Below are 81,705 nucleotides of genomic sequence, written 5' to 3'. Positions count from 1 at the left end.
GACGCTGCGACCTTCCGGGTCCTGGCCCGCCGGGACCGGCTCGCGGACGTGCTGGCCGGGGCCGAGGCCGCGGCCGCGGCCGGGCTGGTGCCGGTGAAGATCAACGCGGTGCTGATCCGCGGGGTCAACGACCACGAGGCCCCGGAGCTGCTGGGGTGGGCGCTGGGCCGTGGTTTCGCCCTGCGCTTCATCGAGCAGATGCCGCTGGACGCCGATCACGGCTGGTCCCGGGCGGGCATGGTCACCGCCGCGCAGATCCGGGCCCGGCTGGCCACCCGGTTCCGGCTCACCCCGCACCCGGGGCCGCGCCACGGTGCCCCGGCCCAGCTGTGGGACGTGCACCCCCTGCCCGCCCCCGGGGCCACCGGAGGAGTCTCCGCCGTCGCCTCCGACGGGGCCACCGGGGCTTCTGTGGCCGCCACCGGGGCCACCGGTGGTGGGGTGCCCGGGGCCGGGGGCGCGCCGCTGGGCACGGTGGGGGTGATCGCCTCGGTGACGGAGCCCTTCTGCGCCGACTGCCGGCGGACCCGGATCACCGCCGAGGGCAGGGTGCGCTCGTGCTTGTTCTCGCACGAGGAGGTCGAGCTGCTGCCGCTGCTGCGGGCCGGGGCCACCGACGACCAGCTCGCCCAGCGGTGGCGGGCGGCGATGTGGGCCAAACCCGCCGCCCACGGGATGGACCAGGTGGGTCTGGACTCCCCCGGCTACGTCCAGCCGGAGCGCTCGATGAGCGCGATCGGAGGCTGAGCGGCGTGCTCGTGCGCTACTTCGCCGCCGCGCGCGCGGCGGCCGGGACCGAGGCCGAGGACCTCGACTTCCCGGGGGACCCTGTCCCGCCGGGAAGGCCCAGGGCTGAGCGGCCCGTGTCGCCGGCGGCCTCGAGGTGCTACCGGCCCGGGACGCGCGCGACCGGCAGGAGCCAGCGTGCCAGGACGAGCGCTCCCGGCAGGGCGGAGATCAGGGCGAGCAGCCCGTAGCCGATCGAGATCGCGAAGCCGGTCCCGGCGGGCAGACCGTGGGCCATCGCGGCCAGGGTGGTGATCCCCTCGCGCGGGCCCCAGCCGCCCACCCCGACGGGGACGGACATCCCCGCCAGGCCCAGCACGGTGGTCCCCCACAGGTTCGTCAGGGTCTCCTGCGGGGCGGTGCGCACGGCGGCCAGCAGGAACAGGCCCTGGTAGCAGGCCCAGGCGAGCACGGACAGCGCCCACACCCCGGCCCGGTCCCGCACCGGGGCGCCGCTCGTCGAGCGCCAGGCGACGGCCCCCACGGCGAGCGCCCCGAGGCAGAGGGCCGCGGCGAGCCAGCCACCGACCGCCAGGGCAGGGACGATCCCCGCCGCGAGGAGCACGGACGTCCCGGCCAGCCGCTCGCCCAGCACGGAGCCGCCGGCCCCGGGCCAGGTGTCGCCGCGCCGGCGGCGGCGCAGCACCCGCACCGCGTCCCCGGTCACGCCCCCGGGCAGCAGCAGGTTGACGAGCCCGGACGCCCAGCACTCGCCCAGGGCCTCCCAGAAGCCGATCGGCGTGCCACGGCTGCGGGCCACGAGCCGCCAGCGCTGGGCCTGGGCCCCGGTGGCCACGAGCCCGGCACCCAGCGCGAGCACCACGGTGGCGGGGGTGAGGATCCCGACGGCGCTGCGCACCGCGTCCGTGCCCAGCACGCGGAACAGCATGGCGAGGAGCACCAGCCCTGTCGCCGCCTGCCCGGCGGCGAGCAGCGCGCGGAGAACGGGCCGCCGCCGGCTGAGGGCGGGCGGGGTCTCGGCGGGCATGGGCGCAGTCTAGCCACCGCCCGCCGCCGCCCCGATTGACGCGGCGGGCAGGGCCCGCCCAGGATGAAGACCCCCGACGCGGAAGGCGACCGCATGCCCCTGGCCCGTTCCACCGGCTCTCGTCCCTCGGCGCGCCGGGACGGACTCCTGGCGTTCGTGGCCCTGGGAGGAGCACTCGCGGTGCTCCTCCTCCTGGCGGACGTGGCGCTGCCCGTGCTGATGGCCTCCGGGCTGCTGGGACTTGCCGTGCTCGGCGCGGTGGTGCGCAGCACCGTGCGCCGCCGCGGGGAGCCGTACGGCCCCGCCGACCGGGTCACCGTGGGCCGTTCCGTGCTCGTCGCGCTGGTCGCCGCGCTCCTGCCCGTGGGCCTGGCCCCCCTGCTGGCACAGGACGCAGCCCGGCCCGTCGACGCCTGGTGCTGGGCCGTGTTCGCCGTCGGGCTGCCCGCCTGGCTGCTCGACGGGATCGACGGGTGGGTGGCGCGCCGCACCGGCAGCGCCACGCGCGCCGGGGCACGGTTCGACCAGGAGGTCGACGCCGTGCTGCTGCTCTTGCTGTCGGTGGCCGTCGCCTCCCGGATCGGTCTGCCGGAGGCGTGGTGGGTGGTGGTGATCGGCGCCCTGCGCTATCTCTTCCTGCTGGGCCTGCGGGTGCGTCCCCCGTGGCGCCGCGAGCTGCCCCCCTCCTCGTACCGGCGGGTGGTGGCGGGGATCCAGGGCGGGGTCCTGCTCGGCGCGCTGGTCCCCCTGATCCCGGTGGCACTGGCTGTCACCGCCACCGTCGTCGCGCTGGCCCTGCTGCTGGTGTCCTTCGGCCGGGACGTCCGGTGGCTGGAACGCAACGCCCGCGGCCTCAGCTGACGGGCGGGAGGCCGAGCACGTCCGCGTGCCCCACCGTGGCCCGCAGCCGGCCACGGGCGCAGTCCACCTGACGGGTCCGCAGCCAGGCGTGGGCCTCGGCCGTGAGGTCCGGGCGGTGCTCCACGGCGGTGTCCGCGCGGTCGGCGAGAAACCGCTCGAGGAGGGGCCGGGCCCACGCCTGGTCGGAGATCCACCAGGGGGTGGGCGTCACGTCCACGACCATGCCGCGCTCCTGGAGGGCCTCCGCGGTCAGCCGCACGGCGTCGGTGCCGGCCAGCTCGCCGCGGTGCTGGTGGTCCTCGAAGGCCCCCAGCACCGAGGGGTCCAGGTGGTGGGGCGGGTCGAACAGGACCTCGCCGTCGACGGTCAGGGCGAGGAGCGCCGGGACGGCTTCCTCGGACAGCACGCGGGCCAGCTCCCGGAGCTGCTCCCGGGTCAGCAGATCGAGCAGGGCCGAGCACGTCACGAGCCGTCGGGCTGCCGGGTGCTCCGAGAGCACCCGGCCGAGCTCCTCGACCCCGGCGAGGACGGGCACGACGTCGCCCCCCTCCTCCCGGGCGGCGGCCACGGCGTGGTCGAGCAGCTCGCGGTCGTGGTCGAGCAGGATCCAGCGCTGGGGGCCGGGGAGGTGCCGGGCGAGCCAGGCCCGGTTCGCCCCCGTCCCGGCGCCGAGGTCCACGACGACGACGGGCTCGGTCTCCGCGGCGCCGGAGCCCCCGTCCGGCGCCAGCTCCTCCCAGTGCCGGACGAGACGGGTGATCAGCGGCAGGGAGTCCTCGCGGGCCGCGGCGTCGGCGGGCTCACGCAGGGCCAGCCAGTCACCGGCGACGGGCCGGTCGGGGGTGGAGTGGTTCGTCATGACGGTCTCCTGGTTCGTTCGGTGTCGTGATCGTGGTCGGTGTCGTGGTCGTGGTCGGCGTTCTGCTCGAGGGGGTCCGGCGGGTCGAGGTGCGGGGCGATCGCCGCGAGGACGTCGCGGGCGGTCTCCTCCCAGACGCGCAGGCGCTCGCGGCGGACCAGCGCCGCGGCCCGCCACTGCGCGCGCAGGGCGGGATCGGTCAGCCAGTCGCGCAGCACCTCCGTCCAGGCGGACGGGACGGCGGGGTCGAGGGCGGCACCGGCCCGGGTGCCGGCGTCGACCGGAGTGCCGGCACCGTCCTCGTCCCGGTGCCCCGGGGTGCCGTCGAGGGCCTCGACCGCGCCGGTGCCGGCCGCGACCAGCGCGGGCACGCCGTGGGCGAGCGCCTCGGTGACGACCATGCCGTAGGTCTCGGTCGTGGAGGGCAGCAGCAGCAGGTCCGTGCGCGCCCACTGCCGGGCCAGCGCGGCGCCCCCGAGGGGACCGGGGCAGCGCACGCGCCCCGTTCCGGGGAGTTCGCGGACGGCCGCGCGCAGCTCGCCGACGTACTCGGGGGCGCCCTCTGGGCCCACGAGGTCGAGGGTCCAGCCGATGCCGGCCAGCGGCGCGAGGGCCTCCAGCAGGAGGCGCTGGTTCTTGCGCGGGGTCAGGGACGCCAGGCAGGTCAGCCGCGGTGGGCACGATCCGACGGCCACGGGCCCGCGCTCGGCGCCCGGCTCGGCCACGGCGGCGTCCGCGGTGCCGTAGCGGCGGAAGAGGTCGCGGGCCGCCCAGGTGCTGGGCGTCAGCACGCCGGTGGCGGCGGCGAGGGCGGCGGCCTCCTGCCGGGCGAGCTCCGTGGCGGCCGTGAGGTCCGGTCCGGTGTCAGCAGGCAGGGGAAGGTGCACGAGCAGGTGCACGGGCACGCCGGAGCGCACGGCGTCGTCGACGGCCTCCGGGGCCGCGCACCCCACGAGGCCGTCGAGGACGACCACCCGCCCGGGTGCCGGTGCGCCGAGTGCTCGCCGCAGCCGCGCCCGGGCGGCGCCGTCCGGAGCAGGCCAGTCCCCGGCCACCGGCACGAGGCGGGCCGGGCGTCCCAGGGCGCCCAGTGCCGCCACCAGCCGGCGGTCGTAGAGCGAGCCACCGGTGGGCCGTCCGCCGTCGTCGGGCACCACCACGTCGAGGCCCGCGCGCATGGTGCTCACCGGGCGGGGGCGGGCCCGCCGCGCTCGCTCAGCACGGGCAGCTCGAGGGTGTAGGAGGCCCAGGCGTCGGGGGTCTCCCGGAGGGTCACGGTCAGCCGCTCGAGCCCCTCGACGAACGCCGCGCCCGCCGCGAGCCGCTCGGCGACGTACTGGGCGAGGACCTCCGTGGTGGACAGCCGGCCCGCGAAGTCCGGGTGCTCGTCGAGATTGCGGTAGCGCAGCCCGTCGAGGACGCCCGCGAGCAGGTCGTTGGCCACGCCGATGTCCATGACCACCCCGTGCTCGTCGAGGACCGGACGGGACCAGGTGGTCTCCACGTCGTACGTGGCCCCGTGCAGGTTCTGGGCGGGACCGAAGAAGGGGTCCGGCAGGCTGTGGGCGATCATCATGTGGTCCCGGACGGTCAGGGTGAACACGAGGCTCCTCGGGTCGGGGACGGTCAGTCGTAGTGCACCACATGGCACAGCACGTCCGGGGCTCCTGCGGCGAGCTGCGCCATGGTGGCGGGCAGCTCCTCGAAGGAGGAGGTCCCGGAAAGCAGGGCGTCGAAGCGGGAGTCCCGCAGGGCGTCCAGCGCGGTGGCGAGCCGGTCGGCGGTCGTGCGGCGGGCCCGGCGTGCGGGGGCGACGGCGCCCACCTGGCTGGCGCGGATCTGCAGCCTGCGGGCGTGGAAGTCGGCGCCGAGCGGAACGGCGGGGTCCTCGTCGCCGTACCAGGACAGCTCGATCAGCTCGCCCTCGTCGCCGAGCAGCTCCAGCCCCCGCGCCAGGCCGGCTGCGGTGGCGGAGGCGTGCAGGACGACGTCGCACTCCCCCGCGGCGTCCTCCGGCAGCACGTGCTCCACGCCGAGCCGGGCCGCGAGCTCCCGGCGGGACGGCTGCGGATCCACGAGCTGCAGCCGGGTGAGCGGGAAGCGGGCCAGCAGCGCGGCCGCGCACGCGCCGATCATCCCCGCGCCGACCACGGCCACGCGGTCCCCGAAGCGGGGCGCGGCCTCCCACAGGGCGTTGACGGCCGTCTCCACCGGCCCGGCGAGCACCGCGCGGTCGGAGGGCACGTCGTCGGGCACGGGGGTCACGGCGGAGGCCGGGAGCACGTAGCGGTCCTGGTGGGGGTGCAGGCTGAACACGCGCCGGCCCACCAGTGCCTCCGGCCCCCGCTCCACCACGCCCACGGAGAGGTAGCCGTACTTCACCGGGCCCGGGAAGTCCCCCTCCTGGAACGGGGCGCGCATGCGCTCGTGCACGCGCGCCGGGACGAGCCCGTGGTGGACGAGCGACTCGGTGCCGCGGCTGATCCCGGAGCGCAGCGCCCGCACCAGGACGTCCTCCGCGCCCGGGACGGGCAGCCCCGCGGTGCGCAGCTCTCCCCGGCCGGGCTCCGCGGTCCAGTAGGCGCGGCAGGTGCGGGTCTCCTCCGGGGCGGCAGCGCTGTCGGTCATGGTCCCATTGTGTCCTGACGACGGCGCCGCGCCACCGGGTGACCGCCGCGGACCCGCATGACCTCCACGAGCCGGGCTGACCACGGAACCGCGCGGTCAGCCGGGCTCTCGCTGATGACCTGGCCCGGGTCGGCCGGGCGGCCCGTGGTCAGCCGGCGGGGAGCGGACGTCACCGGGCTCCTCGTGCAGGTCGGCGAGCGCCCGGCGCAGTGCGGCATAGCGCCGTGCCCCGAGCGTGCGCCGCCACTGCTCCTCCACCTCGGCGACCACACCGGCCGCCACCGCCTGGGCGGCCCTGCCGCGCTCGGCGATGGTCACGAGCCGCGCCCGGGCGTCGGCGGGGTCGGGACGCCGCTCCACGTACCCCTCCTCCTCCATGGCCTGCACGAGCAGGCTGGCCGTCTGCTTGGTGACGCGGGCCTGCTCCGCCAGCTGCACCGTGCGGGTGCCCTCGGGGCCGATCCGCTGGAAGACCCGCGCCTGGGCGTAGGAGAGGTCCGCGAAGCCGGCGGCGTGCAGGGCCTCCAGCACCCGGACCTCCATGTCCCGGTACGGGTAGTACAGCAGCAGCCCGGTGTTCGTCCCCGTGTCCTCGTGCATGTCCACCCCTTGACACCGTGGCGTCCTCCGCTGGAAAATCTAGTCAGTAAACTTGACCACTAGGGGAGGTTACCATGGACCGCAACGCCATCTGGGACGCCGTCCACCGGGAGCGGTCCGCGCTGGCGGACCTGCTCGAGACGCTCAGCCCCGAGGACTGGGACCACTCCACCCTGTGCCCGGGGTGGGCGGTGCGGGACGTCGCGGCCCATGTCATCTCCTCGCCCCAGTTCGGTCTGACCGATCTCGCCCGGGCCCTGTGGCAGGGCCGGGGGGACTACAACCGCGCCGTGTACCTGGACGCCCGGGCCCGCGGCCGCCGGCCGGTCGCGTCGATCGTCGCGGACTACCGCCGTCTGGACGGGTCGCGGCGCCATCCCCCGGGCACGGGTGTCCGGGATCCGCTCCTCGACGTCCTGGTCCACACCCAGGACATCGCCCTGCCCCTGGGCCGGCACCACGCCATGCCCCCGGAGGCTGCCCGCACGGCCGCCGAGCGCGTGTGGTCCGTGCCGTTCCCGTTCTGGGCTCGCCGGAGACTGCGCGGGGTGACGCTCACCGCGACCGACATCGACTGGCACGCCGGCGGCGGACCGGAGGTCCGGGGCACCGTCGAGGCGTTGCTGCTGCTCCTGACCGGCCGCACCGCCGCCCTCGACCGGCTCGAGGGGCCCGGTCTGGAGCTCGTGGGACCGGGGGCGGGAGCCGCTCGCGGCTCTTGACACCCCGCCGCGACGGCGGGGACGCTGGTGGAGGCGGCGTCCGCCGTCACCTCCCCCGGCCCCGAGGTGACCCATGGTCCAGCGCATCCTCTTCCTGCACGGCGCCGGTCCCCAGCCCGGACCCGGCGACAACCCGGTGCTCGAGGCCGTGCGGCGGCAGTGGCCCGACGCCGACCTCGTCGCCCCGGACCTCCCGAGCCCGGAGGACCCCGACCCGGAGCAGTGGCAGGAGGCGATCGGCCGGGCCGTCCGCGCCATCCCGGACGAGCCCTGGGTGATCGTGGGCCACTCCCTCGGCGGGTCCGAGGCCCTGCGCTTCCTCTGCCACCGGATCCCCACTCTGCTGCAGCGCGTCGTGACCGTGGGTGCTCCGTGCTGGTGCCCGGAGCACCCGGACGGGGACGAGCGGAGCTTCGCCCTGCCCGCCACCGTGGGCCGGAAGCTCGCGGACCTCGAGATCGTCGTGGTCCACGCCGAGGACGACGACGTCGTGCCCCCCGCCCACGCGCACTGCCTCACCGAGCGGCTTCCCTCGGCCCAGATCGTGCTGCTCCCGGCCGGCGGCCACCTGCCGACGTCCTGGACGGACCGAGGCCTCATTACGTGAGGAGAACCCGCACGGATCGGCGGAACGGCCGCCGTACGAGAGCATGGGGCTCATGAGCCGACCACACCCGCAGTACCGCAGGACCGCCCGCACCCTGGGAGCCACCGCGCTCCTCCTGGGACTCTCCGTCCCGGCTCCCGCGGCGGCGCTCCCCGCTGCCCCGGGCGGCGAGGTCGCCACGACCGCACCGGTCGCCGTCCCCGCCTCCTGCAGCCCGGCCGCCGGGCCGCTGCCCGTCGCTGACGGACCCGCGGGCCGGGACGACCAGCGCGCCCTGACCGCCGCCCTGGACGAGCTGGGCGGGGCGGTGGGCGCCGAGATCGGGCTGCTGGTGCAGGACACGGACGGCCGCACGGTCTTCGCCCACCACCCCGAGGTGTCCGGCATGGAGGCCAGTCTCTCGAAGGTCCCTCTGGCCCTCACCACCATGCGCCTCGCCGCCGAGCGGGACGGCCGGCTGACGGAGCAGCAGCGCGCGCTGATCCACGACAGCGTCCACGAGAGCGGCAACGAGTCCACCACCTCCCTCTACGGCGCCCTCGGACCCACGGTCGCCGCCATGGAGGGCGAGCTCAACGAGACCTACGACCTCATGGGTGTGGGCTGGACGCGGTCCTCGGGCGGCTGGGGCCACAACCTGACCACGGCCTCCGACCAGCTGGCCGTGCTGAGCACGGTCGTCCACGGGGCGGACTGGCTGCCCGAGGAGGACCTCGCCTGGTTGCGGAAGCAGATGCGGCCCAGCCACCCGTCCCAGACGTGGGGCGTGGGGGCTGAGCGCGCGGACAGGGCCGGAACGGCGGACTCCCTCGTGAAGAACGGGTGGTTGCCCGACGCCGGTGGCCAGTGGGACACCCACAGCGTGGGGCGGACGGTGACGGGCGGGACGGCCCACCACATCGCGGTGCTGGGCTCCGGATACCCCACCGCGGCGTGCGGCCAGGACGTGGCCACCGCCGTGGTCGACCTGTACCTCGCGCTCGGGCCCGCCTGAGCTCGCACGGCCGCGCACGGTGGCCCCCCTGCCCGGATCCACCTGGTGCGGCCCGTGCGAGGGGACCCCGCCCGACGTCGGCTCAGGACCGGCCGGGCAGGACGTTCAGGGTGTGCCGGAAGAGGTTCTCGGGATCGTAGCGGTCCTTGAGGACGGCCAGCCGCTGGTGCTTCTCCCGCCCGTAGGCGAGTCGGACCGCCTCCGGTGGATCGCCCCCGAGCTCGGAGTCCGGACCCATGAGGCCGACGTACTCGCCGTGCTCGGCGAAGGGCTGCATCTCGTCGCGCACGGCCCGGACGAAGGCGGCGAGGTGCTCGTCGTCGGCGGGATCGTTCCGGACGCCGTGGACCGTCAGCCAGTACCGCGCGGACCGGTTGGGGAAGGCGGTGGCCTCCTCGGGCACCCTGCCGAAGGCGCCCTCGAGGTGGTGGACGTCGATGCCGGTGCCCCGGCGGGTGATCCCGGAGGCCAGCCCGACGAGGACGTCGACGACCTCGTCGTCCAGCCGGGAGAAGGGCACATTCCGCCAGTGGCCGCGGGAGCCCTTGGGGAAGAGACCGTCCCGCGTCCCCTGCCACACGAGCCAGGGCGTCGGGCCCATCTCCTCGGCGTCGGGCGGAGCGTCCTCCCGCAGGCCGTCGACGACGTCCAGGCCGGCCGCGTGGTCCTCGGAGGCCCAGCTGAACCCCACGGTCAGCACCGGTTCGTCGCCCATCCCGGCCCCCTGGTGCGGGATCGCGAACGTGAGGATCGAATTCATCTCGTCCGGCAGACCGTGGGACCACTCGGCGAAGGCGGTCAGGGCGCGCTGCCAGTGCGGCCTGCGGTAGTGGAGGTTCCCGGCGAGCACCGTGGACGGCAGCCGGCGGGCCCTGAAGGTGACGGAGGAGACCACCCCGAGGTTTCCTCCGCCGCCGCGCAGCCCCCAGAACAGCCCGGCGTTCTCCTCCTCGCTGACGTGCAGGTGGTCCCCGGCGGCGGTCACGATGTCGGCGGAGTCCAGGTTGTCGAGGGTCAGCCCGTTGCTGCGGGTCAGCCAGCCCATGCCCCCGCACAGGGTCAGCCCCACCACGCCGGCCGCGCCGACGAGGCCGCCGGGAACGGCGAGGCCGTGCCGGGCCGTGACACGGTCGAGAGCGGCGAGAGTGGTGCCGGGGTCGACGCTCACGAGCTGGTTCGCGGGATCGACGACGACGCCCCGCAGCCGCCCGAGGTCCAGCACCAGGCCGCCATCGACCGTGCCGTGGCCCGCGACACCGTGCCCGCCGCCCCGCACCGCCAGCGGCAACCGCGTGCGCTGCGCCGTGGCCAGGGTCAGGTCGATGTCATCGAGGTCCCCGGCCCGCACGACGGCCCGGGGACGGGCGTCGATGAGGCCGTTCCAGACGCGGCGGGCCCGGTCGTAGTCGGGATCCCCCGGCTCGACCAGCCCCCCGCTGAGACGGTCCCGGAGTCCCTGGAGCGCCCTGGCCGTCCCGTTGCCCGGCGCACCGTGGTCGGTGGTGCTCATGGCTCCCGCTCCTGCGCGAAAAAATCGTCGGCCCGGGGGCAAATTCTAGTCCGTGCGCTCCGGACTCGGCAGATGCCCTCGTCACGCCTGCATAACTCCGCACAAGACCTCAGGGACGGACCGTCCCGTCCGATCCGGCGGTCGGCGCAGGTTCGGCGTCCGGAGCGGCCCCGGCTGCGGCAGCGCCCTTCGCGGGGCCGTCCGGGCCGACGGCCCCGGCCGGGTCGGTGGCGGGCTTGGACGCCGCCTTGGGCGCGGGGCGACGCGGCTCGTCGTCCTTGTCGTCGGGGATGCCGTCCCCGTCGGTGTCGTCGTCCAGTTCGTTGCGCAGGCCGTCGCCGTCCATGTCCGGGTCGACGTCATTGCGGATCCCGTCCCCGTCGATGTCGTCGTCCAGCTCGTTGGGAGTGCCGTCGTTGTCGATGTCCGGATCCTCGACGTCGAGGGTTCCGTCCCGGTCGGAGTCCCGCACCGCGTCCGGAACGACCACGGGAGCGACTCCCGGCTCGAGCTCGGGCTGCCCCGGCTGGACCACCACCGGATCAGGCCTCACCGGCTCGACCACCACCGGATCAGGCCTCACCGGCTCGACCACCACCGGATCAGGCCTCACCGGCTCGACCACCACCGGATCAGGCCTCACCGGCTCGACCACCACCGGATCAGGCCTCACCGGCTCGACCACCACCGGATCAGGCCTCACCGGCTCGACCACCACCGGATCAGGCTTCACCGGGGTCGTCGGAGGCCGTACGTCCTCGACCTGCTGCACCGGTTGCCCGGTGGTTCCGGTCTTCTCGGTCTCGGCCTTCTTCGCGGCGTCGGCCTGCTTCTTCTTCTCCTCTGCCTTCTTCGCCGCCTCAGCCTTCTTGGCGGTCTCCGACTTCTCGGCGGCCTTCGCCTGCTTCTTCGCCGCGTCCGCCTTCTTCACCGCTTCTGCCTTCTTCGCGGCCTCTGCCTTCTTCACCGCTTCTGCCTTCTTCGCGACCTCTGCCTTCTTCTCCTCTGCCTTCTTCGCGGCCGGGTCCTCGACCGTGTCCGGGACGGGGACCTCGAGGGAGTACTTGCTGCGGGAGGCGGGGATGACGCGCATGCCGTCGACCCAGTCGAAGGACTGCGGGTCGACCGCCTGACCGTCCACCCAGGTCTCGAAGTGCAGGTGCGGGCCGGTGACCCGGATGCCGGTGGCCCCGACCGTGCCGAGCTGCTCGGAGGCGGCCAGCCGGTCACCGGTCCGAACCCGGACGTCCTCGAGGTGGTTGTAGGTGGTCCTGATCCCGTCCGCGTGGGTGACCTCCACCCGGTTGCCGCCCCAGACGTCCCAGAACACTGCCGTCACCACGCCGTCGAGGGCTGCGACGACCGGCAGGCCCGCCGCGGCCGAGACGTCCGTCCCGTTGTGGAACTCCCGCCCGCCGCGGTCGGGGGCGATCCGCCAGCCGAACTGGCCACCGTGCAGGACGGCACCGGGCCGGGCCGGGGCGATGATCGTGTTGACGGGCAGCTCGCCCTGGTACAGCTTCGGCGCCTGCCGTCCCGGGCGCACCGTGGACGCCGTCTCGCGACCGCCGTCACCGCGCCCCGCCCCTTCCCGCCAGGAGCCCTTGCCGGCGCCGCCGTCGCGCACGGGCGAGGCAGCGCGGTCGTCCCGCAGCGGTCCGGCCGGAGGGGTGGTCTGCTCCTGTCCGGCCGCGAGCAGGCTCCACCCGTCGCCCGGCCCCTCGGCGGAGGTGGCCGGAGCACCGAAGGCCGAAGTCCCCCGCTCGCCGACGGCGCCCGGTGCGATGCCCGTGCTGACGGCCACGCTCACGGCCACGAGGGCCGAGAACGCCGTGAGGGCGGTCACCGGCGAGGAGGCGCGGTGACGCAGATCGGTGCGGGCAGGACGGCGAGAGGAGTCGCGGGGCATGACGGTGTTTCCCCCAGGAAGTCGCGACGAGCGACGAGAAGATCGTGCAGGAGTTCGAAGTGCTGGTACCCAGCGTGATCAGCCTAAGGGAGCTGCAGGGGCGGACCGAGAGATCCGCCGTCCCCTCATCGGCGCCTTGTCATACGACGACTCAATGATTTTACAAGTTTCAGGGTGTTTCCTCGAGCTGGGCGATGCGTCCCTGAAGCGTCACGATGATCGCCACCTGTTCCTCCAGGTCGGGATCAGGTGGAGGTCAGGGTCAGGGTCAGGCGTTTCGTCGCCAAGCCGCGCCAGCTGCTCCTCCAGGTCCTGGACCCGGCCGCGCGGCGACTGCAGGTCGAGCTCGAACTGCTGCCGCTCGGCGATCGCGCCGTCCGCCTCCGGATCCTCTCAGGCCAGGCGGCAGGTCGTGCTCCGGACGCGGGGAGAGCACCCGCCCCAGGGACGGATCCCGCTGCCCCTGTGGGCCCTCAGTAGGGCCCGGACCACCCGTCGTCGAGCAGGCCGCGGACGTAGGCGGCCTGGCCGAGGTGCTGCGCGGCGTCGTCGACCGTGCTCATCAGGCGCACCCCGCGGGTGACAGGCGGGGTCCAGGACCGGTCCACCACGTCGTCGAGCTGGGCGGCGGTGAGCCCGTGCACGTAGGCCACCGTGCGCTCCACCACCGCGTCGAGGTAGCCCCGCAACAGCTCGGGGGACGCCACGCGGATCTTCGCGACGTCCTCCGGGCCGTGGCCGAAGCCCATGGAGGAGTCGGGGACGTCCAGGCCGAACCGCTCGCTCCACCCGTCCGCGGTCCACACCTCCTCGGTACCGGCGAGCTGGGCCACCTGCGCGTCCTGCTGGCGGGCCGCGTGCCACATCAGCCAGACCACGGAGTTCGCGGTCCCGCCCGGCATGGTGTTGAGCACCTCCGCCGAGATGCCCGCGAGCACGTGCTCCGCCACCTGGGACGGGCGGCGAGCGGCGTCCTCGAACAGTTCCTGCGGCGTCATCGCGTCCGCTCCCTCCGTGCCGGGGGCCGGGCCGGCCCCTGCCGCCGAGCCTACGTCCCCCCCGGGGGCGGCGTCGCCGTCCGGTGGCGCGGCCAGCCCCGGCGGTGGAGCGGTCAGCGCCCGGCCGGCCGCAGCATGCGGGCGACCGTGAACGCCGCCAGGAGCACCACGGCCGTCATGACCACCACCGTCCAGTGCATGCCCGCGGTGAACGCGGCGACCGCCGCCTCCCGGACGGCGGGACCGAGCGCCCCGGCGCCCTCCGCGATCTCGACGGCTCCGCCGAGGGTCTCGTGCGCCGCGGCCGACGAGCCGGCGCCCAGGGCCGTGGGCAGGTCGAGGTGGCGCTGGTAGAACGCGGTCAGCAGCCCGCCGAGCACGGCCGTGCCCAGCACCGCACCGACCTCGTAGCCGGTCTCCGAGATCGCCGAGGCCGCTCCGGCCTTGTGCGGCGGGGCCGCCGTGAGGACGAGGTCGTTGGACAGGGTCTCGGCGAGCCCGATGCCGGTGCCGACCAGGCAGAAGGCCACGAGGACCACCCCGACGCCGGCGTCCGCGGAGAGGTCGGCGAGGGCGACCACGAGGAAGCCGACCGAGGACAGGAGCATCCCCGCCGTGATCACGGTCCTGGGCGTCAGCCACCGCACGGCGCGCACGGCCACGAAACCGGCGAGGACCGTGAGGACGAGGCCCGGGACCATGGTCAGGCCCGCGGCCATCGGGTCCAGGCCGACCACGAGCTGCAGATACTGGGTCAGCATGAACAGGAATCCGTAGAGCCCCACGTTGCCGAGGACGTTGACGGTCACGCCGCCCCTGAAGCCCGGGTGCCGGAACAGGGCGAGGTCGAGCATCGGGTGCGCCAGAACCGCCTGGCGCCGGACGAAGAGCACACCGGCCAGCACGCCGAAGGCCGCGCTGAGCAGGCCGTGGAAGAGCTCCCCGGAGGCCGTCGCCGCCTTGATGCCGTAGACCACGGGGGTCATGGCGAGCATGGCGAGCAGCACGGACGGGACGTCCACGGGTCCGGGACGGGGGTCGCGCGACTCCGGCACGAGCGCGGGGCCGAGCACGAGCAGGGGCAGCAGCACCGGCACGGACATCAGGAACACCGAGCCCCACCAGAAGTGGTTGAGCAGGAAACCGCCGACGACCGGGCCCAGCGCGGCGCCACCGCTGAAGCCGCCGGCCCACACCGCGATCGCGATCCGGCGCTGCACCGGGTCCAGGAAGATGTTGCGCAGCAGGGACAGGGTCGCGGGCATCAGCATCGCGCCGAAGAACCCCATGGCGGCCCGCCCCGCCACGAGCAGCTCGGCGGTGGGCGCGAAGGCCGACGCCGCGGAGACGGCGGCGAAGCCCGTGCCGCCGATCAGCAGCAGCCGCCGGCGGCCGATCCGGTCGCCGAGGGACCCCATCGGGATGAGCAGGCCGGCGAGCACGAGGGGGTAGACGTCCACGATCCACAGCAGCTGGGCCCCGGTGGGGTGCAGCGCCTGCGAGATGGTGGGCAGCGCGAAGCTCAGCGCCGTGTTGTCGACCGACACGAGCAGGACGGGCATCATCAGGACCGCCAGTGCGGCCCATTCGCGCGCACCGGCCGTGGGGCGGGGCGTCAGCAGAGTGGTCATGGTTCACCTCCGGGGAACGGATCAGGATCGGACAGTCTCAATAACTGTACCGTCTAGACGGTACAGTTATGTACGAGCTGACACAATGGGCACCACGTCCGACCCAGGGAGGTCTTCCTCACATGCCACGCCCACCCGTGGCCCGGGACAAGCTCCTGGCCGCCTTCGAACAGATCGTCCTCGACGACGGCGAGCGCGCCGCGACCCTCGACGCCGTCGCCGCCGCCGCCGGAGTGTCCAAGGGAGGCCTGCTGTACCACTTCCCGCACCGCCACGCCCTCGTGGACGCGACGCTGCAGCGGCTCGAGGAGCTCATGCGCCTGGACCTCGAGGGCATGGCGGCGGCGCCGGACGGGGCCGCGCGCTACTTCCTGGTCACGTCCCTGTTCGAGGACAGCCGGCTGGACCGGGCCCTGATCGTGGCCTCCCGCCTAGTCCAGGCCGGGGACGAGAACGCCCGGGCCGCCCTCAAGCGGCTCGAGGAGGCGTGGTACGAGCTGATCCTCGCGGACGTGGGAGATCCGGTGGTGGCGACCGCGGTCCAGCAGATGGGCGACGGGCTCTACCACAACGCGTCGATCGGGCTGCTGCCCGACGACAGCGCGCAGCGGCACACCATCCTGGAGAACCTCCTGGCCGCGGTGGACCGGCTCAGCCCACGCCCCTGAGCGCCCGGTTCAGGCTCGCACCGCCGCGGCGGCCGTGCGCAGTGCGACGAGGATCCGCTGCCGGGTCTCGGCCCGGCGGTGGCCGTTGCGCAGCGACGGGTGCGGCACGCCGAGCACGGGCAGCAGCCGCGGGGGCTCCTCCACGGTGAGCAGCCGCATCACCCCGGTGAGCGCCGGGGCCCCGAAGGTCACGACGACGCGCAGCTCCGGCAACGCCCCGACCAGGTCCCGCAGGGCCCGTTCCGCCTCGGCCAGGTCCTCCACCCGGGGTGGTCGGTGCCGCCCGTCCGCGTCCCGCAGCGCCCAGGGCACCACGTTCCAGCGCAGGTACTCGCCGCGGGCCAGCCCGGACTCCTCCCGCAGCGCCTTGAAGACCCGGGCGGTGGGATCAGGGTTGTCCTCGGAGCTGAAGCCCAGGTCCCCGGCCGCCACGGTGGCCGGTCCGGGCGCCTCCATGAGCACGAGCGCCCGGGCCGCGGCGCCCCCGCCGTCGGGATCGACCCACGGCACGGACCGGCCGCCCTCGCGCCAGTCCCGGACCAGTGCGTTGAGCGGGGCCACGTGGGGCTCGTCCACCCGGGCGCGCTTGTGCGCGACGGAGGTCATCCGCGTGCCGCGCCGTCCGTCGCGCGCAGCGCGGCGGGGACGTGTTCGGGCCGCAGGCCGATGCCGATGGCCCGCCCGGTGAGGTGGGGCAGGAACGGCAGCGCCCGCACCACCCCCAGCGGCACCGGGGGCCTCGACCGGTCTCCGGGCCGGGACGGCACCAGCCGGCGGGCCAGCACGAGCTGGAACAGCTGGGTGGCGCGCGCCGGCCACGCCCGCCGGCGCTGCACCCGCGCGAGGTCCCGCGCCCGCACCCCGCCGCGCAGCAGCCGCGGCCCGAGGATATTCGCCGCCGCGACCGCGTCCTGGATCGCGAGGTTGATGCCCACGCCGCCGGCCGGGGACATCGCGTGCGCGGCGTCCCCGAGGAACAGCACTCCGGGTCGCCACCAGCGGCGGAGGCGGTCCACGCGCACGCGCAGCAGCTTCACCTGGTCCCAGTCCTCGATCGCCGCGAGCCCCTCCCCCAGCCCCGGGGCGAGCGCGCGCACCCGGTCCCGGAAGGCCTCCAGCCCCTGGGCGTGCAGGGCGTCGTGCTCACCGGCCCGCACGATGAGGGCGGCCTGCCAGTAGCCGGTGCGCGGGAGGGCGACCACCGCGCCGTCGCCGGCGTTGAACAGCGGCTGCTCCTGGCCCTCGCGGCGGGGCACGCGGAACCACAGCACGTCCATCCGGGACGGTGAGGCCGTCGGGGCCAGCCCGGCCGCGGCGCGCAGCACGGAGTCGCGGCCGTCGGCGGCGAGCACCAGCTCTGCCCGGATCCGCACCGCCGCCCCGTCGTCGTCGTGCGCCGAGACCCCGGTGCACCGGCCGTCCTCGACGAGCAGGCCGTCGGCGGCCGTGGAGCGCAGCAGCCGGAAGCCGGGCAGCGCCTCGCCCTTCTCGGCGAGCAGGTCCAGGAAGTCCCACTGCGGCAGGAACGCGATGAACGGGCAGCGCACGGGCAGGCGGTCGAACCGCCCGACCACGACCGTCTCCCCGCCGAGGGAGACCGTGGCGCGCTCCACGCGGGTGTGCGGCAGCGCCAGGACGTCCTCGAGCCAGCCGAGCTCGGCCATCAGCTCCAGGGTGGAGGGGTGCAGGGTGTCGCCCCGGAAGTCGCGCAGGAAGTCCGCGTGCTTCTCCAGCACGACCACGTCCACGCCCTGCTTCGCGAGCAGCACCCCGGCCATCAGCCCTGCGGGTCCTCCGCCCACCACGCAGCACGTGGTCCGCACCTGCTCGGTCGTCTGCTCCGTCGCCACGGGTGCCTCCCGGACCCTCGCCGAACCGCCGTCCCTGCCGAGGGTCCCACCGGGGCCCCGGCCGCGCAAGGGGCCGGCACGGCCGGTCGGCCCGCGCTCCACCGCCCACCGGCCGCGCGAGGTCCGGACCGTGGCCGGGCACCCTTCCCGCCGGCTCGCACTTACGCCAGAGTAGGAACCGCACGGACGAGCGCCGACCCCACCGACAGGAGATCCCCGTGGGCACACTGATCGTCACCGAGTTCATCACCCTCGACGGCGTCGTCGACTCCCCCGGCGGCGGCCCGCACCCGCACGCCGGCTGGACCTTCCAGCACGTCGCCTACGAGGAGGCCGCCTACGAGCTCAAGGACCGGGAGCAGAAGGAGGCGGCGGCGATGCTGATGGGCCGGGTCAGCTACGACGAGTTCGCCCCCGTCTGGCCGTCGATGGAGGAGTTCGCGGAGTACAACGCCATGCCCAAGTACGTGGTCTCCTCCACCCTGGAGGACCCGCAGTGGCACAACACCTCCGTGCTGCGCTCCCTGGACGAGGTCGCGGAGCTGAAGGCCACGGTCGACGGCACCGTCCTCGTGCACGGCAGCGCCACCCTGGCCAAGGGCCTCGCCGCCGCGGCCCTCGTGGACCGGTACCACCTGCTGGTGTTCCCCGTGCTGCTCGGCGCAGGCCGCCGTCTCTTCGACGACAGCACCGACACGTTCCGCACCCTGGAGCTGGTGGAGCACGAGGCTTACGCCAACGGCGTCCTCAAGTGCGTCTACGACGTCGTCCGCTGACCGCCGGCCGGTTCCCAGGAGGTCAGGCACCCTCGTCGCGCGGCTCCTCCGTGCCGCGCTCCAGCAGGCTTTTGTGCTCCTCGATCAGGCGCAGGGAGAGCTCCTTGTAGCCGACCGAGTCGAACAGGACGGTGACCCGGTCCGGCTCCGCGCCCATCACGATCCCGTGGCCCCACTCGCGGTGGATGACCGGGGTCTGGATCTCCCAGCCGTGCGGGGTGGCGGCTGCCCGCTCCGCGGCCTCGGCGGCGGAGCCCGTCTCGGCGCAGACGTCGCAGTGGCCGCACCAGCCGTCGGTCTCCTCGCCGAAGTAGTGGAGCAGCCAGTCCCGCCGGCACCCGTCCGTCTCGGCGTAGCCGCGCATCATGTCGATCCGCGACCGGTCGATCCGCTGCTCGGCCTCAGCCTCCGCGAGCGCGGCGGCGACGGCGGCCTGGGGCGTGGCCCCGTCCACGGCACGGTAGCCCTCGCGCCGTGCGAGCACGCCGCCGCTGTGCTCGAGGAGGTGCAGGGCCCGGGCCTGGGCGCGGGGGCCCAGCCCGGTGTGCTCGCGCAGCTCCCGGGCCCGGACCGGCCCGTGCCGGCGGACCCCGCGGAAGACCTCCTCGAGGTCCTCCTGCTCGGGGGCCGCGCCGGCGAAGTACTGCTGGAGTCCCAGGTCCTCGGAGCGGTAGTGCAGCACGGCGAGGGCCGGTCTCCCGTCCCGGCCGGCCCGGCCGATCCCCTGGTAGTAGCTGTCCAGGGAGTCGGGGATGTCCGCGTGCACCACGAAGCGCACGTCCGGCTTGTCGATGCCCATCCCGAAGGCGGTGGTGGCCACCACCACGTCCAGCTCGTTGCCGAGGAACCGGGCGTGCACCTCGTTCCGATCGGACCGCCTGCGCCCCGCGTGGTAGGCCTCGGCGCGCACGCCGCGCCGGACCAGCTCGGCGGCGCAGTCCTCCGTCTCCTTGCGGGTCGCGACGTAGACCAGCCCCGGGCCCCCGAGCCCGGAGACCTCGTCGAGCACCGCCCGGCGCTTGTCGGAGGCCCGGTGGTGGCGCACCACCCGCAGCTCGATGTCGGGCCGGTCGAAGCTGTGCACCAGGACCAGGGGGTCGCGCAGCCCCAGCCGGTCGACGATCTCGGCCCGGGTGTGCGGGGACGCGGTGGCGGTCAGGGCGACGACGGCCGGGCGCCCCAGCCGTTCGACCGCCTCGTTGAGCCCGAGGTAGTCGGGGCGGAAGTCGTGGCCCCACGAGGAGATGCAGTGCGCCTCGTCCACCACGAACAGGGACGGCGGATGCGCGGCGAGCCGCTGGGTCGTCTCCTCACGGGCCAGCTGCTCGGGGGCCAGGAAGAGGTACTTCGCGTCCCCGCGCTCCACGGCCTCCCAGGCGGCACGCTCACGGCGCGCCCCCACCGTGGAGTTCACCGCGAAGGCGACCTCCGCCCCGAGGTCCTCGTTGATCGCCTGGACCTGGTCGTGCTGTAGGGCGATCAGCGGGGACACGACCACGGCGGTCCCGGGCAGGGCAGCGCCCAGGACCTGGTAGATGGCGGACTTGCCGTGGCCGGTGGGCATCACCGCCAGGACGTCGCGGCCGTCGGCCGCCGCCGCCATCGCCTCGAGCTGCCCCTCGCGGAACTCCTCGATGCCGAAGCGGGTCACGGCGACATCCCGGATCCGTTCCGCGGAGATCCGCGCGGAGATCTCCGCGGTGCGCTGATCCGTGCTCATTCGGGCGACCACCGGATCAGAACGGGAACCGGGCGCGGCTCTCCTCCTGGACGGTGACCCACCGCCGCCCGCTGAACGACTCGACGCCGGCCCGGCCGCCGAACTCGCCGTTGATGACCGGGGCTCGGCTGATGCTCACGGCACTCCTCCCGTCCGATGTGGTCCCGCAGGGGACCGCTCCCGATCCCAAGGGTACTGATCGACTCTCGGAATCACCACGGCGGGTCCGTGTGCGGACCGGGACCGGGCGGACGGGGGCGCAGAATGGGACCCGTGGAGATCATCGTCATCGCCGCCCTCGCGATCCTCGTGGGCTCGGTCCTGCAGCGCGTCTCGGGCACCGGGGTCGGCCTCGTCGTGGCCCCGACCCTCGCGCTGCTGCTGGGCCCCGCCACGGGCGTGCTCGTGACCAACGCGACGACGACCGTCTCCGGGTTCCTCATCATGCTCTCGGTGTGGCGCCACGTGGACTGGCGGCGCTACGCCCTCATCGCCCCGGCCGCCGCGGTGGGCGCCGTGCCGGCGGCGCTCGTGGTGCGCGAGCTGCCCGCCGCCTGGCTTCAGGTGGTGGTGGGCGGCGTGGTGCTGCTGGCCCTGACCACCATGTTCGGGCTCCCCCGTCTGCCCCATTGGCCGGGGCGGCTGCCCACGGTTCTCGCCGGGGCGATCGGGGGGTTCTTCAACACCACGGCGGGGGTGGCCGGCCCGGTCATGGTGATCCACTCCCGGCTGGCCCGGTGGGAGCAGCGCTCCTTCGCCGCGACCCTGCAACCGGTGTTCATGACGATGGGCGCCCTGTCGGTGCTCACCAAGACCCTGCTCGGGGCGGCGGGGACGGGCGGCATGCCGCCGTGGTGGGTGGCCCCCGGCGTAGTGCTCACGGTGGTGCTGGGCGTGCGGATCGGCGGCGTCGTGGCCCGCCGCGTGCCCCTGAGCGCCGCGCGCACGATCGCGCTCGTCCTGGCGGGACTGGGCGGGGCGATCACGCTGGTGCGCGGACTCCTGGGCGTCCTCTGAGCGACGGAGACGACCGTCGACGACATCGCCGCACGTCGCACGTCGCACTTCGGCAACGAAGCGTTGCACGGCGGATCCCGGGAGGTCCTCCGGAACTAGGCTGAGCACACCGACTCAGGGGGCCATCATGGATCGTCAGCGGCATCTCCGCCTGCCGGTGGGACTGGCCACCGCCGTGCTGCTCGTCGCGGCGGCCGCCCCTTCCTCCGCGGCGGCGGAGCCGGGGAACTTCAGCTACGCCCAGGGCTGGCGGGTCGGACAGCACCCGCGGGAGCTGGCCGACGTCAACGGCGACGGGCGCGCCGACGCCGTGGGCTTCGGTGACGCCGGTGTCCTCGTCGGGTACGGCCTCGACGACGGCACCTTCTCCCCCGCCACACTGAAGGCGAGCTCCTTCGGCCGGGACCAGGGCTGGCGGGTCGACCGGCACGAACGCGCGCTGGGGGACCTCAACGCCGACGGACGGGCCGACGTCGCCGGCTTCGGCGAGGACGGCCTGTACCTGTCCTACTCGGTGCCCAACGGGATCATCACCACGCCCACCTACTCCGACCCCGACCTGGCGGACTACGGCGTCGACCAGGGCTGGCGGGTCGACCGGCACCCGCGGCAGCTGGCGGATGTCAACGGCGACGGACGGGCCGACGTCGTCGGCTTCGGCGACGCCGGGACCTATATCTCCGTCGCGAGCCAGGAGGACGACTTCCTCGCGGAGTTCAGGCCCGCGGTGCTCGGTGTGGGCAACTTCGGCCACGACCAGGGCTGGCGGATCGACCGGCACCCACGGCAGCTGGCCGACGTCGACGGCGACGGACGCGCCGACGTCGTCGGCTTCGGCGACGCCGGCACCTACGTCTCCTACGCCCGCCCCGACGGCACCTTCAGCGCCGCCGCCCTGAAGGTCCGCGACTTCGGCCGCGACCAGGGCTGGCGCGTCGACCGGCACCCGCGGGAACTGGCCGACGTGGACGGCGACGGACGTGCCGACGTCGTCGGCTTCGGCGACGCCGGCACCTACGTCTCCTACGCCCGCCCCGACGGGACCTTCAGCGCCGCCGCCCTGAAGGTCCGCGACTTCGGCCACGACCAGGGCTGGCGGGTCGACCGGCACCCGCGCTTCGTCGAGCCGGCCACCTCGGGGCAGGGCGCCGACGTGGTCGGTCTCGGCGACCGGGGTACGTACTTCTCCTTCTCGGGGACCGGGGAGTCGATGTCCCGGCCCTGGCTGGGGTTCGAGGAGTTCGGGCACCTCCAGGGCTGGCGGGTCGACCGGCATCCGCGGGCGCTGGCGGACGTCAGCGGTGACGGCATCCCCGACGTCGTCGGCTTCGGCGAGCGACAGACCCTGGTCGCGACGCTGCTGATCCACGCGGTCCCGCCCGACATCTTCGAGAAGGACCCGGCGACCGGCGGCTGAGGGAACCGGGGTCAGTCTCCCCGCGCCCGGCGCGTCGCGGCGTCGTTGGCCTTCCGGATCGCGTCGACCAGCTCCTTCTTGGTCATGTAGGAGCGGCCCTCGACGCCGAGCCGCTTCGCCACCTCGTAGAGGTGCTGCTTCGAGGCGTTCGCGTCGACCCCGCCGACGGTCTCCGCGCGGGAGTCGCGGCCGCCCGCGGCGTGCTCGTCGGAGGGCCCGTACTCCTCCTTGCCCTCCCAGTGGTCGCCGACCTTCTCGTGCGTGTGCTTGAGCGCGCTGTAGGCCGTGCGCGCCGCGCGCTCCTCGTCGCCGTACTCCTCGAGGGCGGAATCGTAGGTCTTGGCGAACGTGTCCTGCGCCTTCCGCCCCGAGCGCTGCAGGGTGGAGGGCAGCTCGCTCTTCTTGGCGTGGTCGTCCTTGCCGGTCTTGGGCACGAGGTGCTCCTTCCGTGGGGGGGTGGGGGGCCGGTCAGAAGACGGGCATGCCGCCGGTGACGCCGAGGACGATGCCGCTGACGTAGCTGGCCTCGGCCGGGCAGGCCAGGAAGACGTAGGCGCCCGCCAGCTCCGCGGGCTGGGCGATCCGGCCCAGGGGCGTCTCCTTGCCCATGTTCGCCACCGCGCCGGGCTCCTTGGTGGCCGGCCCCAGCGGGGTCCACACCGGTCCGGGGGCCACGGCGTTGACCCGGACGCCCTCGGGGCCGAGCTCGGCGGCGAGGTTGGCGGTGACGTTGTTCAGAGCGGCCTTCGTGGCCGCGTAGTCGACCATCGACACCGAGGGGTCGTAGGCCTGCACGGACGTGGTGCTGATGATGCTGTCCCCGCGGCCGAGGTGCGGCAGCGCCGCGCGGCTGACCCAGAGGGTGCCGTAGAGGTTGGTGCGCACGGCGCGCTCGAGGTCCTCCGTGGCGAGCCCCTTGAGCCCTGCCTCCCCGCGGGCCCAGTGGAAGCCCGCGTTGTTCACGACCACGTTGAGCCCGCCGAGCCCCTCGACCGCCCGGTCCACGATGTCCTGGCAGGTCTGCTCCTCGCGAACATCCCCGGGCACCAGGACGGCCGTGCGGCCGGCCTTCTCGATCCACCCCGCCACGTCCTGGGCGTCCTCCTGCTCCTCGGGCAGGTAGTTGATCGCCACGTCGGCGCCCTCCCGGGCGAACGCGATCGCCACGGCCCGGCCGATCCCGGAGTCCCCGCCGGTGATCAGGGCCTTGAGCCCCTCCAGCCGGCCCCGGCCCGCCCAGGACGCCTCTCCGTGGTCGGGCACGGGGTCCATGGCGGCCGTCAGTCCCGGGGGCGTCTGCTGCTGCTCGCGCATCCCGCCCTCGTCGTCGGCCATCGCGCGGGCGTGCTGGGAGACGGGTGACTCCGGCATGTCGGGCTCCTTCAATCAGGTTGCTTATCTTTTGTTGCTCCCACCCTAGGAGGGCGGGGCACGCCTTGTCTTCCCCTGCGGGCACAAACTTCCGCGCCGGCCGTGGACATCCCTCGACGCTCCTCGAGTTCCGTTGATAGGTTCGCGGCACGCACCCGACCGCGCACCGACCACCCGGGAGAGACCGCATGAGCCCCGACATGAAACCCCGAAGCCGCCAGGTCACCGACGGCATCGACGCGACCGCCAGCCGGGGCATGCTCCGCGCCGTGGGCATGGGCGACGACGACTGGGAGAAGCCCCAGGTCGGTATCGCCAGCTCCTGGAACGACATCACCCCGTGCAACCTGTCCCTGGACCGGCTGGCCGAGGGCTGCCGGGAAGGGGTGCACTCCGGAGGTGGTTACCCCCTGCAGTTCGGCACGATCTCCGTCTCGGACGGGATCTCCATGGGTCACATGGGCATGCACTTCTCGCTGGTCTCGCGCGAGGTGATCGCCGACTCCGTGGAGACCGTCATGCAGGCCGAGAGGCTCGACGGGTCCGTGCTGCTGGCCGGGTGCGACAAGTCCCTGCCAGGCATGCTCATGGCCGCCGCCCGCCTGGACCTGGCGTCCGTGTTCCTCTACGCGGGGAGCATCGCCCCGGGCTGGGTCAAGCTCAGCGACGGGACGGAGAGGGAGGTCACGCTCATCGACGGGTTCGAGGCGGTCGGTGCATGCAAGGCCGGGCTCATGGGGAAGGCGGACCTCGACCGGATCGAGCGGGCCATCTGCCCGGGCGAGGGCGCCTGCGGCGGGATGTACACGGCGAACACCATGGCGTCGATCGCGGAGGCCCTGGGCATGAGCCTGCCCGGCTCCGCGGCCCCGCCCTCGGCGGACCGGCGGCGGGACCAGTTCGCCCACCGCTCCGGGGAGGCCGTCGTCGAGATGCTGCGGCAGGGCATCACCGCGCGGGACATCATGACGCGGCAGGCCTTCGAGAACGCCATCACGGTGCTCATGGCCCTCGGCGGGTCCACGAACGCCGTCCTGCACCTGCTCGCCATCGCCCACGAGGCGGAGGTGGAGCTGGGCCTCGAGGACTTCAACCGGATCGGGGACCGCGTGCCCCACCTGGCGGACCTGAAGCCGTTCGGCCGGTACGTTATGAACGACGTCGACCGGCACGGCGGCATCCCCGTGGTCATGAAGGCCCTGCTCGACGCCGGGCTGCTGCACGGGGACGTGCTCACCGTGACCGGCCGGACGCTGGCCGAGAACCTCGCCGTCCTGGACCCGGACCCCATCGACGGACAGGTGATCCGCACCCTCGACAACCCGATCCACCGCACGGGCGGCATCACGGTCCTGCACGGCTCGCTGGCCCCGGAGGGGGCGGTGGTGAAGTCCGCGGGCTTCGACGCGGAGGTGTTCGAGGGCCCGGCCCGCGTGTTCGAGCGCGAGCAGGCCGCGATGGACGCCCTCGAGGCCGGCGAGATCACGGCCGGGGACGTGCTCGTCATCCGCTACGAGGGCCCCAAGGGCGGTCCCGGCATGCGCGAGATGCTGGCCATCACGGGGGCGATCAAGGGCGCGGGGCTGGGCAAGGACGTGCTGCTGCTCACGGACGGGCGGTTCTCGGGCGGCACCACGGGCCTGTGCATCGGCCACATCGCGCCGGAGGCCGTCGACGCCGGACCCGTCGCGTTCCTGCGCGACGGCGACCGGATCCGGGTGGACCTGGCGGCCCGGTCCCTGGACCTGCTGGTGGACGCCGAGGAGCTGGCGCAGCGCCGCAGCGGCTGGGCACCCCTGCCCCCGCAGTACGCAGGAGGCGTGCTGGGCAAGTACGTCAAGCTGGTGCGCTCGGCGTCGCTGGGCGCCGTCACCGGCTGACCGGACGCCTCCGCCGCTCCTCGGGAGCGCCGGGTCTCCCGCTGACGCACCGGGCCCCGACCGCGTGCGGTCGGGGCCCGGTGCGTGGACCGGGTCGGCTCAGAGCGGGCCGCCCGCGGGGCGGTCGTCGATGCGCCGGGTCGTGGGGTCCGCGTCCAGGTCCGCGTCGACGGTGTCGTCGGCGAGCGCCTCGTCCACGGTGGGGATCGGTGGGACCTCCCCGGTCACGGTCTCCTCCCCGGGCACCCCCGGTGACGCGGGCGCGGCCGGCGCGGCGGACGGTGCGGTCGACTCGAAGGTGACCGGCTCCGTGTCCGGACCCGAGTCGTTCTTCTTCGCCGCGGCGGCCACCCCGGCGGCGGCCACCCCGGCCGCGGCGACGCCCGCGGCGACCGCCTTGCCCGACACCCCGGCCTTGCCGTCGTCACCGCGGGAGGCCGCGGCCTGCTCCACACCGGGCGTGCCGGCAGGGGCGCCCTCGTTGACGGAGCCCCGCCAGGCGCCGGTCGCGTACCCCTCGGCCTCGATGAACTTCTTGAACCGCTCGAGGTCTCCCTCGGCCTGGTTCTCGACCACGTTGAGCTTGTCGCCGACCTTCTCCACGAGGCCCTCGGGCTCGTACTCGAGGACCAGGTGCACCTCGGTCCGGCCGTTGCCGGCGTCGTGGAACATCACGGTGCCGGCGTTGGTGGCACCCTCGGTGGCGGCCCAGGAGACCCGGCTGTCGGGGACCTGCTCCACGATCCTCGCCTCCCACTGCCGGCGGACGCCGGCGAGCTCGGCGACCCACTCGAGGCGGTCGTCACCGAGCTGGGTCACGCTCTTCACGCCGTTCATGAAGTGGGGGAAGTCCTCGAACTGGGTCCACTGGTTGTACACGGTGCTCAGCGGCACGTCGACCACGACTGTCTTCTCGACCTTGGTGCTCATGGCATCTCCTTCGATCCGTCTCGATGATCAGTTGTGACGAAAAATCGCCTGTTCGCCAGTGTGCTTACGGTACCGCTCGGAGTGCCGTGTGGCCAGAGCTTCCCGGCCCGGACGGGTCCCGGGAGGCACCGGCCGCCGTGAGCGATGGCCGACTATGGACTTGACGTGGGCGGACAGGGAGAATTGCCGGACAACCTGCGGGGGGCTCGACATGGCGAAACTCGAGACAGAATTCCGGACACTGGTCTCCGTCCAGGACGCGCGGGCACCTGATGCCATCGAGGGGCACCTCGCGTGGGGGCGTCTGGTGGACAGCGACTACGTGCTGGTGCACGGCCCACCGGACTGGCTGGGGCGGGACGTCGACCCCGAGGTGCTGATCGCCCGGGTCGCCTCGGGACGGACGGACGAGGTCGAGCGGATCCGGATCTCCCGGATCCAGTTGCACGGCGTCCTGCACGACCCGTCGTCCGAGATGACGGGCATCCGGCTCGACCGCCCGTCCGGGTGCCCGGCGCAGTGCCCCCCGGACGGCGCGGGCTCCGATCGCCGGCTCGCCACGGGCGCCGAACTGTGCTCGGCGGTGGACACGGTGCTGGGGCCCTCCCCCGCCGAGGAGGCCCTGGACTCCACCGAGGACGCCCTGCGGCCCGTGGTGGCGTGGGAGGAGATCCGGCGCCACTCGATCGTCGAGGACTGCCGCCTGCCCGCTCCTCCCGTCGAGCGGATGTGGATCTGCACTGTCTTCGGCAGGTCCGTGTGTAGCTGAGCGGGGGCCGATGAGATACCGGAGGTACCCCTCGCGCGTGGCCCTGGACCTCGTCGCGGTGCCGGTGCTGTGGGGGATCGAGCTCCAGATCACGTGGGACCGCACGGCGGAGCCGGACGTGGTCACCCCCTGGGTCGTCGTGCTCTCGGCCGCGCTGCTGTACCTGCCCCTGTTCTGGCGCCGGCGGTGGCCCCTGGCGGTGGCGACCCTGGTGGCACTGGGCGCTGCGGGTGTCGCGCTGCTCGGATTCGGGTTCCACCCCATCTTCTGCGTCTGGTTGGCCCTCTTCGCGGTGGCCGCGCACTGCTCGGCCCGGAAAGGGCTCCTCGGCCTGACGCTCGCCTTCCTGCCGGTTGCCACGAGCGTGCACGCCACGGTCCAGGACACTCCCGATCCGTCGATGCGGTTCGCCGCGTTCGTCGTCGCCGCGCTGTTCCTCACCGTGGCCCATGTGGTCGTCTTCGGCGTGGGCCGGTGGGTCCGCTGGAGCGTGGCCCAACGGGCGCTCGTGGCCCGTCTGGCGGCCGCCCGGGCCGAGACCGAGGAGCGCCAGCGCATCGCCCGGGAGCTGCACGACGTCGTGGCCCACGCGGTGAGCCTCATGGTGCTCCAGGCAGGGGGGGCCGAGCGTGTCATGGACCGGGACCCGGAGCGGGCCCGGGCGGCGCTGCGTCAGGTGGGCGAGCTCGGCGAGCAGGCTGTCACGGAGCTGCGGCGCATGCTGGGCCTGCTCTCCCCGGCGCCGTCGGCACAGGAGCAGGCCGCGCAGACGCCCGTGGGGCTGCAGCACCTGGACAGCCTGCTCGAGCACCTGCGCGCAGCGGACCGGGACGTGGAGTTCTGCGTGGCGGGCGATCCGGGCCTCCTGGAGCCGGCAGTGGACGAGGCCGCGTACCGCATCGCACAGGAGGCCCTGACCAACGCCGTCAAGCACGCCGACCCGGACCGACCGGTCCGGGTCGCGCTCTCCTGGGGCCCCCGGGTCGTCGAGCTCTCGGTCCGCACGGACGGTGCCGGGGCCCGTGGCCGCCTCTCCACCCGGCTCTCGACCGGGCACGGGGTGCGGGGGATGGAAGAGCGGGCCCGGGCGGTGGGGGGCGAGGCGACGGCCGGACCCGACCGGCACGGGGGATACCTGGTGTCGGCACGGCTGCCCGCCCAGCCGGCCGGCCCGGACGACACCGCGGCGGAGGACGCCGAAGCGACCACGGCGGCCACCGGCCGCGGGGAGGGCACCGGATGACACGGGACACGGAACCCGCACCCGTCCGGGTGCTCGTGGTGGACGACGAGGCGATGGTGCGCTCCGGACTGGCCATGCTCCTCACGGCCGAGCCGGACCTGGTCGTCGTCGGGGAGGCGGCCGACGGCGCGGCGGCCGTCGAGGAGACCGCGCGCCTGCAGCCGGACGTGGTGGTCATGGACGTGCGCATGCCCGGCACGGACGGAGTGGCCGCCACCCGCGTGCTCACGTCCGACACGTTCCTGGACCGGGTGCCGAACGTCGTCACCGTCCTGATGCTGACGACCTTCAACGAGGACGCCGCCGTCCACGCCGCCCTGCGGGCGGGCGCCTCCGGCTTCATCCTCAAGAGCTCCGCGCCGAAGGTCCTGGCGGACGCCGTCCGCTCCCTCGCCCGCGGCGGGGGCTGGCTGGACCCGGACGTGACCCGCCGGCTCCTGACCGAGTTCGGCCGGCACCCCGATCCATCCGCTCCTCCGCCCGAGCAGCTGGAGCAGCTGACCCGGCGGGAGCGCGAGGTCCTGGTCGCCGTCGCCCACGGCCTGACCAACGCGGAGATCGCCCGGCGCCTGTTCCTCAGCGAGGCCACGGTGAAGACCCACGTCCACCGGATCTTCCTCAAGCTGGGTGTCAGCGAGCGCGCGCAGGCGGTCACGGCCGCGTTCAAGAGCGGGCTCGTCAAGCCCACCGACCGCTTCTGATCCCTGCGCGTACCACCCCGGTTGTACACGGGAGTTCAACTCCCGGGTGGACGCCGGGCAGTGCCCCCGACTGCGAACCTTGTCCTGTCGGTTCGAGGAGTTCCCCTCCGGACCCCGGGAAGGAACCACCGGCGCCCACGACATCCGTTCTGACGCAGGAGACCCGAAATGTCCATCGAAACCACCTCGTCCACTGCCTCGCAGCCGACCGGCGCCCGCCGCTACGCCCGCAAGGCGGTGCTCTCCCTGACCTCCCTGACCCTGGCCGCGGGCGCCCTTCCCCTGCTGGGCGCCCCGGCCCAGGCCGCCCCGGCGCCGGCCGCCACGACGCAGTCCGCGGTGCTCGAGACGGCGTCGCAGAAGCCGCACCAGAAGCACTGCTCGGTCGACGCCCACAAGCCCTCCTGGAAGTGGCACCACGGGAAGAAGGTCGTCAAGTACCCGTTCCACGTGAAGTGCCACAAGGGATACAAGGTGCACGTCAAGCAGGAGTACTACGCGGTGGACAAGCACGGCGACAGCCACTACCTGGGCGACCACCACTACCAGCACCACTTCAAGGGCGGCGACTGGGGCGGCGAGCACTACAAGCACCTGGGCCACCACGACGCCAAGAAGGTCTACCACGTGGTCAAGTACAAGTACTACGACGGCAAGTCCTGGTCCTCCTGGCACCAGCACACCAGCCACTGGGCCGGTCTCGGCCACTGAGCGGACAGCGCCCGGGGGTCGGCCGGACACCGGCCGCCCCCCGGACCGCTCCCCTCCCGACGTCCCCGAGGCCGTCCCCGGCGCTCCGCGCGGGGGACGGCCTCCCGACACCACAAGAGCCCATCATGGACCTCACCCACCAGCACCCCACCACTAGGGCCTGGGACCTCGCCCCCGGCGACACGTTCCACGGGCGCACCATCGCGGCCGTCCACGGCATGGTGGGGCTCGCCCTCAGCCCGGTGGCCGTCTTCTCCTTCACAGAGGACAGCCGCGAGCACCGCGCCCAGGCCCGGATCGGGGCCGCCCACTGCGAGACGCACCAGCACTACGACGAGATCATGCTCAGCGCCCGCGCGTGGGTCCGCACCCACGGCCTGCGCGAGGGCGATGCCCTGGACCTGCACCGGCTGCGGACCGAGGTCATGGCCGCGGCCGCCCGGAACTGACCCCGCCCCCGACCCTCCCGTGCGTCTCGTCCCCCGCGAGCAGCGGTGCGATCCGGTACGGGATGACCGTGCGCAGGAACATGCTCGTGGAGGTCCGCAGGATGCCGGGGCACAGCCGGATCTCCTCGGAGACCCGGTACAGGTCCTCGGGGTCCCTGGCCACCACCCGGCACAGCAGGTCCGTCTGGCCGGCGGGGGCGAACACCTCGATGACCTGGGGGATCGCCTGCAGGCCGGCGATCGCCTCGTCGAGCTGGTGCTGGTCGAGCTCCACGGCCACGCTCGCGGCCAGGCCGTAGCCGAGCGCCGCGGGCGTCACCCGGGTGCTGTGCGGGCGCAGCGCGGGGCTCGCGCGGTAGCGCTCGAGCCGGGCGTGGATCGTCCCGCGCGCCAGGCCCGTGCGCTGCGCCAGGGCCAGCACGGTCATCCGCGGGTCCTCGTCCAGCGCCGCCAGGATCTTCCGGTCCGTCTCGTCCAGCGGACCGGCGCCGGCCCCGACGTTCGTCATGCTGACCACAGCACCCTCCCTTCCCTGGCCCGATCTGATCAATCTGACCAGTTCCAGAGTAGACATTTGCGCACCCTGCCGATCAGGGTGTCCACTGGTGGTCATACGGTGCGTCCCCTGACCCGGTTCGGCGCATCCCGGCCGCCGCCGGTCGCCCACGAAGCGTCCCGCGTCCCGCGCCGCTCGGCATCCCGCAGCGGCACAGGCCCCCTTCCGGCCCGCGGGAGCTCCCCGGAGCTCCCGCGGGCCGGGTGCTGTCCCCGGCACGTGACGGCGCCGCCCGGCCCGGGCGCGACGCCAGGGACAGGTCTCAGTCGTCCCAGCCCTCCTGCGGCGTGGCGCAGGACTCCCTGAAGACGTACTGGGAGATCCGGCGCCGCTCCCGGCTGGACCAGTCGATGGCCGGGCGGCGGTGCTCCTCCGGGACGTAGCCCAGACGGTAGACGGCCATGAGCTCGAGGTCCTCGGGCACGTCCAGGAGGTCCACGATCTCGGCCCACCGGGCGGGGGCCTCCATGGGGAAGGAGATGAACTGGATGCCCATGCCGAGCTCCACGGTGGTCAGCCAGAGGTTCTCCATGGCCGCGCCCATGGAGAACAGCGAGTAGAACCCGGAGAGCTCCCCGGGCCGGTACTCGCGGCGGTCGAGCATCACGCCGAGCAGCAGCGGCGCCCCGGCCACGAGCTTGTGGTTCTCCGAGCCCAGGGTCTGCGGCACCCGCAGCCGGTTCATCATCGCCTGCCCGCCCGGGGTGAACGCCTTCTTGGTGAAGGGGCGCAGCACGGTGGGCAGCTTGTCGAACAGCATCCCGAAGCGCTGCTCCTCCATCTCCTGCCTGCTGAACCGGAAATAGCGCTTGTACCGGTCGAAGAAGGTCCCCTCGGCCATCACCTGCGTCATGGAGTCGGCGCTGATCCGGGCGATCCGGTCGATGGTCCCCCGGTCCTCGATCAGCACGAAGCGCCAGGGCTGACTGTTGAACTGGGAGGGCGCGGCCGCGGCCGTGCGCAGCAGCAGCTTCTGGTGCTCCGGGGACACCCGGTCCGGCAAGAACGGCCCGTTGGTGGTGCGGCGGCTGAAGACGACGTCGAGGAACTCCATGTGCTCTCCGGTCAGGTCGGGCGGATCGGGTCGGGTCGGCGGATCAGCCCGCGCGGGCGGCGCGGGCTCGGAACAGGGCGGTGGCGTAGAACGGCGCAGCGGACAGTGCCGCGAGCGCGTGGCGGCGCGGGTGCCCCTGGGCGGGCGTGCCGACGTGCGGCAGGGCGGCCAGGGGCAGCAGCGCCGGGGCCAGGGCCCGGCCCGCCGCGCGCCCGGTGGCGGAGGACGAGCCGGCGGAGAGGACCGCGGCCAGCGCCGTCGTCGTGGTGGTGGTGATGTAGAGGGCGTGGTGGATCCAGCGGAACCGGCCCGTGCGCACGAGCCCGGCGCCCACGGACGCCCCCAGGGCGGCGTTGGCGGCCCAGCACGCACTCGCGAGGCCGATCCACGGGCCGGGCCCCGAGCCCACGGCACGCACGGTGTGTCTCACGCGGTCCCCTTCTGCCGTCCGATCCTGCCCGGCACCGGCCGGGAGCCCCAGTCTAGTGACGGCCCCGCGCGCCGCTCCCGGCCCGCCGGGCTCCTTGGCGGATCGTGTCGGCGCGCGGAGAATGGGCAGATGCCCTCCGTCCTGTCGCACGCCCGGCCCGATCTCTCCCGGCGGGACGGCGAGCTGCGCGAGCTCATGGACGACCCCTGCTGCGACCTCGCCGCGCTGCGGCGCACGTACGCGCGCTTCGACGTGGTCAACTCCCTGGTCGCCGGGTGGTCGGCGACCTACCGGCGCGGGATCCGGCCCCTCGCCGAGCCCGGCCGGCCGCTGACCCTCCTGGACGTCGGCTCCGGTGGCGGGGACGTGGCCCGCGCCCTGGCCCGGTGGGCGCAGCGGGACGGGGTCGACCTGCGGATCACCGGCATCGACCCGGACGCCCGCGCCCACGACTGGGCCTCGGCACGGACCGCCCGCTGGTCGGCACGGCACCCGCGGGCAGCGACCCCGGTCTTCCGGCGGGTCACCAGCCGGGAGCTGGTCGCCGCCGGCGAGACGTTCGACGTCGTGGTCTCCAACCACCTGCTCCACCACCTGGACCCCGGGCCCCTGCGGGAGCTCGCCGCGGACTCGGAGCGGCTGGCCGGCCGGCTCGTGGTGCACAACGACCTCGTGCGCAGCCCGGCGGCCTACCGGCTGTACTCGGTGGGCGTGCTGCCCCTGGCCCCGGGCTCTTTCCTGCGCACCGACGGGCTGCGGTCACTGCGCCGGGCCTACCTGCCCCACGAGCTGCTCGAGCTCGTCGGGCCGGGCTGGCGGGTGCCGCCCGGGTCGTTCGCCCACCAGCAGATGACCCTGGACGTTCACCCCTGATTCACGCGTGCCCCGCAGACTGGCACCGACACGACGGGGCCGGCACCGGCCGGCCCGGGAACGGAGAACCAGTGAAGATCGCGATCCTCGGTGGCGACGGCTTCTGCGGCTGGCCCGCCGCCCTGCACCTGTCCGCGCGCGGCCACGACGTGGTCGTGGTCGACAACCTCTCCCGCCGCGCCATCGACGTCCAGCTCGGGACGGAGTCGCTGACCCCCATCCGCGGCCTCGACGAGCGCCGTGCGGCGTGGCAGGAGCTGACGGGCCGGCAGATCGGCGTCGCCGAGATCGACCTCGCCGAGGACTACGAGGCGTTCCTCGACCTGCTCGTCATCGAGCGCCCGGACGCCGTGGTGCACTTCGCGGAGCAGCGGGCGGCGCCGTACTCCATGCGCACGCCCCGCACGAAGCGCTACACCGTGGACAACAACGTCAACGCCACGCACAACGTGCTGTGCGCGGTCGTGGAGTCCGGCCTGGACGTCCACCTCGTGCACCTAGGCACCATGGGGGTCTACGGGTACGGCACCGCCGGGATGAGGATCCCCGAGGGCTACCTGGACGTGGAGGTCCCCGGACCGCACGGCGGCGTGGCCCAGCAGATTCTCTACCCCTCCCACCCCGGCTCGCTCTACCACATGACCAAGGTCCTGGACCAGACCATGTTCGCGTTCTACGCCCGGAACGACGGGCTGCGGATCACCGACCTGCACCAGGGCATCGTCTGGGGCACCAGCACCGCGGAGACGGCGCTCGACGAGCGGCTCGTCAACCGGTTCGACTACGACGGCGACTACGGCACGGTCCTCAACCGCTTCCTCGTCCAGGCGGCGGTCGGCCACCCGCTGACCGTGCACGGCACCGGCGGGCAGACCCGCGCGTTCATCCACATCCAGGACACGGTCCGGTGCGTGGAGCTGGCTCTGCTCCACCCCCCGGCGGCCGGCGACCGCGTGAAGATCTTCAACCAGATGACGGAGACCCACCGGGTCCGCGACCTCGCGGAGCTCGTGGCCGGGCTCACCGGCGCGGAGGTGGAGACGGTCCCCAACCCCCGCCAGGAGTCCGCGGAGAACGACCTGCACGTCGACAACGGCGCGTTCCTGGATCTCGGCCTGCGGCCCACCACTCTCTCGGAGGGGCTGCTGCTCGAGGTCGAGCAGACGGCCGTGCGCTGGGCCCACCGCGTGGAGCCCTCCCGCATCCCGGCACTGTCCGTGTGGAACGCCCGCCGGCGCCCGGGGATCCCGGCGCGGCCGGCGCGCCCCGCGGCAGCGCGCGTGGGCGTCTGAGCCGGCGGATGCGGATCGCGCTCTGGACGGACGTCTTCGTCCCGAACGTCGACGGCGTGGTGACCCGCCTGACCCGAACCCTCGACGAGCTCGGCGATCTCGGCCACGAGGTGCTCGTGCTCACGCCGGGGGATCCGCCCGCGCGCTGGGGTCCGCACCAGGTGGTCCGGGCCCCGTCCGTGGCGTTCCCCTGGTACCCGGACATCCGGGGAGGCCTGCCGTCCCCGCGCGTCGAGCGCGCCGTGTCGGCGTTCCGCCCCGACGTGGTGCACGCCGTGAACCCGGTGTGGCTCGGGGCGTGGGGCGCGCTCTCCGCGAGGGTGCGGGACCTCCCGCTGCTGGCGTCCTTCCACACCGACGTGCCGCAGTACATGAGCGCGCTCGGGCTCGGCCCCCTGCGCCGGCCCGTGCAGGGGTGGATCCGCAGGACGCACAACCTCGCCGAGGTCAACCTGTGCACGTCCGGCCCCATGGTGGAACGGGCCGAGGCCCTGGGGGTGCGCCACGTGGCGCTGTGGCCCAAGGGCGTGGACACCGACCTGTTCCACCCCGCCAAGGTCTCCGCCGGGATGCGGTCCCGGCTCACCGACGGTCACTCCGAGGAGAAGCTGGTGCTCTCCGTGGGCCGGCTGTCGCGGGAGAAGGACGTGGCGGCGCTGCTCGAGCCGATCCGGCGGCTGCCCGGCACCCGGCTCGCCGTGGTGGGCGACGGTCCGCACCGGCCGGAGCTCGAACGGTGCTTCGCCGGCACCCCCACGGTCTTCCCGGGCCGGCTCGCCGGGGAGGAGCTGGCCGCCGCGTACGCCTCGGCGGACGTGCTCGCGTTCCCGTCCACCACCGAGACCCTGGGGCTCGTGGCCCTGGAGTCCCTGGCGAGCGGGGTGCCGGTGGTCGGTGCCCGGGCCGGAGGCATCCCGTTCGCGGTGGACGACGGGCGGACCGGGCTGCTCGTGCCCCCCGGCGACACGGACGCGCTCACCGAGGGCCTGGCCCGGCTGCTGGACGACGCGGCCCTGCGCGGGCGGATGGGCGCGGCCGGCCGGGCCGAGGCGGAGGGGCTCGGCTGGCGGGCGGCGACCGAGTTTCTCGCGGCCTCCTACCACGAGGCGGTCGAGCGGCACCGGAGCCGCCGGCGGCGGCCCCGGCGTCCCGCCGGCTGAGCACCCCGGTGGTGCTCTCGACTCCACCCCTGGAGGTGTTTCCAGTGGTGCTCAGGACGGCCCGGGGTCCGGGGGCCGGGGCCCGGGGTCCGGGGGCTGTCCGGCGCGCGCAGGACGGGACCGGGGCACCCTGCCGCCCCCGGACGCACCGATGGCGGAGATCCGGCCCGTTCCCGGCCGACTCATCTGTTCACTATTGCCAATGCAGCCTACCGGCAAGTATTTTGACGGCACAGCAGTCCGTCGGACGCGCCCCGGAGCTCCGCGAGATCCCCGGTGCACGCCGCACGACCAGCCGCACGACATTTCCTGTCGCCTCCGCCACCGCGCGGATCGGCGACGCGGGGGGAGGTCATGCCGCGCGCTGCCGGCCGCGGGGTGAGCCCGGGGCGACGACCGAGCACAGGAGACACAGGACATGACTGCTGGAAAGACATGGGCGGCCACGGGCGCCACGGCCGCGATGCTGGCCGGGAGCCTCTTCGTCGGCGCCCCGGCGGCCGTCGCGGCCCCCGGGGACCCCGCCTGCCTGCAGGCCACGGCGCAGCTGGACGCGGCGCTGGCCGGGGCCGGTCTCACGCCCGAATCGCTCGGGGCGCTCGACCTGTCGGCCGAGGCCGTGGCCGCCGCCGAGGCCCAGTACGCCGCGCTCGTCGAGGGCGCCGGCGGGCCGGCCATGCAGGAGCTGGAGGCCGCCGCGGCCGCGCTGATGGCGGCCCAGGAGTCCGGCGACCCGGAAGCCGTCGCCCAGGCCGAGGCCCGCCTCGTCGAGCTCGACCAGCAGCTCGCCGCCGCGCTCGGCACGCTCGACCCCGCGGTCGCCGAGCAGGCCCTCGCCGACGCCGCCGTGACGTTCGAGGCGCTCCTGGCCGACTTGGCCCTCGACGAGGCCACGGTCAACCAGCTCCTCGTGCTCCTGGACCAGGCCGTGGTGGCCTGCGAGGGACCCGCCGCCCCGGTCCCCGTGGTGGTCCCGGAGGTCCCGGCGCCGGTGCTCCCGGCACCGGTCGAGGCCTCCCCGGTCGAGGCCTCCCCGGTCGAGGCCTCCCCGGTCGAGGCCGCCCCGGTCCAAGCAGCCCCGGTCGAGGCTGCCCCGGCGCCCGTCGTGGTGGCACCCGTCGAGACCGCGCCCGCGGCGGTCAACCCGGGACTCAACATGCAGACGGCCGCCGCGGAGCACGAGCAGCACCCCGGTGGTGGCCTGCTGGCCGGGCTGCTCGCCGCGGGGATCGCCGCGAGCGCGGCGGGCGCGCTGCGCCTGCGGCGGCGCAGCCGGTCCTGAGCCGTCCGCCGTCCCGCGGCCCCACGGGCCGCGGGACGGCGCTGTCTCCGGCCGGGCGACGGCCTCAGCCCCGGGTCACGGCGCTGCTGCCGGCCGTCGGTGCGGTCGGGGGGTCGAGGACCGCCACCAACCGGGCCAGGTCCTGAGCCGCGGCCAGGACGAGCCGGCCCTCCGCCCGGGAGGGGTCGGGGAGATCGGAGTGGAGCCGTCCCACGAGGGAACGGACCCGCTCCGCCGCCTCCTCCGGATCCTCGCCGGCGGCCCACGCACGCACCGCGTCGGCGGCGGACTGCGCCGCCTCGGCGAGCCGGTCGCTCAGGGCTGCGGGCACCAGCCAGTCGTGCTGCTCGTGGTCGTAGAGCTCGCGCACCGCGTCCGTGAAGCCGCGGAGGTGGAAGATCACGTTCTCGAGCTTCAGCAGGGAGTCGTAGCCGGGGTCCTCCGGGTCCGCGGTGCGTCGCCGCCGCCGCCGGAGCACCATCCGGGGGTTGCCGCGGGCGCTGCGCGCCGACTCGTCGACCGCCTCGCGCACCTCGCTCGTGATCCGCACCAGGGCGTGGTTGCGCCGGCGCCAGTCCCGCCCCCCGGTGGTCCCGGGTTCCGCGAACTCCCCGGCGACGTCCTCCAGGTAGTCGACGACGACGCGCTGCAGTCGGTCGAGCTGCAGGCGGGCGGTGCGGAAGTCCAGCGGTGGGAACACCGTCACGTTGACGATCAGGCCGATCGCCACGCCCACCGACATCTGCACGAGGAAGCCCGCCGAGAAGCCCTCGGCGTCCTGGCCCCCGACGATGAGGACGAACAGGGCGCCGACCGGGACGTACTCCGCCCCGGCCCCGAGCCTGCGGATGCCCGCTAGGAGGACGCCCAGGCCGACCGCCACGGCGACCGTCACCAGGTTGGGCTCGCCCACCAGCAGGACCCCGCCCGCCAGGAGGATGCCCAGGGCGATGCCGGCCACCGTCTGGAGTCCCGCGCGCACCGAGCCCAGCACGGTCGGGTACATCGCGGAGATGGCGCCCAGTGGTGCGTAGTAGGGATACTCGTCGAGCACCCCGGGCATCCGCTGGGCCACCGCCCAGGACAGGGCCACGGCGAGCGAGGTCTTGAGGGCCAGGAGGATCCGGGCGCCGCGTATCGTCTGCACGCGGACATCCTACGGACCGGCCGGTAGGATCGAGCCGCCGACCGCTCCTTCGAGAGCCCGCCCCGAGGAGCACCCCATGAGCCGACCGCCGCACCGGCGTCTGCTGCTGGTCCTCGCCGTGGGGGCGGGCGGGGCGCTGGGCACCGGGGCCCGCCACGGCCTCGCCCTGCTGGTGCCGACGGTGGCCGGCTGGCCCCTGGCCACCCTGACGGCGAACCTGCTCGGGGCGTTCCTGCTGGGGATGCTCCTGGAGTCCCTCCTGCGGCGCGGCGAGGAGACCCCTCGCGGGATGCTGCTGCGCCTCGGCGCGGGCACCGGGGCCCTGGGCGGGTTCACGACGTTCTCGTCGCTCGCCCTCGAGACGGAGCGGATGCTGGCCGGCGGGACCGCAGCACAGGCGCTGGCCTACGTGGGGATCTCGCTGGGCTGCGGGGTCCTGGCCTGCCTCGCCGGCTCCGTCCTCGCGGCCCGGGGGCGGCGCGCGTGACCGCCGTGCTGATCTGCCTCCTCGGCGGGCTGGGGGCCATGGCCCGGTTCACGGTGGACGGGACCGTGCGGCAGCGGTGGGGCACGACTTTTCCCGCCGGCACCGTGGTCGTCAACGTGAGCGGCTCCTTCCTGGCCGGGATCCTGTCCGGCGCCGCGCTGACCGGGACGCTGGGCGGGCCCGCGGAGGCGGCCGCCGTGATCGGCTTCTGCGGCGGATACACCACCTTCTCCACCGCGATGGCCGACACCGTGCGGCTGGCCCGGGACGGATCGCCGCTCCGGGCGGTGCTCAACGCCGCGGGCACCGGCGCGCTGACCGTGCTCGCGGTGCTCGCCGGGCTGGCCACGGCCGCACCGCTGTTCTGAGCGGCCCCTTCCCGGCATCCGCGGGGACCCCGGGTGCGCCACGTCACATGTTAAATTAGTGAGCATTCACTATTCATGGTTCTGCCGGCAGCTCGCGACCCCCGGGCCGCGGTCCTCGTCGACCACCCACCAGGAATGAGAGTCGATCATGACCGACACGCCCATGGCCCTCGACCGCGCCGCCCGCCTCGCCGAGCTTGTCGGCTGCCTCTCCCTGGAGGAGAAGGTCCGCCTGCTCACCGGTGGGACCGCGTTCACCCTTTCCGGCGAGGACCGGATCGGGCTGGCGCCCCTGGCCTTCTCGGACGGGCCCACCGGCGTGCGCGGACTGAAGTTCGTCGGTGGGGACGCCGTGGCCCTGTTCCCCAGCGCCACGCTGATCGCCGGCTCCTGGGACGACGGGATCGCCGAGGAGGTGGGGCGGATGCTGGCCGAGGAGGCCCAGCGCCAGCACATCCACGTGGTCCTCGGCCCCACCGTCAACCTGCACCGCAGCCCGCTGGGCGGGCGGCTGTTCGAGGCCTACTCCGAGGACCCGTACCTCACCGGGCGCACCGCCGCCGCCTACGTGCGCGGCATGCAGGAGCACGGGACCGCCGCGTCCCTGAAGCACCTGGTGGCCAACGAGTCCGAGACGCTGCGCAACTTCATGGACTCCCGCGTCTCCGAGACGGCGCTGCGCGAGCTGTACCTCCTGCCGTTCGAGATGGCCGTGGAGGACGCGGGCGCCTGGTCGATGATGGCCGCCTACAACGACGTCAACGGGGTGCCCGCCACGGAGCAGGACCACGTGCAGAACGGGATCGTCAAGGGCGAGTGGGGCTGGGACGGACTGGTCATGAGCGACTGGTTCGCCACCAAGCGCACCGTGGAGTCGGCCAACGGCGGCCTGGACCTCGTCATGCCCGGTCCCGACGGCCCCTGGGGCGCACGCCTCGTGGCCGCCGTGCGCGCCGGCGAGGTCGCCGAGGAGGCCGTGGACGACCACGTCCTGCGGCTGCTGCGCCTGGCCGACCGGGTCGGCGGGCTCACTGTCGAGGGGCAGGAGCCCCGGCGGTGGGCGCAGGACCTGCCCGCGGTGGACTCGCCGGTCCGCCGGGAGCAGCTGCGCCGGATCGCAGCCCGCGGCATGACGGTCGTCACGAACAGCGGCGTCCTGCCCCTGGCCGTGGACGGGCGGGCCGAGGACGCCGTGGCGCTGATCGGCCGGCACGCGGTCGACACCGTGGACATGGGCGGGGGCTCGGCGACGGTCAGCCCGCCGTACCAGTCCACCGTGGCCGACGGGCTGGGCGCGCTGCTCGGGGGCCGTGTGAGCGTGACCGACGGCGTGGCCGTGCGGAGCCGGCCCGTCGCCGCGGATCGGGCCTTCCTCACGGATCCGGCCACCGGCACCCCCGGGATGCAGGTGGTGCTGCTCGGCGCCGACGGCACCGAGCTCTCCCGGTGCCACTCGGACTCCTCCGCGATCTCGATCGGCTGGGACGACGGCCTCGACCAGGACCCGGCCACCGCGGTGCTCACCACGACCCTGGCCAACGACGCCGGGTCGGTGCTGCTGGGCGCCATCGGCGCCGGCGACTGGACCGTGGCCGGCGGTGACGGGGAGATCTCGGCGCGGCTGCGCTTCGCCGGCAAGGACCCGGGCGAGGCCATGCTGCGCCCCCCGGCCTTCGCCGAGACCGTGGAGCTGCCCGCCGCGGCGACCGTCACGGCCACCGTGGCCCTCCACCCGGTCGACTGGCGGGAGCTGCTCCTGGACGAACCCGCCCTCGGCCTGGCCGAGGAGAGCCACCTGCTGGACATGACCGCCCTGGGCATCACGGCCCTGGTGGCCGCCCCGGCCCCGCGCCCCGACGACGAGCTGATCGCCGCAGCCAAGGCCGCGGCGGCCGGGGCCGGCACGGCCGTGGTCGTCGTCGGGCTCACGGAGGAGCACGAGACCGAGGCCGCGGACAAGACGACCCTGGCCCTGCCCGGGCGCCAGGACGAGCTCGTCCACCGGGTCGCGGCCGCCGCGAGGCGGACCGTCGTGGTCGTCAACGCGGCCACCCCCGTGCTCATGCCGTGGCTGGCCGAGGTGGACGCGGTGCTGGTCGCCGGGCTGCCGGGCCAGGAGGGCGGGCACGCCGTGGCCGCCGCCCTGACCGGTGCGCTGGAGCCCACCGGGCGCCTGGTCACGAGCTGGCCCGCCGCGGACGGGGCCGCCCCGGCCTGGGACGTGGTCCCGGACGAGGACCTGGTCCTGTCCTACGACGACGGCACGTTCATCGGCCACCGCGGCTACCACGCCGGGCACGCCCCCGCCCCGCTGTTCTGGTTCGGGCACGGACTGGGCTACGGCGCCTGGGAGTACGGGGCCGTGCAGGCCCACGAGGGCCACTGCGGGCCGGTGGTCGCCGTCGAGGTCACCAACACGTCCGCCCGGGACTCGCGGGAGACCGTGCAGGTGTACCTGGATCCCGCCGAGGACGACCAGCCGATCCGCCTGGTCGGCTACCGGGGCGCGGACGTCCCCGCCGGGGCCACGACCGTCGTCACGGTGACCTGCGACGACCGGCTGCTCCGCCGCTGGGACGAGACCACCGGCACCTGGACGCCGCTGACCGGGGACGGGGAGTTCGTGGTCGCCCGCGGGCTGGGCGACGTCCGGGCGCGGGTATCGTTGGCCTGAGCACCGGCACGGGGGCGGCCGGCCCCGTCGGGCCGGCCGCCCTCCCCCGTCCGTCAGGAGATCCCCATGGCCCCCGAGACCACGTCCCCGTGGCCGCGCCGCGGACCGGGACGCCCCCGGGGCGCCGACAGCACCGCGCGGCGGGAGGACATCCTGGCCACGGCCGCGGAGGTCTTCTCGGCGGAGGGGTACCGGGCCACCTCGATGAGCGAGGTGGCCCGGGCCTGCGGGATGAGCCAGACGGGGCTCACCCACTACTTCCCCACCAAGGACGTCCTGCTGCAGGCCGTGCTGGAACGGCGCGACGAGATCGACATCGCCCAGGTCCAGCTCCCGGGGGCCGGGCGCCCGCGCGGCTGGGCGTTCCTCGACAGCCTCGTGGAGCTCGTCCGGCACAACCAGGGCCAGCCCGGCATCGTGCGTCTGTTCACCACCGTGGCCGCCGAGGCCGTGGATCCCGGGCATCCCGCCAACCCCTGGTTGCGCCACCACCACCGCACCACCGCGGAGCAGCTCCGCGAGGCGCTGTCCGAGGCCGCCGACGACGGCCGGCTGGCCGGCGACGCACCGGTCCAGTCGATCGTGCGCTGCGTCATCGCCGCGATGGACGGCCTGCAGATCCAGTGGCTCTCCGATCCCGGCTATCCGGACATGGCCGAGGACTTCGCGGCGCTGGTCGCCGCTCTTCGTCACCGCTGGGGCCGCTGAGCCGCCGTGCCGGCCGCGCGCCCGGCCCCGGGTCCTCCCACGGCCGCGTGGCGCGCAGGCTTCCGCTCGCGCGCACCCGGGGGATCCGGCGACCCCGCCCGTTTCGCCAGCAAGCTTGCTATTCTGCTGGAAGCACCCGTCCCAGCACGTCCCACCGGAGAAAGCAGGACCCCGTGGCCGAGATCAATCCCGAGCACGCGCGCAACGACCCCCAGAAGGCCGGTGACGCCTTGAACGAGGAGTCCGGCCTGAGCATCGAGGGAGACACGCCGCCCGACGCCGGTTCGGGCGTGGGGCCCACCAACCACGAGCTCGACGTCGACCGGCCCGGCGACTCCTCGAAGGGGAAGATCGCGCTGGCCGTCATCATCGGCCTCGTGGCGCTGTTCGTGGTGCTGTGGTTCATCGGCGCCGTCGTGGGCATGTTCTGACGCAGCTGTCCTGAGGGACCGGGCCGCAGGCTGACACCCCGGGCCGCCGGCCCGGGTGGGCGGGCGCCGCGCTCACCGCTGAGCGTCGTCCACGTCGGTGTCCTCCAGGGTCCAGTCCTCCGAGGACGGGCCCATCATGGCGAATCGCTCGCCGTCCGGGCCGGCGGCGAAGACCAGTTCCCCGTAGCCGAACTCCTCCGGCTCCTGGATCAGCGCGCCGCCTGCGGCGACGACCCGCTCCGCGGCGGTGTCGGCGTCGTCGACCTCGAAGCAGACCCACCACAGCGGCGGCGCCTCCTGCAGGTGGTCGACGTCCTCGGCGGGCACGCCGATGCCGCCGGCCGAACGATCCATGCCCGGGACCGTGAACACGGCGTACGCCTCGTGCCGCGTCCCGATGTCCTGGTACGTGTAGCCGAAGACCTCCGCGTAGAACCGTTCGGCGGACGCCTGGTCCGTGGTCAGGAGGTCGCACCAGGCCACGGTCCCGTGCTTGCCGACGATGCTGAACCCGGTGTGCTCCTGCGGCTGCCACACCCCGAAGGCCGCGCCCGTGGGGTCGATCCACACGCCCATGGTGCCGAAGCTGCCCACGGCCATCGGCTCGAACAGCTGCCGGGCGCCGGCCGCCGCGGCGGCCCTGCCCGTGGCCACGATGTCGTCGGACGCGAGGTACACCGCCCACGCGTGCGGGTCGTCCTCCATCTCGGGCAGCGCCGGTGACATCCCCGCCACCGGCTCGCCGTCCACCAGGGCGTTGCAGTAGCCGCCGTACGCCGGGTCCGAGGGCGTGAACCGCCACCCGAGCACGGTGGCGTAGAAGTCCATGGAACGGTCCAGGTCCGAGACCATGATGTCCGCCCAGCACGGGGCTCCCGTGGGCCATCGGTCGATGCGCTCGGTCATGGCGGAGTCCTCTCGTCGCGCGCCGGAGCCGGTTCCGCCCGGGTGCCTGCGACGCGGGCCGCACCCGCGCGGTCCTTCGTCCCCCATGGTCGCCCCCTGCGTCCCGGTTGGGAACACCTCCCGCCGACATCTGCACCCCGCCCCCGCCAGGGGCGTTCCGCCGCGGGGCAGACCGGCCTACGCTGGGCCGTCCCGGCCGAGGCGACGATGGCCGGGACGAGGGACGAGGAGGAGCGGCAAGCGGATCTCCCGAGCGGTGCTGGTGCTGTGCGCGGTGGTCGGGGCGGGTGCCGCCGCCGCGGCCGCCACAGGGCTGCTGGCCGCCGGCGGGAGCGGACCCTACGCGTTCGAGACCCTGCGCGGGGAGCGCGCCGAGATCTGGGGCCGGGGCCTGTACCGGTACGACACCGTCTTCACGGCCGCGGGCAGCCGCGCCACCGACCTCGTCACCCTGGTCCTGGGCCTGCCCCTGCTGGGAGCCTCCGCCGCCCGGTACCGGCGCGGGAACCGGCGGGCCGGGCTGCTCCTGCTGGGCACGCTGGGCTTCTTCCTCTACGTCTACGCCGGGTACGCGCTGGGCGCGGTCGCCCACAACCGGTTGTCCCTGCTGCACGCGGTCGTGTTCTCCGCCGCGCTGTGGGCGGTGGTGCTGATGTTCGCCGCGTTCCCAGAGACGCAGCGCAGCGCGCTCTTCCCGGCGGGCACGCCCCGCCTCGGCCCAGCGGTCCTGATGCTCGCCAGTGGCGCCGTCCTGCTCGGCGTGTGGGGCACCCCCCTGCTGTCGGCCGCCCTGACGGGCACGGCGCCGCCCGGGCTGGGGCCCTACAGCACGGAGTTCACCATGGTCCTGGACCTGGCGGTCGTCGCCCCGGCCGCCTTCGTGGCCGGGGTGCTGATCCTGCGCCGGCGGCCGTTCGGCTACCTGCTCGCCCTGTCCCTCCTGGTGCTGGAGGTCCTGCTGGCTCCCCTGATCGCCGCCCAGACGGCCGCCCAGCTGCTGGCCGGGGTGCGCTTCACGATCCCCGAGATCATCGGCCCGATGGGCGGCTTCGTGGTGCTGGCAGGGGCGTCCGCCGTCGTCCTGGTGGCGGTGCTCCGCGCCGTCGGCGTCGGGGAGGAGGACCCCCTTCCTCGGACGGAGGGTTAACATTCCTCGTTTCCTGACGGCGCCCGCGATCCGTTCCTAGACTCGGAGCCAGGACAGGGGTCCCGGCCGCGGCCGGGCCCTCCCGGGGGATCGACGAGGACAGCATGCGTGCGTGGTGGATCGAAGAGCCCGGTCCGGCCGCCGGTGGGCCGATGCGGTTCGGGGAGTGTCCCGACCCCGTGCCGGAGGACGGGGAACTGCTCCTCCGGGTGCGGGCCTGCGGAGTGTGCCGGACCGATCTGCACCTCGTGGAGGGCGACCTCCCCCTGCACCGGGCGGGGACCATCCCGGGCCACGAGGTCGTCGGCGAGGTGGTGCGCCGGGGCCCGGGCTGCGCCCGGTTCCGGAAGGGCGAGCGCGTGGGCGCCGCGTGGCTGCGGCACACCTGCGGCCGCTGCCGGTTCTGCCGCCGCGGCCGGCAGAACCTCTGCACGGCCCCGCGCTTCACCGGGTGGGACGAGGACGGCGGCTACGCGGAGCTCACCCTGGTCCCCGAGGCCTTCGCCTACCGCCTGTCCGAGGAGTTCGACGACGAGCACGCGGCCCCGCTGCTGTGCGCCGGGATCATCGGCTACCGGGCGCTGCGCAGGGCGCACCTGCCGCCCGGGGGCCGGCTGGGCATCTACGGCTTCGGCGCGTCCGCCCACCTCGCCGCCCAGGTGGCCCTGCACCAGGGCGCGGAGGTGCACGTCATGACCCGCTCGGAGACGGCACGCGAGCTGGCCCGCGACCTGGGCGCCGTCTTCGTGGGCGAGGCCGACGAGCCTCCCCCGGTGCCGCTGGACGCGGCGATCCTCTTCGCCCCCGTGGGCACCCTCGTCCCCCCGGCGCTGCGCGCCCTGGACCGGGGCGGCACCCTCGCCGTCGCCGGGATCCACCTCAGCGACGTCCCGGCCCTCGACTACGCCGCGGAGCTCTTCCAGGAGCGGCAGCTGCGCAGCGTGACCGCCAGCACCAGGCAGGACGGCGAGGAGTTCCTGCGGCTGGCCGCCCGACTGGGGCTGCGCCCCACCACCGTCCCCTACCCCCTGCGCGCGGCGGACCGTGCCCTCGCCGACCTGGCCGCGGACCGGGTGACGGGAGCCGCCGTTTTGCGCGTGTGAGCCGCGGCCCCGCAGCCGGCCTCTGATCCCCGGACGCCCGCACCGGGCTCCGGCCACCGTCCGACTCCTCAGGAGCTCCCATGACCGAGCACCCCGTCTCCCACCCGCCCCGTCCGTCCGGCCGGCAGGGCGCCCCCCGCCGCACCAGACCCGGGCAGTGGGTGCTGCTGGTCCTGGGCGCCCTCCTGACCGCCCTGGGCCTGGCGGCGCTCGTCAGCGGTCTCGTCCTCGCCGGCGCCGCCGCGGCCCAGCAGGACGGGCGCTTCCTCACCGCGTCCCCGGACCGGCACCAGACCATCACCTACGCCCTGGTCGGCCCGCCCGCCGTGCTCGACGTCGGCGACGCCCGGCTCTCCCCCGTGCCCTTCCTCGACCAGCTCGGCCAGGTGCAGGTGCGCGTGGCGGCGGCGGACCCGCAGCAGGACATCTTCGTGGGCGTGGCCGAGACCGTCGACGTCGACCGGTACCTCGACGGCGTCGCCCACGCCGAGCTGGGCCGCGCCACGGAGTCCGGGGACGACGCCCGGTCCCGGGTGCCCGGCGAGCGGGTGCCCGACCGGCCCGGGAACCAGACCTTCTGGGCCGACTCCGACCAGGGCCCCGGCACCCGGGAGCTGACCCTGGACCTGCGCTCGGGCAGCTGGACGCTCGTGGTGATGAACGCCGACGCCACCCGGCCGGTCTGGGCGGACCTGCAGCTCGGGGCGCGCTCCGAGCTCCTGGACCCCCTGGCCGGCGGCCAGCTGGTCGGCGGACTGGCCGGCCTGGTCGTGGGCGTCCCGCTGCTGCTGCTCGGCGCCGCCGGACTGGGCCGGGACATCGCCCCGCGCACCCCGCCGCGCGGCACGGGCCCGGGCGCGGCCCTCGCCGGGACCCCGGGGCGGGACGGGACCCCGCCGCCGGTGTCCCCCGTGCGCCTGGCCGGCTTCCTCGACGCCGGGCTGTCCCGGTGGCTGTGGCTGGTCAAGTGGTTGCTGGTGATCCCGCACCTGATCGTGCTGACCGTGCTGTGGTTCGCGCTCGTGGTCACCACGGTCGCCGCCGGGTTCGCCATCCTGTTCACGGGCCGGTACCCGCCCTCGTGGTTCTCCTTCTGCGAGGGAGTCCTGCGGTGGAGCTGGCGGGTGGCGTTCTACTCGTACTCCGCCCTGGGCACCGACCGGTACCCGCCCTTCACCCTGGCCCGCGCGGACCATCCGGCGCAGCTGGAGGTCGCCTATCCGGAGCGCCTCTCCCGGGGTCTCGTGCTCGTGAAGTGGTGGCTCCTGGCGATCCCGCACCTGCTGATCCTCGGGGTGCTCACCGGCGGCGGCGGCACGTGGATCAGCACCCGCAGCGGCGACGACGGCACGACGAGCACCAGCTGGGGACCGTCCCTGCTCGGGCTGCTCGTGCTCGTGGCCGCCGTGATCCTGCTCTTCACGGGCCGGTACCGTCCCGAGCTGTTCGCGCTGGTCATGGGCATCAACCGCTGGGTCAACCGCGTCCTCGCCTACGTGCTGCTCATGCGGGACGAGTACCCGCCGTTCCGGCTCGACCAGGGACCCGTGGAGCCCCCGCCCCGCGCGGCGGCGCCGGCCCCCTGGTCCTCTCCGGCGCAGGACCGGCCGCAGGACCGGCCGTACGAGCGACCGAAGGAACGGCCCGGGGACGGGCCGGGCCACCATGACCCGGCCCGCTGAGCGGACGCCTTGCCCGGTCGGCCGCCCCGGGAGGGCCGGTCAGGGAGGGATCGTCCGGGATGGCCGGCCGAGGAGAGATGGCCCGGAGCCGGTCAGCGGAAGCGGACGTCGTCGATCCGCGCCCGGAAGAACTCGCCCTCGGCCTGCCGGTCGGTCCCCCACGCCCAGCCGGCGCGCAGGACGGTGGCCACGCGCACGCCGGCGACGTCGGTCTCCCCGGACAGCGAGACCCCGAAGGGGTGGCGGCCGTACCCGGTGCCGTCGGGATCGCCCCACCGCTGCATGCTCAGCCCCTGGATCCGGCCCTCCGGATCGACGCGGACCAGGGCGTCCTCGCGCTCCCCGTCGAGGACCCAGGACATGACGGCGGTGTCCGGGGAGGGCCCCTCGGACCACGCGGCGCCCAGGCAGGCCGGTGGCACGGTGACCGCCTCGCCGGCGAGCCGCCCGGCGGCGCTGCGGGTGATGTCCGGCCCCGCGGCGGACAGCACGGGCACGAGACCCAGCAGCCGCCACCGCAGCTCGCCCCCGCCGGGGCCGTACCGGTCGTAGCCCGCGACCGGCAGGCCGAGGACCCGGGTGCGGGCGGCCCACACGAAGCCGATCCCGGGGGCGATGATCTGCCGGGCGGAGAAGGTGCACCACGAGCCGCCGAGCCGGATCTCGCCGCGCATCGACAGCTCCGCCACGGCCCACGCCGGGGTGCCGGGCGGCACGGCGCGCCCCAGCCAGCGGCGCGCAGGCTCGGGCAGGCCGGCGATCGCCGCAGTGCTCACCGGGGGCGGCACCAGGTGGCCGGGGCGCTGCAGGTCCGTCCAGTGCCGGCCGGCACCGCGCGGCAGCCGCCCGGTCACGGCCCGCTCCTGGGGATCACGACGGCGACCGGCGGACACCACAGGACGGGCACCAGGGGCACGGCCGTGGTGAGCTCGCCGAGCGGGCAGAGCGGCCCCGCGGCGGGGACGCGGGAGAGAGCGGTGGAGACGAGGGAGAAGACGGGGAGCCGCCCGGCGGCCGCTCCGGCTGCCGGCCACAGGACGGGGCCGGGAGGGGAGTGCGACAAGGTCCGGGACCGGGTCATGCTCCCAGGCTAGACCGGTGGAGCGGCACCGGTCCCGCTCCGGGCGCCGGACCCCGCAGACGCCCGGAACCCTCGGTCACGCTCGGACACGGGAGCCGGTGGAGGAGCAGGATGGCCCCATGCGCGTGCACCGACTCCCGGCACCGTCGTCGTTCCCCGTGGCCGTCCCGAGGGGCCCCGGGGCGGTGCTGGTGCTGGTCCTCGCGGCACTGTTGCTGCTCGCGCACCTGGCGGTGCCGCCTCCCGCCGCCGCGCAGGGGCACGACGGTCCGGACGGGCAGGGTGCGCGGGAGCTGACCGCCGTGGACGTCGACACGTGGCTCGACGGCCTGGTCCCGGCCCTCCTGGACGCCGAACGGCTCCCGGGTGCGACGGTGGCCGTCGTCTCCGGCGGCGAGATCGTCACGCTGCGCGGCTTCGGCGCGGCCGACCGGCCCCGGCTCGCCCCGGAGGCCGCCCCGGTGGACCCCGAGCATCACCTCTTCCGGATCGGGTCGGTGTCCAAGCTCGTCACCGCCACCGCCGTCATGCAGCAGGTGGAACGTGGTGCCCTGGACCTCGACGCCGACGTCCGTGAGCACCTCGACTTCCCGCTCGAGCTCCCCCTCGGGACGGTGACGCTGCGGCACCTGCTGAGCCACACCGCCGGCTTCGAGGAGCGCGTGGACCACCTCATCACCCCGGACGCCGAGAAGGTCCGGGACCTGCGCACCGAGCTGGCCGAGGACCCGCCGCAGCAGATCTTCACCCCGGGCACCACCCCGGCGTACTCCAACTACGGTCTGGCCCTGGCCGGCTACGTCGTCCAACAGGTGACCGGTGTCCCGTTCGCCGACTACGTGCGCAGGGAGGTCCTCGACCCGCTGGGCATGACGTCCAGCACCGCCGAGCAGCCGCTGCCGCCGGCGCTGGCCGACCGGCTGGCGGGCGGCTTCCCGGCCCCGGACGCCGAGCCGGCGCCGTTCGAGCACATCTCCGTCCCGCCCGCCGGGTCCGTGAGCAGCACCGCGCGGGACATGGCCGCGTTCCTGAACCTGCACCTGGGCCACGGTCCCGACGGCGTCCTGGGCCCCGAGCCGCTGGCGGCCATGCACGCCCCGGCGCTGCCGCCCGAGTCCCTGGGCGGGCTCGGCGCCGCGGAGCAGATGACCCTGGGCTTCCGGGGTCATGAGATGCAGGGGCAGCGGGCGCTCTCCCACGGCGGGGACACGTATCTGTTCCACAGCGAGCTGGCCATCTTCCCCGAGGCGGACACAGGCCTGTTCGTCTCCGTCAACGGCAACGGGGCGCGCGCGCTCAGCACCGTGGTGCTGCGGCAGCAGCTGGTCGAGCAGTTCGCCCGCCGCTACGTCGCCCCGCCCGAGCGGGCGGCACCGGAGTCCCCGCCCGGGGCCACGGACCGGGCCGCCGCGGTGGCCGGCCACTACCGCAGCGAACGGCGGGCGGAGTCCACCGCCTGGAACCTGGCCGGGGCGTTCGCGATCACCACGGTGACCGCCCGCCCGGACGGGACGATCCGCGTCGGGTCCTTCGCGGCCCCCTCCACCACCATGCGCGAGGTGGAGCCGTGGCTGTGGCGGGAGACCGGGGGAACGGCCACCCTCGCGGCGCGGGCCGACGAGGACGGTGTCCGGGACGTCGCGCTGGTCGCCTACCGCACCGAGGGCAGGGTGAGCGCCTGGCACGGGTTGTTCGTGCCTCATCTGCTGCTGCTGGCGGCACTGCTCGTGCTCGTCGTGACGCTCGTCGCCTGGCCGGTGAACCGTCTGCGGCGGCGCCGGCGGTGGGGCCCGCCGGACGCCGGCGACCGTTCCCGGCGCGTGCGGCGGCTGGCCTGCGCGGCCCCGGTGGCCGTGCTGGCCGGACTCGTGCTGTTAACCGCGAGCGTCCAGGCGGACCTGTCCCTGGTGCGGCCCCTGACCCGCCTCGGGCAGGCGCTCCTGCTTTTGGGCGTCCTCGGCGTGGTGCCTGCCGTGTGGCACCTGGCCGGCACGATCAGGCGCCGCGCCGGAGCGGTCGCCGTGGCCGGGGCGGCGCTGCTGACCCTGTCCCTGGCCTGGGTCGCCGGCTGGGCGGTGGCGTTCCGCGTCCTGTGGCCCGACATCAGCATCTGACGCGCCGCGGGCGGTGCGCGCAGGACGGGCGTTGACTGCCGGCGGCGCCCGCACGAGCATGGGTGCCACGGGCCGCCCTCGGAGCGGCCGGACGGGACTCCGGGTCCCCGAGCAGCGGGAGGACGGCCATGGCGCGCACCGGCACCAGGAAGAGCACCAGGTGGCAGGACCTCACGCCGGGGCAGCGGAGCGCACTGCTGACGCTGGCGTCCGTGCAGGTCGCACTGGCCGCCACCGCCTGGGCGGACCTCGCCCTGCGTCCCGCGGAGGAGGTCGACGGCAGCAAGGGGAAGTGGGCGGCGATCATCGCCGTCAACTTCGTGGGCCCGGTCCTGTACGTCCGGCGCGGCATCCGTCGCTGAACGGCCCACGCCGTGACCGCCCAGGCAGTCCTCTCCTGCGTCGACGGCCGGCGGGTCGGCCAGCACGTGCGCGAGCTCGTCGTTGTCGACGGGGACGGCCGCGCCGACGTCGTCGGCCTCGGGGGCTCGGCCACCTCCGTCGGGCTGTCCTGAGCGCGGGACCGGGACGGCCGTCGGCCGTCCGGGTCAGCGGCGCGCTCCGGGAGAAGTCCGGGACCCGCTCGCCCGCGCCCTCGGTTCGACCGCGCCGCGGCGCGGTCGGGCGGATGGGGATCTGCGGCTCAGGTGAGGAACGCGCGCAGGGACCGCTCCGCGGCCCGGTAGGTGGCGGCCTCGATGGTCTCGCCGGCCAGGAACCGGTCGATCACCCGCGGGTCCGTGTAGGAGCTGCGGGCGATGGCGGGCGTGTTGCCCAGGTGTTCGGCGACCTCCCGCATGGCGGCGGACACGGCCTTCTTCCGGGCGCTCTCGCTGGGGCGGGTGTCGGCGCGTGCGGCGAGCGCCATCGCGGCGGTCACGGTTCCCTGCCAGGTGCGGAAGTCCTTGGCGGTGAAGTCGGGGCCGCACCGGTCCCGCACGAAGTCGTTGAGCCGGGCGCTGGTGATGCCGGTCCACTGCCCGTCCTCGTCGCAGTACGCGAGCGCGGTCTCGTCCGGGCCGCGCTCCAGCATGGGCGCGAGCGCGGCGGCGAGGTCGGCGTCCCGGACGGTCAGCGTCCAGCGGTGCCCGCTCTTGCCGGGGAAGTCGAGGTGCACCTCCGGCCCGTCCACCCGGACGTGCTGGACCAGCAGGGTGGTCACGCCGTAGGAGCCGTTCGACTGGGCGTACTCCTCGTTGCCGACGCGCAGGGCGGCGTCGTCCATGAGCCGGAAGGCCACCGCGCAGGCCTTCTCCTCCGTGGTGCCCTCCGACCGCAGCAGCCGGGTGACGGCCGGGCGGGCCTGCGGGAGCGTGTCGCCGAAGTCGAGGACGCGGTCGAACTTCTCGCGGTCCTTCAGCTCCCGCCACCGGGGGTGGTAGATGTACTGGCGCCGCCCGGCGTCGTCGACGCCCGTGGCCTGGATGTGCCCGTTGGGCTGGGGGCTGATCCACACGTCCCGCCAGGCCGGGGGGATCGCCAGCCCGCGGATCCGGCCGAGCTCGTCCCGGTCCTGGACCTTCGTGCCGTCGGCGTGCCGGTACGCGAAGCCCTTGCCGTACCCGCGGCGGGTGATCCCGGGACGGTGGCAGTTGCTGCGCCGCAGTCGGGGCGTGCGGGGCTTCGCTGGGCGCTGCTGCGTGGCGGCCATCGTGTCCTTCCGGATCGGCTCCGGGACCACCCCGGGAACACCAAGTCTACTGACTGTCGGCGTCCCTGAGGAGGATGGGAAGGGCGGCGGCCCCGGTCAGGGCTCCGAGCGGGTGTACGCCGCGGCGCGCACGGCGTCGTCGTCCTCGAGCCCGGCCCCGAGGGCTCCGCCCACGGTGGCGAGCGTGGCGGTCAGCCAACCGAGCTTGACGTACTCCACCGCCCCGACCGGGGCGCCGATCGCGTCCGCGAAGACGCCGCCGTCCACGAGCACCAGCGCGCCGAGCCAGGACAGGGCGAAGACCGCGGCGTGGAACACGACCACGCCGATGGCCACGGTCGCGGCGGTGGCGAGGTTGAACAGCGCCACCTGCTCGCGCTCGGCGCGCCGGCGCGGGCGCTCCCACAACCGGGCACCCACGATCAGCGCCCCGGTCACCGCACCGACCGAGAGGAGGCTCAGGAGTCCCAGTCGCCACGGCCCGTAGGCGGCGGCGAGCAGCCACAGGTCCGCGGCGACCAGGGTGAGCACGCCGGTCGCCGCGGCCAGGGCGAGCAGGCGGGACAGCCGCACCACCAGGGTCCACGGCCGGTTGGCGCGGACCATCCCGAGCAGCAGGCGCACGTTGCCGCCCAGGACGCGGGCGGTGAACTGCACGGCGTTGTCCTCGGGCCGGTCCTCGAGGTCCTCCGACCGCTGCCGGGCCCGCCGGACGAGCTCCTCCTGCGCATCGGCGTCACCCGCGTCCTCCGTGTCGTGGCCGAGCAGGTGGCCGACCACCCGCACGGTCGTCTGCCGGACCTTCTGGCCCACGTGCAGCGCGCCGAGGGCCGGGACGGCGACCAGGCCCACGCCGTGCACGGGGCTCAGCTGTGTGAGCACCGGGCTGCGGCCGTCCTTGAGCGGGACGTCCGTGAGGACGACGACGAGGTCCCAGTCCTCGTCGAGCATCCGGTCGCGCGCGGACTCGAGCAGGTCCAGGCCGGCGGCGGGCGGGACCACCAGCCGGTCGGTCACCGCCGCCACCCGCCAGCGCACCCCCGGACAGCGCTCGTGCAGCGGCCCCGGCAGGGAGGCCGCGAGGTCCTGGGGCAGGACGCTCGCGATCTGCGGTGAGAGCACGAGGCCGACCAGCAGCTCGGGCACAGGATCGTGGCCGGGCTCGCCGGGGGCGGGCTCGTGGCCGGGGGCGGGGTCGGCGGCGGCGGAACGGTCGTCGGGCACCGGACCATCATCGGGCACGACCTCGGGGAACGCCACCCGCCCCGGCCTGGTCCCGTGCAGGGCGTCAGGGGAGCGCCTGGGCCTCACCCGGTTCTCGCGCCCTCCCGGACTTCTCCCGGGTCGGGATGCTAGATTCTCGACCGAGCGGCCTGACGCCGGGCCGCCGACACGAACGGATACGGAGATCATGAGCGCCCACTGCGACGCGCCCTGTGACAGACCCCGGCCTTCGGGCCGTGCAGATGTGACGAGGTGGTGGGGCTGATGGAAGTTTGCACTGTCCTCGGCGGTGCGGCGCCGACCGCCGCCGGCGGCGCTTCGAGTGCCGCCGGTCCCGGCGGCGCGGAGCTCCGCAGGAGCGCCCCGCCGGCCGAGGGGTGGGCCGCCTGATGCTGGAAGCATGGATCCTGCTCGCCGTGGCCGTCCTCCTGGTGGCCGGCAACGCCCTTTTCGTGGCCGTGGAGTTCGCGCTCCTGACCGTCAACCGCAACGAGGTCCGCGCCGCCGAGGCGGCGGGCGACCGGAGGGCCGCCGCCATCGAGCGGGCCCTGACGAAGACCGCCACCAACCTCTCCGGCGCGCAGCTGGGCATCACCCTCACGAGCCTGATCGTGGGGTTCCTCGCCGGGCCCTCCCTGGGCGTGCTCCTGGCGCAGAGCCTGGGTCTCACCGGGATGTCCCAGGCGGCCGCCGCCGGCATCGCCACCACGGCCGCGTTCGTGATCGCCACGTTCACCCAGATGGTCTTCGGGGAGCTCGTGCCGAAGAACTGGGCGATCGCCGAGCCGATGCGCGTGTCCCGGCTCGTGGTCCACCCGCAGCGGATCTTCATGCTGCTGCTGGGCTGGCTGGTGAAGATCCTGAACTCCGCGGCCAACGGGGTGCTCAAGCTGCTCGGCTTCACCCCGACCGAGGAGGTGGCCAACGCGCGCACCGCCCCGGAGCTGATGGCCGTGGTCTCGCGCTCCGGCTCCGAGGGCACCCTCGACCCGGGCACCGCAGAGCTGGTGGCCCGGTCCATCGAGTTCGGCGGCCGCACGGCCGCCGACGTCATGCGCCCGCGACCGCAGGTCACCTTCCTCGACGACCACACCGTCCAGGACCTCGTGGAGATCTCCGCCGAGACCGGTCACTCCCGCTTCCCGGTGGAGGGCGGCTCCGTCGACGACATCGTGGGCGTCGTGCACTTCAAGCACGCCCTCGCCGTGCCCTTCGACGACCGCGGCACCCGCACGGTCCGCGAGATCGCCGTCCCGACGACGACCGTCTCCGAGTCCATGACCCTGGACCCGCTGCTGCGCGAGCTGCGCAAGCCAGGGCTGCAGATGGCCGTCGTCGTCGACGAGTACGGGGGCACGGCCGGGATCGTGACCCTCGAGGACCTGATCGAGGAGATCGTCGGCGAGATCGACGACGAGCAGGACGAGACCGTCGCCCGGTACCGCCGCACCCGCGACGGCGGGATCTCCGTGTCCGGGCTGCTGCGTCCCGACGAGCTCGGCGACGTCATGGGCCTCGAGCTGCCCGAGGGCCAGGAGTCCGACACTCTCGGCGGGCTGATGGCCGAGAAGCTCGACCGGCTGCCCCTGGCCGGGGACACGGTCACGTTCGAGACCGTCGACCACGTCCACCGCGACGACGACAACCTGCCCACCACCACGGACGTCACCCTGACCGTGGTGCGGTTGGACGGGCACCGGGTGGACCGGATCGTCGTCCGGCGCGGCGACGGCCGCCGGGCCGACGCGGACGGCGCCACCCCCGCGGGGACGCCCGCCGAGCAGGCCGCCGAGAGACCCACCGCGGAGTCCGTCGAGAGGGCCGGCGATGCGTCCGGCTCCACGGCCGTCGACACCGAGAGGGGTGAGTCCCGATGAGCGAAGGCCTCGCCATCCTCTTCCTGGTCCTCCTGCTGGGCGGCAACGCGTTCTTCGTGGCCGCGGAGTTCGCCATGGTCTCGGCCCGCCGCGACCAGATCGAGCCGCGGGCCGCCGCCGGTTCCGGTGCGGCCAAGATCGCGCTGAAGGGCATCGAGGACGTCTCGACGTCCTTGGCGGCCACCCAGCTGGGCATCACCGCCTGCTCCCTGCTGATCGGCGCCGTGGGGGAACCCGCGATCGCCCACCTCATCGAGGGCCCCATGGCCGATGCCGGGGTGCCCGAGGGACTCGTGCACCCCGTCGCCCTGGTCATCGCCCTGCTGGTCGTCACGTTCTTCCACATGGTGATCGGCGAGATGGTGCCCAAGAACATGGCCATCGCCAAGCCCGCGGCCTCGGCCCTGCTGCTGGGCCCGGTCCTGCGGGTCTTCGTGCTGGTCTTCCGCCCGTTCATCTGGCTGATGAACCAGTCCGCGAACCTCGTGGTCCGGCACGCGTTCAAGGCCGAGCCCCGCGACGAGGTCGCCTCGGCCTTCACCTCCGACGAGGTCGCCGGGTTCGTCGCCGAGTCGGGCCGTGAGGGCCTGCTCGACGAGGACGAGATCACCCTGCTCACCGGGGCGCTGAACTTCGAGCACCTCACCGCGGAGGACGTGGCGATCCCCGCCGAGCAGCTGCACACCGTGCCCCGCTCCGCGACCGTGGCGGAGCTGGAGCGGATCTGCGCGCGCACGGGCTTCTCCCGGTTCCCCGTCCAGGAGGACGACGGGAAGCTGGTGGGCTACGTCCACACCAAGGACCTGCTCGCGACCCCGGCCGAGCACCGCCACGCCCCCATCCCGCAGGAGGCCGTCCGCCGGCTCGCCACGGTGCCCGCCGACGCGAAGCTGCGGCGCGTCATGCGCTCCATGCAGCAGCGCAACGCCCACCTGGCCCTCGTCGAAGGACGCGGCACCACGGCCGGGGACGTCTCCGTGGTCGCGCTCGAGGACGTGCTCGAGGAGCTCGTCGGGGAGGTCCGGGACGCGACCAGCACGTCGGCCTGAACCCACCCGTGCGGCGGCCCCGCTCGGATCCGGGCGGGGCCGCCGCATGCACGCTGGACGTGCTGTGCCCGGCCGGCGGCGCTCCGGCCCGTCGTCTCGGCCGCCCGTGCAGCATCGCCGCGGGAAGGGCCCACCCCTCCCGCGGCCGGACCGATTAGATCATGCTCGTGTTGCGTATTGGCAGGACCACACTCTAGGGTGATCCCTGTCTGTCGGTTAGGCAACCCTTGCCTTACCTCGCTCCGCACTGACGGCCCCGCCGTCGACGTCCGAAAGGGTGGCCGTGGCCCCTCTGCTTCCCCGCACTCCGCGCCCGCTGTTCCCCGCCCCGAGCTCCGCGCGCCGGCGCGCCCTGGCTCCCACCGCCCTGCTGGCTGCGGCGGCCCTGGTCCTCACCGGGTGCTCGACCGGTTCCACGGGTGCGGAGTCCGCGGCCGGCACCTCGTGCTCGGACGGCGCCACCGGCGAGTTCCCGCGCACCGTGGAGCACGAGTTCGGCGAGACCACGATCGAGGAGGCCCCCGAACGGGTGGCCACGGTGTCCTGGGCGAACCACGAGGTCGCGACCGCCCTCGGCGTGGTCCCGGTCGGGATGCCCGCCCTGGACTTCGGCGCCAACGAGAACGGGTCCACCGACTGGTTCGACGCCGCGCTCGAGGAGTGCGGCGCCGACACCCCGGAGACCTATGCCGAGACGGACGGGATCAACTTCGAGGCGATCGCCGCGCTCCAGCCGGACGTCATCCTGGGGGCGTACTCCGGGCTGACGCAGGAGGACTACGACAAGCTCTCCGAGATCGCCCCCGTCGTCGCCTACCCCGAGGACGCCGTGGCCTACGGGACGTCCTGGCAGGACGCCACGGAGCTCATCGGCCAGGCTCTCGGCCGGGAGGAGCGGGCCGCAGAGGTCGTGGCGGACGTGGAGCAGCAGCTCGCCGCCGCCGCCGCCGAGCACCCGGAGCTGGAAGGCACCTCGTTCGTGTACGGCACCCTCGACCCGTCCGCGGCCGACCAGATCTTCGCCTACACCGCAGTGGACAACCGCCCCAAGTTCCTCGAGTCCCTCGGCATGGTCCAGTCCGAGGCGGTCGAGCAGGCCGCCGAGGGCCAGGAGGACGAGTTCTTCATCACCTGGTCCCCGGAGCGCGCGGACGAGCTCACCTCCGACGTCTTCGTCAGCTGGGCCGAGGACGAGGCCGTGCGCGAGGCCATCGAGAACGACCCCCTGCTCAGCCGCGTCCCCGCGGTCGCCGACGACGCCCTGGTGCTCCAGAGCGACCAGCAGGAGGTGCTCTCGATCTCGGCGGCCTCCCCGCTGAGCATCCCGTGGGCGCTCGAGAACGTGCTGCCTGACATCGCCGGGGCCGCGGCCTCCGCCGGCGGTCAGTGAGACCGCGGTCCCGGTGAGCAGCCCAGGCACGGTCTCCCCCGCCCGGCCGACCCGGCAGGTCCCCGGCACCGCCCGGCGGCGACGGGGTCTCGTCCTGTCCGCGGCCGTGCTGCTGCTGGCCTGCGCCGCCGCGGCCTCCCTGTTCTGGGGTGCCCGTTCGGTGGACCCGGCCACGGTGGTCGCCGTGCTCACCGGCCTGCCGGCCGCCCTGCTCGAAGGGGGCTGGTCCCAGGTCTCCGCCGGACTGGGCATCGACGCCGCCGTGGTGCAGAGCCGGATCCCCCGGACCCTGACCGCGGTGCTCGTCGGGGCGGCCCTGGCCGTGGCCGGCGCCGGCATGCAGGGGGTCAGTCGCAATCCGCTGGGCGACCCTGGACTGCTCGGGCTGACCGCCGGAGCGGCGTGCGCGGTGGTCCTCGGCATCGGCTGGCTCGGCCTCGTGGCCACGTGGCAGCTCACCGCGCTGGCCCTCGCCGGCTCGGCCGTGGCCGCGGTGCTCGTCTTCGGCTCGTCCCGGCTCGGCGGCGGCGCGCCGACCCCGGTGGGCCTGGTCCTGTCCGGCGCGGCCGTGAACGCCGGCTTCACCGCGCTGACCACCTCCGTGGTCCTCGTCCTGCCCGCGGTGCTGGACCGCTTCCGGTTCTGGAGCATCGGCTCGGTCGCCCGCGCCGAGACCACCGACCTCGCGGCGGTGGGTCCGCTCGTGCTGCTCGGCGTGCTCCTCGTGCTCGGCGGCTCGTCGGGGCTCAACGCCATGGCCCTGGGCGACGAGCTCGCGCACGGGCTGGGCGTGGACCTGGGGGTGCAGCGCTTCCTGGTGTTCGTGGGCGTGGTCCTGCTCTCCGGCTCGGCCACGGCGCTCGCGGGCCCCATCGCCTTCGTGGGACTGCTCGTGCCCCACGCCGTCCGCCGCTTCCTCGGCGGCGACTACCGCTGGATCGTCCTGGTCAGCGCGGTGCTGGGCCCCGTGCTGCTCCTGCTGGCCGACGTCCTGGGCCGGGTGCTGACCCCGCCGCAGGAGATCCACGTGGGCGTCACCACCGTGGTGCTGGGCGTGCCCGTGCTGCTGGCGCTGCTGCGCCGGGGGCGGAGCGTGACCCTGTGACCGGCACCGTGCTCGCCCCCGCCTCGTTCGCCGCCCCCGAGGAGCCCACCGCCGCCGAGCTCGTGCGGGGCGTCCGCCGCGACCGGGCCCGGCGCACCCGCCGGGCGATCGCCCTGCTGGCCCTGGCGCTGCTCGCGGCCCTGGCCGTGCGCGTGCTGCTCGGGCGCTACACCGTGACGATCCCCGACTTCGTCGCGATCCTCGCCGGGGAGCAGATCCCCGGGGCGAGCTTCATCGTGCTGCAGGAGAAGCTGCCGCGCGCCGTGCTGGGCGCGCTCGCCGGGACCGCCCTCGGCTGCTCCGGCGCCCTGTTCCGCCGGGTGCTCCGCAACCCCCTGGCCAGCCCCGACATCCTGGGCATCACCTACGGCGCCGCGGCGGGGGCCGTGGCCGGCACCGCGCTGTGGGGCCTGCGGGGCACGGCCGTGTCCTGGACCGCCCTGGCCGGGGCGCTGCTCGCCGCGGCCCTCATCGCCACCGCCTCGGTGCGCCTGCGCACCGGCGGGATCGTGGGCGAGCGCTTCCTGCTCGCCGGCATCGGCGTGGCCGCGCTCGCCCAGGCCCTCACCGCGGCCCTCCTGGTGCGGCTGTCCCTGAACTCCGCCCAGGACGCCGCCCTCTGGACCGCGGGCTCGCTCAACGCCGCCACGTGGGACCGGATCACCGTCCTCGCGGCGTGCCTGGTGCTGGCCGTGCCCGCGGCCGTGGCGGTGCACCGCGCCCTCGAACCGGCCGAGCTGGGCCCGGAGCTGGCGGCCGGGCTCGGGGCGCGCCCGGCGCGCAGCCGGGCCCTGGCGCTGGGCCTGGGCGTGCTGCTGGCCGCCGTGGCCACCGCCGCGACCGGCCCGCTCGCCTTCGTGGCGCTGATGTCCACCCCGGTGGCCACCGCCCTGACCCGCGGGCGGACCTCGATCGTGGCGTGCGCCCTCGTGGGCGCCGTGGTCGTGGTGGTCGCCGACTCCATCGGCGCGGGCCTGCTGGCGCAGGTGCAGCTGCCGGCCGGTGTGGTCACCGGCGCCGTGGGCGCCCCCGTGATGCTGTGGCTGCTCGTGCGGCAGCGGAGAGGAGCCCTGGCATGAGCCCCGAGCTGCGCGCCGACCTGCGCCCTGTGGAGGACCCCGCGGCCGACGTCCCCGCGTTCCGGATGCGCGGCCTGTCCCTGGGCTACGACGACCGCATTGTGGTGCGGGAGGTGGACCTCGACATCCCGCACGGGGCCACCACCGTGCTCATCGGCGCCAACGGCTGCGGCAAGACCACGCTGCTCAAGGGCATGTCCCGGCAGCTGCGCCCGCTCGCCGGGACGCTCGAGGCGGACGGCCGCGGCGTGCGCGAGTGGCACGCCCGCCAGTACGCCCGCTCGGTCAGCCTCCTGCCGCAGTCTCCTGTGGTCCCGGAGGGCCTGACCGTCGCCGAGCTCGTGGAGCGCGGACGGCACCCGCACCGCCGGTGGTGGGGCGCGCCCTCCCCCGACGACGACGCGGCCGTGGCCCGGGCGATGGAGCTCACCGAGCTCACGGCCCTGGCCGGGCGGCCCGTGGAGGAGCTCTCGGGCGGGCAGCGCCAGCGGGTCTGGATCGCCCTGACCCTGGCCCAGCGGGCCCGGACCATGCTGCTCGACGAGCCCACCTCCTACCTCGACCTGGCCCACCAGGTGGACCTGCTGGACATGCTCCGCGGGCTGGAGCACCCCGAGGGGCCGGGCGGCGGCCGGGCCACCGTCGTCGCCGTCCTGCACGAGCTGAACCTGGCCGCGCGCGTGGCCGACCGGCTCGTGGCGATGGCCGCGGGGCGGATCGTGGCCGTGGGCACGCCCGCCGAGGTGCTCACCCCCGAGCTGCTGGCCGAGGTCTTCGGGCTGCGGGCGGACGTCGCCCGGGATCCCGTGGGCGGGCGGCCCGTCGTCCTGCCCCGCGGGCGGGCCCACGAGGGCTCCCGCCCCGTGCCGCCTCCCACGCCCGTGGCCCTGGACCCCGCACCGCGGGCCGCCGCCGAGATCGGAAGGACCCTGCCGTGACCGTCGCTCCCACCCCCGAGACCACCGCCGCGCACTCGGCCCCCGTGCTGTGCGTCGAGGCCGCCGTGACGTCCGTGACCCAGCTGTGCCCGTCCTTCCGCCGGATCACCCTGGCGGGCCCGGAGCTGGCCGGCCTGTCCCCCGCCCTCATCGGGGCCGGTGACCGGACCCGGTGCCGCGACGCCTACATCAAGCTGCTGGTCCCGCCCCCCGGTCGCGCGCCCGAGCGGGTGGACCTGTCCCTGGGGCTGCGGGAGGGCTGGTTCGCCCGGCCCGCCGAGGAGCGCGGCTGGATGCGCACCTACACCGTGCGCGGCGTCCGGCGCACCACGTTCTGCGGGATGACGGTCCCGGAGCTCGTGATCGACGTCGTGGTGCACGGCGGGCACGCCCAGGACGGCCCGGGCAGCCGGTGGGCGGCCGCGGTGTCCCCCGGCGAGCGCGTGTACCTGCTCGGGCCCGGCCCGCAGGAGCGGCCCTGGGCGGCGTGGGACCACGGCGGTGCCCGGCGCGTCCTCGCCGTCGGGGACGAGACCGCCGCCCCCGCTCTGATGTCCGTCGCCGAGGAGTTCACGGACGCCCACCACGGGCTGCCCGCTGGCGGGATCCGCCCCCGCCTCGACGTGGTGCTCGAGGTCCCGCACCCGGAGGACGTCGCCGCCCACTGCCTGCCCGCCGACCTTCCGGACGTGCGGCTGCACGTCCTGCCCCGCGCCGGGGACACCGGGCCGTCCTGGCACGGGCACCGGGCCGCGGTGCGCCTCGCGCGCCTGCTCGAGCTGCCCGGCGGAGCCGTGGACGACGTCCTGGCGGGCCGCCGCCCGCAGCGCGGCCGCGGGACGCCCGCCCTGTCGGTCGTGGAGAACGCCGCCGAGCCCCGTGCGTGGTCGGTGGCCACCCCTGCGCGGACCGACGTCCCCTACGTGTTCCTCGCCGGCGAGTCCGGCACGGTCAAGGCGTTGCGCCGGCTGTGCGTCGACGCCGCGGGCATTCCCAAGGACCACGTCTCCTTCATGGGCTACTGGCGGCGGGGCCAGGCGGAGTCCTGAACGCTCCGTCGCCGTGCCGGTGCCGACGCCGGGACACGTGACGCCCGGACCGTGCTCCCTCAGAAGTGCAGGGCGTAGGTCCGGGAGACGCTCACCATGGACAGCAGCTGGATCGAGCTGGCGTAGTAGGACGTGAACTCGGTGCGGGCCGCCAGGTAGCGCCCCAGGGCGTCGAGCCAGGCCTGATCGCCGCCCCAGCGGGCGCCCAGGACCAGAGGCGCGATGAAGGCGAGGTCCTGGTAGGACCCACCCGGCAGGGTCGCTCCGTCCAGGGTGAAGCCGGTGGGCAGCCGGGCGGGATCACCACCGCACTTGGTCCGCGCCCATCCGGAGATGCGGGCCGCGGCGGCGCGGGCCTCCGGATGCCGCGACGCGCCCAGCCGTAGCGGGACGCGGCACGAATTGTAGTAGTAGTGCCGGTCGTGGCCGGATTCCAAGGTGTGGGCCGGGGCCGGGGCGATGGTCGAGGCAGAGCCCGTGGTGAAGTCGGGGAGCAGGCCGGTGCGCGGCGCGTGGACCGACTGCAACCGCCGGATCGCGGCCAGGTGCCGGCTCCATACGGCTCCCCAGCTCGCATCTCCTGTGGCGCGGTGGAACGCCCCGAAGTGCCCGATCATCCAGTCGCTCGGGCGCGAGACGTTCTCCCACGCCCCGTTCGACCAGTCCCCGAGCTCGAGAAGCCCGGTGGTGGGGGAGATCAGGGAGCGCTTGATCGCGGCGATGCGGGCCTGGGCCAGCCGCCGGTAGTTGTACGTCCCGTCGGAGCCCCATCGTCGATCGGCCATCAACCACCCCATGGCGATGTCCATGTCGCCGTCGGTGGCGCTGTCCTGGCCGTTGTGGGAGACCATGCGGTCGTTCTGCTCGGCGGCGTGCAGCCCCGGGTCGATCCGGGAGGGATGGTCCAGGACGTAGCGGGTGATCCCGTCGAAGTAGGCGCGCGCCTGGGGGTCGAGGGGTGCCAACTGGGCGCAGAGCATTAACCCGTACCCCTGTCCCTCGGCGACGTAGGAGTTGGTGCCCTTCTGGGCGTCGGCACGGACGGCCCACCAGCTCCGGGCCGCGTCGCGCCGCAGCAGCGTCTTCCAGCCGGCCCACAGCACACGGATCGTGGCGTCCATCTGCCGCTGTGTCGTGGTGGCGGGGCTGAGCATGGTGGCTCCCAGTGCGGGGGTCGTCGGGGCGGTGGCCGGAACGGTCGCAAGGGCGGCGCCCAGCGTGAGGAGGGTGCGGCGGTGCATGAGGGAACTCCCAGGGCCCATTGTCGGGGATGCGGGGGGGAGGGTGGGGGTGGGGGACGTGACAAGGTCGGGGGGGGCGTCCTTCACGGTGATGACCGTTCCGCGTGGGCCTTTCGGGGACGGTGTCAGGCGCCAGTCAACAGGAGCTGCCCGGCAGGCAGCGGCAAGGGCGCCGATCGGCGTGTCGAACCGGTTGTGCGACCCGCTCCGGAACCGTCACGACGACGACCTGCGGCGCTGTGCCTCGGACGCTTCTTCCCGGGCGGCGCCGGCACCTCGTGGCGCCGCCCGGCCGCACGGCTCAGGAGCCCCCGGCGCTGGCCGTGACGCGCAGGACGGCGTCGTCGTCGCCGTTGGAGGTGGTGACCCACAGGGCGCCCTCGTCGTCGAGGGTCAGCGAGCGCAGCCGGCCGTGCTCGTTCTCCAGCTCCGCCATGCGGGTCAGCCCGGTGACCTCGGTGTCCTCGACCCGGTAGACCCCCACTCCGGTGTTCTTCAGCTCCGCGACCGCCAGAGCGCCCTCCCAGGCCCCCCACTGCTCCCCGTCGAGGAAGGCGGCGCCGCTGAGCGCGGCGGTCGGGCGCCCGGAGGACCACGCGGCCCGGACCGCGTCCGGGAACTTCTCGAGATCGGTCATGGGCACGGACTCGTCGTAGCCGGGCGCCGGGTCCCACCCGTAGTTGCCGCCGGGCTCGAGGACGTTGATCTCGTCGTCGGTGCCGGGGCCGTGCTCCGCCGACCACACCGTGTCCGTCCCGGGCTGCACCGCGAGACCCTGGACGTTGCGGTGGCCCAGGGTGTGGACGGCGGCCGCGGGCCCGTCGCGGTCGGCGAACGGGTTGTCCTCCGGGATCGTGCCGTCGGGGTGGAGCCGCAGCGTCTTGCCCCCGAGCGAGTCCGGGTCCTGCGGGTTCTCGCCCTGCGCGGCGTCCCCGGTGCCGACGAGGAGGGTGCCGTCCGGGACGAAGCGCAACCGGCAGCCGCTGTGCCGGCCGGAGCTGATCGGCAGGCCGTCGATGACCGTCCCGGTGCGCTCGGCCGCCGCGGCGTCCTCGTCGATCCGCCAGCGGGTGACCCGCACGTCCTGCGGCCGGCCGTCGCCGGTCCGCGTCGCGTGGCACAGGAAGATCTCCCGGGTGCGTTCGAAGTCCGGGGACACCTCCAGCCCCATCAGCCCGGCCTCGCTGCCCACGAACAGGTCGTCGAGATCGGCCGCGACCTCCCGCGTGCCCTGCTCGTCGTGGGCCAGCAGCCGGCCGGCCCGCTCGGTGACCAGCACGGTGCCCTCCGGGGTGTGGGCCACGTCCCACGCGAGCTCGAGACCGTCCACGACGACCTCGACGTCCAGTGCGGGCGGGTCCGCCGGGGCACCCAGGCGATCGCCGGTCGCCACGGTCCCGCCGCCCTCCGGGGCGCAGGCGCTCAGCAGCACCAGCACGGACAACGTGCTCATGATCCTCCCGCGGACGTCCATGGTGGCAATCTACTCCGATCACCGCCGGACCGGAGCCGTAGGATCGGGGCATCCCGTTCCGGACGGGGCGCAGAGCGGATCGGAGGTGCGCCGGTGGACCACGCCCCGGCCGGTCATGCCCGGCTGATCCTCCTGGGCGCCGTGGCGCCGGTCGTGTGGGGGACGACCTACGTGGTCACCACGGAGCTGCTGCCGCCGGACCGGCCCATGACCGCGTCCCTGCTGCGGGCCCTCCCGGCCGGGCTGCTGCTGCTGGCCCTGACCCGGCAGCTGCCGCCGTGCTCCTGGTGGGGACGGTTCGCGGTGCTCGCCCTGCTCAACTTCGGGGCGTTCTTCCCCCTGCTCTTCCTCGGCGCCTACCGCCTGCCGGGCGGTCTCGCCGCCGTCGTGGGCTCGGCCCAGCCCCTGGTCGCGGCGCTCCTGCTGCTCCTGGCCTTCCGGCAGCGCACCCCCCTCCCCCGGGTGCTGTGGGCCGTCGCCGCGGTGGCGGGGGTGTCCGTGGCCGTGTTCGCCGGCACCGTCACCCTGGACGCCCTGGGGCTCGCCGCGGCCCTCGCCGGGACCGCGGTCATGGCCGCCGGAGTGGTCCTGACCCGCCGGTGGGGGCTGCCCGACGGCATGAACGGGCTCGCGGCGACCGGCTGGCAACTGACCCTCGGCGGCCTGATGATCGCCCCGCTCGTCCCCCTGCTGGACACCGGTGCCTTCGTCCTGGACCTGCCGGCCGTGCTCGGCTACGCCTGGCTGGCGCTGCCCGGCGGCGCCATCGCCTACGCCGCGTGGTTCCACGCCGGCCGGCGCGTGCCGTCCACGAGCCTGACCCTGCTGATCCCGCTGACCCCGGTGACGGCCGCGGTCCTGGGCCGGCTGCTGCTGGACGAGACGCTCACGGGCCTGCAGGCCGCGGGGTTCGCACTGGCCCTCGTCGCAGCCCTGGCCGGACAGCTGCCGGGTCTGCCGCGCGCCGGGCTCCGCCGCGCGGGCGCCGGCCGAGGGCTGCCGCGGCCATGACGCCGGTCGCCCCCCGCCAGCGACACGACCGCCGGCCGGGGGTGCAGCCCCCACGTCTGCACGGCCACCCCGGCAAGCCCCCACACCACGGCGGCGGGATAGGCCCGCGACACGGGCCGCCGCCACGAGGCGGCACCGGTCACCGCTGCCGTGGCGGCCAGCAGGACCGCGGCCCGGGCATCCGGCGCCGCGGCCCCGGGCATCACCCCGATCTCGATGAGCGCCTCGGCGCTCGCCACCACCGTGGCGAGACCGATCCAGCCCGCGAACAGTCCCAGCGGCGCCCGGACCAGCCACCGGTCCGCCGCGGAAGCGCGCTCGGCGGCTCCGGCCGGTTCCGCCCGGGTGTAGGCGGTCCACGCCGCGGCGGCCGTCGCGGCGACCACCGGCAGCTGGAGCCAGGGGAGGTCCTGCACCCTGACCCACAGACCGGACAGTCCCACGGCGCACGCCGTCGGCAGGCCGGTGCGGCGCAGGAGGGGGTCGGTCCGGGCCGACGGCCTCGCCTGGTGAACCGTGTAGCCGATGATCCCGCCGTAGATGGGCGCCCAGATGACGAAAGCCCGGTCGGCGGGCACGAGCAGGCTGCGGCCGTCCTCCGCCGTCCCGTAGTCCTCCGTGACGCCGCTGAGGATCCCCGCGGTCACGGCGGCCACGACCCCGCACCGGCGGAGCGCGTCACGGTTCTTCATGTCCTGCCCGTTCACCGTCCGGAACCCCGCAGTTCGTCCCGCCGTCGTACCCTGCGACGTGCCGGACCCGGTCCGGAAAATCAAGTGGTGATCCGTGACCCGCGTCTCAGTAGGATGGGCCGAAGCCGCCGGATCTTCCTGATTTCCCTGGTGGCTGGGCCGGTGCGGGGGCGATCTCGTACCGGCCGCTTTCTGCCCTCTCCGCAGCGGACTCCGTCGGCTCAGCACGTTCTCTCCTCCGGGGGCAGCGCGCCCTCCAGGAGGTGGCTGTTGACAATCTCGTCGACGCACCGGTTGCCGCTCAGATAGGCCCCGTGCCCCTCGCCCACCCGGGTCAGCAGGTGTCCGTCCTCGAGCTGCGCGGCCAGCGCCTGCGACCACGCGTAGGGCGTGGCCGGGTCCCCCGTGGTGCCGACCACCAGGATGGGCCCGGCACCGGCGGCGTCGATCGGGGCGGGCGTCCTGACGGGCTCGTGCGGCCAGGCCCCGCAGGTGACCTGCCCGTGGCTGAACCAGTCGCCGAGGGTCGGAGACGCCTCCTGCAGCCGCGCGTCCAGCGCCGCCATCGCGGCGGGGTCGTCGTTCTCGGGATGGTCGAGGCAGTCGATCGCGATGTTCGCCTCGTAGGAGTTGGTATAGGTGCCGTCGGGTCCGCGGCCGTAGGCGATGTCCGCGAGGCGCATCAGCCCGGTCCCGTCCCCGTGCTCCGTGGCCAGGGTGAGGGACTGGGTCAGGAACCACCAGATGCGCGGATCGTAGAACGGTTTGATGAGCCCGCTGACCGCGTCGTCCACGGTGAGCGGCCGCCCGTCGGCGGTCGGCAGCGGCTGCGCCTCGATCTGCCGGAGCAGGGCCTCGATCTCGGCCAGCCCCTCGTCGACGGTCCCCTCGAACGGGCACCCGTCCTGCGGGAGGCACGTCTCGACGTACACCCGGAGCGCACGCTCGAAGCCGGCGGCCTGATCGAGGGTCAGCCCGGCCCCGTCGAGGGAGGGGTCCATGGCCGCGTCGAGGACGAACCGCCCGGTCCGCTCGGGGAACAGGTCGGCGTACGTGGCGCCGAGCAGGGTGCCGTAGGAGTAGCCGAGATAGTCGAGCTCGTCCTCGCCCAGCACCGCGCGCAGGATGTCCAGGTCCTGCGCCGCGCTGACCGTGTCGACCTCGCCGAGCAGCGGGCCGGTGTTCGCGGCGCACGCCGCGGCGAACTGCTCGGCCGCCGCGACGGCCTGGGCCAGCCCCTCCGGGGTGTCGGGGTCGACGGTGCCGACACGCCGCGCGTCCAGCGCGGCGTCGTCGACGCACTCCACCGCGGTGGAGCTGCCCACGCCCCGCGGGTCGAAGCCCACGATGTCGTACGCGGCCCGGACGCCCGGGTCCAGACCGGCCGCCCATGCCTCGATCGAGGCCGTCCCGGAACCGCCCGGGCCGCCGAAGTTCACGAGCAGGGAGCCCTGCCGTGCGGCGAGATCGGTGCTCGCCAACCGGGTGACGGCCAGCTCGATCTGCCCGGCGGACGGGTTCTGGTAGTCGAGCGGCACCTGCACCTGGGCGCACTCCGCCGCCACGCCGCACGCGGTCCACACGAGCTGCTGGGCGTAGAAGTCCTCGAGCCCGGGCGGGACCTGCGCGGTGACGACGACACCGGGCGGCGCGGCGACCGTGGCCGTCCCGGCCGCCGGGCCGGCCGCCAGGAGCACGGCCAGTGCCAGCGCGGAGCCCGCCCGGCGCGCGCGCCTGGGCCTCCTGTCATGAGCACCGGGGATGCCGTCAGGGCCATGGTCGTTCTCGGGAGGACGCATGGATCACCACTGCTTTCGGTCGGACCGGCCGGGCATCGGTGCACGAGCACGGGCGCGGAGGCCCACGTCTGGACCCTTGCCACCGGCCTCGCGGCCTGCCGGGCCCGCGGACGCCCCCGCGCCCCGCCGCCGCACCCCACTGCCGTGCCACCAGGGGCTTCAGGGTAGGAACGCGCCGATCGGGTGGTCAAGGATGTGTCGCGGCGCGAAGGCATCACGGGTCGTCCCGCACCGTGGGGCGGAGGACCACCGCGGACAGTAGCCCTCCTCCCGCGAGCAGGCCCGCGCACAGCCCCATGACCGCGGGGAAGCCCTCGCGGAGCCGGGCCGGGTCGGTGAGGCCGGTCTCCCCGAGCCCGCCGACCAGCGGGATCACCGCGACCGCGAGCAGGCCCGCCGTGCGCGCCACGGCATTGTTGACCCCGCTGGCCAGCCCGGCCTGCTCCGTGGGCAGCGCGCCGAGGACCGTCGCGGTCAGCGGCGTGACCAGGAGGGTCAGCCCGGCGCCGAACACCGTGGCCGGGACCAGCACCTCCAGGAGGTAGTGCGCCCCGGGCCCGGCCCGGCCCAGCAGGAGCACCCCGAGCGCGGCGATGAGCGGACCGGCCGTCATGGGCAGCCGCGGGCCCACCCGGTGCACCAGGGCACCGGCGGACGGCGAGAGCAGCAGCATCAGGACGGTGACGGGCAGCAGGGACAGCCCGGCCGCCACGGGCGAGAGCCCCAGTCCCACCTGGAGGGCCACGACGAGGACGAAGAAGACCGCGCCCAGTCCGGCGTAGACCACGAAGGTGATGACGTTCGCCGCGACGAACAGGCGATGCCCGAGCAGGGCGGGAGGCAGCAGCGGGGACACCGCACGCCGTTCCCGGAGCAGGAACGCCGCCAGCAGCCCGGCCCCGGCCGCGAGCGCCCCGCCCGTGACCGGAGCCGACGGTTCGTCACCGGCCGCGGCCGTCAGCCCGAGCGTCAGCACCCCGAGCCCCGCCACCAGCAGCGCGGCGCCGAGCACGTCGAGCTGCGGGCAGGCGGCCGGGTTCCTCGACTCGGGCACGTGCCGGCGGGCGATCAGCAACACGGCGAGCGCCACCGGCAGGTTGACCAGGAACACCCACCGCCACGAGGTGGTCTGGACCAGCCAGCCGCCCGCGAGCGGACCCACGGCCGAGGCCACCCCCGTGAGCCCCGACCAGGCTCCGATGGCGCGGGCGCGGTCTCGCGGGGTGAAGGACGACTGCAGGATCGCGAGCGCCGTCGGCACCAGGAGGGCGCCACCGACCCCCTGGACGGCCCGTGCGGCGACGAGGACGGTGACGTCCGGGGCCAGGCCGCACAGCGCGGAGGCCCCCGCGAAGCAGCCGACGCCGAGCAGGAAGATCCTGCGCCGGCCGTACCGGTCCCCCAGCGAGCCGCCGAGCAGGACGAGGGCGGCCAGGGTCAGCGTGTACCCGTTGACCGTCCAGGTCAGGGCGGTGCTCCCCGCGCCCAGGTCGGCGCCCACGGACGGCAGGGCGATGCTCACCACGGTCGTGTCGATGAACGTCAGGGCCGAGCCGAGCACGGTGGCGGCCAGCACCCACCGGGCCCGCCGCTCACCCCAGGAGAGCAGCTCGGGCGCGGCGCCGAGGCCGGGCGGGGCGGTCATGGCGCTGCCCTCGGCGGACGGGTCACCGATGGACGTACCGGCGCCAGTCGGCGGGCACGGACCCCTGAGGACCGGGGACCGGCTGGTCCTCGGGGCGGTGCTGCGGCGGGGCCAGGTCCGGACCCCTCGTGAAGGACCCGGCGGAGTAGTCCCAGTACCAGGACTCGCCCGGTTCGAAGCTGCGCACGTACCGGTGGCCGGTCTGCCGGTAGTGAGCCGTGGCGTGCTGGGCCGGCGAGGTGTCGCAGCAGCCGATGTGGCCGCACCGGGCGCACCGGCGCAGGTGCACCCACCACCCTCCGGCCGCCAGGCACTCGGCGCATCCCGCGCCGCTCGGGGCGGTGGCCTCGTCGATGTCGACGTTCATGTCGTCGCGGTTCTTGTCGTCGCGGTTCATGCCGACCACCTCCACAGCGCAGGACGCCGCCCACCGCGGCCTCCCGCACCACTGTGGCACTTCCGCCGGACCGCGGACACCCTTGGACGCCGTGGCGTGATGCCCGCACACTGGGGCGCAGGAGGAGTCATGACCCACGTCGCCTTTCCCGAGATGCCCTACGAGTCCTGGCGGGACACCCTGGACACCGTCCACCGGTTCGCCCAGGTGGTCGGCAAGGTGCGGCTGGCGGCCGCGCCGCGCCGCAACCACTGGTGGAACGTCCCGTTCCACGTCACCGGCCGCGGCATCACCACCCGCCCGATGGGGCGGGACCCGGTCTTCGCGATCGACTTCGACTTCCTGGACCACCGCCTCGATGTGAGCACCGCCGCCGGGGCCCGGCACTCCTTCGCGCTGCCGGGGCTGTCCGTCGCCGAGTTCCACGCCCGGGTGCTGCACGCCCTGGAAGCGGTGGGGGTGGAGGTGACCATCACCCGTCCGCACCCGTTCGACCTGCCCGACTCAGGGCGTCCGTTCAGCGCCGACACCGAGCACGCCGCCTACGACCCCGCCGCCGTCACCCGCTACTGGCAGGTCCTCGGCCAGGTGAACCTGCTGCTGGAGGAGTTCGCCGCCGGCTGGTCCGGGAAGACGAGCCCCGTGCACCACTTCTGGCACACGTTCGACATCACCGTGACCCGCTTCGCCGACCGCTTCGTGGATCCCCCGCCCGGCACGGACCCGGTCACCCGGGAGGCCTACTCCCGGGAGGTCATCAGCTCCGGGTTCTGGTTCGGGGACGCGGCCTTCCCGGAACCGGCCTTCTACTCCTACACCGCCCCGGAGCCCGACGGGCTGGCCGGCGAGCCCCTGCGGCCGGACGCCGCGTTCTGGAGCGACCGCGGCGGCGGCCACCTCGCGGTCCTGCGCTACGACGACGCGCGGGCGCTGCCCGATCCGCACGGCGCCGTCCTGGAGTTCTGGGACAGCGCCTACCGGGCCGGGGCACGCCGCAGCGCCTGGGACTTCGTGCGCTACGACTGCCCCGAGGGCGTCACCGACCCCCTCGGCTGAGTCAGGGTCAGCCGCTCTGCCGGGCCTGCCGCTCGCGGTCGAAGAACGTCCCGGGCACCACGGTGTCCTGGACGACGCGGCCCTTCCCGAGGCCACGCGGCGGCCGAGTCGGCTCCCGAGCCCTCCGATGCGGTCAGCGGTCACTCGACCGTGATCTCACCCATCCGGTTCCAGCCCGAGGCCGAGATCTGCTCGCTGATGATCTGCGGGGTCTCCACGAGGGCCTGGGGTGCCTCCGCCGCGAACTTCTCGAAGTGGTCGCTGTTCACGTGCGGCCCCGCGCCGTCGTCCGCGAAGGCCTCGACGAGAACGAACTCGTGGGGGTCCTCCACGCTGCGGGACCAGTCGAACCACAGGTTGCCCGGCTCCGCGCGGGTGGCCTCGGTGAACTCCTTCGTGAAGTCGACCCAGCGGTCGGCCCACTCCGGTTTCACGGTGAACTTGACGACGATGAAGATCATCCCTGCTCCCTCCTTGCGGACGTCCCGCAGCACCCTGGACTCTCCATGCCGGTGTCACGGTCCGTGGAACGGCCCGCCAGGGCAGGCTATCGCGGTCCGACGCACGACGGCGCCCGGCGCCCCGTACGGTGGACCCCATGACGGACCAGACACCACCGACCGCACCGGAGACCGTGGTTCTCGACGGAAGGACGTTCGTGGGCGTCAGCAACGCCGCCGACGGGGACGTCGGAGCCGACACGGTCTTCGCCTACCGGCAGGAGGGCGACCTGGTGTGGGCCGAGTACGCGGGCGGCTCGGTGCGCAAGGGCTTCCTCGTCGGCACGCGCACCGGGGACGCGCTGAACTTCCGCTACTCGCACCTGGACAGTGCCGGGGAGACGGCCGGCGGGGCGTGCACGTCCCGCATCGAGGTGCTCGGGGACGGCAGGGTGCGCCTGCACGAGACCTGGGCCTGGGAGTCCCGGCCGGGCACCGGGCGCAGCGTGGTCGAGGAGCGCGGCAGCCGGCCCTGAGGCCCGGGCTGCGGGGCCCCTCCCGGGGTGGGATCATGTCATCATGAGCCGCAACCTCACCTCCGCCCTCGTGGACGACCTCAGGGGGCGCATCGTCGACGGGCGCATCTCCCCCGGCGATCGCCTGCCCAGCGAGAGCATGCTGATCGCGGAGCACGGGGTCAGCCGCACGGTGGTGCGCGAGGCCGTCGCCCGGCTGCAGGCGGAGGGGCTCGTGCACACCCGGCGGGGCAGCGGCAGCTTCGTGCTGACCCCGCCGGCCGCGCCCAGCGGGGTCAGCCGGCCGGTGCGGACCCTGCAGGACCGGCGCCGGCTGCTGGCCTTCCGCACCGGGGTCGAGTCCGAGGCCGCCGCGCTGGCGGCCACGGCCCGGGAGGAGCACCAGCTCGCCCGGATGGAGGACGCCCTGGCGCGCTCCGAGGAGGAGGTCGACAACCCGGCCGCGTCCCTGGAGAACGACTTCGAGTTCCACCGGACCGTGGCGGAGGCCAGCGGCAACCCGTACTACGTGGACGCCCTGACCGGTCTCGGGCCGGCGATGATCACGATGCCGCCGCGCCGGCTGGACGGCGCCCCCGGCGGCGGGCGCGCGGCCCGGGTCGCCGCCGAGCACCGGTCGGTGCTGGACGCGATCCTGGCCCGTGACCCGCTCGCCGCGTCGGCGGCGATGCGCGCGCACCTGGCGAACTCCCTGTGGCGGCTCGAGGCGGAGGCGGGCGGCAGCGGGCCGTCCGCGACCGCCACGGAGAACGGCTGAGGCCCGGCATGGCGAGGGAGGAGATCCTCACCGGGCTCCGGCTGTCCCCGGTGCAGATGCTGCGGGCCCTGCGGGACGAGCCCGGGCTGGTCGGGCTGTTCGGCGACTGGCACGAGGGCGACACCGTGATCGGCTTCCGGCCGCTGCGCGTGCTGGGCGCCGACGAGGACCCCTTCGCGGCCCTGGACGCCCGGGCCCCGGAGGAGGACGGCCCGGAGCCGGCCTTCGGCGGCGGCTGGATCGGCTACCTCGGCTACCAGCTGGCCCGGCGGCTCGAACGGCTCCCCGCGGCCCCGCCGCGTCCGGCACGGCTGCCCGACCACCACCTCGGCTACTACGACCACGTCCTGCGCCACCGCGCCGCGGACGGCGCCTGGGTGCTCGAGTGGCTGCCGGGCACGGACCCCGCCCGGGTGGCGGCCGCGCGCGAGCTCGCCCGGACGGCGCCGCGCGCCCCGCACGCGGCGTCGCCCTACCGGTGCGGGCCCTTCACGGCCGACGCCTCGGCGGCCGCGCACGCCGCCGCCGTGACCGCGGTGCTGGGCCACATCCGCGACGGCGACGTCTTCCAGACCAACATCTGCCGCGGACTCGCGGCCGGTTTCGAGGGCGACCCGCTGGACCTGTTCTGCGCCGGCCAGGAGGCCCTGGCCCCGCGCTTCGCCGCCTTCCTGCGCCTCCGGGAGGGGGCGGTGGCGAGCCTGTCCCCGGAGCTGTTCCTGCGCCGGACCGGGCGCACGGTCCTGACGTCCCCGATCAAGGGCACCGCACCGGCCACGAGCGACCCCGCGGCGCTGCACGCCTCGGCGAAGAACCGGGCGGAGAACGTCATGATCGTGGACCTGATGCGCAACGACCTCTCGCGGGCGTGCGTGCCCGGATCGGTGCGGGCGCCCGCCGCGCCCCGGGTCGAGCCCCACACCGGGGTGCACCACCTGGTGGCGGACGTGCACGGGCTGCTGCCCCCCGGACTCGGGGACGGGGCGCTGCTGCGGGCCACGTTCCCGCCGGGGTCCTGCACGGGCGCGCCCAAGATCCGGGCCATGGAGATCGTCAACGCGCTCGAGCCCGCAGGCCGTGAGGTCTACACGGGGGCGATCGGCTGCGCGGGCCCGGCCGGTCTCGTGCTCAACGTGGCGATCCGCACCTTCGAGTTCACCGGCGACCGGGTCCGGCTCGGGGTGGGCGGCGGGATCGTGGCCGACTCCGACCCCGCGGACGAGGCGCACGAGACGCTCGTGAAGGCGGTGCCCCTGCTCGACGCCGTCGGGGCCGAGCTGGACGAGGACCTCCTGCGGGACTGGGACGGGCACCGGCCCGCGACCGTCCTCGAGCTCCTTCCGGTCCTGCCGGTCCTCCCGCCGGTCCGCGAGGACGGGGTCTTCACCACGCTGCTCGTGCGCGAGCGCGCGCCCGTGGACCTCGAGGCCCACCTCGAGCGGCTCGGCGCCAGCTGCCTTGCCTGCTACAGCGCCGCCCTGCCCGCGGACGTCCACGGCGAGGTGGTGGGCCGGGCCGCCGCGCTCCCCGGTCCCCACCGGCTGCGGATCACCGCCGTGCCCGCCCCGGAGGGCGCCCTGACCGTGACGGTCACGGCCACGGAGCTGCCGCCGGAGCCGGTCCCGCCGTGGCGGCTCGTCCCCGTCCGGCTGCCCGGCGGCCTCGGCGGGCACAAGTGGGCGGACCGCCGGGCGCTCGCCCACGAGCCGGTCCCGGGCCTGTGGTCGCGCAGCTGCGACCCGCTGCTCGTGGACGCCGACGGCACGCTCCTGGAGACGGGCCGGGCCAACGTCTTCGTCGTCGTCGACGGCGCCGTGCTGACCCTGCCCGCGGACGGCCGGATCCTGCCCGGGGTGGTGCGCGCCCGCGTGCTGGCGGCGCTGCGCGCCGCCGGCACGGACGTCCGCGAGCGCCCGGTGCGGTGGGAGGAGCTCGCCCGCGCCACCGAGGTGTTCGTGACCAACTCGGTGGCGGGAGTGCATCCGGTCGGGGCCGTCGACGGCGTCGGACGGTGGGAGCCCGGGCCCGTGCTCCGCGCCCTCGGGCCGCTCCTCGGCTAGCCCTGGGCCGAGGCGGTCCGCCAGCCGCCGTGGTACTCCTTGCGCACCACCTCGGAGTAGGGCACCGGGCTGACCACGGCACGGACCTCGAGCTGCTCGTGCGGCTCCACGGTCGTCTTGCGGCTGCCGCCGCCCGGCTCGCCCCAGACCACCTTCAGCTCGGTGCCCTCGGGCACGTTCGGGTCGACGGTGGCCAGGGACAGGCCCTTGCGCTCGTTGTAGCTGTAGCCGGTGAACATGGACAGGCCCACGGTGCGGCCGTCGGCGTCGACCACCGCGTCGTAGTTGGACGAGCCGTAGTTGGCCAGGGGCAGGTCGAAGTACTTGTAGTCCGGGCCCTCGGTGTCGAAGAGGGAGGCGAAGATCTTCTGCATGTCCTCGGCGTTCCAGGCCAGGGTCGCCTTCCGGCGCTGGGTCGAGGGGTCGACCTGCTCGAGGGCGTCGCGGCCGATGAAGTCGTGGTCGAACTTCACGAAGGACCCGTAGCCCAGCTCCCACGGCGTGAGGTAGTAGTCCTCGATGTTCTCGGAGACGAAGCTGCCGGCGAGCGCGTTGGTGGCCTCGTAGCTGTCCGCCCCGAGCCACTTCCGGTAGTCCGCCGTGCCCGCACCGGTGTAGATCGCCGGCAGCGGAGACGGGATCCACCCCGACTCGAGGGTGTTCGAGGGGTACGCGCGGGCGCCGACGGGCACGATGCCGAACTCGGCGCCGACCTCGAGGATCGTGGCCCGGACCTGGTCGTAGGACTCGTAGGGACCCCAGACCTCGAGCCCCGGCTCCCCGGCCATGCCGTGGCGCAGGGTGCGGACCTGGGCGCCGCCGACGCTCATGCGGTCCATCGTGAAGAACTTCAGCTGCTCGAGCGGCCCGCCGTTGAGCTTCTCGATGATCTGCCACGCACTGGGGCCCTGGATCTGGAAGCGCCAGTACTTCCGGACCACGGGCTTGCCCATCGGGCGGGACGGGGAGCGGCGGTCGATCTCGATGTCGACGTCGTAGCCGCCGGTCTCGCTTTGGTACAGCAGCCAGTTGGCGGCCGGGGCGCGGCCCACGTAGACGTACTCGTCCTCCTCCTGGTGGAACAGGATGCCGTCGCCGATGACGTGGCCGGCCTGGGTGGTGGGCACGTACTGCTTCGCCTTGTTCACGGGGAACGTCTTCGTGCTGTTGATCGCGGTGTCCGAGATCAGTCTCAGGGCGTCCTTGCCGCGAATGAACAGGTTGTCCATGTGGTGGGACTGGTCGTAGAGCACGGCGGTCTCCCGCCACGCCTTCTGCTCGCTGCGCCAGTTGTGGAACTCGGGCGCGACGACGGGGTAGACGTACGCGCCGATCTGCGAGTTGCGCAGCAGCTCGACGGTGCCGTTCGAGGCGTCGAGGACGTCCTGGAGAGTGCGGGGTGCCACGGTGAACTCCTTCTCTGCGGTGGTGCCCCGGCCGCGCTCGCGCGGGCGGGGCGGGAACGGGGATCAGAACACGATGGTCTGGGGGTCGTGGCGGATGATGCGGTCCTGGCAGTGCCACAGCACGGCGCGGGAGAGCACCTGGCGCTCCACGTCCGCGCCGCGGCGGGCGAGCTCCTGCGCGGAGTCCCGGTGCGACACCCGGACCACGTCCTGCTCGATGATCGGGCCCTCGTCGAGGGCCTCGGTGACGTAGTGCGCGGTGGCGCCGACGATCTTCACGCCCCGCTCCTTGGCCTTCCGGTAGGGCTCGGCCCCGATGAAGGCGGGCAGGAACGAGTGGTGGATGTTGATCACCGGCACCCCGACCTCGGCCAGGAACGAGGAGGACAGGATCTGCATGTAGCGGGCGAGGACCACAAGGTCGACGTTGCCCTGCAGCAGGCGCAGGTGCTCCGCCTCGGCCGCCGCCTTGTCCTGGGTGGGGACGTGGAAGAACGGGATGCCGAAGCCGCGGACGTCCTGGGCCATGTCGGGGTGGTTGGAGACGACCATGGAGATCGTCATGGGCAGCTCACCCCGGCGCTGGCGCCAGATGAGGTCGAGCAGGCAGTGGTCGGACTTCGAGGCGAAGATCGCCACGCGCCGCGGCACCGAGAGGTCCGTGAACCGCCACTCCAGCTCGAAGCCGTCCCCGAGGGCCGCGCCGAGGTCCTGCTCGAGCGCGGGGCGCAGCGCCGGGTAGCCGGCCAGGTGGAAGACCGTGCGCTGGAAGAACGCCCCTCCCTCGGGGTCGTCCGAGTGCTGGTCGAGGGCCACGATGTTCGCGCCGTGCCGGGCGAGGACGTCGGTGACGACGGCGACGATCCCCGGCTGGTCCCGGCCGTGCACCACAAGGCTGGCGTGGTCCGGGCGGAGCGTCGACGGGCGGGCCTCGCTCACGGGGTCCGCCCCTCCGTCCCGAACTCCCGGACCCACTCGGCCGTGGCCCGCAGCCCGCCGAAGGTGTAGAAGTGCAGCAGCACCTGCCCGTGGACGGCGGGGTCGTGGCCGGCGGCGAGGTCGCGCAGGAAGCGGTCCGGGCCGGCGGTGCCCAGCAGGTTCGTCAGGGAGAGGCCGTACTTCTGGACGATGCCGGCCGAGGTGCCCACGCCGAAGCGGCGCGCGTACCCGAGCAGGCGCTTGACGCCCGCCGGCCCCGGCACCCCGATCCGCACCGGGGCGTCGACGCCGCGGCGGCGCACCTCGGCCAGCCACTCCAGGACCGGGTCGTTGTCGAAGCCGAACTGGGTGATGATCTCGGGTTCGAGACCCTGCTCGCGGATCGCGGCCGTCTTGTCGGTCAGGGCGGACCACAGGGTGGCGTCGTCGATGCCGGGGTGGCCCTCCGGGTAGCCGCTGACGCCCACCCCCCGCACGCCGTGCCGCTGGAGCACCCCGGTGCGGATGACGGAGAGGGAGTCCTCGTAGGGACCCTCCGGGGTCTCGGGGTCCCCGCCCACCACGAAGACGTGCTCGGCGGCGCCGACCTCCGCCAGCGCCGCGAGGAACTCCTCGAGCTCGTCCTGGGAGCGCAGCCTCCGCGCCGAGAGATGGGGCACGGGGACGAACCCGTGCTCCCGCACCGCCCGGGCCGCGGCCACGCGCATGGTCAGGTCCTCGTTGCCGAGGAACGTCACGTTGATCCGGGTCCCCGGCGGGACCACGGCGGCGGCCTCGTCCAGGGCCGGCACGTCCTTGCCTGTCATCTCGAGGGAGAAGTCCTGGAGCAGCGCGGCGGCCGGTCCGGCGTGGGGCGTGTCGATCGGCATCGATCCACATCCTTTCCGCGGCGCGTGCCCGGGAGCGCGCCCCGCGGGCCTGGGGTGTACACGGTCTCGCCGCCAGTGTTGCAGGTCACAATAACTATGTACAGAGTGTTTCGACGGCGGGCCGACTCGCGGGGGCTCGATCGACATTAGTCATACAAGTGGTTTATTTATAGTATTCCTACTGACCGCCACCGCCGAGACCCCCGAGGACCCCGCCATGCCGTACGCCCCGGACGCCGTCCGCCACGTCAAGCTCTCCACCGCCGCCCTGCCGTTGAGCACCCCCATCTCCGACGCCAAGGTCTTCACCGGCCGGCAGCGGCCGATGACCGAGGTTGTGCTCCTCTTCGCCGAGATCGCCACGGAGCAGGGGCACGCCGGGGTGGGGTTCAGCTACTCCAAGCGCGCGGGGGGCCCCGCCCAGTACGCCCACGCGAAGGAGGTGGCCGAGGGCCTGATCGGCGAGGACCCCAACGACATCGCGAAGGTGTACGACAAGCTGCTGTGGGCGGGCGCCTCCGTGGGGCGCTCCGGCGTGGCCGCCCAGGCGCTGGCCGCGATCGACGTGGCCCTCTGGGACCTCAAGGCCAAGCGGGCCGGCCTGCCGCTGGCCAAGCTGCTGGGCGCCCACCGGGACTCCGTGCGGACCTACAACACCTCCGGCGGGTTCCTCAACGCCTCCCTGGAGGAGGTCGAGGACCGCGCCACCCGCTCCCTCGAGGAGGGCATCGGCGGGATCAAGATCAAGGTGGGCCTCCCCGACTCCGCCGAGGACCTGCGGCGGGTCGCGGGCGTCCGCGAGCACATCGGCGCGGACGTGCCCCTGATGGTCGACGCGAACCAGCAGTGGGACCGCGCCACGGCCCTGCGCATGGGCCGCCGGCTGGAGGAGTTCGACCTGGTCTGGATCGAGGAGCCCCTGGACGCCTACGACGCCGAGGGCCACGCGCAGCTGGCCGCCGCCCTGGACACGCCCATCGCCACGGGCGAGATGCTCGCGTCCGTCGCGGAGCACGTGCGCCTGATCGAGAGCCGGGCCTGCGACATCATCCAGCCCGACGCCCCGCGCGTGGGAGGCATCACCCAGTTCCTGCGCCTGGCAGCCCTGGCCGACCAGCGCGGACTGGGGCTGGCCCCCCACTTCGCCATGGAGATCCACCTGCACCTGGCGGCGGCCTATCCGCGGGAGCCGTGGGTGGAGCACTTCGACTGGCTCGACCCGCTCTTCGAGGAGCGCCTGGAGACCCGGGACGGACGCATGCTCGTCCCCGACCGCCCCGGGCTGGGCGTCACGCTCAGCGGCCAGGCCCGCGCCTGGACCACGGACAGCGTGGAGTTCGGCGGCGCACAGGCCCCCGGCCGGCGCCCGCTGGGGCACCGGCGCGACACGGCCGGAAAATCCCGCACGACCCCTTGACCCGTGAGGCAGGTCACAGCTACGCTCTGGAAAACGCTTTCCGAAGCGTAGCCTCGACCCTTAGGAGACATGATCAGCATGAGAAGAACGGGAACTCTCGCGAAGGCCGCCACCGCCCTCAGCGTGTCGGCGATGGCGCTGACCGGCTGTGGCAGCGCCGACGGCGCGAGCGCCGACGACAGCGTGGAGCTGCGCTTCGCCTGGTGGGGCTCGGACACCCGCCACCAGCAGACGCAGGAGATCATCGACGCCTTCGAGGAGCAGAACCCGGGGGTCACGATCACGGGCGAGTACGGCGACTTCGGCGGCTACTGGGACAAGCTGGCCACCCAGACGGCCTCCAGCGACGCCCCCGACATCATCCAGATGGACGAGAAGTACCTGCGCGAGTACGCGGACAACGGCGCGCTGCTGGACCTCTCCGACGTGGACGTCAGCGACCTCGACGAGGGCGTCGTGGACAGCGGCCGCACCGAGGAAGGTCTCTTCGGCGTGGCCACGGGCGTCAACGTGATGGCGATGATGGCGAACCCGACCATCTACGAGGAGGCCGGGGTCGAGCTGCCGGACGACTCCACGTGGACCTGGGACGACTTCTCCGAGGTCTCCCAGCAGATCGCCGAGAACTCGGACGCCTACGGCACCAGCGGCCCGAACGAGCCGGCCGGCTTCCAGATCTGGCTGCGCCAGCAGGGCAAGGAGCTGACCACGCCCGAGGGCGAGCTCGGCTTCGAGGCGAGCGACGCCGCCGGCTACCTGGGCATGTGGCACCAGATGATGCAGGACGGCGCCCTGCCCCCGGCGTCGGTGGTCACGGAGGACCAGGAGCCGGGTCCCGACCAGTCGTTGACCGGCACCAACGGCGCGGCCATGGGCATGTGGTGGACCAACCAGCTGAGCGCCCTCAACGCCGCGTCCGGCAACGAGCTGGTCCCCCTCCGGTTTCCGAGCACGGACGGCACCGAGGGCGGTGCCCAGCTCTTCCAGAAGTCGGCGATGTTCATGTCCGCCTCCGCCCGCACCGAGCACCCGGAGGAGGTCAAGGCGTTCATCGACTTCATGGTCAACAGCGAGGAGGCCGGCAAGATCAACCTCGCGGACCGCGGCCTGCCCGCCAACGAGACGGTGCGCGAGGCCGTGCTGCCCGAGCTCAGCGAGGCGGACACCGCGGCCGCGGAGTTCGTCGAGGAGATCCAGCCCGAGCTGGGCGAGGCGCTGCCGGTCCCGCCGCTGGGTTTCAGCACCCTGCAGGAGATCACCTACCGCTACGAGCTCGACGTGCTCTTCGAGCGCTCGACCCCCGAGGAGGCCGCCGAGCGCATGATCGCCGAGATGGAGTCGGCGATCAGCTGACCCGCACGCTCCGCGGGTGCCGGCCGAACCGCTCGGTCCGGCCGGCACCCGCGGCTCCACCCGGCCCGCAGCCCGCGGGCCCCCCACCCGCTTCTCCTTCGGATCGTCCGGCACGTGCCTGCCGGGAAAGAGGCCTTCCCATGTCTTCCGTGCGCTACGCC

General features: G+C 74.4%; 77 protein-coding genes and 2 pseudogenes. 44 read left to right on the top strand and 35 right to left on the bottom strand.

The window, feature by feature from the left end; genetic code table 11:
- Nucleotides 1–747 (top strand): annotated as a pseudogene (locus ACFYE1_RS13565) (GTP 3',8-cyclase MoaA); the annotation flags it as partial.
- 139 nt (nucleotides 748–886) lie between these two features.
- On the opposite strand, the gene ACFYE1_RS13560 reads toward ACFYE1_RS13565, so the two are convergent.
- A complete protein-coding gene (locus ACFYE1_RS13560; protein WP_387743740.1) occupies nucleotides 887–1,774 on the bottom strand; it encodes a lysylphosphatidylglycerol synthase domain-containing protein in 888 nt (295 codons plus the stop codon).
- 93 nt (nucleotides 1,775–1,867) lie between these two features.
- On the opposite strand from ACFYE1_RS13560, the gene ACFYE1_RS13555 reads away from it, so the two are divergent.
- The gene (locus tag ACFYE1_RS13555) at nucleotides 1,868–2,635 is read left to right on the top strand and encodes a CDP-alcohol phosphatidyltransferase family protein (protein WP_387743737.1); all 768 of its coding nucleotides are present in this window, start codon (nucleotides 1,868–1,870) and stop codon (nucleotides 2,633–2,635) included.
- On the opposite strand, the gene ACFYE1_RS13550 is transcribed toward ACFYE1_RS13555, so the two are convergent.
- The 5 genes from ACFYE1_RS13550 to ACFYE1_RS13530 form a co-directional block, all read right to left on the bottom strand.
- Entirely contained in the window at nucleotides 2,628–3,494 is an 867-nt protein-coding gene (locus ACFYE1_RS13550; RefSeq protein WP_387743734.1) for a class I SAM-dependent methyltransferase, read from the bottom strand. The genes ACFYE1_RS13555 and ACFYE1_RS13550 overlap by 8 nt on opposite strands.
- Nucleotides 3,491–4,672, bottom strand: coding sequence for a glycosyltransferase family 4 protein (locus tag ACFYE1_RS13545; protein ID WP_387743731.1), 1,182 nt, complete (start codon nucleotides 4,670–4,672; stop codon nucleotides 3,491–3,493). Before ACFYE1_RS13545 ends, ACFYE1_RS13550 begins: the two co-directional genes overlap by 4 nt.
- A 5-nt stretch (nucleotides 4,673–4,677) precedes the next feature.
- A complete protein-coding gene (locus tag ACFYE1_RS13540) occupies nucleotides 4,678–5,097 on the bottom strand; it encodes a 6-pyruvoyl trahydropterin synthase family protein (protein WP_368822913.1) in 420 nt (139 codons plus the stop codon).
- Between the two features lie 23 nt (nucleotides 5,098–5,120).
- Complete coding sequence (locus ACFYE1_RS13535; RefSeq protein ID WP_387743728.1) at nucleotides 5,121–6,122, bottom strand: zinc-dependent alcohol dehydrogenase; 1,002 nt, start codon at nucleotides 6,120–6,122, stop codon at nucleotides 5,121–5,123.
- Nucleotides 6,123–6,218: 96 nt separating this feature from the next.
- Nucleotides 6,219–6,722: a MarR family winged helix-turn-helix transcriptional regulator gene (locus ACFYE1_RS13530; RefSeq protein WP_387743725.1), complete on the bottom strand. Its 504-nt coding sequence runs from the start codon at nucleotides 6,720–6,722 to the stop codon at nucleotides 6,219–6,221.
- A gap of 74 nt (nucleotides 6,723–6,796) precedes the next feature.
- Between ACFYE1_RS13530 and ACFYE1_RS13525 the strand changes: the two genes are divergently transcribed.
- The 3 genes from ACFYE1_RS13525 (at nucleotide 6,797) to ACFYE1_RS13515 (ending at nucleotide 9,045) form a co-directional block, all read left to right on the top strand.
- Complete coding sequence (locus ACFYE1_RS13525; RefSeq protein WP_387743723.1) at nucleotides 6,797–7,444, top strand: maleylpyruvate isomerase family mycothiol-dependent enzyme; 648 nt, start codon at nucleotides 6,797–6,799, stop codon at nucleotides 7,442–7,444.
- Between the two features lie 73 nt (nucleotides 7,445–7,517).
- Nucleotides 7,518–8,051 (top strand): alpha/beta fold hydrolase, encoded by a 534-nt coding sequence (locus ACFYE1_RS13520; RefSeq protein ID WP_387743720.1) that lies wholly within the window; start codon nucleotides 7,518–7,520, stop codon nucleotides 8,049–8,051.
- Between the two features lie 52 nt (nucleotides 8,052–8,103).
- Nucleotides 8,104–9,045, top strand: coding sequence for a hypothetical protein (locus ACFYE1_RS13515; RefSeq protein ID WP_387743717.1), 942 nt, complete (start codon nucleotides 8,104–8,106; stop codon nucleotides 9,043–9,045).
- Nucleotides 9,046–9,127: 82 nt separating this feature from the next.
- Here ACFYE1_RS13515 and ACFYE1_RS13510 read toward each other — a convergent pair whose 3' ends face one another.
- The 4 genes from ACFYE1_RS13510 to ACFYE1_RS13495 all read right to left on the bottom strand — a co-directional run bounded on the left by ACFYE1_RS13510 (nucleotide 9,128) and on the right by ACFYE1_RS13495 (nucleotide 15,093).
- A complete protein-coding gene (locus ACFYE1_RS13510; RefSeq protein WP_387743714.1) occupies nucleotides 9,128–10,555 on the bottom strand; it encodes an FAD-binding oxidoreductase in 1,428 nt (475 codons plus the stop codon).
- A 109-nt stretch (nucleotides 10,556–10,664) separates the two neighbouring features.
- Nucleotides 10,665–12,464 (bottom strand): M23 family metallopeptidase, encoded by a 1,800-nt coding sequence (locus tag ACFYE1_RS13505; RefSeq protein ID WP_387743711.1) that lies wholly within the window; start codon nucleotides 12,462–12,464, stop codon nucleotides 10,665–10,667.
- 473 nt (nucleotides 12,465–12,937) lie between these two features.
- Nucleotides 12,938–13,462: a mycothiol transferase gene (locus ACFYE1_RS13500; RefSeq protein WP_387743709.1), complete on the bottom strand. Its 525-nt coding sequence runs from the start codon at nucleotides 13,460–13,462 to the stop codon at nucleotides 12,938–12,940.
- Nucleotides 13,463–13,575: 113 nt separating this feature from the next.
- A complete protein-coding gene (locus tag ACFYE1_RS13495; protein ID WP_387743706.1) occupies nucleotides 13,576–15,093 on the bottom strand; it encodes an MFS transporter in 1,518 nt (505 codons plus the stop codon).
- Between the two features lie 122 nt (nucleotides 15,094–15,215).
- Here ACFYE1_RS13495 and ACFYE1_RS13490 point away from each other — a divergent pair, with 122 nt between their 5' ends.
- Nucleotides 15,216–15,761, top strand: coding sequence for a TetR/AcrR family transcriptional regulator (locus tag ACFYE1_RS13490; protein WP_387743704.1), 546 nt, complete (start codon nucleotides 15,216–15,218; stop codon nucleotides 15,759–15,761).
- Between the two features lie 9 nt (nucleotides 15,762–15,770).
- Here ACFYE1_RS13490 and ACFYE1_RS13485 read toward each other — a convergent pair whose 3' ends face one another.
- Nucleotides 15,771–16,367: a uracil-DNA glycosylase gene (locus ACFYE1_RS13485; RefSeq protein ID WP_387743701.1), complete on the bottom strand. Its 597-nt coding sequence runs from the start codon at nucleotides 16,365–16,367 to the stop codon at nucleotides 15,771–15,773.
- Nucleotides 16,364–17,611: an FAD-dependent oxidoreductase gene (locus tag ACFYE1_RS13480; RefSeq protein WP_387743698.1), complete on the bottom strand. Its 1,248-nt coding sequence runs from the start codon at nucleotides 17,609–17,611 to the stop codon at nucleotides 16,364–16,366. Before ACFYE1_RS13480 ends, ACFYE1_RS13485 begins: the two co-directional genes overlap by 4 nt.
- A gap of 218 nt (nucleotides 17,612–17,829) precedes the next feature.
- Here ACFYE1_RS13480 and ACFYE1_RS13475 point away from each other — a divergent pair, with 218 nt between their 5' ends.
- Nucleotides 17,830–18,387 carry a dihydrofolate reductase family protein gene (locus ACFYE1_RS13475; RefSeq protein ID WP_387743695.1) on the top strand — a complete coding sequence of 186 codons (558 nt, stop codon included), beginning with the start codon at nucleotides 17,830–17,832 and terminating at the stop codon, nucleotides 18,385–18,387.
- Between the two features lie 22 nt (nucleotides 18,388–18,409).
- On the opposite strand, the gene ACFYE1_RS13470 is transcribed toward ACFYE1_RS13475, so the two are convergent.
- Together ACFYE1_RS13470 and ACFYE1_RS13465 are read right to left on the bottom strand one after the other, a co-directional pair.
- Nucleotides 18,410–20,107: a RecQ family ATP-dependent DNA helicase gene (locus ACFYE1_RS13470; protein WP_387743692.1), complete on the bottom strand. Its 1,698-nt coding sequence runs from the start codon at nucleotides 20,105–20,107 to the stop codon at nucleotides 18,410–18,412.
- 16 nt (nucleotides 20,108–20,123) lie between these two features.
- Nucleotides 20,124–20,246 (bottom strand): hypothetical protein, encoded by a 123-nt coding sequence (locus ACFYE1_RS13465; RefSeq protein WP_387743689.1) that lies wholly within the window; start codon nucleotides 20,244–20,246, stop codon nucleotides 20,124–20,126.
- A 125-nt stretch (nucleotides 20,247–20,371) separates the two neighbouring features.
- Between ACFYE1_RS13465 and ACFYE1_RS13460 the strand changes: the two genes are divergently transcribed.
- A complete protein-coding gene (locus ACFYE1_RS13460) occupies nucleotides 20,372–21,124 on the top strand; it encodes a TSUP family transporter (RefSeq protein WP_387743686.1) in 753 nt (250 codons plus the stop codon).
- A 127-nt stretch (nucleotides 21,125–21,251) separates the two neighbouring features.
- Nucleotides 21,252–22,541 carry an FG-GAP repeat domain-containing protein gene (locus tag ACFYE1_RS13455; protein WP_387743683.1) on the top strand — a complete coding sequence of 430 codons (1,290 nt, stop codon included), beginning with the start codon at nucleotides 21,252–21,254 and terminating at the stop codon, nucleotides 22,539–22,541.
- A gap of 11 nt (nucleotides 22,542–22,552) precedes the next feature.
- Here ACFYE1_RS13455 and ACFYE1_RS13450 read toward each other — a convergent pair whose 3' ends face one another.
- The gene (locus ACFYE1_RS13450) at nucleotides 22,553–22,975 is read right to left on the bottom strand and encodes a ChaB family protein (RefSeq protein WP_387743680.1); all 423 of its coding nucleotides are present in this window, start codon (nucleotides 22,973–22,975) and stop codon (nucleotides 22,553–22,555) included.
- 34 nt (nucleotides 22,976–23,009) lie between these two features.
- On the bottom strand, nucleotides 23,010–23,912 hold the full coding sequence (locus ACFYE1_RS13445; protein ID WP_387743677.1) for an SDR family oxidoreductase: 903 nt from the start codon (nucleotides 23,910–23,912) through the stop codon (nucleotides 23,010–23,012).
- A gap of 188 nt (nucleotides 23,913–24,100) precedes the next feature.
- On the opposite strand from ACFYE1_RS13445, the gene ilvD reads away from it, so the two are divergent.
- Nucleotides 24,101–25,792, top strand: coding sequence for a dihydroxy-acid dehydratase (ilvD, locus tag ACFYE1_RS13440; RefSeq protein WP_387743675.1), 1,692 nt, complete (start codon nucleotides 24,101–24,103; stop codon nucleotides 25,790–25,792).
- Between the two features lie 99 nt (nucleotides 25,793–25,891).
- Here the strand turns inward: ilvD and ACFYE1_RS13435 are convergent, their stop codons facing one another.
- On the bottom strand, nucleotides 25,892–26,722 hold the full coding sequence (locus ACFYE1_RS13435) for an SRPBCC family protein (RefSeq protein ID WP_387743672.1): 831 nt from the start codon (nucleotides 26,720–26,722) through the stop codon (nucleotides 25,892–25,894).
- Between the two features lie 211 nt (nucleotides 26,723–26,933).
- On the opposite strand from ACFYE1_RS13435, the gene ACFYE1_RS13430 reads away from it, so the two are divergent.
- The 5 genes from ACFYE1_RS13430 (at nucleotide 26,934) to ACFYE1_RS13410 (ending at nucleotide 30,595) form a co-directional block, all read left to right on the top strand.
- Nucleotides 26,934–27,491, top strand: a complete 558-nt coding sequence (locus ACFYE1_RS13430; RefSeq protein ID WP_387743669.1) for a hypothetical protein — start codon at nucleotides 26,934–26,936, stop codon at nucleotides 27,489–27,491.
- A 10-nt stretch (nucleotides 27,492–27,501) separates the two neighbouring features.
- Nucleotides 27,502–28,734 carry a sensor histidine kinase gene (locus ACFYE1_RS13425; RefSeq protein WP_387743666.1) on the top strand — a complete coding sequence of 411 codons (1,233 nt, stop codon included), beginning with the start codon at nucleotides 27,502–27,504 and terminating at the stop codon, nucleotides 28,732–28,734.
- Nucleotides 28,731–29,435: a response regulator gene (locus ACFYE1_RS13420; RefSeq protein WP_387743663.1), complete on the top strand. Its 705-nt coding sequence runs from the start codon at nucleotides 28,731–28,733 to the stop codon at nucleotides 29,433–29,435. Before ACFYE1_RS13425 ends, ACFYE1_RS13420 begins: the two co-directional genes overlap by 4 nt.
- Nucleotides 29,436–29,603: 168 nt before the next feature.
- Nucleotides 29,604–30,146, top strand: a complete 543-nt coding sequence (locus ACFYE1_RS13415; RefSeq protein WP_387743660.1) for a hypothetical protein — start codon at nucleotides 29,604–29,606, stop codon at nucleotides 30,144–30,146.
- A 125-nt stretch (nucleotides 30,147–30,271) separates the two neighbouring features.
- Complete coding sequence (locus ACFYE1_RS13410; RefSeq protein ID WP_387743657.1) at nucleotides 30,272–30,595, top strand: hypothetical protein; 324 nt, start codon at nucleotides 30,272–30,274, stop codon at nucleotides 30,593–30,595.
- Here ACFYE1_RS13410 and ACFYE1_RS13405 read toward each other — a convergent pair.
- The 3 genes from ACFYE1_RS13405 to ACFYE1_RS13395 all read right to left on the bottom strand — a co-directional run bounded on the left by ACFYE1_RS13405 (nucleotide 30,570) and on the right by ACFYE1_RS13395 (nucleotide 32,635).
- Nucleotides 30,570–31,103, bottom strand: coding sequence for an Lrp/AsnC family transcriptional regulator (locus tag ACFYE1_RS13405; RefSeq protein ID WP_387743654.1), 534 nt, complete (start codon nucleotides 31,101–31,103; stop codon nucleotides 30,570–30,572). The two genes, ACFYE1_RS13410 and ACFYE1_RS13405, sit on opposite strands and share 26 nt — an antisense overlap.
- 310 nt (nucleotides 31,104–31,413) lie before the next feature.
- Nucleotides 31,414–32,205: a nitroreductase family protein gene (locus tag ACFYE1_RS13400; RefSeq protein ID WP_387743651.1), complete on the bottom strand. Its 792-nt coding sequence runs from the start codon at nucleotides 32,203–32,205 to the stop codon at nucleotides 31,414–31,416.
- Between the two features lie 43 nt (nucleotides 32,206–32,248).
- Entirely contained in the window at nucleotides 32,249–32,635 is a 387-nt protein-coding gene (locus ACFYE1_RS13395) for a hypothetical protein (protein WP_387743648.1), read from the bottom strand.
- Nucleotides 32,636–32,764: 129 nt separating this feature from the next.
- On the opposite strand from ACFYE1_RS13395, the gene ACFYE1_RS13390 reads away from it, so the two are divergent.
- From ACFYE1_RS13390 to ACFYE1_RS13375, 4 genes are all read left to right on the top strand, one after another.
- Nucleotides 32,765–33,508 carry a methyltransferase domain-containing protein gene (locus ACFYE1_RS13390; protein WP_387743645.1) on the top strand — a complete coding sequence of 248 codons (744 nt, stop codon included), beginning with the start codon at nucleotides 32,765–32,767 and terminating at the stop codon, nucleotides 33,506–33,508.
- 71 nt (nucleotides 33,509–33,579) lie between these two features.
- Nucleotides 33,580–34,800, top strand: coding sequence for an NAD-dependent epimerase/dehydratase family protein (locus ACFYE1_RS13385; protein WP_387743642.1), 1,221 nt, complete (start codon nucleotides 33,580–33,582; stop codon nucleotides 34,798–34,800).
- 8 nt (nucleotides 34,801–34,808) lie between these two features.
- Complete coding sequence (locus ACFYE1_RS13380) at nucleotides 34,809–35,960, top strand: glycosyltransferase family 4 protein (RefSeq protein ID WP_387743639.1); 1,152 nt, start codon at nucleotides 34,809–34,811, stop codon at nucleotides 35,958–35,960.
- A gap of 418 nt (nucleotides 35,961–36,378) precedes the next feature.
- Nucleotides 36,379–37,242 (top strand): hypothetical protein, encoded by an 864-nt coding sequence (locus ACFYE1_RS13375; protein WP_387743636.1) that lies wholly within the window; start codon nucleotides 36,379–36,381, stop codon nucleotides 37,240–37,242.
- A gap of 64 nt (nucleotides 37,243–37,306) precedes the next feature.
- Here ACFYE1_RS13375 and ACFYE1_RS13370 read toward each other — a convergent pair whose 3' ends face one another.
- Complete coding sequence (locus ACFYE1_RS13370) at nucleotides 37,307–38,389, bottom strand: FUSC family protein (protein ID WP_387743633.1); 1,083 nt, start codon at nucleotides 38,387–38,389, stop codon at nucleotides 37,307–37,309.
- A 76-nt stretch (nucleotides 38,390–38,465) separates the two neighbouring features.
- On the opposite strand from ACFYE1_RS13370, the gene ACFYE1_RS13365 reads away from it, so the two are divergent.
- The 5 genes from ACFYE1_RS13365 (at nucleotide 38,466) to ACFYE1_RS13345 (ending at nucleotide 43,057) form a co-directional block, all read left to right on the top strand.
- Nucleotides 38,466–38,876 (top strand): fluoride efflux transporter FluC, encoded by a 411-nt coding sequence (locus ACFYE1_RS13365; RefSeq protein ID WP_387743630.1) that lies wholly within the window; start codon nucleotides 38,466–38,468, stop codon nucleotides 38,874–38,876.
- Nucleotides 38,873–39,244 (top strand): fluoride efflux transporter FluC, encoded by a 372-nt coding sequence (locus ACFYE1_RS13360; protein WP_387743627.1) that lies wholly within the window; start codon nucleotides 38,873–38,875, stop codon nucleotides 39,242–39,244. Before ACFYE1_RS13365 ends, ACFYE1_RS13360 begins: the two co-directional genes overlap by 4 nt.
- 148 nt (nucleotides 39,245–39,392) lie before the next feature.
- The gene (locus ACFYE1_RS13355) at nucleotides 39,393–41,918 is read left to right on the top strand and encodes a glycoside hydrolase family 3 protein (protein ID WP_387743624.1); all 2,526 of its coding nucleotides are present in this window, start codon (nucleotides 39,393–39,395) and stop codon (nucleotides 41,916–41,918) included.
- Between the two features lie 66 nt (nucleotides 41,919–41,984).
- Nucleotides 41,985–42,626 (top strand): TetR/AcrR family transcriptional regulator, encoded by a 642-nt coding sequence (locus tag ACFYE1_RS13350; protein WP_387743621.1) that lies wholly within the window; start codon nucleotides 41,985–41,987, stop codon nucleotides 42,624–42,626.
- Nucleotides 42,627–42,799: 173 nt separating this feature from the next.
- Nucleotides 42,800–43,057 (top strand): DUF6480 family protein, encoded by a 258-nt coding sequence (locus tag ACFYE1_RS13345; protein WP_387743618.1) that lies wholly within the window; start codon nucleotides 42,800–42,802, stop codon nucleotides 43,055–43,057.
- Between the two features lie 72 nt (nucleotides 43,058–43,129).
- On the opposite strand, the gene ACFYE1_RS13340 is transcribed toward ACFYE1_RS13345, so the two are convergent.
- Nucleotides 43,130–43,963: a VOC family protein gene (locus tag ACFYE1_RS13340; RefSeq protein WP_387743615.1), complete on the bottom strand. Its 834-nt coding sequence runs from the start codon at nucleotides 43,961–43,963 to the stop codon at nucleotides 43,130–43,132.
- A gap of 256 nt (nucleotides 43,964–44,219) precedes the next feature.
- Here ACFYE1_RS13340 and ACFYE1_RS13335 point away from each other — a divergent pair, with 256 nt between their 5' ends.
- The 3 genes from ACFYE1_RS13335 to ACFYE1_RS13325 all read left to right on the top strand — a co-directional run bounded on the left by ACFYE1_RS13335 (nucleotide 44,220) and on the right by ACFYE1_RS13325 (nucleotide 47,895).
- Nucleotides 44,220–45,110: a hypothetical protein gene (locus tag ACFYE1_RS13335; RefSeq protein ID WP_387743612.1), complete on the top strand. Its 891-nt coding sequence runs from the start codon at nucleotides 44,220–44,222 to the stop codon at nucleotides 45,108–45,110.
- Nucleotides 45,111–45,214: 104 nt separating this feature from the next.
- Nucleotides 45,215–46,213, top strand: coding sequence for a zinc-dependent alcohol dehydrogenase family protein (locus ACFYE1_RS13330; RefSeq protein WP_387743609.1), 999 nt, complete (start codon nucleotides 45,215–45,217; stop codon nucleotides 46,211–46,213).
- Between the two features lie 80 nt (nucleotides 46,214–46,293).
- Complete coding sequence (locus tag ACFYE1_RS13325) at nucleotides 46,294–47,895, top strand: DUF4389 domain-containing protein (RefSeq protein WP_387743606.1); 1,602 nt, start codon at nucleotides 46,294–46,296, stop codon at nucleotides 47,893–47,895.
- Between the two features lie 92 nt (nucleotides 47,896–47,987).
- Here ACFYE1_RS13325 and ACFYE1_RS13320 read toward each other — a convergent pair whose 3' ends face one another.
- Nucleotides 47,988–48,749, bottom strand: coding sequence for a DUF6544 family protein (locus tag ACFYE1_RS13320; protein WP_387743603.1), 762 nt, complete (start codon nucleotides 48,747–48,749; stop codon nucleotides 47,988–47,990).
- Nucleotides 48,746–48,976 (bottom strand): hypothetical protein, encoded by a 231-nt coding sequence (locus ACFYE1_RS13315; protein WP_387743600.1) that lies wholly within the window; start codon nucleotides 48,974–48,976, stop codon nucleotides 48,746–48,748. The genes ACFYE1_RS13320 and ACFYE1_RS13315 overlap by 4 nt, the downstream gene beginning before the upstream one ends.
- A 119-nt stretch (nucleotides 48,977–49,095) precedes the next feature.
- Here ACFYE1_RS13315 and ACFYE1_RS13310 point away from each other — a divergent pair, with 119 nt between their 5' ends.
- From ACFYE1_RS13310 to ACFYE1_RS13300, 3 genes are all read left to right on the top strand, one after another.
- The gene (locus ACFYE1_RS13310; protein ID WP_387743597.1) at nucleotides 49,096–51,090 is read left to right on the top strand and encodes a serine hydrolase domain-containing protein; all 1,995 of its coding nucleotides are present in this window, start codon (nucleotides 49,096–49,098) and stop codon (nucleotides 51,088–51,090) included.
- Between the two features lie 128 nt (nucleotides 51,091–51,218).
- Nucleotides 51,219–51,452, top strand: coding sequence for a hypothetical protein (locus ACFYE1_RS13305; protein ID WP_387743594.1), 234 nt, complete (start codon nucleotides 51,219–51,221; stop codon nucleotides 51,450–51,452).
- A gap of 12 nt (nucleotides 51,453–51,464) precedes the next feature.
- Nucleotides 51,465–51,605, top strand: coding sequence for a hypothetical protein (locus ACFYE1_RS13300; protein WP_387743591.1), 141 nt, complete (start codon nucleotides 51,465–51,467; stop codon nucleotides 51,603–51,605).
- Nucleotides 51,606–51,733: 128 nt separating this feature from the next.
- Here the strand turns inward: ACFYE1_RS13300 and ACFYE1_RS13295 are convergent, their stop codons facing one another.
- Nucleotides 51,734–52,741, bottom strand: a complete 1,008-nt coding sequence (locus ACFYE1_RS13295) for a DNA topoisomerase IB (protein ID WP_387743588.1) — start codon at nucleotides 52,739–52,741, stop codon at nucleotides 51,734–51,736.
- 96 nt (nucleotides 52,742–52,837) lie between these two features.
- The gene (locus ACFYE1_RS13290; RefSeq protein ID WP_387743585.1) at nucleotides 52,838–53,965 is read right to left on the bottom strand and encodes a hypothetical protein; all 1,128 of its coding nucleotides are present in this window, start codon (nucleotides 53,963–53,965) and stop codon (nucleotides 52,838–52,840) included.
- Between the two features lie 389 nt (nucleotides 53,966–54,354).
- On the opposite strand from ACFYE1_RS13290, the gene ACFYE1_RS13285 reads away from it, so the two are divergent.
- From ACFYE1_RS13285 to ACFYE1_RS13255, 7 genes are all read left to right on the top strand, one after another.
- On the top strand, nucleotides 54,355–55,842 hold the full coding sequence (locus ACFYE1_RS13285; protein ID WP_387743582.1) for a hemolysin family protein: 1,488 nt from the start codon (nucleotides 54,355–54,357) through the stop codon (nucleotides 55,840–55,842).
- Nucleotides 55,839–56,891, top strand: coding sequence for a hemolysin family protein (locus ACFYE1_RS13280; protein ID WP_387743579.1), 1,053 nt, complete (start codon nucleotides 55,839–55,841; stop codon nucleotides 56,889–56,891). The genes ACFYE1_RS13285 and ACFYE1_RS13280 overlap by 4 nt, the downstream gene beginning before the upstream one ends.
- Before the next feature lie 277 nt (nucleotides 56,892–57,168).
- Entirely contained in the window at nucleotides 57,169–58,281 is a 1,113-nt protein-coding gene (locus ACFYE1_RS13275; protein WP_387743576.1) for an iron-siderophore ABC transporter substrate-binding protein, read from the top strand.
- 13 nt (nucleotides 58,282–58,294) lie between these two features.
- On the top strand, nucleotides 58,295–59,386 hold the full coding sequence (locus ACFYE1_RS13270) for a FecCD family ABC transporter permease (protein ID WP_387743573.1): 1,092 nt from the start codon (nucleotides 58,295–58,297) through the stop codon (nucleotides 59,384–59,386).
- Nucleotides 59,383–60,465 carry a FecCD family ABC transporter permease gene (locus ACFYE1_RS13265; protein ID WP_387743570.1) on the top strand — a complete coding sequence of 361 codons (1,083 nt, stop codon included), beginning with the start codon at nucleotides 59,383–59,385 and terminating at the stop codon, nucleotides 60,463–60,465. Before ACFYE1_RS13270 ends, ACFYE1_RS13265 begins: the two co-directional genes overlap by 4 nt.
- Nucleotides 60,462–61,403 (top strand): ABC transporter ATP-binding protein, encoded by a 942-nt coding sequence (locus ACFYE1_RS13260; RefSeq protein ID WP_387743567.1) that lies wholly within the window; start codon nucleotides 60,462–60,464, stop codon nucleotides 61,401–61,403. The genes ACFYE1_RS13265 and ACFYE1_RS13260 overlap by 4 nt, the downstream gene beginning before the upstream one ends.
- Nucleotides 61,400–62,452, top strand: coding sequence for a siderophore-interacting protein (locus ACFYE1_RS13255; protein WP_387743565.1), 1,053 nt, complete (start codon nucleotides 61,400–61,402; stop codon nucleotides 62,450–62,452). Before ACFYE1_RS13260 ends, ACFYE1_RS13255 begins: the two co-directional genes overlap by 4 nt.
- Nucleotides 62,453–62,511: 59 nt before the next feature.
- On the opposite strand, the gene ACFYE1_RS13250 is transcribed toward ACFYE1_RS13255, so the two are convergent.
- Both ACFYE1_RS13250 and ACFYE1_RS13245 read right to left on the bottom strand, forming a co-directional pair.
- On the bottom strand, nucleotides 62,512–63,693 hold the full coding sequence (locus tag ACFYE1_RS13250) for a glycosyl hydrolase family 8 (RefSeq protein WP_387743562.1): 1,182 nt from the start codon (nucleotides 63,691–63,693) through the stop codon (nucleotides 62,512–62,514).
- 301 nt (nucleotides 63,694–63,994) lie between these two features.
- A complete protein-coding gene (locus ACFYE1_RS13245; RefSeq protein WP_387743559.1) occupies nucleotides 63,995–65,146 on the bottom strand; it encodes a PQQ-dependent sugar dehydrogenase in 1,152 nt (383 codons plus the stop codon).
- Nucleotides 65,147–65,260: 114 nt separating this feature from the next.
- On the opposite strand from ACFYE1_RS13245, the gene ACFYE1_RS13240 reads away from it, so the two are divergent.
- Nucleotides 65,261–66,178, top strand: coding sequence for a DMT family transporter (locus ACFYE1_RS13240; protein WP_387743557.1), 918 nt, complete (start codon nucleotides 65,261–65,263; stop codon nucleotides 66,176–66,178).
- Nucleotides 66,179–67,091: 913 nt separating this feature from the next.
- On the opposite strand, the gene ACFYE1_RS13235 is transcribed toward ACFYE1_RS13240, so the two are convergent.
- From ACFYE1_RS13235 to ACFYE1_RS13225, 3 genes are all read right to left on the bottom strand, one after another.
- Entirely contained in the window at nucleotides 67,092–68,669 is a 1,578-nt protein-coding gene (locus ACFYE1_RS13235) for an alpha/beta hydrolase (protein ID WP_387743554.1), read from the bottom strand.
- 214 nt (nucleotides 68,670–68,883) lie between these two features.
- Nucleotides 68,884–70,314 (bottom strand): MFS transporter, encoded by a 1,431-nt coding sequence (locus ACFYE1_RS13230; RefSeq protein WP_387743551.1) that lies wholly within the window; start codon nucleotides 70,312–70,314, stop codon nucleotides 68,884–68,886.
- A 22-nt stretch (nucleotides 70,315–70,336) separates the two neighbouring features.
- Entirely contained in the window at nucleotides 70,337–70,681 is a 345-nt protein-coding gene (locus ACFYE1_RS13225; protein ID WP_387743743.1) for a UBP-type zinc finger domain-containing protein, read from the bottom strand.
- Between the two features lie 159 nt (nucleotides 70,682–70,840).
- Here ACFYE1_RS13225 and ACFYE1_RS13220 point away from each other — a divergent pair, with 159 nt between their 5' ends.
- Nucleotides 70,841–71,767, top strand: a complete 927-nt coding sequence (locus tag ACFYE1_RS13220) for a DUF5996 family protein (RefSeq protein ID WP_387743548.1) — start codon at nucleotides 70,841–70,843, stop codon at nucleotides 71,765–71,767.
- Between the two features lie 140 nt (nucleotides 71,768–71,907).
- On the opposite strand, the gene ACFYE1_RS13215 is transcribed toward ACFYE1_RS13220, so the two are convergent.
- On the bottom strand, nucleotides 71,908–72,228 hold the full coding sequence (locus ACFYE1_RS13215; RefSeq protein ID WP_387743545.1) for a putative quinol monooxygenase: 321 nt from the start codon (nucleotides 72,226–72,228) through the stop codon (nucleotides 71,908–71,910).
- A 137-nt stretch (nucleotides 72,229–72,365) separates the two neighbouring features.
- Between ACFYE1_RS13215 and ACFYE1_RS13210 the strand changes: the two genes are divergently transcribed.
- The 3 genes from ACFYE1_RS13210 to ACFYE1_RS13200 are packed head-to-tail and all read left to right on the top strand — an operon-like array spanning nucleotide 72,366 to nucleotide 75,560.
- On the top strand, nucleotides 72,366–72,743 hold the full coding sequence (locus tag ACFYE1_RS13210) for a hypothetical protein (RefSeq protein WP_387743542.1): 378 nt from the start codon (nucleotides 72,366–72,368) through the stop codon (nucleotides 72,741–72,743).
- 43 nt (nucleotides 72,744–72,786) lie between these two features.
- Nucleotides 72,787–73,500, top strand: a complete 714-nt coding sequence (locus ACFYE1_RS13205; RefSeq protein ID WP_387743540.1) for a FadR/GntR family transcriptional regulator — start codon at nucleotides 72,787–72,789, stop codon at nucleotides 73,498–73,500.
- Nucleotides 73,501–73,508: 8 nt separating this feature from the next.
- Complete coding sequence (locus tag ACFYE1_RS13200; RefSeq protein WP_387743537.1) at nucleotides 73,509–75,560, top strand: chorismate-binding protein; 2,052 nt, start codon at nucleotides 73,509–73,511, stop codon at nucleotides 75,558–75,560.
- On the opposite strand, the gene ligM is transcribed toward ACFYE1_RS13200, so the two are convergent.
- The 3 genes from ligM to ACFYE1_RS13185 all read right to left on the bottom strand — a co-directional run bounded on the left by ligM (nucleotide 75,557) and on the right by ACFYE1_RS13185 (nucleotide 78,774).
- Nucleotides 75,557–76,966 carry a vanillate/3-O-methylgallate O-demethylase gene (gene ligM, locus ACFYE1_RS13195; protein WP_387743534.1) on the bottom strand — a complete coding sequence of 470 codons (1,410 nt, stop codon included), beginning with the start codon at nucleotides 76,964–76,966 and terminating at the stop codon, nucleotides 75,557–75,559. The two genes, ACFYE1_RS13200 and ligM, sit on opposite strands and share 4 nt — an antisense overlap.
- A 63-nt stretch (nucleotides 76,967–77,029) precedes the next feature.
- Nucleotides 77,030–77,905 carry a formyltetrahydrofolate deformylase gene (purU, locus tag ACFYE1_RS13190; protein ID WP_387743531.1) on the bottom strand — a complete coding sequence of 292 codons (876 nt, stop codon included), beginning with the start codon at nucleotides 77,903–77,905 and terminating at the stop codon, nucleotides 77,030–77,032.
- Nucleotides 77,902–78,774, bottom strand: coding sequence for a methylenetetrahydrofolate reductase (locus ACFYE1_RS13185; protein ID WP_387743528.1), 873 nt, complete (start codon nucleotides 78,772–78,774; stop codon nucleotides 77,902–77,904). The genes purU and ACFYE1_RS13185 overlap by 4 nt, the downstream gene beginning before the upstream one ends.
- Before the next feature lie 217 nt (nucleotides 78,775–78,991).
- On the opposite strand from ACFYE1_RS13185, the pseudogene ACFYE1_RS13180 reads away from it, so the two are divergent.
- Both ACFYE1_RS13180 and ACFYE1_RS13175 read left to right on the top strand, forming a co-directional pair.
- Nucleotides 78,992–80,116, top strand: a pseudogene (locus ACFYE1_RS13180) (L-talarate/galactarate dehydratase); the annotation flags it as partial.
- Nucleotides 80,117–80,269: 153 nt separating this feature from the next.
- On the top strand, nucleotides 80,270–81,544 hold the full coding sequence (locus ACFYE1_RS13175) for an ABC transporter substrate-binding protein (RefSeq protein WP_387743525.1): 1,275 nt from the start codon (nucleotides 80,270–80,272) through the stop codon (nucleotides 81,542–81,544).
- Nucleotides 81,545–81,705 lie beyond the last annotated feature (161 nt).

Origin of the sequence: Kocuria nitroreducens, assembly GCF_042879195.1 — a bacterium.
GTDB lineage: Bacteria > Actinomycetota > Actinomycetes > Actinomycetales > Micrococcaceae > Kocuria > Kocuria nitroreducens.
Note: the sequence above shows the minus strand (reverse complement) of the source record. Positions and strands in the feature narration are given on the sequence as shown.

Bases quoted from the DNA above. Each gene is read 5' to 3' on its own strand.
- ACFYE1_RS13560 (WP_387743740.1), bottom strand. From the start codon at position 1,774: ATGCCCGCCGAGACCCCGCCCGCCCTCAGCCGGCGGCGGCCCGTTCTC.
- ACFYE1_RS13555 (WP_387743737.1), top strand. From the start codon at position 1,868: ATGCCCCTGGCCCGTTCCACCGGCTCTCGTCCCTCGGCGCGCCGGGAC.
- ACFYE1_RS13550 (WP_387743734.1), bottom strand. From the start codon at position 3,494: ATGACGAACCACTCCACCCCCGACCGGCCCGTCGCCGGTGACTGGCTG.
- ACFYE1_RS13545 (WP_387743731.1), bottom strand. From the start codon at position 4,672: ATGCGCGCGGGCCTCGACGTGGTGGTGCCCGACGACGGCGGACGGCCC.
- ACFYE1_RS13535 (WP_387743728.1), bottom strand. From the start codon at position 6,122: ATGACCGACAGCGCTGCCGCCCCGGAGGAGACCCGCACCTGCCGCGCC.
- ACFYE1_RS13530 (WP_387743725.1), bottom strand. From the start codon at position 6,722: ATGCACGAGGACACGGGGACGAACACCGGGCTGCTGCTGTACTACCCG.
- ACFYE1_RS13525 (WP_387743723.1), top strand. From the start codon at position 6,797: ATGGACCGCAACGCCATCTGGGACGCCGTCCACCGGGAGCGGTCCGCG.
- ACFYE1_RS13520 (WP_387743720.1), top strand. From the start codon at position 7,518: ATGGTCCAGCGCATCCTCTTCCTGCACGGCGCCGGTCCCCAGCCCGGA.
- ACFYE1_RS13515 (WP_387743717.1), top strand. From the start codon at position 8,104: ATGAGCCGACCACACCCGCAGTACCGCAGGACCGCCCGCACCCTGGGA.
- ACFYE1_RS13510 (WP_387743714.1), bottom strand. From the start codon at position 10,555: ATGAGCACCACCGACCACGGTGCGCCGGGCAACGGGACGGCCAGGGCG.
- ACFYE1_RS13505 (WP_387743711.1), bottom strand. From the start codon at position 12,464: ATGCCCCGCGACTCCTCTCGCCGTCCTGCCCGCACCGATCTGCGTCAC.
- ACFYE1_RS13500 (WP_387743709.1), bottom strand. From the start codon at position 13,462: ATGACGCCGCAGGAACTGTTCGAGGACGCCGCTCGCCGCCCGTCCCAG.
- ACFYE1_RS13495 (WP_387743706.1), bottom strand. From the start codon at position 15,093: ATGACCACTCTGCTGACGCCCCGCCCCACGGCCGGTGCGCGCGAATGG.
- ACFYE1_RS13490 (WP_387743704.1), top strand. From the start codon at position 15,216: ATGCCACGCCCACCCGTGGCCCGGGACAAGCTCCTGGCCGCCTTCGAA.
- ACFYE1_RS13485 (WP_387743701.1), bottom strand. From the start codon at position 16,367: ATGACCTCCGTCGCGCACAAGCGCGCCCGGGTGGACGAGCCCCACGTG.
- ACFYE1_RS13470 (WP_387743692.1), bottom strand. From the start codon at position 20,107: ATGAGCACGGATCAGCGCACCGCGGAGATCTCCGCGCGGATCTCCGCG.
- ACFYE1_RS13460 (WP_387743686.1), top strand. From the start codon at position 20,372: ATGGGACCCGTGGAGATCATCGTCATCGCCGCCCTCGCGATCCTCGTG.
- ACFYE1_RS13455 (WP_387743683.1), top strand. From the start codon at position 21,252: ATGGATCGTCAGCGGCATCTCCGCCTGCCGGTGGGACTGGCCACCGCC.
- ACFYE1_RS13445 (WP_387743677.1), bottom strand. From the start codon at position 23,912: ATGCCGGAGTCACCCGTCTCCCAGCACGCCCGCGCGATGGCCGACGAC.
- ilvD (WP_387743675.1), top strand. From the start codon at position 24,101: ATGAGCCCCGACATGAAACCCCGAAGCCGCCAGGTCACCGACGGCATC.
- ACFYE1_RS13435 (WP_387743672.1), bottom strand. From the start codon at position 26,722: ATGAGCACCAAGGTCGAGAAGACAGTCGTGGTCGACGTGCCGCTGAGC.
- ACFYE1_RS13430 (WP_387743669.1), top strand. From the start codon at position 26,934: ATGGCGAAACTCGAGACAGAATTCCGGACACTGGTCTCCGTCCAGGAC.
- ACFYE1_RS13425 (WP_387743666.1), top strand. From the start codon at position 27,502: ATGAGATACCGGAGGTACCCCTCGCGCGTGGCCCTGGACCTCGTCGCG.
- ACFYE1_RS13420 (WP_387743663.1), top strand. From the start codon at position 28,731: ATGACACGGGACACGGAACCCGCACCCGTCCGGGTGCTCGTGGTGGAC.
- ACFYE1_RS13415 (WP_387743660.1), top strand. From the start codon at position 29,604: ATGTCCATCGAAACCACCTCGTCCACTGCCTCGCAGCCGACCGGCGCC.
- ACFYE1_RS13410 (WP_387743657.1), top strand. From the start codon at position 30,272: ATGGACCTCACCCACCAGCACCCCACCACTAGGGCCTGGGACCTCGCC.
- ACFYE1_RS13405 (WP_387743654.1), bottom strand. From the start codon at position 31,103: ATGACGAACGTCGGGGCCGGCGCCGGTCCGCTGGACGAGACGGACCGG.
- ACFYE1_RS13400 (WP_387743651.1), bottom strand. From the start codon at position 32,205: ATGGAGTTCCTCGACGTCGTCTTCAGCCGCCGCACCACCAACGGGCCG.
- ACFYE1_RS13390 (WP_387743645.1), top strand. From the start codon at position 32,765: ATGCCCTCCGTCCTGTCGCACGCCCGGCCCGATCTCTCCCGGCGGGAC.
- ACFYE1_RS13380 (WP_387743639.1), top strand. From the start codon at position 34,809: ATGCGGATCGCGCTCTGGACGGACGTCTTCGTCCCGAACGTCGACGGC.
- ACFYE1_RS13375 (WP_387743636.1), top strand. From the start codon at position 36,379: ATGACTGCTGGAAAGACATGGGCGGCCACGGGCGCCACGGCCGCGATG.
- ACFYE1_RS13365 (WP_387743630.1), top strand. From the start codon at position 38,466: ATGAGCCGACCGCCGCACCGGCGTCTGCTGCTGGTCCTCGCCGTGGGG.
- ACFYE1_RS13355 (WP_387743624.1), top strand. From the start codon at position 39,393: ATGACCGACACGCCCATGGCCCTCGACCGCGCCGCCCGCCTCGCCGAG.
- ACFYE1_RS13350 (WP_387743621.1), top strand. From the start codon at position 41,985: ATGGCCCCCGAGACCACGTCCCCGTGGCCGCGCCGCGGACCGGGACGC.
- ACFYE1_RS13340 (WP_387743615.1), bottom strand. From the start codon at position 43,963: ATGACCGAGCGCATCGACCGATGGCCCACGGGAGCCCCGTGCTGGGCG.
- ACFYE1_RS13330 (WP_387743609.1), top strand. From the start codon at position 45,215: ATGCGTGCGTGGTGGATCGAAGAGCCCGGTCCGGCCGCCGGTGGGCCG.
- ACFYE1_RS13325 (WP_387743606.1), top strand. From the start codon at position 46,294: ATGACCGAGCACCCCGTCTCCCACCCGCCCCGTCCGTCCGGCCGGCAG.
- ACFYE1_RS13315 (WP_387743600.1), bottom strand. From the start codon at position 48,976: ATGACCCGGTCCCGGACCTTGTCGCACTCCCCTCCCGGCCCCGTCCTG.
- ACFYE1_RS13310 (WP_387743597.1), top strand. From the start codon at position 49,096: ATGCGCGTGCACCGACTCCCGGCACCGTCGTCGTTCCCCGTGGCCGTC.
- ACFYE1_RS13305 (WP_387743594.1), top strand. From the start codon at position 51,219: ATGGCGCGCACCGGCACCAGGAAGAGCACCAGGTGGCAGGACCTCACG.
- ACFYE1_RS13295 (WP_387743588.1), bottom strand. From the start codon at position 52,741: ATGGCCGCCACGCAGCAGCGCCCAGCGAAGCCCCGCACGCCCCGACTG.
- ACFYE1_RS13285 (WP_387743582.1), top strand. From the start codon at position 54,355: ATGCTGGAAGCATGGATCCTGCTCGCCGTGGCCGTCCTCCTGGTGGCC.
- ACFYE1_RS13280 (WP_387743579.1), top strand. From the start codon at position 55,839: ATGAGCGAAGGCCTCGCCATCCTCTTCCTGGTCCTCCTGCTGGGCGGC.
- ACFYE1_RS13260 (WP_387743567.1), top strand. From the start codon at position 60,462: ATGAGCCCCGAGCTGCGCGCCGACCTGCGCCCTGTGGAGGACCCCGCG.
- ACFYE1_RS13250 (WP_387743562.1), bottom strand. From the start codon at position 63,693: ATGCACCGCCGCACCCTCCTCACGCTGGGCGCCGCCCTTGCGACCGTT.
- ACFYE1_RS13245 (WP_387743559.1), bottom strand. From the start codon at position 65,146: ATGAGCACGTTGTCCGTGCTGGTGCTGCTGAGCGCCTGCGCCCCGGAG.
- ACFYE1_RS13235 (WP_387743554.1), bottom strand. From the start codon at position 68,669: ATGCGTCCTCCCGAGAACGACCATGGCCCTGACGGCATCCCCGGTGCT.
- ACFYE1_RS13230 (WP_387743551.1), bottom strand. From the start codon at position 70,314: ATGACCGCCCCGCCCGGCCTCGGCGCCGCGCCCGAGCTGCTCTCCTGG.
- ACFYE1_RS13225 (WP_387743743.1), bottom strand. From the start codon at position 70,681: ATGAACGTCGACATCGACGAGGCCACCGCCCCGAGCGGCGCGGGATGC.
- ACFYE1_RS13220 (WP_387743548.1), top strand. From the start codon at position 70,841: ATGACCCACGTCGCCTTTCCCGAGATGCCCTACGAGTCCTGGCGGGAC.
- ACFYE1_RS13215 (WP_387743545.1), bottom strand. From the start codon at position 72,228: ATGATCTTCATCGTCGTCAAGTTCACCGTGAAACCGGAGTGGGCCGAC.
- ACFYE1_RS13210 (WP_387743542.1), top strand. From the start codon at position 72,366: ATGACGGACCAGACACCACCGACCGCACCGGAGACCGTGGTTCTCGAC.
- ACFYE1_RS13205 (WP_387743540.1), top strand. From the start codon at position 72,787: ATGAGCCGCAACCTCACCTCCGCCCTCGTGGACGACCTCAGGGGGCGC.
- ACFYE1_RS13200 (WP_387743537.1), top strand. From the start codon at position 73,509: ATGGCGAGGGAGGAGATCCTCACCGGGCTCCGGCTGTCCCCGGTGCAG.
- ACFYE1_RS13185 (WP_387743528.1), bottom strand. From the start codon at position 78,774: ATGCCGATCGACACGCCCCACGCCGGACCGGCCGCCGCGCTGCTCCAG.
- ACFYE1_RS13175 (WP_387743525.1), top strand. From the start codon at position 80,270: ATGAGAAGAACGGGAACTCTCGCGAAGGCCGCCACCGCCCTCAGCGTG.